120 protein-coding genes and 1 riboswitch (1 of these 121 running past the window's edge) are annotated in these 109,964 nt (G+C 73.0%); of the genes, 95 read left to right on the top strand and 25 right to left on the bottom strand.

All coding sequences use genetic code 11. The features are described 5' to 3' along the window. The 33 genes from tuf to QUV83_RS13055 form a co-directional block, all read left to right on the top strand. A protein-coding gene (gene tuf, locus QUV83_RS13215; RefSeq protein WP_289565129.1) for an elongation factor Tu crosses the window boundary here: on the top strand, nucleotides 1-348 show its 3' portion. 846 nt of this gene lie to the left of the window's left edge; the window shows 348 of its 1,194 coding nt (coding positions 847-1,194); the start codon falls outside the window, past its left edge; it ends in the stop codon at nucleotides 346-348. Between the two features lie 346 nt (nucleotides 349-694). Beyond that, a complete protein-coding gene (rpsJ, locus tag QUV83_RS13210) occupies nucleotides 695-1,003 on the top strand; it encodes a 30S ribosomal protein S10 (RefSeq protein WP_012867945.1) in 309 nt (102 codons plus the stop codon). A 22-nt stretch (nucleotides 1,004-1,025) separates the two neighbouring features. Continuing rightward, on the top strand, nucleotides 1,026-1,685 hold the full coding sequence (rplC, locus tag QUV83_RS13205; protein ID WP_289565117.1) for a 50S ribosomal protein L3: 660 nt from the start codon (nucleotides 1,026-1,028) through the stop codon (nucleotides 1,683-1,685). Between the two features lie 4 nt (nucleotides 1,686-1,689). Next, complete coding sequence (rplD, locus tag QUV83_RS13200; protein ID WP_289565115.1) at nucleotides 1,690-2,388, top strand: 50S ribosomal protein L4; 699 nt, start codon at nucleotides 1,690-1,692, stop codon at nucleotides 2,386-2,388. Next, on the top strand, nucleotides 2,385-2,690 hold the full coding sequence (gene rplW / locus QUV83_RS13195) for a 50S ribosomal protein L23 (protein ID WP_289565114.1): 306 nt from the start codon (nucleotides 2,385-2,387) through the stop codon (nucleotides 2,688-2,690). Before rplD ends, rplW begins: the two co-directional genes overlap by 4 nt. 35 nt (nucleotides 2,691-2,725) lie before the next feature. Beyond that, entirely contained in the window at nucleotides 2,726-3,562 is an 837-nt protein-coding gene (gene rplB, locus QUV83_RS13190) for a 50S ribosomal protein L2 (RefSeq protein ID WP_289565112.1), read from the top strand. A 12-nt stretch (nucleotides 3,563-3,574) separates the two neighbouring features. Then, nucleotides 3,575-3,856, top strand: coding sequence for a 30S ribosomal protein S19 (gene rpsS, locus QUV83_RS13185; protein ID WP_227570309.1), 282 nt, complete (start codon nucleotides 3,575-3,577; stop codon nucleotides 3,854-3,856). Nucleotides 3,857-3,915: 59 nt separating this feature from the next. Further along, nucleotides 3,916-4,287, top strand: coding sequence for a 50S ribosomal protein L22 (rplV, locus tag QUV83_RS13180; RefSeq protein ID WP_066582340.1), 372 nt, complete (start codon nucleotides 3,916-3,918; stop codon nucleotides 4,285-4,287). Next, nucleotides 4,287-5,111: a 30S ribosomal protein S3 gene (gene rpsC / locus QUV83_RS13175; RefSeq protein WP_066582341.1), complete on the top strand. Its 825-nt coding sequence runs from the start codon at nucleotides 4,287-4,289 to the stop codon at nucleotides 5,109-5,111. The genes rplV and rpsC overlap by 1 nt, the downstream gene beginning before the upstream one ends. 3 nt (nucleotides 5,112-5,114) lie before the next feature. Then, complete coding sequence (gene rplP / locus QUV83_RS13170) at nucleotides 5,115-5,531, top strand: 50S ribosomal protein L16 (protein ID WP_066582342.1); 417 nt, start codon at nucleotides 5,115-5,117, stop codon at nucleotides 5,529-5,531. Continuing rightward, a complete protein-coding gene (gene rpmC / locus QUV83_RS13165; RefSeq protein ID WP_034625876.1) occupies nucleotides 5,531-5,770 on the top strand; it encodes a 50S ribosomal protein L29 in 240 nt (79 codons plus the stop codon). The genes rplP and rpmC overlap by 1 nt, the downstream gene beginning before the upstream one ends. 7 nt (nucleotides 5,771-5,777) lie before the next feature. Continuing rightward, nucleotides 5,778-6,095 (top strand): 30S ribosomal protein S17, encoded by a 318-nt coding sequence (gene rpsQ, locus QUV83_RS13160; protein ID WP_289565108.1) that lies wholly within the window; start codon nucleotides 5,778-5,780, stop codon nucleotides 6,093-6,095. 134 nt (nucleotides 6,096-6,229) lie between these two features. Beyond that, on the top strand, nucleotides 6,230-6,598 hold the full coding sequence (gene rplN / locus QUV83_RS13155) for a 50S ribosomal protein L14 (protein WP_066582344.1): 369 nt from the start codon (nucleotides 6,230-6,232) through the stop codon (nucleotides 6,596-6,598). A gap of 2 nt (nucleotides 6,599-6,600) precedes the next feature. Then, a complete protein-coding gene (gene rplX / locus QUV83_RS13150) occupies nucleotides 6,601-6,942 on the top strand; it encodes a 50S ribosomal protein L24 (RefSeq protein ID WP_289565107.1) in 342 nt (113 codons plus the stop codon). Then, the gene (gene rplE / locus QUV83_RS13145; protein ID WP_227570313.1) at nucleotides 6,942-7,517 is read left to right on the top strand and encodes a 50S ribosomal protein L5; all 576 of its coding nucleotides are present in this window, start codon (nucleotides 6,942-6,944) and stop codon (nucleotides 7,515-7,517) included. The genes rplX and rplE overlap by 1 nt, the downstream gene beginning before the upstream one ends. Before the next feature lie 2 nt (nucleotides 7,518-7,519). Further along, nucleotides 7,520-7,705 carry a type Z 30S ribosomal protein S14 gene (locus QUV83_RS13140; RefSeq protein WP_289565105.1) on the top strand — a complete coding sequence of 62 codons (186 nt, stop codon included), beginning with the start codon at nucleotides 7,520-7,522 and terminating at the stop codon, nucleotides 7,703-7,705. A 68-nt stretch (nucleotides 7,706-7,773) separates the two neighbouring features. Beyond that, on the top strand, nucleotides 7,774-8,172 hold the full coding sequence (rpsH, locus tag QUV83_RS13135) for a 30S ribosomal protein S8 (RefSeq protein WP_289565103.1): 399 nt from the start codon (nucleotides 7,774-7,776) through the stop codon (nucleotides 8,170-8,172). Between the two features lie 24 nt (nucleotides 8,173-8,196). Beyond that, nucleotides 8,197-8,736 (top strand): 50S ribosomal protein L6, encoded by a 540-nt coding sequence (gene rplF, locus QUV83_RS13130; protein WP_289565101.1) that lies wholly within the window; start codon nucleotides 8,197-8,199, stop codon nucleotides 8,734-8,736. Between the two features lie 3 nt (nucleotides 8,737-8,739). Next, nucleotides 8,740-9,111 carry a 50S ribosomal protein L18 gene (gene rplR / locus QUV83_RS13125; RefSeq protein ID WP_289565099.1) on the top strand — a complete coding sequence of 124 codons (372 nt, stop codon included), beginning with the start codon at nucleotides 8,740-8,742 and terminating at the stop codon, nucleotides 9,109-9,111. 40 nt (nucleotides 9,112-9,151) lie between these two features. Continuing rightward, nucleotides 9,152-9,790 carry a 30S ribosomal protein S5 gene (gene rpsE, locus QUV83_RS13120; RefSeq protein ID WP_066582351.1) on the top strand — a complete coding sequence of 213 codons (639 nt, stop codon included), beginning with the start codon at nucleotides 9,152-9,154 and terminating at the stop codon, nucleotides 9,788-9,790. After that, nucleotides 9,790-9,972: a 50S ribosomal protein L30 gene (gene rpmD / locus QUV83_RS13115; RefSeq protein WP_066582352.1), complete on the top strand. Its 183-nt coding sequence runs from the start codon at nucleotides 9,790-9,792 to the stop codon at nucleotides 9,970-9,972. The genes rpsE and rpmD overlap by 1 nt, the downstream gene beginning before the upstream one ends. Before the next feature lie 2 nt (nucleotides 9,973-9,974). Then, nucleotides 9,975-10,595, top strand: coding sequence for a 50S ribosomal protein L15 (gene rplO / locus QUV83_RS13110; RefSeq protein WP_289565097.1), 621 nt, complete (start codon nucleotides 9,975-9,977; stop codon nucleotides 10,593-10,595). A 216-nt stretch (nucleotides 10,596-10,811) separates the two neighbouring features. Then, nucleotides 10,812-12,110, top strand: coding sequence for a preprotein translocase subunit SecY (gene secY / locus QUV83_RS13105; protein ID WP_289565096.1), 1,299 nt, complete (start codon nucleotides 10,812-10,814; stop codon nucleotides 12,108-12,110). Beyond that, on the top strand, nucleotides 12,110-12,688 hold the full coding sequence (locus QUV83_RS13100) for an adenylate kinase (RefSeq protein WP_289565095.1): 579 nt from the start codon (nucleotides 12,110-12,112) through the stop codon (nucleotides 12,686-12,688). The genes secY and QUV83_RS13100 overlap by 1 nt, the downstream gene beginning before the upstream one ends. Before the next feature lie 3 nt (nucleotides 12,689-12,691). Continuing rightward, entirely contained in the window at nucleotides 12,692-13,525 is an 834-nt protein-coding gene (gene map / locus QUV83_RS13095; protein WP_289565093.1) for a type I methionyl aminopeptidase, read from the top strand. Between the two features lie 404 nt (nucleotides 13,526-13,929). Then, nucleotides 13,930-15,249, top strand: a complete 1,320-nt coding sequence (locus QUV83_RS13090; RefSeq protein WP_289565091.1) for an LPXTG cell wall anchor domain-containing protein — start codon at nucleotides 13,930-13,932, stop codon at nucleotides 15,247-15,249. A 304-nt stretch (nucleotides 15,250-15,553) separates the two neighbouring features. Next, nucleotides 15,554-15,775, top strand: a complete 222-nt coding sequence (gene infA, locus QUV83_RS13085; RefSeq protein ID WP_024286981.1) for a translation initiation factor IF-1 — start codon at nucleotides 15,554-15,556, stop codon at nucleotides 15,773-15,775. A gap of 59 nt (nucleotides 15,776-15,834) precedes the next feature. Then, nucleotides 15,835-15,948 carry a 50S ribosomal protein L36 gene (gene rpmJ, locus QUV83_RS13080; protein ID WP_013117849.1) on the top strand — a complete coding sequence of 38 codons (114 nt, stop codon included), beginning with the start codon at nucleotides 15,835-15,837 and terminating at the stop codon, nucleotides 15,946-15,948. A gap of 195 nt (nucleotides 15,949-16,143) precedes the next feature. Next, nucleotides 16,144-16,524, top strand: coding sequence for a 30S ribosomal protein S13 (gene rpsM, locus QUV83_RS13075; protein WP_066582356.1), 381 nt, complete (start codon nucleotides 16,144-16,146; stop codon nucleotides 16,522-16,524). Between the two features lie 93 nt (nucleotides 16,525-16,617). After that, the gene (gene rpsK, locus QUV83_RS13070; RefSeq protein WP_066582357.1) at nucleotides 16,618-17,019 is read left to right on the top strand and encodes a 30S ribosomal protein S11; all 402 of its coding nucleotides are present in this window, start codon (nucleotides 16,618-16,620) and stop codon (nucleotides 17,017-17,019) included. 141 nt (nucleotides 17,020-17,160) lie between these two features. Continuing rightward, nucleotides 17,161-18,174 (top strand): DNA-directed RNA polymerase subunit alpha, encoded by a 1,014-nt coding sequence (locus QUV83_RS13065; RefSeq protein WP_289565083.1) that lies wholly within the window; start codon nucleotides 17,161-17,163, stop codon nucleotides 18,172-18,174. A gap of 71 nt (nucleotides 18,175-18,245) precedes the next feature. Beyond that, the gene (gene rplQ, locus QUV83_RS13060; RefSeq protein ID WP_289565081.1) at nucleotides 18,246-18,773 is read left to right on the top strand and encodes a 50S ribosomal protein L17; all 528 of its coding nucleotides are present in this window, start codon (nucleotides 18,246-18,248) and stop codon (nucleotides 18,771-18,773) included. Between the two features lie 96 nt (nucleotides 18,774-18,869). Beyond that, the gene (locus QUV83_RS13055; RefSeq protein ID WP_289565079.1) at nucleotides 18,870-19,577 is read left to right on the top strand and encodes an alpha/beta fold hydrolase; all 708 of its coding nucleotides are present in this window, start codon (nucleotides 18,870-18,872) and stop codon (nucleotides 19,575-19,577) included. A 3-nt stretch (nucleotides 19,578-19,580) separates the two neighbouring features. Here QUV83_RS13055 and QUV83_RS13050 read toward each other — a convergent pair whose 3' ends face one another. Beyond that, complete coding sequence (locus QUV83_RS13050) at nucleotides 19,581-20,366, bottom strand: ROK family protein (RefSeq protein WP_289565077.1); 786 nt, start codon at nucleotides 20,364-20,366, stop codon at nucleotides 19,581-19,583. A gap of 126 nt (nucleotides 20,367-20,492) precedes the next feature. Between QUV83_RS13050 and truA the strand changes: the two genes are divergently transcribed. Then, a complete protein-coding gene (gene truA / locus QUV83_RS13045) occupies nucleotides 20,493-21,365 on the top strand; it encodes a tRNA pseudouridine(38-40) synthase TruA (RefSeq protein ID WP_289565075.1) in 873 nt (290 codons plus the stop codon). A 37-nt stretch (nucleotides 21,366-21,402) separates the two neighbouring features. Here the strand turns inward: truA and QUV83_RS13040 are convergent, their stop codons facing one another. Continuing rightward, nucleotides 21,403-21,879, bottom strand: coding sequence for a DUF5709 domain-containing protein (locus QUV83_RS13040; protein WP_289565073.1), 477 nt, complete (start codon nucleotides 21,877-21,879; stop codon nucleotides 21,403-21,405). A gap of 86 nt (nucleotides 21,880-21,965) precedes the next feature. Between QUV83_RS13040 and QUV83_RS13035 the strand changes: the two genes are divergently transcribed. Continuing rightward, on the top strand, nucleotides 21,966-23,648 hold the full coding sequence (locus QUV83_RS13035; RefSeq protein ID WP_289565071.1) for an ATP-binding cassette domain-containing protein: 1,683 nt from the start codon (nucleotides 21,966-21,968) through the stop codon (nucleotides 23,646-23,648). 12 nt (nucleotides 23,649-23,660) lie between these two features. On the opposite strand, the gene QUV83_RS13030 is transcribed toward QUV83_RS13035, so the two are convergent. Beyond that, the gene (locus QUV83_RS13030; protein WP_289565069.1) at nucleotides 23,661-24,272 is read right to left on the bottom strand and encodes a LysE/ArgO family amino acid transporter; all 612 of its coding nucleotides are present in this window, start codon (nucleotides 24,270-24,272) and stop codon (nucleotides 23,661-23,663) included. A gap of 71 nt (nucleotides 24,273-24,343) precedes the next feature. Between QUV83_RS13030 and QUV83_RS13025 the strand changes: the two genes are divergently transcribed. The 9 genes from QUV83_RS13025 to QUV83_RS12985 all read left to right on the top strand — a co-directional run bounded on the left by QUV83_RS13025 (nucleotide 24,344) and on the right by QUV83_RS12985 (nucleotide 31,745). Continuing rightward, a complete protein-coding gene (locus tag QUV83_RS13025; protein WP_289565067.1) occupies nucleotides 24,344-25,222 on the top strand; it encodes a LysR family transcriptional regulator ArgP in 879 nt (292 codons plus the stop codon). 266 nt (nucleotides 25,223-25,488) lie between these two features. After that, a complete protein-coding gene (gene rplM / locus QUV83_RS13020; RefSeq protein ID WP_289565065.1) occupies nucleotides 25,489-25,932 on the top strand; it encodes a 50S ribosomal protein L13 in 444 nt (147 codons plus the stop codon). Nucleotides 25,933-25,979: 47 nt separating this feature from the next. Continuing rightward, a complete protein-coding gene (gene rpsI, locus QUV83_RS13015; protein WP_289565063.1) occupies nucleotides 25,980-26,468 on the top strand; it encodes a 30S ribosomal protein S9 in 489 nt (162 codons plus the stop codon). A gap of 115 nt (nucleotides 26,469-26,583) precedes the next feature. After that, complete coding sequence (glmM, locus tag QUV83_RS13010) at nucleotides 26,584-27,933, top strand: phosphoglucosamine mutase (RefSeq protein WP_289565061.1); 1,350 nt, start codon at nucleotides 26,584-26,586, stop codon at nucleotides 27,931-27,933. Beyond that, entirely contained in the window at nucleotides 27,930-28,601 is a 672-nt protein-coding gene (locus tag QUV83_RS13005) for a peptide deformylase (protein WP_289565059.1), read from the top strand. The genes glmM and QUV83_RS13005 overlap by 4 nt, the downstream gene beginning before the upstream one ends. An 87-nt stretch (nucleotides 28,602-28,688) precedes the next feature. Then, on the top strand, nucleotides 28,689-29,348 hold the full coding sequence (locus tag QUV83_RS13000) for a DedA family protein (RefSeq protein ID WP_289565057.1): 660 nt from the start codon (nucleotides 28,689-28,691) through the stop codon (nucleotides 29,346-29,348). 330 nt (nucleotides 29,349-29,678) lie between these two features. Beyond that, on the top strand, nucleotides 29,679-30,395 hold the full coding sequence (locus QUV83_RS12995) for a DedA family protein (protein WP_289565055.1): 717 nt from the start codon (nucleotides 29,679-29,681) through the stop codon (nucleotides 30,393-30,395). A 9-nt stretch (nucleotides 30,396-30,404) separates the two neighbouring features. Then, on the top strand, nucleotides 30,405-30,911 hold the full coding sequence (locus QUV83_RS12990; RefSeq protein WP_436231919.1) for a YbaK/EbsC family protein: 507 nt from the start codon (nucleotides 30,405-30,407) through the stop codon (nucleotides 30,909-30,911). A gap of 222 nt (nucleotides 30,912-31,133) precedes the next feature. Next, nucleotides 31,134-31,745 (top strand): hypothetical protein, encoded by a 612-nt coding sequence (locus QUV83_RS12985; RefSeq protein WP_289565053.1) that lies wholly within the window; start codon nucleotides 31,134-31,136, stop codon nucleotides 31,743-31,745. A gap of 54 nt (nucleotides 31,746-31,799) precedes the next feature. Here the strand turns inward: QUV83_RS12985 and coaA are convergent, their stop codons facing one another. Next, entirely contained in the window at nucleotides 31,800-32,756 is a 957-nt protein-coding gene (gene coaA, locus QUV83_RS12980) for a type I pantothenate kinase (protein ID WP_289565052.1), read from the bottom strand. Between the two features lie 55 nt (nucleotides 32,757-32,811). Here coaA and glmS point away from each other — a divergent pair, with 55 nt between their 5' ends. Together glmS and QUV83_RS12970 are read left to right on the top strand one after the other, a co-directional pair. Then, entirely contained in the window at nucleotides 32,812-34,671 is a 1,860-nt protein-coding gene (gene glmS / locus QUV83_RS12975; protein WP_289565051.1) for a glutamine--fructose-6-phosphate transaminase (isomerizing), read from the top strand. A gap of 22 nt (nucleotides 34,672-34,693) precedes the next feature. After that, the gene (locus QUV83_RS12970) at nucleotides 34,694-35,053 is read left to right on the top strand and encodes a holo-ACP synthase (protein ID WP_289565049.1); all 360 of its coding nucleotides are present in this window, start codon (nucleotides 34,694-34,696) and stop codon (nucleotides 35,051-35,053) included. A gap of 12 nt (nucleotides 35,054-35,065) precedes the next feature. Here QUV83_RS12970 and QUV83_RS12965 read toward each other — a convergent pair whose 3' ends face one another. Continuing rightward, entirely contained in the window at nucleotides 35,066-36,052 is a 987-nt protein-coding gene (locus QUV83_RS12965) for an LLM class F420-dependent oxidoreductase (RefSeq protein ID WP_289565047.1), read from the bottom strand. Nucleotides 36,053-36,114: 62 nt separating this feature from the next. Here QUV83_RS12965 and QUV83_RS12960 point away from each other — a divergent pair, with 62 nt between their 5' ends. The 6 genes from QUV83_RS12960 to QUV83_RS12935 are packed head-to-tail and all read left to right on the top strand — an operon-like array spanning nucleotide 36,115 to nucleotide 41,637. Continuing rightward, entirely contained in the window at nucleotides 36,115-37,722 is a 1,608-nt protein-coding gene (locus QUV83_RS12960; RefSeq protein ID WP_289565045.1) for a bifunctional ADP-dependent NAD(P)H-hydrate dehydratase/NAD(P)H-hydrate epimerase, read from the top strand. A gap of 50 nt (nucleotides 37,723-37,772) precedes the next feature. Then, entirely contained in the window at nucleotides 37,773-38,969 is a 1,197-nt protein-coding gene (alr, locus tag QUV83_RS12955; RefSeq protein WP_289565043.1) for an alanine racemase, read from the top strand. Next, on the top strand, nucleotides 38,966-39,484 hold the full coding sequence (gene tsaE, locus QUV83_RS12950) for a tRNA (adenosine(37)-N6)-threonylcarbamoyltransferase complex ATPase subunit type 1 TsaE (protein WP_289565041.1): 519 nt from the start codon (nucleotides 38,966-38,968) through the stop codon (nucleotides 39,482-39,484). Before alr ends, tsaE begins: the two co-directional genes overlap by 4 nt. Before the next feature lie 46 nt (nucleotides 39,485-39,530). Continuing rightward, nucleotides 39,531-40,238: a tRNA (adenosine(37)-N6)-threonylcarbamoyltransferase complex dimerization subunit type 1 TsaB gene (gene tsaB / locus QUV83_RS12945; RefSeq protein ID WP_289565039.1), complete on the top strand. Its 708-nt coding sequence runs from the start codon at nucleotides 39,531-39,533 to the stop codon at nucleotides 40,236-40,238. Then, nucleotides 40,235-40,696 carry a ribosomal protein S18-alanine N-acetyltransferase gene (rimI, locus tag QUV83_RS12940; RefSeq protein WP_289565037.1) on the top strand — a complete coding sequence of 154 codons (462 nt, stop codon included), beginning with the start codon at nucleotides 40,235-40,237 and terminating at the stop codon, nucleotides 40,694-40,696. Before tsaB ends, rimI begins: the two co-directional genes overlap by 4 nt. 29 nt (nucleotides 40,697-40,725) lie before the next feature. Further along, the gene (locus QUV83_RS12935) at nucleotides 40,726-41,637 is read left to right on the top strand and encodes a sulfurtransferase (RefSeq protein ID WP_289565035.1); all 912 of its coding nucleotides are present in this window, start codon (nucleotides 40,726-40,728) and stop codon (nucleotides 41,635-41,637) included. A gap of 83 nt (nucleotides 41,638-41,720) precedes the next feature. Here the strand turns inward: QUV83_RS12935 and QUV83_RS12930 are convergent, their stop codons facing one another. Then, nucleotides 41,721-42,347 (bottom strand): malonic semialdehyde reductase, encoded by a 627-nt coding sequence (locus QUV83_RS12930; RefSeq protein WP_289565034.1) that lies wholly within the window; start codon nucleotides 42,345-42,347, stop codon nucleotides 41,721-41,723. A gap of 153 nt (nucleotides 42,348-42,500) precedes the next feature. Between QUV83_RS12930 and tsaD the strand changes: the two genes are divergently transcribed. Continuing rightward, nucleotides 42,501-43,544 carry a tRNA (adenosine(37)-N6)-threonylcarbamoyltransferase complex transferase subunit TsaD gene (tsaD, locus tag QUV83_RS12925; protein ID WP_289565033.1) on the top strand — a complete coding sequence of 348 codons (1,044 nt, stop codon included), beginning with the start codon at nucleotides 42,501-42,503 and terminating at the stop codon, nucleotides 43,542-43,544. 9 nt (nucleotides 43,545-43,553) lie between these two features. Here the strand turns inward: tsaD and QUV83_RS12920 are convergent, their stop codons facing one another. From QUV83_RS12920 to QUV83_RS12910, 3 genes are all read right to left on the bottom strand, one after another. Then, complete coding sequence (locus tag QUV83_RS12920; protein ID WP_289565032.1) at nucleotides 43,554-43,799, bottom strand: hypothetical protein; 246 nt, start codon at nucleotides 43,797-43,799, stop codon at nucleotides 43,554-43,556. A 158-nt stretch (nucleotides 43,800-43,957) separates the two neighbouring features. Further along, a complete protein-coding gene (locus QUV83_RS12915) occupies nucleotides 43,958-45,106 on the bottom strand; it encodes a glutamate--cysteine ligase (RefSeq protein WP_289565031.1) in 1,149 nt (382 codons plus the stop codon). Next, entirely contained in the window at nucleotides 45,103-46,290 is a 1,188-nt protein-coding gene (locus QUV83_RS12910) for a class I SAM-dependent methyltransferase (RefSeq protein ID WP_289565029.1), read from the bottom strand. The genes QUV83_RS12915 and QUV83_RS12910 overlap by 4 nt, the downstream gene beginning before the upstream one ends. A 243-nt stretch (nucleotides 46,291-46,533) precedes the next feature. Here QUV83_RS12910 and groES point away from each other — a divergent pair, with 243 nt between their 5' ends. Further along, nucleotides 46,534-46,830, top strand: a complete 297-nt coding sequence (gene groES / locus QUV83_RS12905) for a co-chaperone GroES (RefSeq protein WP_227570362.1) — start codon at nucleotides 46,534-46,536, stop codon at nucleotides 46,828-46,830. Between the two features lie 131 nt (nucleotides 46,831-46,961). Here groES and QUV83_RS12900 read toward each other — a convergent pair whose 3' ends face one another. Further along, the gene (locus QUV83_RS12900) at nucleotides 46,962-47,252 is read right to left on the bottom strand and encodes a WhiB family transcriptional regulator (protein WP_289565026.1); all 291 of its coding nucleotides are present in this window, start codon (nucleotides 47,250-47,252) and stop codon (nucleotides 46,962-46,964) included. A gap of 234 nt (nucleotides 47,253-47,486) precedes the next feature. Here QUV83_RS12900 and QUV83_RS12895 point away from each other — a divergent pair, with 234 nt between their 5' ends. The 3 genes from QUV83_RS12895 (at nucleotide 47,487) to guaB (ending at nucleotide 50,875) form a co-directional block, all read left to right on the top strand. Continuing rightward, the gene (locus tag QUV83_RS12895; RefSeq protein ID WP_289565024.1) at nucleotides 47,487-48,470 is read left to right on the top strand and encodes a MerR family transcriptional regulator; all 984 of its coding nucleotides are present in this window, start codon (nucleotides 47,487-47,489) and stop codon (nucleotides 48,468-48,470) included. Between the two features lie 154 nt (nucleotides 48,471-48,624). After that, nucleotides 48,625-49,278: a response regulator transcription factor gene (locus QUV83_RS12890; RefSeq protein WP_289565022.1), complete on the top strand. Its 654-nt coding sequence runs from the start codon at nucleotides 48,625-48,627 to the stop codon at nucleotides 49,276-49,278. A 67-nt stretch (nucleotides 49,279-49,345) separates the two neighbouring features. Then, nucleotides 49,346-50,875, top strand: a complete 1,530-nt coding sequence (gene guaB / locus QUV83_RS12885) for an IMP dehydrogenase (RefSeq protein ID WP_289565020.1) — start codon at nucleotides 49,346-49,348, stop codon at nucleotides 50,873-50,875. Nucleotides 50,876-50,910: 35 nt separating this feature from the next. On the opposite strand, the gene QUV83_RS12880 is transcribed toward guaB, so the two are convergent. Continuing rightward, on the bottom strand, nucleotides 50,911-51,648 hold the full coding sequence (locus QUV83_RS12880; RefSeq protein ID WP_289565018.1) for an exonuclease domain-containing protein: 738 nt from the start codon (nucleotides 51,646-51,648) through the stop codon (nucleotides 50,911-50,913). Between the two features lie 158 nt (nucleotides 51,649-51,806). On the opposite strand from QUV83_RS12880, the gene QUV83_RS12875 reads away from it, so the two are divergent. From QUV83_RS12875 to QUV83_RS12860, 4 genes are all read left to right on the top strand, one after another. After that, nucleotides 51,807-52,373, top strand: coding sequence for a DJ-1/PfpI family protein (locus tag QUV83_RS12875; RefSeq protein ID WP_289565017.1), 567 nt, complete (start codon nucleotides 51,807-51,809; stop codon nucleotides 52,371-52,373). A gap of 30 nt (nucleotides 52,374-52,403) precedes the next feature. Next, the gene (locus QUV83_RS12870) at nucleotides 52,404-53,528 is read left to right on the top strand and encodes a GuaB3 family IMP dehydrogenase-related protein (protein ID WP_289565015.1); all 1,125 of its coding nucleotides are present in this window, start codon (nucleotides 52,404-52,406) and stop codon (nucleotides 53,526-53,528) included. Between the two features lie 63 nt (nucleotides 53,529-53,591). After that, nucleotides 53,592-55,220, top strand: coding sequence for a succinic semialdehyde dehydrogenase (locus QUV83_RS12865; RefSeq protein WP_289565014.1), 1,629 nt, complete (start codon nucleotides 53,592-53,594; stop codon nucleotides 55,218-55,220). Then, on the top strand, nucleotides 55,217-56,200 hold the full coding sequence (locus QUV83_RS12860) for an alpha/beta hydrolase (protein WP_289565013.1): 984 nt from the start codon (nucleotides 55,217-55,219) through the stop codon (nucleotides 56,198-56,200). Before QUV83_RS12865 ends, QUV83_RS12860 begins: the two co-directional genes overlap by 4 nt. Before the next feature lie 82 nt (nucleotides 56,201-56,282). On the opposite strand, the gene QUV83_RS12855 is transcribed toward QUV83_RS12860, so the two are convergent. The 3 genes from QUV83_RS12855 to QUV83_RS12845 all read right to left on the bottom strand — a co-directional run bounded on the left by QUV83_RS12855 (nucleotide 56,283) and on the right by QUV83_RS12845 (nucleotide 62,174). Then, on the bottom strand, nucleotides 56,283-57,542 hold the full coding sequence (locus tag QUV83_RS12855; protein WP_289565011.1) for an acetate kinase: 1,260 nt from the start codon (nucleotides 57,540-57,542) through the stop codon (nucleotides 56,283-56,285). Continuing rightward, nucleotides 57,539-59,620 carry a phosphate acetyltransferase gene (gene pta, locus QUV83_RS12850; RefSeq protein WP_289565009.1) on the bottom strand — a complete coding sequence of 694 codons (2,082 nt, stop codon included), beginning with the start codon at nucleotides 59,618-59,620 and terminating at the stop codon, nucleotides 57,539-57,541. The genes QUV83_RS12855 and pta overlap by 4 nt, the downstream gene beginning before the upstream one ends. Nucleotides 59,621-59,681: 61 nt before the next feature. Continuing rightward, entirely contained in the window at nucleotides 59,682-62,174 is a 2,493-nt protein-coding gene (locus QUV83_RS12845) for a phosphoketolase family protein (RefSeq protein WP_436231918.1), read from the bottom strand. 414 nt (nucleotides 62,175-62,588) lie between these two features. Between QUV83_RS12845 and QUV83_RS12840 the strand changes: the two genes are divergently transcribed. Then, nucleotides 62,589-63,488 (top strand): SURF1 family protein, encoded by a 900-nt coding sequence (locus QUV83_RS12840; RefSeq protein ID WP_289565007.1) that lies wholly within the window; start codon nucleotides 62,589-62,591, stop codon nucleotides 63,486-63,488. On the opposite strand, the gene arfB is transcribed toward QUV83_RS12840, so the two are convergent. Next, complete coding sequence (arfB, locus tag QUV83_RS12835; protein ID WP_289565005.1) at nucleotides 63,454-63,882, bottom strand: alternative ribosome rescue aminoacyl-tRNA hydrolase ArfB; 429 nt, start codon at nucleotides 63,880-63,882, stop codon at nucleotides 63,454-63,456. The two genes, QUV83_RS12840 and arfB, sit on opposite strands and share 35 nt — an antisense overlap. Nucleotides 63,883-63,975: 93 nt before the next feature. Between arfB and QUV83_RS12830 the strand changes: the two genes are divergently transcribed. Next, nucleotides 63,976-64,584 (top strand): GNAT family N-acetyltransferase, encoded by a 609-nt coding sequence (locus QUV83_RS12830; RefSeq protein ID WP_289565004.1) that lies wholly within the window; start codon nucleotides 63,976-63,978, stop codon nucleotides 64,582-64,584. A 71-nt stretch (nucleotides 64,585-64,655) separates the two neighbouring features. On the opposite strand, the gene QUV83_RS12825 is transcribed toward QUV83_RS12830, so the two are convergent. The 3 genes from QUV83_RS12825 to QUV83_RS12815 form a co-directional block, all read right to left on the bottom strand. Continuing rightward, entirely contained in the window at nucleotides 64,656-66,389 is a 1,734-nt protein-coding gene (locus QUV83_RS12825; protein WP_289565002.1) for an ABC transporter ATP-binding protein, read from the bottom strand. Next, nucleotides 66,370-68,202 carry an ABC transporter transmembrane domain-containing protein gene (locus tag QUV83_RS12820; protein ID WP_289565001.1) on the bottom strand — a complete coding sequence of 611 codons (1,833 nt, stop codon included), beginning with the start codon at nucleotides 68,200-68,202 and terminating at the stop codon, nucleotides 66,370-66,372. Before QUV83_RS12820 ends, QUV83_RS12825 begins: the two co-directional genes overlap by 20 nt. A 208-nt stretch (nucleotides 68,203-68,410) precedes the next feature. Then, the gene (locus tag QUV83_RS12815; RefSeq protein WP_289564999.1) at nucleotides 68,411-68,779 is read right to left on the bottom strand and encodes a DUF192 domain-containing protein; all 369 of its coding nucleotides are present in this window, start codon (nucleotides 68,777-68,779) and stop codon (nucleotides 68,411-68,413) included. A 158-nt stretch (nucleotides 68,780-68,937) separates the two neighbouring features. Here QUV83_RS12815 and QUV83_RS12810 point away from each other — a divergent pair, with 158 nt between their 5' ends. From QUV83_RS12810 to guaA, 18 genes are all read left to right on the top strand, one after another. Continuing rightward, the gene (locus QUV83_RS12810; RefSeq protein ID WP_289564997.1) at nucleotides 68,938-69,777 is read left to right on the top strand and encodes a hypothetical protein; all 840 of its coding nucleotides are present in this window, start codon (nucleotides 68,938-68,940) and stop codon (nucleotides 69,775-69,777) included. Next, nucleotides 69,774-70,499 carry a Flp pilus assembly protein CpaB gene (gene cpaB / locus QUV83_RS12805; RefSeq protein ID WP_289564995.1) on the top strand — a complete coding sequence of 242 codons (726 nt, stop codon included), beginning with the start codon at nucleotides 69,774-69,776 and terminating at the stop codon, nucleotides 70,497-70,499. Before QUV83_RS12810 ends, cpaB begins: the two co-directional genes overlap by 4 nt. Continuing rightward, complete coding sequence (locus QUV83_RS12800) at nucleotides 70,499-72,094, top strand: AAA family ATPase (protein WP_289564993.1); 1,596 nt, start codon at nucleotides 70,499-70,501, stop codon at nucleotides 72,092-72,094. Before cpaB ends, QUV83_RS12800 begins: the two co-directional genes overlap by 1 nt. Continuing rightward, nucleotides 72,091-72,456: a TadE/TadG family type IV pilus assembly protein gene (locus QUV83_RS12795; RefSeq protein WP_289564991.1), complete on the top strand. Its 366-nt coding sequence runs from the start codon at nucleotides 72,091-72,093 to the stop codon at nucleotides 72,454-72,456. Before QUV83_RS12800 ends, QUV83_RS12795 begins: the two co-directional genes overlap by 4 nt. Next, nucleotides 72,453-73,826 carry a CpaF family protein gene (locus QUV83_RS12790; protein WP_289564989.1) on the top strand — a complete coding sequence of 458 codons (1,374 nt, stop codon included), beginning with the start codon at nucleotides 72,453-72,455 and terminating at the stop codon, nucleotides 73,824-73,826. Before QUV83_RS12795 ends, QUV83_RS12790 begins: the two co-directional genes overlap by 4 nt. Next, nucleotides 73,823-74,749: a type II secretion system F family protein gene (locus QUV83_RS12785; protein ID WP_289564987.1), complete on the top strand. Its 927-nt coding sequence runs from the start codon at nucleotides 73,823-73,825 to the stop codon at nucleotides 74,747-74,749. Before QUV83_RS12790 ends, QUV83_RS12785 begins: the two co-directional genes overlap by 4 nt. Next, complete coding sequence (locus QUV83_RS12780; protein WP_289564985.1) at nucleotides 74,746-75,654, top strand: type II secretion system F family protein; 909 nt, start codon at nucleotides 74,746-74,748, stop codon at nucleotides 75,652-75,654. Before QUV83_RS12785 ends, QUV83_RS12780 begins: the two co-directional genes overlap by 4 nt. Next, the gene (locus QUV83_RS12775) at nucleotides 75,651-76,847 is read left to right on the top strand and encodes a sensor histidine kinase (protein ID WP_289564984.1); all 1,197 of its coding nucleotides are present in this window, start codon (nucleotides 75,651-75,653) and stop codon (nucleotides 76,845-76,847) included. Before QUV83_RS12780 ends, QUV83_RS12775 begins: the two co-directional genes overlap by 4 nt. Next, nucleotides 76,834-77,622: a response regulator gene (locus QUV83_RS12770; protein WP_289564982.1), complete on the top strand. Its 789-nt coding sequence runs from the start codon at nucleotides 76,834-76,836 to the stop codon at nucleotides 77,620-77,622. Before QUV83_RS12775 ends, QUV83_RS12770 begins: the two co-directional genes overlap by 14 nt. A gap of 92 nt (nucleotides 77,623-77,714) precedes the next feature. Continuing rightward, nucleotides 77,715-77,918 carry a hypothetical protein gene (locus QUV83_RS12765; protein ID WP_289564980.1) on the top strand — a complete coding sequence of 68 codons (204 nt, stop codon included), beginning with the start codon at nucleotides 77,715-77,717 and terminating at the stop codon, nucleotides 77,916-77,918. A gap of 151 nt (nucleotides 77,919-78,069) precedes the next feature. After that, complete coding sequence (locus QUV83_RS12760) at nucleotides 78,070-78,768, top strand: hypothetical protein (RefSeq protein ID WP_289564978.1); 699 nt, start codon at nucleotides 78,070-78,072, stop codon at nucleotides 78,766-78,768. A gap of 75 nt (nucleotides 78,769-78,843) precedes the next feature. Continuing rightward, complete coding sequence (locus QUV83_RS12755; protein WP_289564976.1) at nucleotides 78,844-79,941, top strand: OmpA family protein; 1,098 nt, start codon at nucleotides 78,844-78,846, stop codon at nucleotides 79,939-79,941. Next, a complete protein-coding gene (locus QUV83_RS12750) occupies nucleotides 79,938-80,570 on the top strand; it encodes a hypothetical protein (RefSeq protein ID WP_289564975.1) in 633 nt (210 codons plus the stop codon). The genes QUV83_RS12755 and QUV83_RS12750 overlap by 4 nt, the downstream gene beginning before the upstream one ends. A 113-nt stretch (nucleotides 80,571-80,683) precedes the next feature. Continuing rightward, nucleotides 80,684-82,144 (top strand): hypothetical protein, encoded by a 1,461-nt coding sequence (locus tag QUV83_RS12745; RefSeq protein ID WP_289564974.1) that lies wholly within the window; start codon nucleotides 80,684-80,686, stop codon nucleotides 82,142-82,144. 20 nt (nucleotides 82,145-82,164) lie between these two features. Continuing rightward, nucleotides 82,165-82,599: a hypothetical protein gene (locus QUV83_RS12740; protein ID WP_289564972.1), complete on the top strand. Its 435-nt coding sequence runs from the start codon at nucleotides 82,165-82,167 to the stop codon at nucleotides 82,597-82,599. Beyond that, on the top strand, nucleotides 82,596-83,165 hold the full coding sequence (locus tag QUV83_RS12735; protein WP_289564970.1) for a hypothetical protein: 570 nt from the start codon (nucleotides 82,596-82,598) through the stop codon (nucleotides 83,163-83,165). The genes QUV83_RS12740 and QUV83_RS12735 overlap by 4 nt, the downstream gene beginning before the upstream one ends. Before the next feature lie 104 nt (nucleotides 83,166-83,269). Further along, nucleotides 83,270-83,692, top strand: coding sequence for a DUF3817 domain-containing protein (locus QUV83_RS12730; RefSeq protein WP_289564969.1), 423 nt, complete (start codon nucleotides 83,270-83,272; stop codon nucleotides 83,690-83,692). A 47-nt stretch (nucleotides 83,693-83,739) separates the two neighbouring features. Then, nucleotides 83,740-85,320 (top strand): glutamine-hydrolyzing GMP synthase, encoded by a 1,581-nt coding sequence (guaA, locus tag QUV83_RS12725; RefSeq protein ID WP_289564968.1) that lies wholly within the window; start codon nucleotides 83,740-83,742, stop codon nucleotides 85,318-85,320. A 66-nt stretch (nucleotides 85,321-85,386) separates the two neighbouring features. Here the strand turns inward: guaA and QUV83_RS12720 are convergent, their stop codons facing one another. Both QUV83_RS12720 and QUV83_RS12715 read right to left on the bottom strand, forming a co-directional pair. After that, nucleotides 85,387-86,838: a GGDEF domain-containing protein gene (locus tag QUV83_RS12720; RefSeq protein ID WP_289564966.1), complete on the bottom strand. Its 1,452-nt coding sequence runs from the start codon at nucleotides 86,836-86,838 to the stop codon at nucleotides 85,387-85,389. A gap of 58 nt (nucleotides 86,839-86,896) precedes the next feature. Next, a complete protein-coding gene (locus tag QUV83_RS12715) occupies nucleotides 86,897-88,471 on the bottom strand; it encodes a glycoside hydrolase family 6 protein (protein ID WP_289564964.1) in 1,575 nt (524 codons plus the stop codon). A 235-nt stretch (nucleotides 88,472-88,706) separates the two neighbouring features. On the opposite strand from QUV83_RS12715, the gene QUV83_RS12710 reads away from it, so the two are divergent. Further along, complete coding sequence (locus tag QUV83_RS12710; RefSeq protein ID WP_289564962.1) at nucleotides 88,707-89,894, top strand: glycosyltransferase family 4 protein; 1,188 nt, start codon at nucleotides 88,707-88,709, stop codon at nucleotides 89,892-89,894. Between the two features lie 183 nt (nucleotides 89,895-90,077). Beyond that, a complete protein-coding gene (locus QUV83_RS12705; protein ID WP_289564959.1) occupies nucleotides 90,078-90,551 on the top strand; it encodes an aromatic ring-opening dioxygenase LigA in 474 nt (157 codons plus the stop codon). Nucleotides 90,552-90,662: 111 nt separating this feature from the next. Here QUV83_RS12705 and QUV83_RS12700 read toward each other — a convergent pair whose 3' ends face one another. Both QUV83_RS12700 and QUV83_RS12695 read right to left on the bottom strand, forming a co-directional pair. Next, on the bottom strand, nucleotides 90,663-91,079 hold the full coding sequence (locus QUV83_RS12700) for a hypothetical protein (protein ID WP_289564957.1): 417 nt from the start codon (nucleotides 91,077-91,079) through the stop codon (nucleotides 90,663-90,665). After that, nucleotides 91,076-92,470 carry a PspC domain-containing protein gene (locus QUV83_RS12695; protein ID WP_289564955.1) on the bottom strand — a complete coding sequence of 465 codons (1,395 nt, stop codon included), beginning with the start codon at nucleotides 92,468-92,470 and terminating at the stop codon, nucleotides 91,076-91,078. Before QUV83_RS12695 ends, QUV83_RS12700 begins: the two co-directional genes overlap by 4 nt. 302 nt (nucleotides 92,471-92,772) lie before the next feature. Here QUV83_RS12695 and QUV83_RS12690 point away from each other — a divergent pair, with 302 nt between their 5' ends. From QUV83_RS12690 to pcrA, 6 genes are all read left to right on the top strand, one after another. Continuing rightward, nucleotides 92,773-94,008 (top strand): ATP-binding protein, encoded by a 1,236-nt coding sequence (locus QUV83_RS12690; RefSeq protein WP_289565156.1) that lies wholly within the window; start codon nucleotides 92,773-92,775, stop codon nucleotides 94,006-94,008. 2 nt (nucleotides 94,009-94,010) lie between these two features. Beyond that, a complete protein-coding gene (locus QUV83_RS12685; protein ID WP_289564953.1) occupies nucleotides 94,011-94,667 on the top strand; it encodes a LuxR C-terminal-related transcriptional regulator in 657 nt (218 codons plus the stop codon). Nucleotides 94,668-94,800: 133 nt separating this feature from the next. Beyond that, nucleotides 94,801-95,151, top strand: coding sequence for a hypothetical protein (locus QUV83_RS12680; protein WP_289564951.1), 351 nt, complete (start codon nucleotides 94,801-94,803; stop codon nucleotides 95,149-95,151). Between the two features lie 28 nt (nucleotides 95,152-95,179). Next, nucleotides 95,180-95,659 carry a DUF456 domain-containing protein gene (locus tag QUV83_RS12675; protein WP_289564949.1) on the top strand — a complete coding sequence of 160 codons (480 nt, stop codon included), beginning with the start codon at nucleotides 95,180-95,182 and terminating at the stop codon, nucleotides 95,657-95,659. A 141-nt stretch (nucleotides 95,660-95,800) separates the two neighbouring features. Beyond that, nucleotides 95,801-97,381, top strand: coding sequence for a methyl-accepting chemotaxis protein (locus QUV83_RS12670; RefSeq protein ID WP_289564947.1), 1,581 nt, complete (start codon nucleotides 95,801-95,803; stop codon nucleotides 97,379-97,381). An 86-nt stretch (nucleotides 97,382-97,467) separates the two neighbouring features. Further along, the gene (pcrA, locus tag QUV83_RS12665; protein ID WP_289564945.1) at nucleotides 97,468-100,023 is read left to right on the top strand and encodes a DNA helicase PcrA; all 2,556 of its coding nucleotides are present in this window, start codon (nucleotides 97,468-97,470) and stop codon (nucleotides 100,021-100,023) included. A gap of 9 nt (nucleotides 100,024-100,032) precedes the next feature. Here pcrA and QUV83_RS12660 read toward each other — a convergent pair whose 3' ends face one another. After that, complete coding sequence (locus QUV83_RS12660; protein ID WP_289564943.1) at nucleotides 100,033-100,416, bottom strand: hypothetical protein; 384 nt, start codon at nucleotides 100,414-100,416, stop codon at nucleotides 100,033-100,035. 197 nt (nucleotides 100,417-100,613) lie between these two features. Here QUV83_RS12660 and sucC point away from each other — a divergent pair, with 197 nt between their 5' ends. The 4 genes from sucC (at nucleotide 100,614) to QUV83_RS12640 (ending at nucleotide 105,247) form a co-directional block, all read left to right on the top strand. After that, on the top strand, nucleotides 100,614-101,795 hold the full coding sequence (gene sucC, locus QUV83_RS12655) for an ADP-forming succinate--CoA ligase subunit beta (RefSeq protein ID WP_289565154.1): 1,182 nt from the start codon (nucleotides 100,614-100,616) through the stop codon (nucleotides 101,793-101,795). 33 nt (nucleotides 101,796-101,828) lie between these two features. Continuing rightward, the gene (gene sucD, locus QUV83_RS12650) at nucleotides 101,829-102,716 is read left to right on the top strand and encodes a succinate--CoA ligase subunit alpha (RefSeq protein WP_289564941.1); all 888 of its coding nucleotides are present in this window, start codon (nucleotides 101,829-101,831) and stop codon (nucleotides 102,714-102,716) included. A gap of 169 nt (nucleotides 102,717-102,885) precedes the next feature. Beyond that, entirely contained in the window at nucleotides 102,886-103,902 is a 1,017-nt protein-coding gene (gene hemH / locus QUV83_RS12645) for a ferrochelatase (protein WP_289564939.1), read from the top strand. Nucleotides 103,903-103,966: 64 nt separating this feature from the next. Beyond that, entirely contained in the window at nucleotides 103,967-105,247 is a 1,281-nt protein-coding gene (locus QUV83_RS12640) for a cell division protein PerM (protein WP_289564937.1), read from the top strand. Here QUV83_RS12640 and QUV83_RS12635 read toward each other — a convergent pair. Beyond that, nucleotides 105,222-105,923 carry a hypothetical protein gene (locus QUV83_RS12635; protein ID WP_289564936.1) on the bottom strand — a complete coding sequence of 234 codons (702 nt, stop codon included), beginning with the start codon at nucleotides 105,921-105,923 and terminating at the stop codon, nucleotides 105,222-105,224. The genes QUV83_RS12640 and QUV83_RS12635 overlap by 26 nt on opposite strands. Before the next feature lie 73 nt (nucleotides 105,924-105,996). On the opposite strand from QUV83_RS12635, the gene purN reads away from it, so the two are divergent. Beyond that, entirely contained in the window at nucleotides 105,997-106,686 is a 690-nt protein-coding gene (gene purN, locus QUV83_RS12630) for a phosphoribosylglycinamide formyltransferase (protein ID WP_289564934.1), read from the top strand. A 34-nt stretch (nucleotides 106,687-106,720) separates the two neighbouring features. Then, nucleotides 106,721-106,817, top strand: a riboswitch (ZMP/ZTP riboswitch). 45 nt (nucleotides 106,818-106,862) lie between these two features. Continuing rightward, nucleotides 106,863-108,491 (top strand): bifunctional phosphoribosylaminoimidazolecarboxamide formyltransferase/IMP cyclohydrolase, encoded by a 1,629-nt coding sequence (purH, locus tag QUV83_RS12625; protein WP_289564932.1) that lies wholly within the window; start codon nucleotides 106,863-106,865, stop codon nucleotides 108,489-108,491. 74 nt (nucleotides 108,492-108,565) lie between these two features. On the opposite strand, the gene QUV83_RS12620 is transcribed toward purH, so the two are convergent. Then, nucleotides 108,566-109,825 (bottom strand): NAD(P)/FAD-dependent oxidoreductase, encoded by a 1,260-nt coding sequence (locus QUV83_RS12620; protein ID WP_289564931.1) that lies wholly within the window; start codon nucleotides 109,823-109,825, stop codon nucleotides 108,566-108,568. Nucleotides 109,826-109,964 lie beyond the last annotated feature (139 nt).

The raw sequence follows: 109,964 nt of genomic DNA, 5'->3' as shown, positions 1-109,964 counted from the left end.
CGTGGCACGAAGCGCGAAGAGGTCGAGCGTGGCCAGGTCGTCGTGAAGCCGGGCTCCATCACGCCGCACACCGAGTTCGAGGGCCAGGTCTACATCCTGGCCAAGGACGAGGGCGGCCGTCACAACCCGTTCTACGGCAACTACCGTCCGCAGTTCTACTTCCGCACGACGGACGTCACCGGCGTCATCACGCTGCCTGAGGGCACCGAGATGGTCATGCCCGGCGACAACACTGAGATCACGGTTCAGCTGATCCAGCCGATCGCCATGGAAGAGGGCCTCGGCTTCGCCATCCGCGAGGGTGGCCGGACCGTCGGCTCGGGCAAGGTCACGAAGATCCTCAAGTGATCTTCCGCAGGGCCCGGACGTTCGCGTCCGGGCCCTGCGCATGTCCCCGGTCGGTTTTCCGACCAGGGCGAGTTGGTCATCGGTGCCATGTTCTGGCACACTGTTCAGGTTGCCCGGTGCGGGCGCGCGCACTCGTGCGCTAGCGCTGATTCGCCGGGCAGAGACACGTTGAGAGCTCTGCAGGCCCCGGGGTCACCCGGCGGTGGAGAGAGCTCAGACAGCACACAACGACCTCGTTTCCGCCGTCCTGGCGTGGAATGCAGCGCGAGAGTGTGTCGCGAAAAGCGACACGCCCGAGCGCGGGGGTCGGACAGAAGCGGTTCGAGAGAGAGAAGTAGACGACGCCATGGCGGGACAGAAGATCCGCATCCGGCTCAAGTCCTACGACCACGAGGTCATCGACAGCTCGGCGCGCAAGATCGTCGACACGGTGACACGCGCTGGTGCGACGGTCGTGGGCCCGGTGCCGCTGCCGACGGAGAAGAACGTCTTCTGCGTCATCCGGTCGCCTCACAAGTACAAGGACAGCCGCGAGCACTTTGAGATGCGCACGCACAAGCGGCTCATCGACATCATCGATCCCACGCCGAAGGCGGTCGACTCGCTTATGCGCCTCGACCTGCCGGCTGACGTGAACATCGAGATCAAGCTCTGACGCTGGGAAGGAACTGATCTTTATGACCACCCAGCAGAACGCGCGCCCCGTCACGGCGCTGCTCGGCACCAAGCTCGGCATGACGCAGGTCTGGGACGCCAACGGGCGTCTCGTCCCCGTCACCGTCGTGCAGGTCGGGACGAACGTCGTGACCCAGGTCCGCTCCGCTGACACGGACGGCTACTCCGCGATCCAGCTGGCCTACGGCCAGATCGACCCGCGCAAGGTGAGCCAGCCGCTGAAGGGCCACTTCGAGAAGGCCGGGGTCACCCCCCGCCGGCATGTGGCCGAGATCCGCACCACCGACGCCTCCGAGTACACGCTCGGCCAGGAGCTCACCGCTGCCGCCTTCGAGGCCGGCTCGCTGGTGGACGTCGTCGGCACGACCAAGGGCAAGGGCACCGCCGGTGTGATGAAGCGTCACGGCTTCCACGGCGTCGGCGCCTCCCACGGTGCGCACCGCAACCACCGCAAGGCCGGCTCGATCGGTGGGGCCTCGACCCCGTCGCGAGTCTTCAAGGGCATCAAGATGGCTGGTCGGATGGGTGTCGACCGCCAGACCACACAGAACCTGACCGTGCACGCGGTCGACGCCGAGAAGGGCCTGGTGCTCCTCAAGGGCGCCGTTCCGGGCCCCAAGGGTGGCGTCGTTGTCGTGCGCTCCGCAGTGAAGGGGGCATGACCCCATGTCTGACACGCTGACGGTTGACGTCCTGGACCCGACGGGCAAGAAGGCCGGCACTGCCGACCTGCCCGCCGACGTCTTCGACGTTCAGACCAACGTCCCGCTGATCCACCAGGTCGTCGTCGCGCAGCTCGCGGCGGCACGTCAGGGCACTGCCTCGACGAAGACCCGTGGCGAGGTCCGCGGTGGCGGCAAGAAGCCGTACAAGCAGAAGGGCACCGGCCGCGCCCGTCAGGGCTCGACCCGCGCGCCCCAGTTCGCCGGCGGTGGAGTGGTCCACGGACCGACGCCGCGCGACTACAGCCAGCGGACCCCGAAGAAGATGAAGGCCGCGGCGCTCCGCGGTGCTCTCTCGGACCGCGCCCGCGCCGGTCGCGTGCACGTCGTCTCGGGCTTCGCCCCGGGCGCCGCGCCGTCGACCAAGTCGGCGCTGAACGTTCTGGCGAACCTGTCGGGTCGCAAGAACGTGCTCGTGGTTGTCGAGCGCCAGGACGAGATCACCTGGAAGTCGCTCCGCAACGTCGAGCGGGTGCACCTGCTGGTCGCCGACCAGCTGAACACCTATGACGTGCTCATCTCGGACGATGTCGTGTTCACGCAGGGCGCGCTCGACGCGTTCCTCGCCGGACCGGCGAAGGGGCGCTCGGCCACGGCCGTCGCGACCGCTTCCGAGGCAGCCGCTGAGGAGGAGACGAAGTGAGCGCCACCGTCGGCAAGGACCCGCGGGACATCCTGCTCGCGCCGGTCGTCTCGGAGAAGAGCTACGGGCTGCTCGACGAGGGCAAGTACACCTTCCTCGTGGACCCCCGCTCGAACAAGACCGAGATCAAGATCGCTGTCGAGCAGATCTTCTCGGTCAAGGTCGCTTCGGTGAACACGGTCAACCGCAAGGGCAAGGCGCGGCGGACCAAGTTCGGCCTCGGCCGACGCAAGGACACCAAGCGTGCGATCGTCACCCTCCGCGAGGGCACGATCGACATCTTCGGCGGACCGGTCGGCTGACGCCGGACCTGAGAGCAGATTGAGGACAGATCCCCATGGGAATCCGCAAGTACAAGCCGACGACGCCAGGGCGCCGCGGCGCAAGCGTCGCCGACTTCGTCGAGATCACGCGCTCCACGCCGGAGAAGTCGCTGGTTCGTCCGCTGCACAAGACGGGTGGCCGTAACGCCACCGGTCGAGTGACCATGCGTCACCAGGGCGGCGGCCACAAGCGTGCCTACCGCGTGATCGACTTCCGTCGTCACGACAAGGACGGCGTTCCGGCGAAGGTCGCGCACATCGAGTACGACCCCAACCGCACGGCGCGCATCGCGCTGCTGCACTACGCGGACGGCGAGAAGCGCTACATCATCGCGCCGAACAAGCTCCGCCAGGGCGACATGATCGAGAACGGTCCTGCCGCTGACATCAAGCCCGGCAACAACCTGCCGCTCCGCAACATCCCGACCGGTACGGTCATCCACGCCATCGAGCTCAAGCCCGGTGGCGGCGCGAAGATCGCCCGTTCGGCGGGTGTCTCGGTGCAGCTCGTCGCCAAGGACGGCCCGTACGCGCAGCTGCGCATGCCGTCCGGCGAGATCCGCAACGTCGACCTGCGCTGCCGCGCGACGGTCGGCGAGGTGGGCAACGCCGAGCAGTCGAACATCAACTGGGGCAAGGCCGGCCGCATGCGGTGGAAGGGCAAGCGCCCCTCCGTCCGTGGTGTCGCCATGAACCCGATCGACCACCCGCACGGTGGTGGTGAGGGCAAGACGTCCGGTGGACGTCACCCCGTGAGCCCGTGGGGCCAGCCTGAGGGCAGGACCCGTCGTCCGAACAAGCCGAGCGACAAGCTCATCGTGCGCCGTCGGCGCACCGGCAAGAAGCGCTGATAGGAGCCTGAGATGCCACGCAGCCTGAAGAAGGGCCCGTTCGTCGACGGACACCTGCAGAAGAAGGTCGACGTCCAGAACGAGAAGGGGACCAAGAACGTCATCAAGACGTGGTCCCGCCGGTCGGTCATCACGCCCGACTTCCTCGGTCACACGTTCGCGGTGCACGACGGCCGCAAGCACACGCCGGTCTTCGTCACCGAGGCGATGGTCGGGCACAAGCTGGGCGAGTTCGCTCCGACCCGGACGTTCCGCGGCCACGAGAAGGACGACCGGAAGGGCCGTCGCCGCTGACCCCCGGGTCAGCCAGGCGACGTCCCTTGACGGCGACGAGACAAGAAGGCAGGACAGCAATGGAAGCCAAGGCGAAGGCGCGGTTCGTCCGCGTCACGCCCCAGAAGGCCCGGCGCGTCGTGGACCTCATCCGTGGCAAGCAGGCCGGCGAGGCCGTTGCGGTGCTGAAGTTCGCACCGCAGGCCGCGGGGGAGACCGTCCTCAAGGTGGTCGAGAGCGCGATCGCCAACGCCCGTGAGGCGGCGAAGCGCAACAACGAGCGCCTTGACGAGCAGGACCTCTACATCTCTGAGGTCTTCGTGGACGAGGGTCCGACGCTCAAGCGGTTCCGTCCGCGGGCGCAGGGTCGTGCGAGCCAGATCCTCAAGCGCACCAGCCACATCACCGTGGTTGTTGCCGAGCGTGAGAGCACGAAGGGAAGGGCCCGATAGTGGGACATAAGGTCAGCCCGCTCGGGTACCGCCTGGGCATCACGACAGACCACCGTTCGCGCTGGTTCTCCGACTCCACCAAGCCGGGGCAGCGCTACCGCGACTACGTCCGCGAGGACGTCGAGATCCGCAAGCTCATGGCCACTGGCCTCGAGCGCGCGGGGATCGCCAAGGTCGAGATCGAGCGCACCCGCGACCGGGTCCGCGTCGACATCCACACCGCCCGCCCGGGCATCGTCATCGGGCGTCGTGGCGCGGAGGCCGACCGCATCCGCGGTGAGCTGGAGAAGCTCACCGGCAAGCAGGTGCAGCTCAACATCCTCGAGGTCAAGAACGCCGAGATCGAGGCCCAGCTCGTCGCGCAGGGCATCGCCGAGCAGCTCGCGAGCCGCGTGTCGTTCCGACGCGCGATGCGCAAGGGCATGCAGAGCGCCCAGCGCGCCGGCGCCAAGGGCATCCGGGTGCAGGTCTCCGGCCGCCTCGGCGGCGCGGAGATGAGCCGTACCGAGTTCTACCGCGAGGGACGCGTGCCGCTGCACACCCTCCGGGCGTTCATCGACTACGGCTTCTACGAGGCCCGCACGACCTTCGGCCGCATCGGCGTGAAGGTCTGGATCTACAAGGGCGACATCACGGAGAAGGAGTTCGCCCGCGAGCAGGCGACCCAGGCTCCGCGCCCGGCGCGTGGCCCGCGTGGCGACCGCGCCGAGCGTCCGTCGCGCGGCGGCGCCCGCCGTCCCGAGCGGACCGAAGCGCCGGCCGAGGCAGCCTCCACCGAGGCTCCCGCGGCGGCGTCCGCTCCTGAGTCCGGAACGGAGGCCTGAGCCGTGCTGATCCCGCGCAGGCTGAAGCACCGTAAGCAGCACCACCCGGGGCGCTCCGGCGCCGCGACCGGTGGCACGCAGATCTCGTTTGGTGAGTTCGGCATCCAGGCTCTCGAGCCCGCCTACGTCACCAACCGGCAGATCGAGGCTGCTCGTATCGCCATGACCCGCCACATCAAGCGTGGCGGCAAGGTCTGGATCAACATCTACCCGGACCGGCCGCTCACGAAGAAGCCTGCCGAGACCCGCATGGGTTCCGGTAAGGGTTCGCCCGAGTGGTGGATCGCCAACGTCAAGCCCGGCCGAGTGCTGTTCGAGCTCGGCGGAGTCCCGGAGCCCCTGGCTCGCGAGGCCATGCGCCGCGCGCAGCACAAGCTCCCGATGAAGACCCGTTTTGTGGTTCGCGAGGGTGGTAACTGATGGCAATCGGAACCAAGGACCTGGCTCCCAGCGAGCTGGACGCCTTCGATGACGAGCGCCTTGTCGCCGAGCTGAAGAAGGCCAAGGAGGAGCTGTTCAACCTCCGCTTCCAGTCGGCGACGGGCCAGCTCGAGAGCCACGGGCGGCTCAAGGCCGTGCGTCGTGACATCGCGCGGATCTACACGATCCTGCGTGAGCGCGAGCTCGGCATCCGTACTGCCCCGAGCGCGAGCGAGTGAGGTCACGATGAGCGCGAACACTGAGAAGGTCGAGGCGGCCCCGGCCGCCGAGGAGACCACCGCCGCCGCTGCCCCGCGTAGCCAGCGCAAGACCATGCGCGGGTACGTCGTCAGCGACAAGATGCAGAAGACCGTCGTGGTCGAGGTCGAGGACCGGGTCAAGCACCCGCTCTACGGCAAGGTCATCCGACGGACGAGCAAGGTCAAGGTGCACGACGAGGCCAGCGCTGCTGGCATCGGCGACCTTGTCACCATCATGGAGACGCGTCCGATCTCGGCAACGAAGCGGTTCCGCCTCGTTGAGATCATCGAGAAGGCCAAGTAGTCCAGCAGTACTCAGAAGTTGCCCACGGGCCTCGTGGGGCTGAAAGAGCCCCACGAGGCGACGTGTGCACGACGGCAACTATCCGTTCGGCCAGGCTCGTTCGCGAGAACCGGCAGACGACAGGAGTTCAGTAGATGATTCAGCAGGAGTCGCGACTTCGCGTCGCCGACAACACGGGTGCCAAGGAGATTCTCTGCATCCGTGTTCTCGGTGGCTCCGGTCGCCGCTACGCCGGTATCGGCGACACCATCGTCGCCACCGTCAAGGACGCGATCCCGGGCGGCAACGTCAAGAAGGGCGACGTCGTCAAGGCGGTCATCGTCCGCACCAAGAAGGAGCGTCGGCGTCCCGACGGCTCGTACATCAAGTTCGACGAGAACGCGGCCGTGATCCTCAAGAACGACGGTGAGCCTCGCGGCACGCGCATCTTCGGCCCGGTGGGCCGCGAGCTGCGTGACAAGAAGTTCATGAAGATCATCTCGCTGGCTCCGGAGGTGCTCTGACCATGGCGAAGATCAAGAAGGGCGACCTCGTGGTCGTCATCTCCGGCCGCGACAAGGGCCAGCAGGGTCGCGTCCTCGAGGTCCTCACGGAGACGCAGCGCGTCGTCGTCGAGGGCGTCCAGCGTGTCACCAAGCACGTCAAGGTCGGCCAGTCGCAGCGCGGCACCCGCACCGGTGGCATCGAGACCGTCGAGGCCCCCATCCACATCAGCAACGTGATGCTCGTGGACCCGGAGACCAAGAAGGGCACCCGGGTCGGCTACCGCACCGAGCAGGTCGAGCGCGATGGACGCACCCGCACGGTCCGGGTCCGCGTCGCCAAGCGCTCCGGTAAGGACATCTGATGACCGCCATCGACGAGACCACGCAGGGCATCAAGCCCCGCCTCAAGACGCGTTACGCCGAGGAGATCGTCCCCGCGCTGCGCGAGGAGTTCCAGCACGAGAACGTCAACCAGGTCGCGCGCCTCACCAAGGTCGTCGTGAACATGGGTGTCGGCGACGCTGCGAAGGACTCCAAGCTCATCGACGGCGCGATCCGCGACCTGACCCTCATCACGGGCCAGAAGCCGCAGGTCACCAAGGCCCGCAAGTCCATCGCGCAGTTCAAGCTGCGTGAGGGCATGCCGATCGGCGCGCACGTCACGCTGCGCGGCGACCGGGCCTGGGAGTTCCTGGACCGGCTGCTCTCGACGGCGCTGCCGCGTATCCGCGACTTCCGTGGGCTCTCGCCCAAGCAGTTCGACGGGCACGGCAACTACACGTTCGGCCTCACGGAGCAGTCCATGTTCCACGAGATCGACCAGGACAAGATCGATCGCGTCCGCGGCATGGACATCACCATCGTGACGACCGCGACGACCGACGACGAGGGCCGCTCGCTGCTCAAGCGTCTCGGCTTCCCCTTCAAGGAGGACTGAACATGGCGAAGACCGCCCTGATCAACAAGGCCGCCGGGACTCAGAAGTTCAAGGTGCGCGCTTACACCCGGTGCCAGAAGTGCGGACGTCCGCACTCCGTGTACCGCAAGTTCGGGCTGTGCCGTATCTGCGTGCGCCAGATGGCTCACGCGGGCGAGCTGCCCGGCGTCACCAAGAGCAGCTGGTAATCAACTACGTCGTCGGTCCGGGGCCACTGGCCCCGGATACCACGGCGAGGAAGGGCTAAAGCCCCAACATGACGATGACCGACCCGATCGCAGACTTCCTGACGCGTCTGCGTAACGCCAACTCGGCGCACCACGACTCCGTGACGATGCCGTACTCCAAGCTCAAGTCGAGCATTGCGGAGATCCTCCAGGCTGAGGGCTACATCGCGAGCTGGAAGGTCGAGGACGCCCGCGTGGGCAAGAGCCTCACCATCGAGCTCAAGTACGGCCCGAACCGTGAGCGCTCGCTCGCCGGCATCAAGCGCGTGTCCAAGCCGGGCCTGCGCGTGTATGCCAAGTCCACCAACCTGCCCAGGGTGCTCGGCGGCCTCGGCGTGGCGATTCTGTCCACGTCCTCAGGCCTCCTCACCGACAAGCAGGCCGCCAAGAAGGGCGTGGGTGGGGAAGTCCTCGCCTACGTCTGGTAAGTCCGAGACGGAAAGGAGCTAGCCATGTCTCGTATCGGCAGAATCCCCGTCCCGGTCCCGGCCGGCGTGGAAGTCAACATCGACGGAGGCGTCGTGACGTTCAAGGGCCCCAAGGGCACCCTGACGCACGCCATCCCCGCCCCTATCGAGGTCTCGCGTGACGACAGCGGCTCGCTGGTGGTCACGCGCCCCAACGACGAGCGCGAATCGCGTTCGCTGCACGGTCTCACCCGCACGCTGCTCGCCAACCAGGTCACCGGTGTGACCGAGGGTTACGAGAAGAAGCTCGAGATCGTCGGCACCGGCTACCGCGTCACGGCCAAGGGCTCTGACCTCGAGTTCGCGCTCGGGTTCTCCCACCCTGTCGTCGTCACGCCCCCTGCTGGCATCACGTTCACCGTCGAGGGCCCGAACAAGTTCTCGGTCTCCGGCATCGACAAGCAGCAGGTCGGCGAGGTCGCCGCCAACATCCGCAAGATCCGCAAGCCTGAGCCCTACAAGGGCAAGGGCGTGCGATACGCGGGCGAGCTGGTCCGCCGCAAGGTCGGAAAGGCTGGTAAGTAAGCGATGGCTCTCAAGATCCTTGGCAAGGGCAAGTCGGTTTCCCGTGCCCGCCGCCACCTGCGTCTGCGCAAGAAGGTCAGTGGCACCACCGAGCGTCCGCGCCTGGTCGTGTCCCGCTCGAGCCGTCACATGACCGCACAGGTCGTGGACGACTCGGTCGGCCGCACCCTCGCGTCGGCGTCCACCCTCGAGGTCGACCTGCGCGCCCTCGAGGGCGACAAGACGGCTAAGGCCCGCAAGGTCGGCGAGCTCGTCGCCGAGCGCGCCAAGGCCGCCGGCATCGACGCGGTCGTCTTCGACCGCGGCGGCAACAAGTACCACGGCCGGGTGGCAGCTGTCGCCGACGGGGCCCGCGAAGGCGGTCTGGCCCTGTGACGACGCTGCTCATCTCCGCATCGAAGAAGAGGACTCACTGATGGCTGCTCCTCAGCGCAGCAACACTGGCGCCCCCCAGGGGGGCTCCGGCGGTGACCGTCGCGACGGTGGCCGTCGGGACGGCGGCCGTCGGGGTGACGCCGTCGAGAAGAGCGCGTTCCTCGAGCGCGTCGTGACCATCAACCGCGTGGCCAAGGTCGTCAAGGGTGGCCGCCGGTTCAGCTTCACCGCGCTTGTCGTGGTGGGGGACGGCGACGGGACTGTCGGCGTCGGCTACGGGAAGGCCAAGGAGGTGCCCGCGGCGATCGCCAAGGGCGTCGAGGAGGCCAAGAAGAACTTCTTCAAGGTTCCCCGCATCCAGGGCACCATCCCGCACCCCATCCAGGGTGAGGCCTCGGCCGGAGTCGTGTTCCTGCGCCCCGCGTCGCCTGGTACCGGTGTGATCGCCGGTGGCCCGGTGCGTGCGGTGCTCGAGTGCGCCGGCATTCACGACGTCCTGAGCAAGTCGCTCGGTTCGACGAACGCGATCAACATCGTGCACGCGACGGTTGCGGCGCTGCGCGGGCTCGAGAAGCCGGAGGCCGTGGCTGCTCGCCGTGGCCTGCCGCTCGAGCACGTCGCGCCGGCTCCGATGCTGCGCGCGCAGGCCGCGGGCATCGCATCGAAGGCAGGTGCATGATGGCGCGCCTCAAGGTCACGCAGACGAAGTCCGCCATCGGCGGCAAGCAGAACCAGCGCGACACGCTGCGCACCCTGGGCCTCAAGCGGATCGGCGACGTCGTCGTCAAGGAGGACCGCCCTGAGATCCGCGGCATGGTCACCACGGTGACGCACCTCGTCGCGGTCGAGGAGGTCGAGTGACGATGGCTGATGACAAGAAGGCCACCGACGAGACGGCCGAGGTGAAGACCCCGGCCAAGAAGGCTCCGGCCAAGAAGACGACGGAGGCTGCCCCCAAGGCGGCCAAGGCCAAGGCTGAGAAGCCCGCCGCGTCGTCGGCCAAGGCGAAGGCCGAGGCCGCTGCGGCCGAGGTCGGCAACGGTGGCACCCTCAAGGTGCACCACCTGCGCCCCGCCCCCGGCGCCAAGACCGCCAAGACCCGTGTGGGTCGTGGTGAGGCGTCGAAGGGTAAGACCGCCGGGCGTGGGACCAAGGGCACCAAGGCCCGCTACCAGGTCCCGGAGCGCTTCGAGGGTGGGCAGATGCCGATGCACATGCGGCTGCCCAAGCTTCGCGGCTTCAAGAACCCGTTCCGTGTCGAGTACCAGGTCGTGAACCTGGACAAGCTGTCGGCGCTCTACCCGAGCGGCGGCGACGTCACGGTCGAGGACCTGGTCGCGAAGGGCGCCGTCCGCAAGGGCGCGCCGGTCAAGGTGCTGGGCACGGGTGAGCTGACGGTCAAGCTCTCCGTCTCGGTGGACGCGTACTCCTCGTCGGCGAAGGACAAGATCCTTGCCGCCGGTGGGAGCGTCGAGCAGGACTGATCGCCGGACGGGGTCGGCGGCCCACAGGTCGCCGACCCCGTTCTGCATCCCCGCAGAATCGCCCGCCGGTTCTCAGAGGATGCCCCGTTTCCCGCAACGTGGCCGATCTCCGTTAAGGTGCCCAGTGGCCTCGAGTCGATCGCAGGTCCTCGACGCTCATTGACGGCTGCATCGCCCGGCTGTACGACACACCGCCTCGGCGGACCAGGAGGACAGGTGCTCAGCGCATTCGCACGGGCTTTCAGGACGCCCGACCTGCGGCGCAAGCTGCTCTTCACGATCGGCGTGATCGTCATCTATCGCGTCGGCTCGTTCCTGCCGACGCCGGGGGTGTCGTCCAAGAACGTTCAGCTCTGCATCGCGGAGACGTCAGAGGGCAACACGCTGCTCGGCCTGATCAACCTGTTCAGCGGCGGGGCGCTGCTCCAGCTGTCCGTGTTCGCGCTGGGGATCATGCCGTACATCACGGCGAGCATCATCGTCCAGCTGCTGCGCGTGGTGATCCCGCGCTTCGAGGCCCTCCACAAGGAGGGGCAGCAGGGCACCGCGAAGCTCACGCAGTACACCCGCTACCTCACCATCGCCCTGGCGGTGCTGCAGTCGACGACCATCGTCACCGTGGCCCGCAGCGGCCAGCTGTTCACCGGGTGCTCCGTCCCCGTGATCCCGGACAGCGGCTGGGTCACCGTGGTGCTCATGGTCATCACCATGACCGCCGGCACCGGGCTGATCATGTGGTTCGGCGAGCTCATCACCGAGCGCGGCGTCGGCAACGGCATGTCGCTCCTGATCTTCATCTCGATCGCCGCGTCGTTCCCCGGCGCCATGTGGTCGATCGCTGGCGGCTCCGGCGGCATCACCAAGTTCATCATCGTGCTCGCCGTGATCGTCCTGGTCGTCGCGCTGGTGGTGTTCGTCGAGCAGTCGCAGCGACGGATCCCGGTGCAGTACGCCAAGCGGATGGTCGGCCGGCGCATGTACGGCGGCTCGAGCACCTACATCCCGATCAAGATCAACATGGCCGGCATCATCCCGGTGATCTTCGCGTCGTCGCTGCTCGCCGTCCCGGCGCTCATCGCGCAGTTCGCGGACACGACCCAGGGCTGGGTCATCTGGATCACGAACAACCTGGCCACGCCGAGCGCGCCGCTCTACAACGCGATCTTCGTCGTCCTGATCATCTTCTTCTGCTACTTCTACACGGCTATCACGTTCAACCCGGACGAGGTCGCCGACAACATGAAGAAGTACGGAGGCTTCATCCCCGGCATCCGGGCCGGCCGTCCCACGGCCGAGTACCTCGACTTCGTCATCACGCGCATCACCGCGCCCGGGTCGGTGTACCTGGCGATGGTCGCGCTGATCCCCACGATCACGTTCATCGTGCTCGGCGTCGGCACCAACGTGCCGTTCGGCGGGGCGTCGATCCTCATCGTGGTGGGCGTCGGCCTGGAAACCGTCAAGCAGATCGAGTCGCAGCTTCAGCAGCGGCACTATGAAGGGTTCCTCAAATAATGAGTGCGCGTCTGGTCCTGCTCGGCCCTCCCGGGGCGGGCAAGGGCACGCAGGCATCCCGGCTGGCCGAGCGGCTCGCCATCCCGGCGATCTCCACCGGCGACATCTTCCGGGCCAACATCACCGGCGGCACGGAGCTGGGCCGCAAGGTCCAGGAGTACACCGCAGTGGGCGCGCTGGTGCCTGACGAGCTCACGAACGCGATGGTGCGCGACCGTCTGGCCCAGGCCGACGCCCGCGACGGCTTCCTGCTCGACGGCTATCCGCGCAACGTCGCCCAGGTCGGCGAGCTGGACGACATCCTCGCTGCCGCGGGCCGTCCGTTGGACGTGGCCGTGGAGCTCACCGCCGACCCCGAGGTCGTGGTGGAGCGACTGCTCAGCCGCGCCCAGATCGAGGGCCGCGCCGACGACACCGAGCCCGTCATCCGCCACCGGCTCGAGGTGTACGCGCTGCAGACCGCGCCGATCTCGCAGGTCTACGAGGACCGCGGGCTGCTGGTCCGCGTCGACGGGCTCGGATCGGTCGACGACGTCACCGAGCGCCTGATGCTGGCGCTCGCCGCACACCTCGCCTGAGTGATGTTCGGACGCGAACGGATCGAGCTCAAGACCCCGGACCAGGTCCGCACGATGCGTCGCGCGGGCCTGGTGGTCGCTGACGCGCTCGCCGCGGTGCGCGGCGCCGTGCGGCCCGGGCTCACCACGCGGGACCTCGACGTGATCGCCGCCGAGGCCATCAGGTCGGCGGGGGCCACGCCCTCGTTCCTCGGCTACATGGACTACCCGGCCACGATCTGCGTCTCAGTCAACGACGAGGTGGTCCACGGCATCCCGGGGGACCGGGTGCTGCAGGCCGGGGACATCGTCTCCATCGACTGCGGGGCGATCGTCGACGGCTGGCACGGAGACTCGGCGATCACCGTGGTGCTGCCCGAGGCCGACCCCGCTGACGTCGCGCTGAGCGACATCACCGAGCGCGCCATGTGGGCTGGCATCGCGGCGCTCGCCACGGCCGACCGCCTCGGCGCCGTCGGCGACGCGGTGGAGGACGTGGTCGAGGCCGCGCACGCCGCTGGCGGCCCTGGGCTCGGCATCGTGCAGGACTATGTGGGCCATGGGATCGGCTCGGCGATGCACCTGCCGCCCGACGTGCCGAACTACCGCACCCGTGAGCGTGGCCCCAAGGTGCGCCCCGGCATGTGCGTGGCGATCGAGCCCATGCTGGTCCGCGGCGACCAGCGCACCCGCGTGCTGGCCGACGACTGGACCGTGGTCACGGAGGACGGGTCGCGCGCGTCCCATTGGGAGCACACCGTCGCCATCCTCGAGGACGGCATCTGGGTGCTGACGGCCCCCGACGGCGGCGCCGCGCGCCTCGCCGAGCTCGGGGTGACGGTCTCGCCGCTCGACTGAGGCCTCTGCTTCGACGCCCGCTGTGCCTTGACGCCCGCTGCGCCTTCCCGGCGCGGCGGGCGTTGTCGTCTGCGCGGGCGCCCTGCCTGCCAGCGCTCCCAGCCTGCCATCAACGCCCGCATCACCCGATTGGTGGGGCGAGGCGAGGGGGATTCGCCCCGCCGTGGGTGAAAAGCGGCGGAGATACGCCCGATCGGCGGGGATATCCGGCGTTTGTTGGATCGCTGTCCAGTTTGTCGGATAGTCTCGCGATCGCGCAGGTCGGGGATCTGCGCGAGGGAATCCGACACCGTGGTGGGGCCAGCGTCCGCATGGGCGCGTGGTGCGCGCTGGATCGGGTCCCGTGTCCAGTCGGCGGGGTCTGCCAGCCCTCGCCAGCACGTCGCCGAAGCAGTGGATGGAGCATGATGCGCAGGAGCATGACGCCGGCCGGGACCGGTCACGATCGGAAGGCCGTCGGCCTGCGTGCGGTCCGCACGGTGGCCGCGTGGGGCCTCGTCGGGATCCTCGCGGTGGCGGCGAGCGCTTCCGCGTCGGCCACCGGGGGATCGGGCGACAAGGGCGGCAATGGCCACGGCGGTGGCGGATCGGGCGACAAGGTCACCATCTGCCGCTCGGCCAAGGCGCCCAAGGACCAGACCCCGCCCTCCGGCAAGGACGGCGCGGTCGTGGGCGACTTCACCTGGAAGGTGGACAAGGTCAAGGCCTCGAAGGTCAACGCCGGCGCGTGGGACATCGTCCCCGCGGTGGGCAAGTCGTCCGGGAAGAACCTCACCACGACGTTCAACGGCGTGTCCGGCGCCGACATCCTGGGTGACGACTGCAAGATCAAGGTCCGCTCGACGGGGCTGTACGTGTACCCGAAGGACAACCCCAACGAGCCTGCCGGCTGGTACAACAGCGGCCGCCAGGTCCTGGTGGCCTCGTGGAACGGCTGGTCCTGGAAGACCGAGCTCGACGCGAGCCTGCTGCCCGAGGGTGTCTGCGGCGCCGGCTGGGGCGTCCAGCAGGACAAGGTCTGGGGCCCGCAGTCGGTGCTGCCCCCCGTCGTCGACCGCAAGGCGGACATCGGCGTGCTGGGCTGGCCGCCGGTCACCGGGGACCTGCACTCCGAGCTGGGCGGGTTCCTGACGGTGCCCGACTGCGAGACCTCCACGCCGACCCCGACGCCGACCGTGACGCCGAGCCCCGAGCCGACCACTCCCGCGCCGACGCCCACGACCCCGGCGCCGACGCCGACGACGCCCGCGCAGCCTGAGGACCTCGTCGAGACGGGCGAGTGGGTGGACGGCACGTGGGCCTGCGACGCGACCACCGTCGAGCGCACACGGACCTTGACCACGACGAAGTTCGAGCTCGTGGACGGCGTGTGGGTCAAGGGTGAGCCCACGTCCTCGACCGAGCGTGGCCTGCGCGATCTGACTGCCGACGAGCGCACCGTGTGCCCGACCCCGACGCCCACCCCGTCGGCGTCAGTCGAGCCCACGACCGAGCCGACGCCGACCCCGTCGGTCTCGCCGTCCTCCGAGGTGCTCGCGGCCACGCCGTCGCCGTCCCCGACGTACACGTCTGAGGTGCTGGCGGCTCCGTCCGGCGGCTCCGGCGGCGTGCTCGCCGCGACCGGCTCGACCGTCGGACCGGTCCTCGGCGGCGCGGCAGTGCTGTTGCTGGCCGGCGCCGGCCTGGTGTTCTACCGCCGTCGGGCCGCCCGCGAGGACGCCTGACGACAAGCGGCCCCGCCCGCCGAGGGGCCGCGCGCATGACGGCGACGCCGCACAGGACACGTGCCTGTGCGGCGTCGCCGTGTGCGGGGGACACTGGGGGGAGGGCGCCCGACGTGGGTCGCCTGTCTAGGCGCGGTTTCTTCCGCGTCGTGCATGCCGTAGGATGGTCCGTCGGGTGTGTGCGCCCTCTTGCGGGCTGCCGGCACCAATCCACGAACACGCGGATCTGATCGCGCGCGAGAGCGTTCGGCCAGGGCGGGTGTGAGTGGGCGGCTCGTCACCATTCAGAGAGATAGCGGAGGATATGGCAAAGAAGGACGGTGTCATCGAGATCGAAGGCAGCGTTGTCGAGGCCTTGCCGAACGCGATGTTCCGCGTGGAGCTGGCCAACGGCCACCGGGTTCTCGCCCACATCTCGGGCAAGATGCGACAGCACTACATCCGGATCCTCCCCGAGGACCGGGTCGTCGTCGAGCTGAGCCCGTACGACCTGTCCCGCGGCCGGATCGTCTACCGCTACAAGTAACCGCCACTCGAACACGCCGCCGGCCCGCAAGGGTGCAGCGGCGGCGGAGGAAGCACGCCATGAAGGTCAAGCCCAGCGTCAAGAAGATCTGCGACAAGTGCAAGGTGATTCGCCGGCACGGTCGCGTTCAGGTGATCTGCGAGAACCTGCGCCACAAGCAGCGCCAGGGCTGATGCCCTGACGCTCGGGGCGCACCCGAGCAGCACCACCCGGTCCACCGCCTCCGGTGGGGACCAGTAAGCGCACCGCCACTCCGGCGCCGCCCGACAGGGACGGCCCGGCGAACCCTCGGCTCGGAGGCCGGGGCCCGCAGAATGCGGGAGGGCAGTGCGGCAGACCTCCGAGGCACCACAGGAGCCACCAGGCACATGGCACGTCTTGTCGGCGTCGACCTCCCCCGCGAGAAGCGGCTCGAGATCGCGCTCACCTACATCTACGGCGTCGGCCGTACCCGCGCCCAGCAGACGCTCGCCGCGACGGGCATCAGCCCCGACGTCCGCGTGAAGGACCTCGGCGACGCCGAGCTCGTCGCGCTGCGCGACTACCTCGAGGGCAACTACAAGCTTGAGGGCGACCTCCGGCGTGAGGTTGCCGCGGACATCCGCCGCAAGGTCGAGATCGGTTGCTACGAGGGCCTGCGGCACCGCCGCGGCCTCCCGGTGCGCGGTCAGCGCACCAAGACCAACGCCCGTACCCGCAAGGGCCCGAAGCGCACCGTCGCCGGCAAGAAGAAGGCCGGCCGGAAGTAGCACTGACGCCGGGCCGAGCAGGCGCGACTTGCGCCGCGGCCCACGCGTCGGTCACACCGACCTCACACCTGGAAACTCGGAGAGAACAAGCACATGCCTCCCAAGACTCGTACCGCCGTGCGCAAGCCGCGCCGCAAGGAGAAGAAGAACGTCTCCCACGGCCAGGCGCACATCAAGAGCACGTTCAACAACACCATCGTGTCCATCACGGACCCGACCGGCGCTGTCATCGCCTGGGCCTCGTCCGGCCAGGTCGGCTTCAAGGGCTCGCGCAAGTCGACCCCGTTCGCCGCGCAGCTCGCCGCTGAGGCTGCCGCGCGTCGTGCGCAGGAGCACGGCATGAAGAAGGTCGACGTCTTCGTCAAGGGCCCCGGCTCGGGCCGTGAGACCGCGATCCGCTCGCTGCAGGCGACCGGCCTCGAGGTCGGCTCGATCCAGGACGTGACGCCCCAGGCGCACAACGGCTGCCGCCCGCCGAAGCGTCGCCGCGTCTGATCGTCAGGTGATCCGGACCCGGACGCGGGGCTTCCCGCGTCCGGGTCCGGCCCGCCTCGCCTGACCGGGTGGACCGAGACCCGGCAGGCATGCAGTACTGCGGAGCGTCATATGGCGGACGCTCGCTGAGAGGAACTGACCGTGCTCATCGCACAGCGCCCCACCCTGACCGAAGAGGTCATCTCGGAGAACCGCTCGCGGTTCTCGATCGAGCCGCTCGAGCCTGGCTTCGGCTACACGCTCGGCAACTCGCTGCGTCGGACCCTGCTCTCCTCCATCCCCGGCGCTGCGGTCACGTCCATCCGCATCGACGGCGTGCTGCACGAGTTCACCACCGTGCCGGGCGTCAAGGAGGACGTCACCGAGATCATCCTCAACATCAAGAACCTCGTCGTCTCCTCGGAGAACGACGAGCCCGTCGTGATGTACCTGCGCAAGCAGGGTTCGGGTGTCGTGACGGCCGCGGACATCGTCCCGCCGGCCGGCGTCGAGGTGCACAACCCCGACCTGCACATCGCGACGCTGAACGACAAGGGCAAGCTCGAGATCGAGCTCACGGTCGAGCGTGGCCGCGGGTACGTCTCCGCGAACCAGAACAAGTCGTTCGACGCCGAGATCGGCCGCGTGCCGGTCGACTCGATCTACTCGCCGGTCCTCAAGGTGACCTACAAGGTCGAGGCGACGCGTGTCGAGCAGCGCACGGACTTCGACAAGCTCATCGTCGACGTCGAGACGAAGCAGGCGATCAGCCCGCGCGACGCGCTGGCCTCGGCCGGCAAGACGCTCGTCGAGCTGTTCGGCCTGGCCCGTGAGCTCAACGTCGAGGCTGAGGGCATCGAGATCGGCCCGTCGCCGACGGACGCCGCCCTCGCGGCCGACCTGGCGCTGCCGATCGAGGACCTCCAGCTGACGATCCGCTCGTACAACTGCCTCAAGCGTGAGGGCATCCACTCGGTGGGCGAGCTCGTCGGGCGCAGCGAGGCGGACCTCCTCGACATCCGGAACTTTGGCGCGAAGTCGATCACGGAGGTCAAGGAGAAGCTGGCCGAGCTGGGCCTGTCGCTCAAGGACAGCCCGCTGGACTTCGACCCCACCGCCGCCACGTACTACGAGGGCGACGAGGGCGAGTTCGTCGAGGACGACCAGTTCAACTGAAGCCGGGGAACGCGCAGACGGCCCTTGGCCCCTGCGCGTAGCCCATCACTGGAACTCAAGGAGTAACAACCATGCCTACGCCCCCCAAGGGTCCCCGGCTCGGTGGCGGACCGGCGCACGAGCGGCTGATCCTGGCCAACCTGGCCACGGCGCTGTTCGAGCACAAGCGGATCACGACGACGGAGACCAAGGCCAAGCGCCTGCGCCCCGTCGCCGAGCGCCTCATCACGATCGCGAAGCGCGGTGACCTCGCGTCCCGCCGCCGCGTCCTGACGACGGTCCGCGACAAGTCCGTCGTGCACGCCCTCTTCACGGAGATCGCCCCGGCCATGGCCGAGCGCGACGGTGGCTACACGCGCATCACGAAGATCGGCAACCGCAAGGGCGACAACGCGCCCATGGCCGTGATCGAGCTCGTCCTCGAGCCCGTCTCGCCGAAGCAGGCTGTCGTGCGCGAGGCCGAGAAGGCCGCGAAGAAGTCGGCCCCCGCGGCCGAGGCGCCCGTCGCCGAGGAGAGCGTCGAGGAGGTCGTCGAGGAGACGCCCGCCGCCGAGGCTCCCGCCGAGGAGACCACTGAGGACAGCGCCGACAAGGCCTGATCTCACCGCGTCGCAAGGCCCGGCCCCGATCACTCGGGGCCGGGCCTTCGTCGTGCCAGGGCGACGTCTACTCCGGCGCTTGGGTAACGTCGACGGATGGGGTTGTCCGTCGTCCTGGTGCACGGTGTGCGGACCTCGCGCACGATGTGGCGCGCCCAGGTGGAGGTGCTGGAGCGCGCTGGGCGCACCGCGTTGGCTGTGGACCTGCCGGGGCATGGGCGGCGCCGCGGCGAGGCGTTCACTGTGGACACCGCCGTGCAGGCGATCGCCGACGGTGTCGACGCGGTGGGCGGGCGCGCGCTCGTCGTGGGGCTGTCGCTCGGCGGGTACCTGGGCATCGCGCACGCCGCCCGGCGCCCCGAGCAGGTGGCGGGACTGGTGGCAGCGGCCTGCTGCACCCGTCCGGCGCGGATCCTCGTCGAGCCGTGGCGGTGGACGGCGCGCGGGATCGGGCGGTTGCCCGACGGTGGCGCGCGACTGAACCAGCGGATGGTGGACCTGTGGCTGGCGGGCGCGGCGGCGGTGGACGTGGGCGCCGGGGGCTTCTCGTTGGACGTCATGGACGACGTGCTGCGGGAGGTCGCGACGCTGCGGCCGACTGCTGACCTGCGGGCCGTGCGGTGCCCGGTGTGGTTGGTGAACGGGCGCTACGACCATTTCCGGGGCGAGGAGCGCCGGTTCGTGGCAGCGGCCCGCGACGGCAGGCTGGTGGTGGTCCGCGGCGCCACGCACCTGGTGAGCCTGACGCAGCCGGAACGGTTCAACCGGGTGGTCCTGGAGGCGCTCGACGAGCTCGACGGCTGAGCGTCAGCCGGCGCGCAGCGACCAGGCGCGCACACCCCCGACGATCCCGGCCTGGTTCGGGGCCACGACCACGTCGTCGCCCAGCCTGGCCAGCGTCTGCGGGCTGATCCGCCGGGAGTTGCCGCCGCCGAGGTAGAGCCGGTCCCACCAGAACACCGGGCGCAGGCCGTCGACCACTCGGCGCACGCGGCGCGACCACAACGCGTCGCCGAGCCGGGACCGCTCCACCTCGCCGATGTACTGGTCGTACGTGGCGCCGCGACGCACCGGGGCGTGGGAGAGCTCGAGATGCGGGGCGAGCAGCCCACCGTCGAACAGGGCGGAGCCGAGGCCGGTGCCGAGGGTGAGGACGAGCTCGACGCCCGTCCCGGAGACGACCCCGGCGCCGTGCACCTCGGCGTCGTTGAGCACGAGGGTGGGCATCCCGAGTCGGGCCTCCACGTCGGCCCGGATGTCACGTCCGGACCACAGGGCGACCAGGTGCGGCTCGACGCGGGTGTGGGGGCCGGATCGGGTGACGTAGTGCGGCGTCGAGACGATGACCCCGTGCCGGACCATGCCCGGCATGCCGACGGTCGCGCGCCCGGCGGGCGGCAGGGCGGCGGCGATCTCGGCGATGGTCTCGACGAGGCGCTCCGGCGGGAGCGGGTAAGGCGTCGGGACCCGGATGGCGGGGGCGTGCATCGTGCCCGCCGCGTCGAGCACCGACGCTTTGATGCCGCCGCCACCGCAGTCCACGGCGAGGGTCCAGTCGGCGCGCCCGGCATCGGGGGACTGCGTGTCAGGCATCCGTCCACGCTAGCGGGAGGTGCGGGCCGCCCGCGTCGCGGGTCCGGCGCCCGCGCCCGCGTCCGCCCATGTCCGGCCTCGGCCCGCCCAGCGCCGGCGCCTCACGGGACGCGTTAGCGTTTCCCCGTGAGCCTCGTACGCCTCCGTCTCGACCTTGCCTATGACGGCGCCGACTTCGCGGGCTGGGCCCGGCAGCCCGGCCTGCGCACCGTGGAGGCGGCCCTCCTCGAGGCACTGGCGCGCGTGCTCCGGCAACCCGCGGTGCAGGTCACCGTGGCCGGGCGCACGGACGCGGGGGTGCACGCGCGGGGGCAGGTCGCGCATGTGGACGTGGACGCGCAGGCCTGGGCCTCGATTCCGGGACGCTCGTCCCGCACGCCGGAGGAGTCCCTGGTGATCCGGCTCACCGGGGTGCTGCCGCCCGATGTGGTGGTGCATCGGGTGTCGGTGGCGCCGCCGGGCTTCGACGCCCGGTTCTCGGCGCTGCGCCGGCTATACGCGTACCGCGTCTGCGACGAGGCGACACTGCGCGATCCGCTGCGCCGGGCCTCGGTGCTGTGGCACCGACGGCCCCTCGACGTCGACGCGATGGACGCAGCGTGCCGGATGCTGCTGGGACGGCACGATTTCGCGGCCTTCTGCAAGCCGCGTGAGGGCGCCACGACCATCCGCACGCTCGAGGCGCTGTCGTGGACGCGCCCGGCGCAGGGCGCCGACGAGGGGCTGGTCGTCGCGCGGGTGCAGGCCGATGCCTTCTGCCATTCGATGGTGCGCGCGCTCGTGGGCGCGTCCCTCGCCGTCGGGGAGGGCCGCCGCCCCGTGACGTGGCCCGCGGCGCTGCTCGCCGGCCGCAAGCGCGACCCCGGCAGCGCGGTGGCCCCGGCGCACGGTCTGACCCTCGAGGAGGTCACCTACCCGCCGGACGACGAGGTCGGCCTGCGGGCCGAGCAGACCCGGGCGATCCGCAGCGCGGAGGACCTCGACCGGCCCTGCGGCTGACGGCGCGGCGCGGGGCCGGGGCGCACCAGGCGCGACGTCAGGGCGCGTTGCCCGTCTGGGACTCGTCGTGGCTGGTCGGCGCGGGCCCCGGCGGCGCCTCCTCGACGTCCTCGATGACGTGCACGGCGGCCTCCTCGGCGCTCGCGGCGCCACCGGCGACTCCCTCGTCGATGGCGAACTGGTCGTTCACGCCCGCCTCGACGGCCTGGTCGTCCTCCACCAGCCGACCGGCGCGGCCGGGCTCGCGGGCCGGGTCGACGCGCGGGCCGGGGGTGTCCCACACCTCGGGCTCCTCCTCGGCGAGCCGCTCGTCCAGCGTCTCCCCGTGCGCCTCCTCCCAGGGCGTCTCGCCGAACCGGTTGTGCGGGGGGCGCTCGGGCGCGGTGTACCAGGCCTCGTCGAGGAGGTCGTCGACGCCGCGCTCCTCGAGCATGTCCTCCTTGGGGAGCTGGTCGCTGTCGCCCTCGGTGAAGGTCTCGGGGTCGGGGCGGGTGCCGGGGGTCTCATCGCTCATACCTCCACACTCGCACCGGGCCCGGGCTCCCGCTAGGGGACGGAAAATGGTCGTGGGCACTGCCGCCGCCCGGGGACACTGGTGGGGTGGGACACCTCGACATCAGCGCCGTGAGCTACTTCCTGCCCGATGGGCGGCCTCTCCTCGACGAGGTGGACCTGCGGGTCGCCGACGGCGCGAAGGTGGCGCTGGTGGGCCCGAACGGCGCGGGCAAGACGACGTTGCTGCGGATCGTCGCGGGGGACGAGGCCCCGCATGGCGGCTCGGTGGCGCGCAGCGGCGGCCTGGGGGTCATGCGGCAGATGGTGGGGCGGATCGACGACGAGCGCTCGATCCGCGACCTGCTGGCCTCGCTGGCGCCGGCGGCGATCCGGGACGCCGCCGCGGAGTTGGCGGCGGCGGAGCTCGGGATCATGGAGGTCGACGACGAGCCCGCCCAGATGCGGTACGCATCGGCGCTGGTCGACTGGGCGGACGTCGGCGGCTACGAGGCCGAGGCCGGATGGGACCAGGTCACCGACGCGGTGCTGTCGATCCCGTTCGACCGCGCGCAGGACCGCGAGGTGCGGACACTGTCCGGCGGGGAGCAGAAGCGGTTGGTGCTGGAGGCACTGCTGCGCGGCCCGGAGGAGGTGCTGCTGCTCGACGAGCCGGACAACTACCTCGACGTGCCGACCAAGCGCTGGCTCGAGGCCCAGCTCGCCGCGTCGCCGAAGTCCGTGCTGTTCGTCAGCCACGACCGCGAGCTGCTGTCCCGCGCGGCGACGCAGGTGGCGACGTTGGAGCCGACGGCGACCGGATCGGGCATCTGGGTGCACGGCGGCTCGTTCACCACCTACCCGCAGGCCCGCGACGACCGGCGCAGCCGGCTCGAGGAGCTCATGCGGCGGTGGGAGGAGGAGCACGCGAAGCTCAAGACGCTGGTGTTCACGCTCAAGAACAAGGCGGCGTTCAACGACGGGCTGGCCTCGCGCTACTCGGCGGCTCAGACCCGGCTGCGCAAGTTCGAGGAGGCCGGGCCGCCGCAGGTGGTGGCCCGGGACCAGAACGTGCGGGTGCGGCTGACCGGCGGGCGCACCGCGAAGCGCGCGGTCGTCGCGGAGCGGCTCGAGCTGACGGGTTTGATGAAGCCGTTCGACCTCGAGGTGTGGTTCGGGGAGCGGGTCGCGGTGCTCGGCTCGAACGGGTCGGGCAAGTCGCACTTCCTGCGCCTGCTCGCCGCTGGCGGCTCCGACCCGGGGCCCGAGCACGAGCCGGCGGGGGACACCGCGGTGGCCGCTGTGGCGCACACCGGGAGCGCGGTGCTGGGCTCCCGGGTGCGCCCGGGCTGGTTCGCGCAGAATCACACCCACCCCGAGCTGGCGGGCCGCACGCTGCTGGAGATCCTGCACCGCGGGGACGGGCACCGCTCCGGCCTGGGACGTGAGGCGGCGAGCAAGGCGTTGGACCGTTACGAGCTGGTGGCGGCCGCCGAGCAGGCCTACGACACGCTGTCCGGCGGCCAGCAGGCGCGCTTCCAGATCCTGCTGCTGGAGCTGGGCGGCGCGACGCTGCTGTTGCTCGACGAGCCGACGGACAACCTCGACCTGCACTCGGCGGAGGCGTTGGAGGCTGGGCTCGCGGCGTTCGAGGGGACGGTCATGGCCGTCACCCACGACCGCTGGTTCACCCGGACCTTCGACAGGTTCCTGGTCTTCGGCGCCGACGGCCGCGTGGTCGAGACGCCGGAGCCGGTGTGGGACGCCGGGCGGGTCGAGCGGGTGCGCTGAGGCTCCGGCGCGTCACGTCGCCGGCGTCCCGACGACGAGCAGGACGGCCATCGCGGCCATCACGACGGCGACGCCGGCGTCGAGGAACTGCCAGGCCCGGGGCCGGGCGAACACGGGCCGCAGCCGGGTCGCGGCGCCGCCGAGCGCCGTGAACCACGCGATGCTGGCGAGCCCGGCGCCGGCGCCGAACACCCAGCTGCCCGTCGGCCCGTGCTGCTGCGCGAGGGCGCCGAGCAGCACCACCGTGTCGAGGTAGACGTGGGGGTTGAGGAACGTCAGGGCCAGGCAGGTGGCGAGCACGGCGCCGAGCGTGGCGGGGCCTTGTGTCGCGGGGTCCAGGGCCGAGGGGCGACGGGCGCGTCGGGCCGCGCCGACCGCGAGGGCGAGCAGGAACGCGGCGCCGCCGTACCGGCTGGCGGTCAGGACGCCCGGGTGCGCGACGACGAGGGCCCCGAGCCCAGCGACGCCGGCGGTGATGAGCAGCAGGTCGGCGCCCGCGCACACGGCGATCACGGGCACGACGTGCTCGCGGCGGATGCCCTGGCGCAGCACGAAGGCGTTCTGGGCGCCGATCGCCGCGATGAGGGTCAGCGCGGTCACGAAGCCGGTGAGGAGGGTGGGCACGCCTCCGACGCTAGGAGCGGCCGCTTCCGAAATCCAGCGAATGTTTCTGAAGAACCATTAGCCTGACTGATGTGTACTCGCCCGAGCAGCTCGCCGCCCTCGCGGCCGTCGTCTCCGAGGGGTCCTTCGACGCCGCCGCGGGGTCACTGCATGTCACGCCGTCCGCCGTGAGCCAACGTGTCAAGGCCCTCGAGGAGCAGGTCGGACGGGTCCTGGTGCTGCGCACGCGGCCCTGCCGCGCGACCCCGGAGGGGGAGGTGCTCATCCGGCTCGCCGGCCAGATCGGGCTCCTCGCCGCGGACGCGCGCGCCGAGCTCGGCGCCGAGGGCGCCGGCCCAGTCCGGATCGCCATTGCGGTCAACGCCGACTCGCTGTCCACCTGGTTCCCCGCGTCACTCGTCGACCTGCCGCCGGGGGTGCTGATCGACCTGCGCCGCCAGGACCAGGACCGCTCCGCCCAGTTGCTGCGCGACGGCGCAGTGATGGCGGCGGTGACCGCCGACGCGCGCGCCGTGCAGGGCTGCAGGGTCCGGCCTCTCGGGGCGATGCGCTACCTCGCCGTCGCGTCCCCGGCGGTGCGCGCGGACCGCTTCGCCGACGGGCCGACCCGCGAGGCGCTCGCGGCCGCGCCGCAGCTCGCCTTCGACCGCGTGGACGCGCTCCAGCGGCGTTTCGTGGCGGACGTCGTGGGGGAGGCGCTCGAGCCGCCCGTGCACCACGTCCCGTCGTCGGCGGCCTTCGTGGAGGTGCTCCGCTCCGGCCTCGGCTGGGGGATGGCGCCCGAGCAGGCCGTCGCGCGGGACCTGGCGGACGGCGCGCTGGTGGAGCTGGCCCCGGGGCGGTTCCTCGACGTGCCGCTGTTCTGGCAGAGCTGGGCGCTGCGGACGCCGACCCTCGACGACCTGACCGCCCGAGTGGCAGCGGCCGCGGCGCGCGCCCTGCGCTCGTGACGCCCCCGCTCGTGACGCCTCCAGGCCCCGTGCCACGGCGGCATGGGAACGGCCCATGACCAGTGGATCCTGCCGCGTTTTGACCCTTCGACCGCCGTCCGGCTACTCTTGTGTGTCGTTGTGCGTCCCCCGTTCCCAGACGGCGGTTCCGGTGCGTTCCCACTCGCCGGTCCCCAGGGACGCCACCGACAGCACTCACGGCGGGCCCGCCACCTGCGGGCCTTCGCTCTGACACATTCAGCTACACGAAACGAAGGCCTACGACCGTGCGCACGTACACCCCGAAGCCCGGCGACGTCGAGCGGAACTGGTACGTCATCGACGCGAGCGATGTCGTCCTGGGCCGCCTTGCCACTCACGTGGCCACGCTGCTGCGCGGCAAGCACAAGGCGACCTTTGCCCCTCACGTCGACGGCGGAGACTTCGTCATCGTCATCAACGCCGACAAGGTTGCCCTCACGGGCAACAAGCGCGAGGCCAAGCTCGCCTACCGTCACTCGGGTTACCCGGGCGGTCTGCGCGCGACCACGTACACCGAGCTGCTCGAGAAGCACCCCGAGCGGGCGATCGAGAAGGCAGTTCGCGGGATGCTCCCGAAGAACTCGCTCTCTCGCGCGCAGCTGAGCAAGCTCAAGGTCTACGTCGGGGCGGAGCACCCGCACGCGGCACAGCAGCCGAAGCCCTTCGAGATCAGCCAGGTTTCTCAGTAGGCCCCCGGCCTGCTGCGAGCACGACACAGGACGCGAGGACACCACTAGTGGCCGAGACCACGGTCGACATCGACCTTGAGGGCGACGACACGCCCACCAGCTACACCTCTGAGACGTCGGCCCCCGTGGGCCGTGGCCAGAGCATCACGGCCCCGGGGCACGCCCTGGGCCGCCGCAAGGAGGCGATCGCCCGCGTTCGCCTGGTGCCCGGCACCGGCACGTGGAAGATCAACGGCCGCACCCTCGAGGACTACTTCCCGAACAAGGTGCACCAGCAGCTCGTCAACTCCCCGCTGAAGCTGGTGGACGTCGAGGGTCGCTTCGACGTCATCGCCCGCATCACCGGTGGCGGCGTGAGCGGCCAGGCCGGCGCGCTGCGCCTGGGCATCGCCCGTGCGCTGAACGTCATCGACGAGGACGCCAACCGCGCGCCGCTCAAGAAGGCTGGCTTCCTGACTCGCGACGCCCGCGTCGTCGAGCGCAAGAAGGCCGGTCTCAAGAAGGCCCGTAAGGCTCCGCAGTACTCCAAGCGCTGATCACTCAGCCGTGGCCCGATGGCCCCGACGGTCTTCTTCAGGACCTTCGGGGCCATCGGCGTCTGCCCAGCGGGACGGTCGCCGTCCCGCCCGTGAACGATGAAGGGGTCTGCTGATGGGCCGACTGTTCGGCACCGACGGAGTCCGCGGGCTCGCCAACCGCGAAGTGACGGCTGAGGTCGCGCTCGACCTCGCAGTCGCCGCCGCCCATGTGCTCGGCGCCCAGGGCGCCTTCGCCGGGCATCGCGCCCGTGCCGTGGTCGGCCGCGACCCCCGGGCCTCGGGCGAGTTCCTCAGCGCGGCTGTCGCCGCCGGGCTCGCGAGCGCGGGCGTCGACGTGATCGACGTCGGCGTGCTGCCCACCCCGGCCGTCGCCCACCTGACGGCGACGCTCGACGTCGACCTGGGCGTGGTGCTGTCGGCCTCGCACAACCCCATGCCGGACAACGGCATCAAGTTCCTGGCGCGCGGCGGCCTCAAGCTCGACGACGAGCTCGAGCTCGCCATCGAGCAGCGCCTGCGCGAGCCCTGGGACCGGCCCGTGGGCGCCGACGTCGGACGTATCCGCACCGACACCGGCGCCGCTGGCGACACGTATGTGGAGCACCTGGTCAGCACCCTCGACGTCAGCCTCGCCGGGCTGCGGATCGCTGTGGACTGCGCCAACGGCGCGGCGAGCGAGGTCGGCCCGGCCGCCCTGCGCGCCGCCGGCGCCGACGTCGTGGTGATCAACGCCTCGCCCGACGGCCGCAACATCAACGAGCAGTGCGGGTCCACGCACCCCGAGCAGCTGCAGGCCGCGGTGATCGCCGCCGGCGCCGACCTCGGTGTGGCCTTCGACGGGGACGCCGACCGCTGCCTCGCGGTGGACCACTCCGGCGTGCTGGTCGACGGCGACCAGATCATGGGCGTGCTCGCGCTGGCGATGCGCGACCGCGGCGTGCTGGCCCACGACACGCTCGTGGCCACCGTGATGAGCAACCTCGGCCTCAAGCTGGCGATGACCGCGCAGGGCATCAACCTGCTCGAGACGTCGGTGGGCGACCGGTACGTGCTCGAGGCCATGCGCGCAGGCGGCTACTCGCTGGGCGGCGAGCAGTCCGGCCATGTGATCCTCTCCGCGCACGCCACGACGGGCGACGGCGTGCTCACCGCGCTGCAGCTCGCCGGGCGCGTGGCGAGCACCGGGCAGAAGCTCGAGCAGCTCGCCGGAGTCGTCCAGCGACTGCCGCAGACCCTGGTGAACGTGCCTGGGGTCGACCGCGCACGCGCCGACAGCGACGAGGCGCTCGCCGCCGCCGTGCTCTCCGCACAGGAGGAGCTGGGCGAGACGGGCCGCGTGCTGCTGCGCCCCTCGGGCACCGAGCCGCTGGTGCGGGTCATGGTCGAGGCCGCGAGCCAGGCCGACGCCGAGCGCATCGCCGGACGGCTCGCCGACGTGGTCCGGGAACGGCTCGCGCTGTGACCATCCCGGGCGAGGTGCTCCGCGCGCACACGCAGCGGCTGCTCGCGGCCGCCCAGGAGCACCCGTCCGGCATCGTCCCCATCGTGCAGGCCGGGCACCCGGTGCTGCGCATGGTCGCGGAGCCCTACGACGGGCAGTTCGACTCCGCGGAGCTGGAGGCGCTGATCGCGCTGATGCACCGGACCATGCGGGCTGCGCCCGGGGTCGGGCTCGCGGCGCCGCAGATCGGGCTGCCGCTCGCGCTGGCCGTCGTGGAGGACCCGGGCGCCATCGACGACGAGATGCGGATCGCGCGAGAGCGCCCCGCTGTGGAGTTCCGGGTGCTGGTCAACCCCCGGTACACGCCCGTCGGGGAGCAGCGCGTCGCGTTCTACGAGGGCTGCCTCAGCGTCGAGGGCTACCAGGCGGTCGTCGCGCGGCCCCGGCAGATCCACCTGACCGGCGCCGACGAGACGGGCCGGACGCTCGACGAGGTCGTCTCGGGGTGGCCGGCGCGCATCGTGCAGCATGAGACGGACCACCTGGGCGGCACGCTGTACCTGGACCGCGCAGAACTGCGCTCACTCGCCGCGACGGACGAGTTGGGCGGGAGCTGGGCTGCCGAGCCGCACCCCGTGGCCGCGTCCCGAGCCCTCCGGTTCGACCTCGAGGCGCCCCCGACGGCCTGACAGCCTGCGCTCGGCCAGCGCGTCCACCTACTGTGGGACCAGGGTCCGGGTCGCCGCTCCGGGCACGACAGCGGGGGCTGATGGGGCGTGGAGGACTGGCTCGTCCACTTGGTGGGGTCTGCCTGGGTGTACGTCGCGCTGTACGCCTTCGTGACCATCGACGGGTTCTTCCCGCCGATCCCCAGCGAGTCCGCCGTGATCGCCCTGGCGGCGTTGTGGGCCTCGGGCGGGGAGCCCAACGTCTACCTGATGGCGACGGTCGCCGCCGTGGGCGCGTTCACCGGCGACCAGATCGCCTACGCGCTCGGCTCGAAGCTCGACGTGCACCGGGTGCGGCTGTTCCGGACCGGGCGGGGCAAGCGCTCGCTGGACTGGGCTGAGCAGGCGCTGTCGCGGCGCGGCGCCGCGTTCATCCTGGCGGCTCGCTACATCCCCGTCGGCCGGGTGGCCGTGAACATGACCGCGGGCGCGCTGGGCTACCCGCGACGGCGGTTCGTGGGGCTCACGGCGCTGGCCGGGGTCGCCTGGGCGGTGTACGCCACGCTGATCGGCATCGGGGCCGGGCGGTGGCTGGGCGACCATCCCGTGGTGGCGGTGGTGGTGGGGGTCGTCATCGGCCTGCTCCTGGGCCTGTTCCTCGACTGGCTGCTGCGCCGCCTCATGCCCGCGTCCATGGAGGCCGTGCAGCTCGACCCGCCGGGGGAGGGCGAGGACCCCGCCGCGGGCGAGGGCCGCTCTGGGCCCTGAGCCGGGGGCGCCCACGGCCAGGGTCGCCCGCCGGGAGGACCAGGGGGCGGATGCCGTTGTCCGCCCAGCGGGGGGTGTCTCTCACCGGTATCTCATCCGCACGACGGACGACTGCGCCCACCGCCGCGCGACATCATCGTCAGGGGGCAGCGCGCGGGGATCAGGGGTCACTCGGGGGGATAACCGATGTCGCTCCGCACGGTCCGCTTCGTAGTGTCGTCAGCGGGGCCCTCGCGGGCGCACGCCTGCTGGCCCGGCCCCATGTGCGTCGTCGAGCTCGACCGCGCACCTCATGCTGCCTGGCAGCCGACCGTCTGGAGCTGATGACACGTGCTGGAGGAGTGGATCCTCGCACTCGCAGGCTCGGGATGGGTCTACCCGGGGGTGCTCGCCTTCGCCGCGATCGACGGGTTCTTCCCGCCGGTGCCGAGCGAGTCCGTCGTGATCGGCCTCGCGGCGATCTCCATGCACGAGGGCGCGCCGAACCTCTGGCTCCTGGCACTCGTGGCGGCGACTGGCGCCTTCAGCGGCGACCAGATCGCGTATCTCATCGGCAGCCGGGTGGACGTCCACCGGCTCCGGCTGTTCCGCGGCGCGCAGGGGGCCAAGGCCCTGGCGTGGGCCGAGCACGCGCTCGCGCACCGCGGGTCCTCGTTCATCCTCGCCGCGCGGTACATCCCGATCGGGCGGGTGGCCGTCAACATGAGCGCTGGGGCGCTGGGCTACCCGCATCGGCGGTTCATGGCGCTGTCCGCCCTGGCCTGCGTCACCTGGGCCGTGTACGGCGTGGCGATCGGCGTGGGCGCCGGGGCGTGGCTGCATCACCACCCGGTGGTGGCGGTCGTGGTGGGGGTGGGGGTCGGCGCCGTCGTGGGCCTGCTCATCGACCGCATGCTCCGGCGCTGGCTGCGGCCCTCGGCCCAGCCCATGGTGCTGGCCCGGACCGGACAGGCGCAGCCTGACGCCGGCAGTGGAGCCAGCACTGACACCGACACCGTTGCCGATACCGACGTCGTGCCGGCCGTGGTGCGGCGACCGCATCCGTAAGGTGGGGGCATGCCCGACATGTCACGTGCCGTCCCATCCTCGCCCGAGCGCCTGCACCGCAACGCGGAGCACATGCGCCGCACCCTGACGGCCCTCGGGGCGCATGGGCAGGTGCGGCAGCTCGCGGACTCGGCGCGCACGGCGGTCGACGCCGCCCAGGCGCTCGGCGTCGAGGTCGGCGCCATCGCCAGCTCGCTGGTCTTCGTGCATGACGGGGCGCCGCTGCTGGTGGTGACGTCGGGCGCCCACCGCGTCGAGCCCGCGCTCGTGGAGGAGCTGCTGGGCGGCCGGCTCGAGCGCGCCGACGCGGACGCGGTCCGGGCCGCCACCGGGCAGCCCATCGGCGGGGTCGGCCCGGTGGGGCATCCCGCGCCGTTGCGCACCCTCGTCGATGTCGCGCTGGGCGCCTTCGAGGTGGTGTGGGCGGCGGCGGGCACACCGCACGCGGTCTTCCCGACGAGTTACGCGGAGCTGCTGCGGATCACCGGCGGGACTCCCGCCGTCGTCGGGCGCTGACCCGCGACTTTCCGGACGCCCCGTCCCGCTGCGCGGCGACTGCGGGTCACGCCCTGGCAACAATCGACGGCCGAGGCTAACGATCTGGTCTCGACCGGCGCCCAGGGCGTGCGGGCTGCCTAACCTCGGAACTGGGACCACACCGTCGTCGTCCCCTGCGGCCGTCCCCGCTCGTCATGAGCGGGGCGGTTCTGCAGTCAGGGCGGACGACGGGGGCGGGACATGCGAGCGGGCAAGATCGTGGCGGCAGCCATGGCGTCGGCGCTGGTGCTGGGCGCCTGCGGCTCGTCGTCGGGAGCCCTGCCCGAGCCCGCCGAGGCCGCAGTGGGCGCCGACTGCCTCGCGCCCCAGATCGTGCAGAGCCTCGGGCTGTCCCTCGACTCGACGGCGACGGCGATGTCCCACCCGGACGTGCCCGACGCGGGCTCCGTGCCCGAGGGCTTCACCCCGTCAGCGGTGCTGCAGTGCCTCGCGGGCGAGACGCTCACCGATGTCGCCGGGGTGTGGGACGCCGTGACCGTCAGACGCCTCGAAGGAGACCTCAACCGGCTGGTGGCTGCGCTCACGCGGCCGTCCGCCCGGGTCGACGAGCGGGGAGCCTGCCCGTCGGACGCCGGGCCGGCGTGGGAGTTGTGGCTGATGGACGCGATGGGCAAGGCCATCCGGGTGGCCCTGCCGGTGGACGTGTGCGGCGCGGTCCAGGGCGATGTCGCGGAGGCGATCGGCACGCTGGCCGAGGTGGAGGTCACGCACTACCCGGTCCGGCTGGCGCATGCGCGGCCGGTGGCGGGCCAGCCCGACGGTGTGGACCCGGCGCTGCTGATCGGGCCCTGAGCGCCCTCCCTGAGCCTCGAGGCGCCCCGGAGGGCGCCGCGGAGCCTCGCCGGATCAGAGCTTGCGCAGCCGGACGCGCTCGACGGCGTGGTCTTTGCCCTTGCGCAGCACCAGGGTCGCCCGGCTGCGGGTCGGCAGGATGTTCTGCACCAGGTTCGGGGCGTTGATCGTGTCCCACAGCCGCTCGGCGGTGGCCACCGCCTCGGCGTCGCTGAGCGAGGCGTAGCGGTGGAAGTAGGACTCGGGACGCGAGAACGCGGTGGCCCGCAGCGACAGGAAGCGGTCGACGTACCACTGCCGCACATCGGCGGTGCGGGCGTCGACGTAGATCGAGAAGTCGAAGAAGTCGCTCACCGCCAGGTTCGAGGTGCCCTCGGACGTCGGGCGGGCGGGCTGCAGCACGTTCAAGCCCTCGACGATCAGCACATCGGGGCGGCGGACCACGACCTCGGCGCCCGGCACGATGTCGTACGTGAGGTGGTCGTACACGGGCGCCCGGACCTCGGGGCGTCCCGCCTTGACCTTGGACACGAAGCGGACCAGCGCACGACGGTCGTACGACTCGGGGAAGCCTTTGCGGTCCATCAGCCCGCGACGCTCGAGCTCCGCGTTCGGGTAGAGGAAGCCGTCGGTGGTGAGGAGCTCGACGCGCGGGGTCGCAGGCCATCGCGCCATGAGCTCGCGCAGCAGGCGCGCGGTGGTGGACTTGCCGACCGCCACCGACCCCGCGACGCCGATGACGAACGGGGTGCTGCCGGTGTCCTCGCGCAGGAAGGTGCTCGACGCCTCGTGCAGGCCGCGCGTGGCGCCCACGTACAGGTCGAGCAGCCGCGACACCGGGCGGTAGACGGCGTCGACCTCGGCGAGGTCGATCGGGTCGCCCAGGCCGGCGAGGCGCTCGACGTCGGCATCGGTGAGCGGTAGTGGGGTCGACTCGGACAGCTTCGCCCACGCGTCGCGGTCGAGATCGACGTAGGGCGTCGACGGCACAGGCTCGTGGCTCAATGGCACGCACCGATTCTGCACGATCACCGGGCACGGCTGGCGCCACCGTAGACTTGCGCGCATGTGCGGAATCGTCGGATACGTCGGCAGCCAGAATCCCAATGGGCGCCCCCTCGAGGTGGTCCTCGAAGGTCTGCGGCGACTGGAGTACCGCGGTTATGACTCGGCGGGCATCGCGATCACCGGCACCGAGGACGCCTTGACGTCGGTGGCGAAGAAGTCGGGCAAGCTCGCGAACCTCGTCGAGGCCCTCGACGCGTCGCCGCTCCCCGCCGGCACCGCCGCGATCGGCCACACGCGCTGGGCCACGCACGGCGGCCCCACCGACGGCAACGCGCACCCGCACGTGGTGGGCGAGCTCGCGGTCATCCACAACGGCATCATCGAGAACTTCGTGCAGCTCAAGGCCGCGCTCCTCGCCGACGGCGCCGAGTTCCAGTCGGAGACGGACACCGAGGTCGTGGCGCACCTGCTGCACGACGCGCACAAGGAGCTCGGCGACCTGACGGCGGCGATGCTGTCGGTGGTCCGCCGCCTGCACGGCACCTTCACGCTGCTCGCGGTGCACTCGGGCGAGCCCGACACCGTCGTCGGCGCGCGCCACGACTCGCCGTTGGTCGTGGGCCTCGGCGAGGGGGAGAACTTCCTGGGCTCCGACGTGGCCGCGTTCATCGCGCACACCAAGGAGGCCCTCGAGCTCGGCCAGGACCAGGTCGTGACGATCACGCCCACCACTGTCGAGGTCGTCGACTTCGACGGGAACCCCGTCGAGCCGCGCCGCTTCACCGTCGACTGGGACGCGGCCGCCGCGGAGAAGAACGGGTTCCGCTCGTTCATGGACAAGGAGATCCACGACCAGCCGCACGCGGTCGCGGACACGCTGCTGGGCCGCACGGACATCAACGGGCGCCTGGTGCTGGACGACCTGCGGATCGACGAGTCGGTGCTGCGCTCAGTCGACAAGATCGTCGTGATCGCCTGCGGGACGGCCGCCTACGCGGGCCACGTCGCCAAGTACGCCATCGAGCACTGGTGCCGCATACCGGTGGAGGTGGAGCTCGCGCACGAGTTCCGCTACCGCGACCCCGTCGTGAACTCCAAGACGCTGGTCGTCGCGGTCTCGCAGTCCGGCGAGACGATGGACACCCTGATGGCGGTGCGGCACGCGCGCGAGCAGGGGGCGAAGGTGCTCGCCATCGTCAACACGCACGGGTCGACGATCCCGCGCGAGTCCGATGCCGTGCTCTACACCCACGCCGGCCCGGAGATCGCCGTCGCGTCGACCAAGGCGTTCCTGTCGCAGATCACCGCGGCCTACCTGCTGGGCCTGTACCTGGCCCAGTTGCGCGGCAACAAGTTCGCCGACGAGATCGCGGAGATCCTCGACGACCTGCGCGAGATGCCCGACAAGATCCAGCAGGTGCTGGACCGCGCGGACCACGTGCGCGAGACCGCGCGCTCGATGGCCGACGCGTCCTCGGTGCTGTTCCTGGGCCGGCACGTCGGGTTCCCGGTGGCGCTGGAGGGCGCCCTCAAGCTCAAGGAGCTCGCCTACATCCACGCCGAGGGCTTCGCCGCCGGCGAGTTGAAGCATGGCCCGATCGCCCTTGTCGAGGAGGGGCAGCCGGTGTTCGTGGTGGTGCCCTCGCCGCGTGGCCGGGACTCGCTGCACTCGAAGGTCGTCTCGAACATCCAGGAGATCCGGGCCCGTGGCGCGCGCACCCTGGTGATCGCGGAGGACGGCGACGACGCGGTGCTGCCGTTCGCCGACGAGGTGTTCTTCGTGCCGCAGTCGCCGACGCTGCTCGCGCCGCTGCTGACGGTCGTGCCGCTGCAGATCTTCGCCTGTGAGCTGGCCACGGCCCGCGGGCTGGACGTGGACCAGCCGCGCAACCTCGCGAAGTCCGTCACCGTCGAGTGATCGCCGGCGTGAGGGTCGCGGCATGATCGTCGGCGTCGGCATCGACGTCGTCGACGTGGCCCGGTTCATGGCGACGCTGGAGCGCGCCCCCGGGCTGCGCGCGCGGCTGTTCACCGACGAGGAGCGGGACCTGCCGGCGAGCTCCCTTGCCGCGCGGTTCGCCGCCAAGGAGGCCATCGCCAAGGCGCTCGGGGCGCCCGGGGGGATGCGCTGGCATGACGCGACAGTGCGCCGGATCGTCGGCGGGCCGCCGGAGGTGGAGGTGCGGGGCACCGTCGCGGCGCGCGCCCAGGAGCTCGGGGTGTCCCGGTTCCACCTGTCGATCTCGCACGACGCCGGGATCGCCTCCGCGATGGTGGTCGCGGAGGGCGACCTCGGCTGAGCGGTCGACCGGTCAGCGCAGGGCCGGCACGACCTCGCGCTCGAACAGCTCGATGCCGGAGCGGTCGTAGGCCGCCTCGGCGAAGTACGTGATCGCGTAGGCCATCCCGAGCGCCTCGAGCTCTCGGAGCTTGTCGACGATCTGCTCCGGGGTGCCGACCAGCGGCCCGGTGCGGAACTGCTCCAGGACCTCGTCGGCCTTGGCGGGGACGGTGCGCGCGTAGTGGTCGTGGATCCAGGCGAGCCGGTCGTCCACGTCCGCCTGCGTCGCGCCGATGACCACGTTGTAGTTGGCGGAGCGGGTGATCGCGGAGAAGTCGCGGCCCAGCGCCGCGCAGTGCTCGGCGAGCACCGCGGACTTGTGCGCGAAGCCCTCGGGGGTCCCGTCGAAGTTCGTGTAGGCGGCGTGCTGCGCGGCGATCCGCAGGGTCTTCTTCTCCCCGCCGCCCGCGATCCACAGCGGCGGGCCGCCGGCCTGCAGCGGGAGCGGCGAGAGCTGCGCGCCGTCCACCTGGTAGTGCGCGCCGTCCAGCGTCGCGACGCCCTTCGACCAGAGCTGCTGGAAGATCTCCACGCCCTCCTCCAGGGCGGCGATCCGCTCCCCGGCGCGCGGGAACCCGTAGCCGTAGGCGCGCCACTCGTGCTCGTACCAGCCGGCGCCGATGCCCATCTCGACGCGGCCGCCGGAGATGATGTCGGCCGTCGCGGCGACCTTCGCCAGGTAGGCGGGGTTCCGGTACGACATGCACGTGCACATCTGGCCGAGCCGGACCCGCTGGGTGCTCGCGGCGAACGCGGAGATGAGGCTCCACGCCTCGTGGGTCGCCTCGCCGTTGGGCTCCGGCACCGCGTGGAAGTGGTCGTAGACCCAGACGGACTCCCAGGCGTCGCCGTCGTCGGCGTGCTGCGCCAATCCGTGCATCACGGCCCAGTGCTCCCGGGAGTCGATGGCTGTCAGGTCCTGGCGCCAGCCCTGGGGGATGAAGAGTCCGAATCGCATGGAGTGAACCTAACGGGTGAACCTGGCGCGACCGGCACGCGCCAGGCCGACATGATGGTCGGGTGATCCTCGCTTACACCTCCGCTGACATCCGCGCCGCCGAGGAGCCGCTGTTGGCCGCCGGGCTCCCGCTCATGGACCGCGCGGCGTATGCGCTCGCCACCCGCGTCCTGGGGCTGCTGCGCGAGCAGCGCGGCCAAGTCCGGGGCGCGGCGGTGGTGGTGATCGCGGGCGCCGGCTCGAACGGGGGCGACGCGCTGCACGCCGGAGCCCTGCTGGCCCGGCGGGGGGTGGCGGTCACGGCGCTGCTGACCTCCGAGCGCGCGCACGAGGGCGGCCTGGCGGCGTTCCGGGCGGCCCGCGGCCGCGTGCTGCGGGTGGCGGGCGGCGACCAGGCGACGGGTGAGCCGGTGTGGGCGGGGGAGGCCGTCGCGACGGCGTGCGCCGCGGACGTCATCCTCGACGGGGTGCTCGGCATCGGCGCGTCCGGGGCGGTGCGCGGTCCGGCCGCCGACGTGCTCACGCTGCTGCGCGAGTTGCTGGCGGACGAGCGGGCGGGCGGGCAGGTCGTCGCGCCGCTGGTCGTCGCGGTGGACACCCCGAGCGGCATCGACGTGGACAGCGGCGTGATCCCCCGCGTGGAGCCCGCGGACCGGGCCGAACGGGCCGAGCGGGCCGAGCGCGGCGACCTCCGGGGGCCGGTGCTCCCCGCCGACCTCACGGTGACCTTCGGGGCGGCGAAGGCCGGCCTGCTGCTGCCGCCGAGCAGCCTGCACGCGGGCCAGGTCGACGTGGTGGACATCGGGCTGGACCTGTCCGGGGTGCGCCCGGCTGTCGCGCGCCTGGAGCCCGCCGACATCGCGACGTTGTGGCCGACGCCCGCGCCGGACGCGCACAAGTACTCCCGGGGCGTGCTCGGCGTCGTCGCCGGGACCCCGGCCTACCCGGGCGCCGCGGTGCTGACGGTCTGCGCCGCGATCCGCGCCGGAGTGGGCATGGTGCGCTACCAGGGCTCGCCGGGGGTCAGCGCCACAGTGCTGTCCACGTGCCCCGAGGTGGTCGCGGGCGACGGGCGGGTGCAGGCGTGGACTCTGGGGCCGGGCATCGACCCCGGCGACAGCGCCCAGGCGGAGCGGGTGCACGCCGCGCTCGCCGCGGTGCTCGCCCAGGAGCAGCCGGCGGTGGTCGACGCGGGCGCGCTGAGCCTCGTGCCGGACCGGCTGGCGCCGTGGGTGGTGCTGACCCCGCATGCGGGCGAGCTGGCCGCGCTGCTGAGCGCGCAGGGCGAGGATGTGGACCGCGCGCAGGTGGAGGCCGAGCCGCTGCGCTGGGCCCGCCGCGCGCATGAGCTCACGGCGGCGACGGTGCTGCTCAAGGGCCCGACGACGCTGGTGGTGGGTGCGGGCGGCGCCGTGTACTCGCAGGCGGATGCCCCCGCGTGGCTCGCGACGGCGGGCGCCGGGGATGTGCTCGCCGGGCTGTTGGGCGCGATGCTGGCCGGCCGGTCCGCGGACGTGCTGGCCGACCCGTCGCTGGTGGCGGCGCTGGGCGCCGCGGCCGCCCTGGTGCATGGGCTCGCGGCGCACCGGGCCAACCCGGGCGGGCCGGTGTCGGCGACGGCGGTGGCCGAGGCGATCCCCGGGACGGTCGCGGAGCTGCTGCGCGCCTGAGGAGCCGGCGCGCGTGCCGCGCATAGAGGCCGCGGTGGGAGACTGGGCCGGTGAGCTCCTTCCCCGCTCGTGCCGTCATCGACCTCGCCGCCATCCGCGCCAATGTGCGGTCGCTGGCCTCGCACGCCCCGACGGCGCAGGTGCTGGCCGTGGTGAAGGCCGACGCCTATGGCCATGGCCTGCTGCCCGTCGCCCAAGCCGCCGTCGACGCGGGCGCGACCTGGCTGGGGGTGGCCCAACTCGGCGAGGCGCTGGAGCTGCGCGCCCACGGGGTCACGACGCGCCTGCTGACCTGGCTGTACGCGCCGGGGGCCCCGCTGGGCCAGGCGGTGGCGGCGGATGTGGACCTCTCGGTCGCCGCGCCCTGGGCCCTGGACGAGGTCGTCGCCGCGGCGCGCGCCGTGGGCCGGCCCGCGCGCGTGCACCTCAAGGTCGACACGGGGCTGGGCCGCAACGGGCTCACCCCCGCCCAGCTCCCCGACGTGCTCGACGCCGCGCTGCGCGCAGAGGCCGAGGGCGCCGTGCAGGTGGTGGGCCTGTGGTCGCACCTGGCCTTCGCCGACGAGCCCGACCACCCGGCGGTGCGCGCCCAGGCTGTCGTCTTCGCCGAGGCGCTCGCGCTGGTCGAGGGCCGCGGCGCCCGGCTGGAGGTGCGCCACCTGGCCAACTCGGCGGCCACGCTGACCTCCCCTGAACTGCATTACGACCTGGTGCGCCCCGGCATCGCCGTCTACGGGCTGTCGCCGGTCCCGCAGCTCGGCGGCCCGGCCGACTTCGGGCTGACCCCGGCGATGACGCTGGAGGCCGAGCTTGTGACAGTCAAGGAGGTGCCCGCCGGGCAGGGCGTCTCCTACGCGCACGCGTACGTGACGCCGGGGACGACGACGCTGGGCGTGGTGCCGCTCGGGTACGCGGACGGGGTGCCCCGGCATGCCTCCGGCGCGGCGGACCGGCCGGGCGGGCCGTTGCTGGTGGGCGGCCGCCGGCTGTCCGTGGCCGGGCGGGTGTGCATGGACCAGGTCGTCGTCGACCTCGGCCCGGGCGCCCCGGACCGGGCGGGGGACAGGGTCGAGTTGTTCGGCACGGGGGCCGCGGGCGGTCCCACGGCCCAGGATTGGGCTGACGTCGCGGAGACGATCAGCTACGAGATCGTGACCCGGGTGGGTGGGCGCGTGCCCCGCGTCCACGTCGACTCGGAGCGTGACGAGGCTGTGGCGGAGCCACAGGCGGAAGGAGCCGCACGATGACGGTGGTGCAGCAGGTCCAGCTCGAGCTGCCCGACGCCGAGGCGACGCGCGCCTTCGGCCATGCCCTGGCGCGGCTGCTGCGCGCGGGCGACTTGGTGGTCCTCACCGGGGACTTGGGCGCGGGCAAGACGACGCTGACGCAGGGCATCGGGGCCGGGCTGGGGGTGCGGGGCCAGGTGGCGTCGCCCACCTTCGTCATCGCCCGGGTGCACCCGCCGCTGCCCGATGCGGAGGCGCCCGGGCCGGCGCTGGTGCACGTCGACGCCTACCGGCTCGGGTCTCTCGAGGAGGTCGACGCGCTGGACCTCGACGCGAGCCTCGACGAGTCCGTCACGGTGGTCGAGTGGGGCGAGGGCCTGGTCGAGGGCCTCGCCGCCGACCGCCTGGAGGTGGCGCTGCGCCGTCCGCGTGGCGGGGAGCTCCCGCTGGACCTGGACGACGCCGCCACAGGGGTCCGCGTGGCCACCGTCACGGCCGTGGGGGAGCGCTGGGCGGGCGTCGAGCTGCCCTCCTGACCTCGGCGGTTCCCGTCCTGGCGGGCAGAGGTGGCACGCTGGTCCCGTGCCTGTCATCGCCCTCGACACCTCTGCCGCAGTAGCCGTCTCCGTGACCGACGACGTGGGCCGCACGCTCGCGGCCCGTGCCACGCCCGAGCAGCGGCGCCACGCCGAGCTCCTGGCCCCGATGATCGTCGACGTGCTGGCCGACGCGGGCCTCGACCGCCGCGATCTGACGGCCGTCGTGGTCGGCACCGGGCCGGCGCCGTTCACCGGCCTGCGCGTCGGGCTGGTCACCGCGCGGACCCTCGCGCTCGCGCTCGGCATCCCCGTGCACGGGGTGAGCAGCCTGGACGCGCTCGCGGTCGGCGCCGCCCGCGAGCTGGGCCTCGCGCCCGGCGTCGAGCTGCTGGCGGCCGCGGACGCGCGGCGCCGCGAGGTCTACGCCGCCCGGTACCGCGTGCTCGAGCCCGTGCCCGGCGCCGAGGGCGGCCCGCTCGTCGAGTTGGTCGCCGGTCCCGTGGTCGACAGCGCGCAGGCCGTGGCGGCGTCGATCGGCCAGGGCGTGATCGCCGTCGGCGCCGGGGCCGCGCTCTACCCCGAGCACCTCGCCGCGACGCCCGGCGCCCCCGCCCACCCCGACCCCGCGGACCTGGCACGGCTCGCCCTGGCCCGGCTGGCGGCGGGCGCGCAGAGCCTCCCCACCGAGCCGCTGTACCTGCGCCGGCCCGACGTGGTCCCGCCCGCCGAGCGGAAGCGCGCCTCGGCGTGACGACGGCGTCCGTGCGCATCCGGCTCCTGGGCGGCGACGACCTGCCCGAGCTGGGGCGGATGGAGCAGGAGCTGTTCGGGCCGGGCGCCTGGTCCAGCGCGTCCCTCGCCGAGGAGCTGCAGGGGCCGGGCCGGTGGTACATCGGCGCCGAGGACGTGGCCACCGGCGAGTTGGTCGGCTACGCGGGGCTGTGGTTCGACGGCTTCGACGCCCAGGTCATGACCATCGGCACCGACGTCGCCCACCAGGGGGCTGGCGTGGGTACGGTGATGCTGGACGCGCTGGTGGCGCACGCCCGAGAACTGGGCGCCGGGAACGTCCTGCTCGAGGTGCGGGTCGACAACGACCCCGCGCTGCGGTTGTACGAGCGGGCCGGCTTCCGTCGCATGGGCCACCGCCGCGGGTACTACCAGCCAGAGAACGTGGACGCGTGGACGATGAGCCTGCCGCTGCGATGACGCCGCTGGCGCGAGCTGAGGGAGTGACGATGGGTTCCGAGACGATCGATCGCCGGGCGGCGGAGCCGGACCGGGCCGACGTGCTGGTCGACGCCCAGGAGCTGCTCGACGTGCTGGGCCAGCCCGCGGGAACGGGCCCGATCACCCCCGTGGTGCTCGACGTGCGCTGGCAGATGGGCCGCGCGGACGGCCATGAGCAGTACCTGGCCGGGCACCTGCCCGGCGCCGTCTACGTCGACCTGGACGGCGAGCTGTCCTCCGTCGCGAGCCCGCAGGAGGGCCGCCACCCGCTGCCCGACGTGGCCGCGCTGCAGGCCGCCGCCCGCCGGTGGGGGGTCCGCAGCGGGGTGCCCGTGGTGGTCTACGACGCGGTGGGCGGCATGTCGGCGGCCCGGGCGTGGTGGCTGCTGCGCTGGGCGGGGGTGGCCGACGTGCGGTTGCTGGACGGTGGGCTGGACGCGTGGCGGGCCGCTGGCGGGCGCCTGGACGTCGGCGAGGTGGTCGCGCGGCCCGGTGACGTGGTGCTCGAGACCGGGGCCCTGGCGACGATCGGGCCGGATGAGGCCGCGCGGCTCGCACGGGACGGCCTGCTGCTCGACGCGCGGGCTGCCGAGCGGTTCCGGGGCGAGGTGGAGCCGGTGGACCCGCGCGCCGGGCATATCCCGGGCGCGGTCTCCGCGCCGACCTCGCAGAACCTCGACGCGGCGGGCCGGTTCCTGCCCACGGGCGTGCTGGCCGAGCGCTTCGCGGGGCTCGGGGCCCTCGCGGGGGCTCCTGTGGGGGTGTACTGCGGCTCGGGGGTGACGGCGGCGCACCAGGTGGCGGCGTTGGCCGCCGTCGGCGTCGACGCGGCGCTGTACCCCGGGTCCTGGTCGCAGTGGTCGTCCGACCCCGATCGGCCGGTCGCGACGGGTGACGGCGACGTGGTCGCGGGCGGCTGAGCCCGCGACCGGATGAGACGGGCGAGGCGGTGGGCCGTCCGGGTGCGCGACCCGGACTGCCCACCGCCTCGGCGCTCATGCCGTCAGAGCGTCTGGCACGCCTGCTCGTAGGTCAGGCGCGCGGCGCGGGGGTGCGGCGTCCCGGCGCCGTCGGCGTGGCCGACGTTGACGACGAGCAGCGACTGCCAGCCGTTGTCGGCGAAGAACTCGGCGTCGATCCCGGCGGCGTCCATGCCGCCCATCGGGCCGGCGTCGAGGCCGGCGGCGCGCAGGCCGACGATGAGGTATCCGACCTGCAGGAGGGCGTTGGTGCGGGCCATCTGGGCACGCTGCTCGGCGGCGGGCTCGAGGGTCTCGGCCATGCCGGGCAGGTGCGGGGCGAGCACCGGCAGGTGCTGGTGGAACGCGGGGTCGGCGGCGAGCACGAGCGTGACGGGGGCGTCGAGGACGCGCTGGCGGTTCCCCTCGGCCATGTGCGCGGCCAGGCGCTCGCGGGCGGCGCGCCCGCGGACCACGAGCATGCGCAGCGGCACGGTGTTCATGGCGGTGGGGCCCCACTTGACCAGGTCGTAGACCGCGGCGAGCTGCTCGTCGGTGACCTCCTCGTCGGTGAACTGCCCGACGGAGCGCGCGGTGCGGAACAGCAGGTCGGCGATGTCGCCGGGCACGGCGAGGTGGTCGGTGGGGTGCGTCAGGGTCTCAAGAGTCACGTCTCGTGAACCTGGCGCGCTGTCAATACCTTCCAGTTGGAAGGTATGACGCGTGCCACATCCGAGCCGCCGGGGCGGCGTCGCCGCAGGCCGCTGGGCCCCTCGCCGGGCGGGTGCGCGAGCGGCCCGGCTGGCGCGCCTATCCTGATCCCCATGAGTGAGCCCCTCGTCCTCGGGATCGAGACCTCCTGCGACGAGACCGGTGTGGCACTCGTCCGCGGGCATGAGCTGCTGATCGACTCGGTGGCGAGCTCGATGGACGAGCACGCCCGGTTCGGCGGCATCATCCCCGAGATCGCCTCACGCGCCCACCTCGAGGCCATGGCGCCCACGCTGCGCCGGGCCCTCGACGGCGCCGGCGTGGAGCTCGGCGACATCGACGCGATCGCCGTGACCGCCGGCCCCGGGCTCGTCGGCCCGCTCACCGTCGGAGCCTCAGCCGCCAAGGCCCTCGCCGTGGGCCTCGGCAAGCCGCTCTACGGCGTCAACCACGTCATCGGGCACGCCGCCGTCGACGAGCTCGTCGACGGCCCGTTCCCGGACCGGGTCATGGCGCTGGTCGTCTCGGGCGGCCACTCGAGCCTGCTGCTGGTGGACGACATCGTCACCGGCATCACCGAGTTGGGCTCGACGCTCGACGACGCCGCGGGGGAGGCCTTCGACAAGGTCGGGCGGCTGCTCGGCCTGCCCTACCCCGGCGGCCCGCACATCGACCGCCTGGCACGGGAGGGCGACCCCGAGGCGATCCGCTTCCCGCGCGGGCTCACGGCCCCCAAGGACCAGGCCGCGCACGCCTACGACTTCTCCTTCTCAGGCCTGAAGACGGCCGTCGCGCGCTGGGTCGAGGCCCGCCAGGACGCCGGCCAGGAGATCCCGCTGGCGGATGTCGCGGCGTCGTTCGCCGCCGCCGTCGCTGATGTGCTCACCGCCAAGACCATCGCCGCATGCCAGCGGCACGACGTGTCGACGCTGGTCATCGGGGGCGGGTTCTCCGCGAACTCGCAGCTCCGGGAGATGGCGGCCGCCCGCTGCGCCGCCGCGGGGATCGACCTGCGGATCCCGCCGATCCGCTACTGCACCGACAACGGCGCGATGATCGCCGCGCTGGGGGCCGCCGTGGTCCGCCGCGGGCTCCCGCCGTCGCCGCTGGACCTGCCGGTCGACTCGTCGATGCCCCTCACGCAGGTGCTGCTCTAGACGCTCGCCTCAGGCGAGCATGCGCACCGTGAACCGCATGACCGCGAGGGCCGCTCCGAGGATCTGACCGGTCAGGGACTCGGGGAGCGAGTCGCCGACCCACTCGGGGAGGGCGAAGTCCTCGCCGCCGCTGAGGCGGCCGGCCGCGGCGCCGGCCACGGCGAGCCAGCCGAATCCGACGAGCGCCCACGTGCCCACGAGCGCCGCGCGGCCACGACGGGCAGTGCGGTCGGTGCGGTCGGTCGGACGGCTCATGCGGGGCTCCAGCGCTCAGGTCGCTCGGCGCGGTGCGAGAACACTGCCTGAGCGGGTGTCGGCATCGACGGGTGTGGCTGCGGCGAGCCTAGCGTCCGGCCGCCCGCGCTGGCAGTGCGTTTCGCATCTTGTGGTCGCCCGATCGGCGGAGGGCTACGTCACAGGGGGCGGCCGGCGCGCATCTCCGCGATCAGGCTCGTGACCACGGCGTCGAGCTCGCCGCCATGCCGCCGGGCTGCTGCGCGTTGCCGCTGGTAGGAGGCCCCGCGGCGCAGGATCACGTGCACGGCGTCGAGCTCGGCGGAGCACCCGAGACGTTCCGCGACCGGCGCGAGCTCGACCAGCAGGCCGCGCACCGCGTCGGTGACGAGCTCCTCGTCGCCCGCGGCGTTCACGATGATGATCGCGTCCATGCCGTACCGGGCCGAGCGCCACTTGTTCTCCTGCGCGAACCACGCGGGGATGGCGGGCAGCTCCTCGCCGCGGTCGAGCATCGTCGAGAAGTGCTCAACCAGGCAGTGCGTCAGGGCGGTGAGCGCGGCGACCTCGAGGGGGTTGGACGGGCTGTCGCAGATGCGCGTCTCGAGCGTGCCGAACCGCGGCGAGGGGCGCACATCCCAGCGGACCTCGTCGAACTGGTCGATGACCCCGGTGTGCAGCATGTCGCCGACGTACCCCTCGAGCTCCTCCCAGTGCTCGAACGGGAACGGCAGCCCGGCGGTGGGGAGCTGCTGGAACATCAGCGCCCGGTTCGAGGCGTAGCCGGTGTCGCGCCCGCCCCAGAACGGCGACGCGGCCGACAACGACTGCAGGTGCGCGAAGTAGGTGAGCATGGCCCGCGCGATGGGCAGCACCTTGGCGCGGTCCTCGATGCCGACGTGCACGTGCAGCCCGTAGATGACCATCTGCCGGCCCCACCACTGGGTGCGGTCGATGAGCGTCGCGTAGCGCTGCTTGTCGGTGACCTTCTGCTGGGCCCAGCGCGCGAAGGGGTGGGCCCCGCCGCCCATCAGCTCGACCCGCAGCGGGTCGGTGACGCCGCGCACCTCCGTGATGGCGTTCGCGAGGTCGGCGGTGGCCTGCCCGACGGACCCGCACACCCCCGAGACCACCTCGACGGTGTTGAGCAGCAGCTCTTGGCGGATCGCCGGGTGGTCGCCGCCGTGGTCGGGGCGCACCGCGTCGAGCACCGTCTGGGCGACCTGCCGCAGGTCCCCGGAGTCCTGGTCGACGAGCGCGAGCTCCCACTCGACGCCGAGGCTGGACCGTGCCGAGCGCGCGAACGGCAGCTCGACGCGCGCCCTCACACCGGCTCCACGACGAGCACCTGCTGACGTCCGTCCACCCGTGTCAGGACGATCGTGGACTCCGCGGAGCCGCGCAGCGAGAGCTGGGCGCGGAGCTGCTCGGGGACCACGGCGGTGCCGCGCTTCTTGATGGTCAGGCGGCCGACGTCGCGCTCGCGCAGGTAGGTGCGCAGCCGCTTGAGGCCGAACGGCAGGGTGTCGAGCACGCGGTAGGCCGTCGCCGTCGGGGTCGGGCGCAGCACGTCGGAGGTGACGTAGGCGATGGTGCGGTCCACCAGCCGGCCCTGCACCGCTGTGGCGACCTCGGCGACGAGCCCGGCCCGGATCACGGCGCCGTCGGGCTCGTAGAGGTACCCGCCCACGGGCCCGACGGGCGGGGCGGCAGGGCCGTCGACGCCGCTGCGCAGCACGTGGGCGCCGTCGGGCCGCAGCACGAGCGCGCTGCGGCCGGGGCCGTCGGGGGCGAGTGGCCCGAACCACAACCCGAGCTCGACGACGTCGCCGTCGACGGAGACCCACTGCGCCTCGGCGTCGTTCGGCAAGGCGGAGTGCGGCACCCCCGGGCCGAGTTTGAGGCCGAGGGCGGGGATCCGGGCGCGCAGCCCGAGCACGGCGTCGAGCGGGGGCTCGTAGGCCGCGGGGTCGAACACCCGGCTGCCGGAGGACGTGCGCCGGGCCGGGTCGGCGTAGACCCCGTCGACCCCCTCGGCCTCGAGGTCCACGGCCAGCCCGTCGCCGTGCCGCACCTCCGCCTCGGGGAAGTGGCGCAGGTTCACTGTGGCCACGGACGCGCTGACCTCGTCCAGGTCGACGGCCAGGACGTTGAGGCCGACTCCGGCGAAGGCCATCGAGTCCGCGCCGATGCCGCAGGTCAGGTCGGCCACTGTGGACACCCCGGCCGCGGTGTAGCGGCGCGCGTGGTGGGCGGCGACGGTGAGCCGGGTGGCCTGCTCCAGGCCGGCGGGGGTGAAGAGCATGCCCTCGGCGAAGTCGCCGAACTTGGCGTGGGCCTTGGCGCGGAGCCGGGACTGGGTCAGCGCCGCGGCGATGAGCTCGGGGTCGAGCCCCTCGCGGCGCAGCCGCTCTGACAGCGCCATCGTGCGCCGCTCGTCGTACGGTGGGAGTGCGCTGAGCAACGCCCAGCCGGTCGGGCTGAGGAGCTTGGTGAGACCGGCGGCATCCATGTCGTCGATCCTTTCACGGTGCGCCGTGGGCGTCGGGCGCATGTCGCGACCCTGGTTGCTCGGGGAGGCAAGATTGGCACTCGCCTTGACCGAGTGCTAACCGGTTCCTAGAGTGAACCGTGGCGACGCCCCCTGGGCGGCGTCTACCGCAGAGGCTGACTCTCCGACACCCGCGACGGCGGTGGGTCTGCGCAGCGGCGTCCGACATCACTGAAGAACTCACAAGTGAAGGGGAGGTCCGCAGTGTCGGTCTCCATCAAGCCTCTCGAGGACCGGATCGTCGTCAAGACGCTCGAGGCAGAGCAGACGACCGCCTCGGGTCTGGTCATTCCGGACAGCGCCAAGGAAAAGCCGCAGGAGGGCGAGGTCCTCGCTGTCGGCCCCGGCCGCATCGACGACAACGGCAACCGTGTGCCGCTCGATGTCGCAGTCGGCGACAAGGTCATCTACAGCAAGTACGGCGGCACCGAGGTCAAGTACGCGGGCGAGGAGTACCTCATCCTCTCCGCGCGCGACATCCTCGCGATCGTCGAGAAGTGAGCCCCGGGTCGGCTGAGCTGACCTGAGACACGACGAAGCCCCTCCCGGCCTGGCCGGGAGGGGCTTCGTCGTGTCTGAGGGAGACGGCCGTGCGGTCGGCCTCGCGGCCGGGTGGCGATCGGGTGGCGCGGTCAGATGGCCTTGCGCGAGGGGCGGGCCAGGATCGCGGCGCGCTCGTCCTCGGACAGGCCGCCCCAGACGCCGTACGGCTCGCGCACGGCGAGGGACTGCTCGCGGCACTCCTGGAGCACCGGGCAGGTCGCGCAGATCGCCTTGGCGGCCTCGGCGCGGCGGCGTCGCGCAGATCCGCGCTCGCCCTCCGGATGGAAGAACAGGTTCTCGTCCGCGTCGCGGCAGGAGCCTTCGAACTGCCACTCCCACAGGTCCATCACGGGTCCGGGCAAACGCGAGATCTCGGCCATTGGTCCTCCTCGACGGGTTGCCGGGCCAGTGGCGGCGATGCGCCTGACCCGACCGCATGTGACGTTCGGTCAGCAAGTTGGTCACTTCGTACGGATCGAGACGTTACAACCGCGCCAGAAGTTGTTCAAGTCCCTGTTCGCAACCGCTTCATCCAGGAGCCGTCGTTCAGTCGTTCGGCCGAACGATCTGGACACGCGTTGGCAACCGCGCCACGCCCTGTGCACAATCGGGGCATGGCGACCGACGGACCCCCCTCGGCGCCCACGCCGATCGCGGCGTCCGCCGGAGATGGCCCCGCCCTCACCGTCGCGGCCGTGGCGCGTCGACTGGGCGTGGCGCCCGCGACGTTGCGCACCTGGGACCGCAGGTATGGGCTCGGCCCGTCCGAGCACTCCGCGGGCTCGCACCGCCGGTACACCGCCGACGACGTGGCGCGCTTGCTCGTGATGCGCGGCCTCACGCTCGACGGCGTGGCGCCCTCCGAGGCGGCGCGGGTGGCCCTCGAGTCCGACATCCGCGCCGACGAGGCCGAGCCGTCCCGTCCGCGGCTCGTCTCCGTGGGCGGTGCCGCGGGCGGCGAGGCCCGGGCCCTCGACGGCTCGCGCGCGACTCCGACCCTGGTCATCGACGCCGCACTGCGCGGTGACGAGGCCGCCTGCCGACGGCTCCTCGCGCCGCCCGAGAAGGACGGCTACGAACGCTGGTGGACCGGGCTCGTCGAGCCGGCCCGCGCCGGGCTGGTGGCGCGCACGGTGCTGGCCCGCCCGGGGGAGGACGCCGACGCGCTGGTCGTCGGGGCCGTGCTCGCGGGCCTGCGCGACCGCACGGCGCCCCTCGCGCGGGCCCACGTCGCCGGCCGGCGCGTCGTGCTGCTCATGGCGGCCCCGGACGAGCCGCGCCCGCTGGTGCTGCACGTGCTGGGCGCCGCCCTCGCCGCGCACGGCGTGGACGCCCGGATCGTGGCGGGCCCGGTCGAGCAGCATCGGCTCATCGAGATCGCCGCCATGACCCGCCCGGCCGCGGTGGTGATGGTCAGCGAGCTCGCCAAGCCCGAGCTCGCCGTGGTCGCCGCGCTCGCCGACGCGCAGCCCGACATGCCCCAGTTCGTCGTCCTCGCCGACGACGCCGCAGCCCGCGCGCTCCCGCTCGGGCGATCCGTGCACCGGGCCCGCACCTTCGCCGGAGTGCTGGCCGAGGTGCTCGCCGTGAGCTCCTGAGTCGCAAGCCTGGCTCAACGCCCAAGCCGGGCGGAGGGAACGCATGTAGACGTCTGGGGCCTTTCACCCGCACGGTGGTCTAACGTTGCGCCACGCCGCGTCGATAAAGACTGGTGACAGCGCGCGAGACTCGCGGGCGGCAAGGGAGGGTCCGATGGCTGGAGTCGTGGTCTGTCACGGCTCGACCGTGGTGCGTGAGCGCCTGGTGCTGACTGCCCTCGGAGTCCCGTCACTCGCCCCGGTGCGGTCCGCGGAGACGGCCGAGGAGCTCACCGCCCTCGCACGGCGCATCCCGCCCACAGTGGTGCTGCTCGACGCCCACCTGCCCGGGCCTGGCCCGGTCGAGGCGATCCGCCGGCTGCGGAGCATCGCCCCGGCCGCCACCATCGTGATGCTCGCCGTGCCCGGGGACGAGGTCGCGCTCGATCGGGCGATCTCGTTGGGCGCCCGCGGCTTCCTCGCTCCCGACGTGGGCCGCGCGGAGCTGTCGGCCGTCGCCGCCCATGTGCTGGCCAGCCCGTCCGTCGCCGCCGCCGGCGCCCCGACCGCGATGCGCGCCGAGGCCACCGTCGACCACGTGGACGCGCCCACGCAGCGTGGCGGCCTCGAGGAGGTCGCGCTGACCAAGCGCGAGGTCGAGGTGCTCATCGGCATGAGCAACGGCCGCTCGAACGCCCAGATCGGCGCCGAGCTGTTCCTCTCCGAGGACACCGTCAAGACGCACGCCCGCCGGCTGTTCCGCAAGCTCGGCGCCGCCGACCGCGCGCAGGCCGTCGCGATCGGGCTGCGCCGGGGCCTCATCCGCTGATCTGACGCGCCCGGGGCTCTGTCCAGGGGGTCTTCGTCGCCCCATCGCGGCGACGTATCATCGACGGATGACCGACCTCGGAACCCCTGGATCCCCTGTCCCATCCGACCCGTTCGGGCGGATCGGTCTGACGTATGACGACGTCCTCCTGCTGCCCGGCGAGACCGATGTCATCCCCAGCGAGGTCGACACGACGACCCGGTTGACGCGCGAGATCTCCATCGCGCTCCCGCTCGTCTCGGCCGCGATGGACACCGTCACCGAGGCGCGCATGGCGATCGCGATGGCCCGCCAGGGCGGCATCGGCGTGCTGCACCGCAACCTGTCGATCGAGGCACAGGCGCACCAGGTGGACCTGGTCAAGCGCTCCGAGTCGGGGATGATCACCGACCCCGTCACCATCGGCCCCGACGCGACGCTGGCGCAGCTCGACGAGCTGTGCGGCAAGTACCGAGTCTCCGGGCTGCCGGTCGTCGACCACCAGCAGCGGCTGCTCGGCATCATCACGAACCGCGACCTGCGCTTCGTGCCGCCGGAGGAGTTCGGCACCCGCCTGGTGCGCGACACGATGACGTCGATGCCGCTGGTCACCGCGCCGGTGGGCATCACGCGCGACGACGCCGCCGGGCTGCTGGCCAAGCACAAGGTGGAGAAGCTCCCGCTGGTGGACGCCGCCGGCGTGCTGCAGGGCCTCATCACCGTCAAGGACTTCGTGAAGTCGGAGAAGTACCCGTCGGCGACCAAGGACGGCGAGGGCCGCCTGGTGGTCGGCGCGGCCGTCGGGTTCTTCGGCGACGCGTGGGAGCGGGTCATCGCGCTGGTCGAGGCGGGCGTCGACGTGCTCGTGGTCGACACGGCGAACGGCCACGCGCGACTCATGCTCGACATGGTGCGCCGGCTCAAGAAGGACCCCGCGACGCGCGACGTGCAGATCATCGGCGGCAACATCGCCACCCGCGAGGGCGCGCAGGCGCTCGTCGACGCGGGCGTCGACGCGATCAAGGTGGGTGTGGGCCCGGGCTCGATCTGCACCACGCGCGTGGTGGCGGGCGTCGGCGTGCCGCAGGTGACCGCGATCTACGAGGCGTCGCTGGCGGCCAAGCCCGCGGGCGTCCCGGTGATCGGGGACGGCGGCCTGCAGTACTCGGGCGACATCGCCAAGGCGCTCGTCGCGGGCGCGGACAGCGTCATGCTCGGCGGGCTGCTCGCGGGCTGCGACGAGTCGCCCGGCGACCTCGTCTTCGTCAACGGCAAGCAGTTCAAGCGCTACCGCGGGATGGCCTCGCTCGGCGCCATGCAGTCTCGTGGCGACCGCCGCTCGTACTCCAAGGACCGCTACTTCCAGGGCGACCTGTCGGACGACGAGATCATCACCGAGGGCATCGAGGGCCAGGTGCCCTACCGCGGCCCGCTCGCGGCCGTCGCGCACCAGCTCGTGGGCGGCCTGCACCAGTCGATGTTCTACGTCGGCGCGCGGACGATCCCGCAGTTGCAGGAGCGTGGCAAGTTCGTGCGGATCACCCCGGCCGGGCTCAAGGAGTCGCACCCGCACGACGTGCAGATGGTCTCCGAGGCCCCGAACTACTCGAGCCGCTGACCGCTTGACCGATCGGCTGACCGGCCCGCTGCCGGTCAGCCGACGGGCAGCGGGACCGTCGAGGCGTCCTCACGGCGGCGCGCGAGCCACTGCGGCTCCGGGCCGGGGCCCGTCAGCCCGCGGCCCTGCCGCCACGCGGTGAGGTGCTCGGCCCAGACCCGGTGGGCCTCGGCCTGGTAGTCGTGCAGCGCGGCCAGGTCCAGCGCCGCGAGGTGCGGGAACCGGGTCACGATCTTGTCGAGCACGTCGAGCGTGGCCAGCACGTCGACGTCGGCGGTGTGCAGGCTTCCGGGGTCCACCACCTCGTAGTGCCCGCACAGGTCCACGAGCTTGCGCTTGCCCTTGCGGTAGCGGTCCTCGTGGCGGTCCAGCACGAGCGGGTCGATCACCGGCATCGTGTCGCGCCCCGTGCGCTGGGGCAGGGTGGGCAGCCCGTGGCGCTCGAGCTCCGCGTCGAGCAGGCACAGGTCGAAGCTGGCGTTGTAGGCCACGATCGGGATGTCGCTGAGCAGCGCCTCGGCGATGGCGTCCGCGATCTCCTCGAGGGCGACGACCGGGTCCGCGCCGTGGGCGCGCGCCTGCTCCGTGGTGATGCCGTGGATCGCGCTGGCCCCGGCGGGTATCTCCACACCGGGGTCGATCAGCCACGTCTGGACGTGGACGCCCGAGGCGTCACGGCGCACCAGCGCCGCGGTGACGATGCGGTCGGCGTCGACGTCGACGCCGGTGGTCTCGGTGTCGAAGCCGAGCAGCGGTCCCTGGGTCCAGCTCATGTGCGTCCTCCTCGTGTGGCGCGGCCAGCATGCCATCGGCCGCCCACACGCTCGTCCGCCCGGCCCAGGACGGCGTGTCCGCGGAGCGCGCGCAGCCGGGATGCGGGGCCGTCCGCGCGGTGTGAGGGTGGGAGCCTCCCCACGCCCAGGAGGTCCCGATGCCATCTCTGACCGGAGCCAAGGTCGCGTTCCTCACGAGCATGGCCGGGGTCGAGGACCCCGAGCTCACCGTGCCGTGGACCGCAGTGCTCGACGCGGGCGGCGCCGCGGAGCTCGTGGCGCCCGAGGACGGCGACGTGGCCACCGTCGCGAACGACCTCGACCCGGTCGCGTCGTATCCGGTGAGCCGGCTGCTCGGCGCGGTCGTGGCGGCGGAGTTCGACGCGCTCGTCATCCCCGGCGGCACGGTCAACGCCGACCGGCTGCGGATGCTCCCGGCCGCGCGGGAGCTCGTGCGGGGGTTCGTCGAGGCGGGGAAGCCGGTCGCGGCCATCTGCCACGCCCCGTGGCTGCTCATCGACTCCGGCGTCGTGGACGGCGCCACGCTCACGTCCTACCCGAGCCTGGCCACCGACCTGCGCAATGCGGGCGCCACGTGGGTCGACGCGGAGGTGTCCGTGTGGCAGGAGCGCGGCTGGCCGCTGGTCACCTCGCGCCGGCCGGACGACCTGCCCGCCTTCTGCGCGATGCTGCTCGAGGTCGTGGCGGGGGCTGTGCGCACCTGACCGCGTGGGCACGCCGGTAACCTGGTCACCGTGAGCAACGAGATCGAGATCGGACGCGGCAAGCGCGGTCGGCGCGCATACTCCTTCGACGACGTGGCGGTGGTGCCCTCGCGGCGCACGCGCGACCCCGAGGAGGTCTCCGTCGGCTGGCAGATCGACGCGTATCACTTCGACATCCCGGTGGTGGCCGCGCCGATGGACTCGGTGATGAGCCCCGCGACGGCCGTCGCCCTGGGCCGGGCGGGCGGGCTGGGGGTGCTCGACCTCGAGGGCCTGTGGACGCGGTATGAGAACCCCGAGCCGCTGCTCGCCGAGATCGCGCGGCTCGAGCCGGCGGAGTCGACGGCGCGCATGCAGGAGATGTACGCGGCGCCCATCCAGCCCGAGCTGATCGCGCAGCGGCTCAAGGAGGTCCGGGACGCGGGCGTGACGGTGGCGGGCGCCCTGTCGCCGCAGCGCACGCAGGAGTTCTCCAAGGTCGTCGTGGACGCGGGCGTGGACCTGTTCGTCATCCGCGGCACCACGGTCTCCGCCGAGCACGTCTCCGGCCGGGCCGAGCCGCTCAACCTCAAGCGCTTCATCTACGAGCTGGACGTGCCCGTCATCGTCGGCGGGGCCTCCACCTACACCGCGGCCCTGCACCTGATGCGCACTGGCGCCGCTGGCGTGCTGGTCGGCTTCGGCGGCGGCGCGGCGCACACCACGCGCGTCTCGCTGGGCATCCACGCGCCGATGGCCACCGCCATGGCGGACGTCGCGGCGGCGCGGCGCGACTACCTCGACGAGTCGGGCGGCCGGTACGTGCACGTCATCGCCGACGGCGGCGTCGGGCGCTCGGGCGACCTGGTCAAGGCCATCGCCTGCGGCGCGGACGCGGTCATGCTCGGCGCGGCCCTCGCCCGGGCCACCGAGGCCCCCGGCCAGGGCTGGCACTGGGGCCCCGAGGCGCACCACCCGAAGCTGCCGCGCGGCGAGCGGGTGCGCGTCGGCCAGGCCGGCACGTTCGAGCAGATCCTCTTCGGCCCCGGCCACACGGCCGACGGCACGCTGAACCTCGTGGGCGCGCTGCGCCGTGCGATGGCGATGACGGGCTACTCGGACCTCAAGGAGTTCCAGCGCGTCGAGGTCGTCGTCTCGCCGTACCAGCCGCACTGATCGCGGCGGCGTCGGGGGCGCGGTTCGTCCGCATGGGCCGCGCTCCCGACGTAGCCTCGGTGCATGGCGCACGATCCTGACCCCACCCGGCTGATCGACCCCGAGACCGACCCGCTGGCGACGTACGTGCTCGAGCCCGACGACGTGCGGACGCTGCTCGACCGCGTGGTGACGTCGCCCGGCGCGCAGAGCCGCACCACGCACGCCCCGTACACGGGCGCGCCCATCGCGGCCATCCCGCTGTCGACGCCCGACGACGTGGCGCGCGCGGTCGCCGACGCCCGCCGCGCCCAGCGCACCTGGGAGCGCACCCCGCTGCGCGAGCGCACAGCCGTGCTGCTGCGCCTGCACGACCTGGTCCTCGCGCGGCAGAGCGACGTGCTAGACCTCATCCAGGTGGAGAACGGCAAGTCCCGGCAGAGCGCGTACGAAGAGGTCGCCGACATCGCGATCATCGCCCGGCACTACGCCCACCGCGCCGGCGCCTACCTGGCGCCGCGGCGCGTGCGCGGGCTGCTCCCGGTGTTGACCCGGGTGGACGTGCGGCGCCGCCCGCTCGGCGTGGTCGGCATCGTCGCGCCGTGGAACTACCCGCTGACGCTCACCCTGGGCGACGCGCTCCCCGCCCTGGCCGCCGGGAACGCGGTGGTGGTGCGACCCGACCCCCAGACGTCCCTGACGGCCCTGTGGGCGGCTGAGCAGCTCGAGGAGGCCGGACTGCCGCCGGGTGTGCTGCAGGTCGTCGTGGGGGACGGCGACATCGGCTCCGCGGTGGTCGACCACGTCGACCAGGTGACCTTCACCGGCTCCACGGCCACCGGGCGGCTGGTCGCGGCGCGCGCGGGGGAGCGGCTCATCCCCGCGACCCTCGAGCTGGGCGGCAAGAACCCCCTGTACGTCGCCGAGGACGTCGATGTGGAGGTCGCCGCCGAGGGCGCGGTGCGCGCGTGCTTCTCCAACACCGGCCAGCTCTGCATGTCGATCGAGCGGCTGTACGTGCACGAGGAGGTCGCCGACGCGTTCACCGAGGCGTTCGTGCGGCGCGCCCGCGCGCTGCGGCTCGGCGCGGGCCTCGACTACGCCTCGGACATGGGCTCCCTGACCTCCGCCGCGCAGTTGGCGCGGGTGATCGAGCACGTCGAGGACGCCCTCACCCACGGCGCCCGGGTGCTCGCCGGCGGGGTGCACCGCACTGACCTCGGGCCGCTGTTCTACGAGCCGACGATCCTCGCCGACGTGGCGCCCCAGGCCCGCGTGTTCCGGGACGAGACGTTCGGCCCGGTGGTGTCCCTGTACCGGGTGGCCTCCGACGACGAGGCCGTCGCCGCGATGAACGACAGCGAGTTCGGGCTCAACGCCAGCGTGTGGACCCGCAGCACGCGCCGCGGGGCCGAGATCGCCCGCCGCGTCCGCTCCGGCACCGTGAATGTCAACGAGGCGTACGTCGCCGGCTGGGGCTCCACGGGCGCCCCGCAGGGCGGCCAAGGGCAGTCCGGGCTCGGCCACCGGCACGGCCCCGAGGGCATCTGGCAGACGACGGCGCAGCAGACCGTCGCCGTGCAGCGTGGTGTGCACGGGGTGCTGGGCGGCCCCGGCATCGGGCTGCACCGGCTGTTCGACCTCGGCGCCGAGCAGTGGACGGAGGTCTACACCGACCTGCTGCGCGCGATGAAGGCGCTGAGGCAGCCGTGAGCGACGCGCTGGCTCCGGGCGCTGTGAGCGGGCTGCTGGCCGACGCCGGGCTGCCGCCGCTGCCGCCCGCCGTCCGGGGCGCCGTGGCAGGCGCTGTGAGCCGCTGTGAGGCCGTCTACCGGGTCACGCCGGGGTTCCGGCCGGTGGCCCTGGACGTGCACGTTCCCGAGGCCGCCAGCGCGCCCGGCGACATGGGCGGTGGCGTCCCGCTCGTGGTCTGGGCGCACGGCGGGGGCTGGGAGCAGGGCGACCGCCGCGACACCCCCGGCAACTGGCCCCAGGGGTGGCTCTTCGAGGCGTGCGTCGCGGCCGGGCTGGCTGTCGCGACCCTCGACTACCGGTTCTCGGGGGAGGCCGCCTTCCCCGCCGCGTTCGACGACGTGCGGGCCGGTGTGCGCTACCTGCGCGCCGTGGCGCCCGCCCTCGGCGTCGACGGCAGCCGGATCGCCGTCATGGGGGAGAGCGCCGGCGGCCAGCTGGCCGCGCTCCTGGCGCTGGCCGGCACGGGGGTCGACGTGGACGGGCTGGACGTGGGCGCGACCGACCCCGCCAGCGGGCCCGTCAGCGAGGTGGGCGACGCGTTCGCCGGGCCCGTGCAGGCCGCGGCGCTGCTCTACCCGCCCACCGACTTCACGCCCGCCGCCGCCCCCATCTCGAGCGCCTTCCCGGAAGCGGAGGGCGGAGCCGACGACCGGATGCTCGGCGGCCCTGCCACCGAGCGGCCCGCCGTGGCCATCGCGGCCTCGCCCGTGACGTATGCGCGGCCCGACGCCCCGCCCGTGCTGCTACTGCATGGCGACGCGGACTCGATCGTGCGGCTCGACCAGAGCGTGCGGCTGCGCGACGCGCTGGTCGCCGCGGGGGCGCCCGAGGCGGCCCTGGACGTGGTGGCCGGCGCCGAGCACTGCTTCGAGGGCGTCGACCCCGTGCCGCCGCTCGAGCGCGCGGTGGCCTTCCTCGCGGCCCGCATCGGGGTCTAGGCCGGGACGCACACGACGCCGTGGCCCGGGCGGGCCACGGCGTCGTGTGGTGCGGCGCTGGAGCGCGCCATGACGTGCGAGGTCAGCCCTGGGCTGCCTCGGCGATCGTCGACACCGTGAGCCGGGCGATCGCCAGCTCCTCGGCGGTCGGCACCACGAGCACGAGCGTCTCGGCGCCATCGGGGGAGATGACCGTCACGTCGGACTTGCGGCCCTCGTTGCGCTCCAAGTCGATCGTGTAGCCCAGGCCCTCGAGCCCGGCCAGCGCGTGCGCGCGCACGATGTCGTCGTTCTCGCCGATGCCGGCCGTGAACGACAGGACGTCCACGCGGCCGAGCACGGCGGTGTACGCGCCGATGTACTTGCGCAGGCGGTGGATGTAGACGTCCAGCGCCAGCTTCGCGTCCTCGTCGCCCGCGGCGATCAGCTCGTGCAGGGTGCGGAAGTCGCTCTCGCCGGACAGGCCCTTGACGCCCGAGCGCCGGTTCAGCAGGTCGTCGATGTCGTCAATCGACATGCCCGCGTTCCGGTAGAGGTGGAACACGACGCCCGGGTCGATGTCGCCCGAGCGGGTGCCCATGACCAGGCCCTCGAGGGGCGTCAGGCCCATCGAGGTCTCCACCGCGACGCCACCCTTGACCGCGGACACGGACGCGCCGTTGCCCAGGTGCAGGACGATCTGGTTGAGGTCCTCGAGCGGGCGGCCGACGATGTTCGCGACCTCGGCCGAGACGTACTGGTGCGACGTGCCGTGGGCGCCGTAGCGGCGGATCGAGTACGTGGCGGCCACATCGCGGGGGATCGCGTACGTCGCCGCCGCGTCCGGGAGGGTGCGGAAGAACGACGAGTCGAACACCGCGACCTGCGGCACGTCCGGGAGCAGCTCGCGGGCGACCTCGATGCCGCGGGCGTTCGCCGGGTTGTGCAGCGGCGCCAGCGGCGACAGCGCCTCGATGCCCGCCACCACGGCGTCGTCGATCAGCGCGGGGCCGGCGAACACGTCGCCGCCCTGCACCACGCGGTGGCCCACCGCGACGACGTCCGCCTCGGCCAGGTCCGGGCCGTGCTCGGCGAACAGCTCCAGCACCCGGCGCAGCGCCTGGCCGTGGTCCGCGATCGGCTCGGTGAGCTTCGTGGAGACGCCCGCGTGCTTGTGGGTGAGCAGCGCGTCGTCCGCGCCGATCCGCTCGACGATGCCCGAGGCGATCGCGTCGCCGCCGATCGGGTCGACGAGCTGGTACTTCACCGACGACGAGCCCGAGTTGATGACGAGCACGGTGCCGTGCTCGGTGACGTCGGTCTGCTGGCCCGGCTGGTCGCCGGATCCGTGGAGCGGGTTCACGCGTTGTCCTCCGAGGTGGTGTCCAGGGCCTGCGCCTGGATGGCTGTGATCGCGACGGTGTTGACGATGTCCTGCACCAGTGCGCCGCGCGACAGGTCGTTGACCGGCTTGCGCAGGCCCTGGAGCACGGGGCCGATGGCCACGGCGCCAGCGGATCGCTGCACGGCCTTGTAGGTGTTGTTGCCCGTGTTCAGGTCGGGGAACACGAAGACGGTGGCGCGGCCGGCGACGGCCGAGTCGGGCATCTTCGTGTTGGCCACCGACGCGTCCACCGCGGCGTCGTACTGGATCGGGCCCTCGACCGACAGGTCGGGACGACGCTCGCGGACCAGCGCGGTCGCCTCGCGGACCTTGTCGACGTCGGCGCCCGAGCCGGACTCGCCGGTCGAGTACGACAGCATCGCGATGCGCGGCTCGATGCCGAACTGCGCGGCGGTCGCCGCCGAGGAGATCGCGATGTCCGCGAGCTGCTCGGCCGTCGGGTCCGGGTTCACGGCGCAGTCGCCGTAGACCAGCACGCGGTCCTCCAGGCACATCAGGAACACGCTCGAGACGATCGAGACGCCCGGGGCCGTCTTGATGATCTCGAACGACGGCCGGATGGTGTGCGCGGTGGTGTGCAGCGCGCCCGAGACCATGCCGTCGGCCAGCCCGAGCTCGACCATCATCGTGCCGAAGTACGACACGGACGAGACGATCTCGCGGGCCCGCTCCACGGTCATGCCCTTGTGGGCGCGCAGCTTCGTGTACTCCTCGGCGAAGCGCTCGAACATCTCGCCCGAGCGCGGGTCGATGATCTTCGCGTCGGCGATCTGCAGCCCGAGCTCGGTGGCCCGCGCGCGGATCGACGTCTCGTCGCCCAGCAGCGTCAGCTCCGCGACCCCGCGCTGCAGCAGCGTCGAGGCGGCCCGCAGGATGCGGTCGTCGTTGCCCTCGGGCAGCACGATGTGCTTGCGGTTCGCGCGGGCCCGGTCGAGCAGCTCGTACTCGAACATCAGCGGCGTGACGACCTCGCGGCGCGGCACGTCCAGCGCCGCGACGATCGCGGCGCCGTCCACGTGGCTCTCGAACAGCGACAGCGCGCTGTCCACCTTGCGCTGCGAGTCCGCCGACACCCGGCCGCGGGTCTGCCCGGCGGCGCTGGCACTGCGGAACGTGCCCGCGTCCGTGCGGATGATCGGCAGCCGCGAGCCCAGGCCCTCGACGAGCTTCGCGACCGTCGGCGGCGGGAAGAACCCGCCGTTGAGGATGATGCCGGCCAGCGAGGGGAAGCCCTCGGCGGCGTGGGCCAGCAGCAGGCCCAGCAGGATGTCGGAGCGGTCGCCGGGGGTGATGACCAGCACGCCGTCGTGCAGCCGGTCGAGCAGGTGCTCGATCGACATGGCGCCCACCAGCACGTCCACGACCTCGCGGGAGAGCAGCTCCTCGTCGCCGACGGCCAGCGTGCCGCCCACGGCGTCCATGAGCTGGCGCACCGTGGGCGCGGTGAGGAACGGGTCCTCCGGCAGGGCCCACGCGGGCGCCACGGTGCTGACGGCCTCGCGGACCTGGTCCAGCTCAGCCGGGACGCAACGGTTCGCGACGACGGCCATCACGTTCGCATGGTTGGCCTCGAGCTCGCTGACCGCGACCTCCGTGATCTGCCGCACCTCGTCGGGCGTGCGGCCATTGCCGCTGACCACCAGCAGCACCGGGGCGCCGAGGTTCGCGGCGATGCGCGCGTTGTACGACAGCTCGGTGGGACCGGCGACATCGGTGTAGTCGGTGCCGACGATGATCACCACGTCGCACTGCCGCTCGACCGCGTGGTACCGCTGGAGGATCTCGCCGAGCGAGCCCTCCGGGTCGGCGTGCACCTGGTCGTACGTGACGCCGATGCAGTCCTCGTAGGCCAGGTCGACGCCGTCGTGCGCGAGCAGGAGCTCGAGCACGTAGTCGGGGGTGTCGGTGGAGCGGGCGATCGGCCGGAAGACGCCGACTCGCTCGACCGATCGGGTCAGGAGGTCGACGAGGCCCAGGGCGACGGTGGACTTGCCGGTGTCGCCCTCGGCCGAGGTGACGTAGATGCTGCGAGACACGGGTGTTGCTTCTTCCTCTGAAGAGATCTGCGGGGTGGTGCGGAGGGAACGGCGGGTACGGCTACTCGTTGTCACCGCCCGTCGCCGCTGTGGCGTCGTACATCGGGCCGGCGCCCTCGGTGGCGGTCTCGCCGGCGTCCGGCCACACCCAGTCCCGCACGGACGGCAGGTCCTCGCCGTGCTCCCGGGTGTGCTCGCGGGCCTCGATCCGGGCGTCCGCCATCCGCTGGCGCAGGCCCGCGGCCTTCGAGCGCAGGCTCGGCACCTGGTCGATGACGTCGATCACCAGGTGGAAGCGGTCCAGGTCGTTGAGCATGACCATGTCGAAGGGCGTGGTGGTGGTGCCCTCTTCCTTGTAGCCGCGGACGTGGATGTTCGGGTGGCCGGTGCGGCGGTAGGTGAGCCGGTGGATCAGCCACGGATAGCCGTGGTACGCGAACACGACGGGCTTGTCCGTGGTGAACAGCGTGTCGAAGTCCCGGTCGGACAGGCCGTGCGGGTGCTCCTTCGAGTCCTGCAGCCGCATCAGGTCCACCACGTTGATGACACGCACGCGCAGGTCGGGCAGCTCGCGGCGCAGGATGTCCGCCGCGGCCAGCACCTCGAGGGTCGGCACGTCGCCCGCGCAGCCCAGCACCACGTCCGGGTCCTCGCCGGGGACCTCGTTGCCCGCCCACTCCCAGATGCCCAGGCCGCGCGTGCAGTGCGCGATGGCCTGGTCCATCGTGAGGAAGTTCGGCGCGGGCTGCTTGCCGGACACCACCACGTTCACGTAGTCGCGGCTGCGCAGGCAGTGGTCGTACGTGCTGAGCAGGGTGTTCGCGTCCGGCGGCAGGTACACCCGGACGATCTCCGCCTTCTTGTTGATGACGTGGTCGATGAACCCCGGGTCCTGGTGGCTGAAGCCGTTGTGGTCCTGGCGCCACACGTGGCTGGACAGCAGGTAGTTCAGCGACGCGATGGGACGGCGCCACGGGATCTCCCGCGTCACCTTCAACCACTTGGCGTGCTGGTTGAACATCGAGTCGACGATGTGGATGAAAGCCTCGTAGCAGTTGAACAGCCCGTGGCGCCCGGTCAGCAGGTACCCCTCGAGCCAGCCCTGGCACTGGTGCTCCGAGAGCATCTCCATCACGCGGCCCGCCCGGGCCAGGTGCTCGTCCACCGCCGGGTCCAGGAACTCCGCGTCCCACTGCTTGTCGGTGACCTCGAAGACCGCCTGCAGCCGGTTGGAGGCCGTCTCGTCAGGGCCGAAGATGCGGAAGTTGTGCGGGTTGCGGCGGATGACCTCGGTGAGCCACTCGCCCAGCACGCGCGGCGCCTCCGAGATGGAGCCGCCGGGGGTCGGCACGTCCACCGCGTAGTCCCGGAAGTCCGGCAACCGCAGGTCGCGCAGCAGCAGGCCGCCGTTGGCATGCGGGTTGTCGCTGATCCGCAGCGGGCCGTCCGGGGCCAGCCCCCGGATGTCCGGCTGCACCCTGCCGTCGGCGTCGAACAGCTCCTCGGGCCCATACGAGCGCATCCACTGCTCGAGGGTGGCCAGGTGCTCCTTGGTGTCGCGCGCGCTGGCCAGCGGCACCTGGTGCGCCCGCCACGAGCCCTCGACCTGCTTGCCGTCGATGACCTTCGGGCAGGTCCAGCCCTTGGGGGTGCGGAAGATGATCATCGGCCACGTGGGGCGCGACTCGTCGCCGGCGGCGGCCCGCGCCTTGATGTCGGCGATCTCGTTCATCACCGTGTCGAGCAGCTCGGCGAACCGCGCGTGATACGACAGCGGCGACTCGTCGTCGAAGCCCGCGACGAACATGTGCGGCTTGTGGCCGTAGCCCCGCATCAGGTCCAGCAGCTCCGAGTCCGGGATCCGCGCCAGCACCGTCGGGTTCGCGATCTTGTACCCGTTCAGGTGCAGGATCGGCAGCACCACCCCGTCGTTCACCGGGTGCACGAACTTGTTGGAGTGCCAGCTCGTGGCCAGTGGGCCCGTCTCCGCCTCGCCGTCGCCGATGACGGCCGCGACCAGCAGGTCCGGGTTGTCGAACGCGGCGCCGTACGCGTGGGACAGCGAGTAGCCGAGCTCGCCGCCCTCATGGATGGACCCCGGCGTCTCCGGCGCGACGTGGCTGGGGATGCCGCCCGGGAACGAGAACTGCCGGAACAGCCGCCGCAGGCCCTCGGCGTCCTCGGTGATGTCCGAGTAGACCTCGGAGTACGTGCCGTCCAGGTACGCGTTCGCGACGAGCCCCGGGCCGCCGTGGCCCGGCCCCGTCACATACAGGGTGGACTGGTGGCGCTCGCGGATCATCCGGTTGAGGTGCGCGTACAGGAAGTTCAGGCCGGGGGTGGTGCCCCAGTGGCCCAGCAGGCGCGGCTTGACGTCGTCGACGGTGAGCGGCGTGCGCAGCAGCGGGTCGTCGAGCAGGTAGATCTGCCCGACGGACAGGTAGTTGGCGGCGCGCCACCACCTGTGGACGACCTCCAGCGTCTCGGGCCCGACGACCGGGCCCCCCATCGGCCAGCTCTGGTGCGACGTGGTCGGTGGCGCCGTGGTGCTCATGCAGTCCCGCCTTTCGTCCTGCCCCGTGGCCGCGGCGTCGGAGGCATGCCAAGCCTTGCGTCTATCACGACGGTCGACTGGGACGTCTGACCCAGGACCGCGCTCCGAGTCCTTCTGTCATACAACCCCATGCGGCGACTCCGCGCACAGCCCGGTGCTGGGGCCCCGCGGGCTGCGGCCCAGGTCGGGCCGTGTTCCCGCGCCCACCAGCACGATCGCGTGTGGTCGAACTCACCGTCTGCGCGCGGGCCGTCGCCCGCGTTCGGGCCGTCGCGCGCGGCCACGGGTGTCGCGGCCGTCACACTGGCCGATACCCGGCCGAGCCCGGCCACCTGCGGGCACGGCCCCGGGTTACCGTGAGCCGTGCCCGCGACCCAGCCCCCCGCGACACCCCCGACAGGTGCGCCGCAGCCCGTGTCCGCGACGACGCGACACGCGGAGCCCACCACGTTCCTGCGCGCCGCGACACGGCCCCGGATGCTCGCGCTGCTGGCAGTGCTCCTGCTGGCAGCCGTGGTGTGCGCGCGCCTGGGGATGTGGCAGCTCGACCGGGCCGAGATCCGGGGCGGCGCCGACGAGGCCCAGGCGCAGGCCGAGCGCGAGGCGCGGGCCCCGCAGGACATCGGGGACGTGTTCGCCCCCCAGACGAGCTTCACCGGCGAGCTCGTCGGCCAGCAGGTGGTGGCGCGCGGCTCCTACGAGCCCGACGGCCAGCTCCTCGTGGTGGAGCGGGCGATCGGCGAGGAGGTGGGCTACCTGGTGCTCACACCGCTGCGGGTCACCGACACCCTGCCGTCCACCCCCGGCGACGACGCGGGGGAGGCGGCGCCCGTGCTGCCCGTGGTGCGCGGCTGGGTGGCCGACCCCGACGACGCCGCGGCGCTCGCGGTCCCCACCGGAGAGGTCACAGTCACCGGCTACTTGCAGGCCTCAGAGGGCCCAGGGCTCGGCGGGCAGCCCGCGGGCCGGGTCGACGCGATCAGCTCCGCCGAGCTGCTCGGCTCCTGGGCCGGGCCCATCTGGACGGGTTACGTCGTCCTCGCCGACGCCGAGCCCGCGGACGCCGCGCACAGCGCCGGGCTGGAGCTCGTGCCGACGCCCACCCGATCAGGCTCGGGGATGAACATCCAGAACCTCGCGTACGCCGCCCAGTGGTGGATCTTCGGCGGGTTCGCGCTCTTCGTGTGGATCCGCCTGGTCCGCGACGAGGCCGCGGGCGACGGGCCGGCGCCGGTGGAGCCCGTGGACCCGGCCGAGCCGGTGGGCGAGCCCGGTGCGGTCACCCAGCAGACGGGCGCCTCCGCAGCTCCTTGACCGCGCGCCGGCGCTGCTCGCCCTGGGCGCGGCGCTGCCGCGAGGCGCGGCTGGCCCGCGTCGGGCGGCGCGGTGGCGGAGGTGGCGCGAGCGCGTCGTCCAGCAGGGCCTGCGCCCGGGCCAGCGCGGCCTCGCGGTTGCGCAGCTGGGAGCGGTGCTCCGACGCGGCGACGGTGAGCACGTCGTCGTCCAACCGGGTGGCCAGCCGCTCGCGCACCCGCTCGAGCTGGGCGGGGCTCGTCCAGGCGATCGCTGTGAGGTCCACCGACAGCTCGACCCGCGAGTCGGCGGTGTTCACCGACTGGCCGCCGGGCCCGCTGGAGCGCGAGAAACGCCACGCGAGCGCCTCGGGCATGAGCGTGGCGCCACCGCGCAGCCGACGTGATCCGAACATGCGTCCAGGATTCGCTACCGCAGGGGGGTCTGTCACGGGCATACTCGCAGCGCTGGGTCCAGGTCCCGGCGTCGCACCGTCGAAGGAGACCGCGTGTTCGTCAGGTCGTATGAGCCTTTCGACCGGCAGGACGTGTACGACGTGTGTGTGCGCACGGGCGCCGCGGGGTCGGATGCTCGCGGGTGGTACAGCGACGACGACCTGCTGCCGGACGTCTACGCCGGGCCCTACCTGCACCTGGAGCCCGAGCTCGCGTTCGTGCTCGACGACGGCGACCGCGCCGTGGGCTACGTGCTCGGCACCGCCGACACGCAGGGGTGGGCGGCCGCGTACCGCCGGCACTGGCTTCCGCTCGTCGCCGCGCGCCACCCCCGGGTGGACGAGCCGGCCACGGCCGAGGACAGGCTGGTCGACCAGCTCCACCACCCCGAGCAGAACGTGCGCGAGGCGCTCGCCGACTACCCGGCGCACCTGCACATCGACCTGCTGCCGGAGCACCAGGGCGCGGGCCACGGGCGTGAGCTGATGCGGGCCTTCCTCGGCGCGCTCGCCGAGCGGGGCGTCGCCGCCGTGCACCTGGGCGTCGCGGCGGAGAACCTCGGCGCGCAGCGGTTCTACGCCCGGCTCGGCTTCCACCGGATCGAGGCGGCGAGCGATGCCGACGTGACGTACCTGGGGCGCCTCACCGACGTGCCCGTCTGAGCGAGGCCCCGCGCCACACGCACGGGGACCCGCTCAGTCGCTCTGCCAAGAGTCAGTCGCTCCGCCAGGAGTCAGTCGCTCTGCCAGGAGCGCCACAACGCCGCGTACTCGCCGCCCGCCGCGACCAGCTCGTCATGTGAGCCGATCTCGGTGATGCGGCCGCTGTCGACCACCGCCACCCGGTCCGCGTCGTGCGCGGTGTGCAGGCGGTGCGCGATGGCCACGACGGTGCGCCCCTCGAGCACCGCGGACAGCGACCGCTCCAGGTGGCGGGCCGCGCGCGGGTCCAGCAGTGACGTCGCCTCGTCGAGCACCAGGGTGTGGGGGTCGAGCAGCACCAGCCGCGCGAGGGCCATCTGCTGGGCCTGCGCGGGTGTCAGGGACGTCCCGCCCGAGCCGACCACCGTGCCGAGCCCGTCGGGCAGGGCCTCGACCCAGTCCCAGGCGTCCACGGCCCGCAGCGCCCGCTCGAGGGCGTCGTCGTCGGCGTCGTCCGCCGCGAGGCGCAGGTTCTCGGCGATGGTGCCGACGAAGACGTGGTGCTCCTGGGTGACGAGCGCGACGTGGCCGCGCAACGCGTCGAGCGGCAGTTCCACGAGCGGCACCCCGCCGACGCTCACGGAGCCGCCGGTGGGCGGGTGCACCCCCGCGAGCATGCGGCCGAGCGTCGACTTGCCGGCGCCCGACGGGCCGACGACGGCGAGCCGCTCGCCGACCCGCAGGTCGAGGTCGACGCCGTGCAGCACGTCATGGCCCTCGCGGTAGGCGTAGCGCACCCCTCGGCCGACCAGGTGCTCGTCGACCGGCTGGTCCTCGCCGCGCTGGCGGTCCGGGGGGACGTCCGCGACGCCCACGATGCGCGCGAGCGACGTGGCGCCCACCTGGATCTCGTCGAGCCAGAAGATCAGCTCGCCGATGGGCCGGATGACCTGCACCGCGTACAGCGCGATCGTGGTGACCGCGCCGACGGTCGCCTGGCCCGTCGAGATCAGGTGGGCGCCCCAGGCGAGCACCCCCACCACGGGCAGCAGGAACGCGAGGTCGATGCCGGGGAACAGGATGGTGCGCAGCCACAGCGTGCGCTTCTCCGCCTCGAAGGCCGTGCCGATGTCCCGGTTGAGCCGGGCCCGTCGGCGCGCCCCGAGCCCGAGCGCGTCGATGGTGCGCGCCCCCTCCACCGACTCGGTGATGGAGCCGCTGATCGTGGCGTAGGACGCGCCCTCGGCCAGATAGGCCGGGGTGGCCCGGCGCAGGTACCAGCGGCACACCGCGAGGAGCACCGGGGCGCCGGCGAACAGCGCGACGGCGACCAGCAGGTTGGTGGCCAGCGCCGCGACGACCGTCAGCACGATCGTCACGACCGTCACCAGCACCCGGGGGACGCCGAACCGGACGGTGTGCTGCACCCGGTCGATGTCGGTGGTGGTGCGCGAGACCAGGTCGCCCGTCCCGGCCCGCTCCACCGTGGACAGCGGCAGCCGCGTGACGGTGGTGAGGAACTCCTCGCGGAGCTCCGCGAAGACCGTCTCGCCGAGCACCATCGCGGAGCGCTGCGCGTACCGGACGAGCCCGGTCTGCGCGAGCACGGCGATCGCCAGCACGGCGACGGTGCGGTTGACGTAGGCGCCGTCGGCGCCCTCGGACACGGCGTCGACCAGCCGGCCGAGCAGCCACGGGCCGGCCAGCCCGGCGCTCGCGGCCAGGGCGTTGAGCAGCACCACCCAGAGCAGCGCGCGGCGGTGCTGGCCGAGCAGCCGGCCGGTGTGGCGGCGCAGCGTGGGTCCGTCAGCGACGGGCAGCTTCACGGCTGTCCTCCTTGGTCGGCGCGACGCCGGTCGTGGTGGGGTGGGCGGCGTCCTCGCCCGAGGTGCGGGAGACGACGGCGCGGTAGGCCTGCGCGGCGGAGTCGTGGCCGTCCATCAGCTCGCGGTGGCGGCCCCGGGCGACGAGGCGCCCGTCGACGAGCAGAGCGACCTCGTCGGCCACGTCGAGCACCAGGGGGCTCGCGGTGACCAGCACTGTGGTGCGGCCGGCGCGGGCGCGCGCGAGGCGTTGCGCGATCCGGGACTCGGTGTGCGCGTCGACGGCGCTGGTGGGCTCGACGAGCACGAGCACCTCCGCCTCGGTGAGCAGCGCCCTCGCGAGGGCGACCCGCTGCCGTTGGCCGCCTGACAGGGAGCGGCCCTTCTCCTCGACCTCGCCGGCGAGGCCGCCGGGCACGGAGTCGAGAACGTCCGCGGCGTCGGCCACGTGCAGCGCGGCGAGCATGTCGGCCTCGGTGGCGCGGCCGCGCACGTCGAGCTCCTCGGCGAGGGGGCCGGTGAACAGGGTGGGGGTGGACTCCGCGACGACGATGCGCTCGCGGACCTCGGCCAGGGGCAGGTCGTCGAGCGCGGCTCCGCCCCAGCGCACGGCCGGCCGCGTCCCGGACTCGGCGGCGTCGGGGGCGCCGAACCGGCCGATCCGCAGCGCGAGCGCCGCCGACTCGTCAGGGTCGGCGCTCACCAGCGCCAGCAGCAGGCCGGGCCGCACGGTGAGCCCACTGGCCTCGTCGACGATCTCGTCGCCGGGCCCCGGGCTCGCCGCGCCGTGGCCCGCGTCGTCGCCCGTGCCCACGCTGTCGGCGACGGCGGGAACGCGGAGCACCGCGAGCATCTTGCGGGTGCCGACCACCACGCGCGTGACGATCCGCATCATCTCGACGGCGGTCCACAGCGGCTGGGTGAGGTACGCGGCGAAGCCGTAGCACGCCACGAGCTGCCCGGTGGTGATCTCGCCGGCGATGGCCAGGTGGGAGCCCATCCACACGACGATCGCGAGGAAGGCTCCGGGCAGCAGCGTCTGCAGCGCGTCGAGCAGCGACTGCGTCTGCGCGACGTGCACGCCGGCTATGCGGACCCGCTGGGACTGCGCGCGGTAACGCCCGGCGAAGACCTCCTCGCCGCCGATGCCGCGCAGGATGCGCAGCCCGGAGACGGTGTCGGCCCCCAGGGTCGTGAGCCGCCCCTGGGCCTCGCGCTGGGCGAGCTGGCGTCGTTGCAGCGGCTTGACCAGGAATGCCAGGGAGACGACGACGACGGGCAGTCCGAGCAGCACGAGCAGCCCCAGCGGGGTGGACGTGCGCATCAGCACCACGGCGATCACCGCGTAGGCGGCCACCGAGCCGATGGCCCGTGCCGTGTTGGCGTACAGCTCGCCGAGCCAGTGGCTGTCGGTGGCGACGGTGGCCACGACCTCGCCGGTGGGCAGCTCGGCGGTGACCCGGTCGCCGGTGCGGGTCACGTGGTGCCCCACGAGCTGGGAGGTGCGGTAGGCCGAGCGCAGCCAGTTCTCGACGTCCAGGCGGTGCCCCCACACGTTCGCGACGAGTTGGACCAGGCCGACGGCGGCGAGCACCGCGCAGCCCTTCCACAGCTCCGCGCCCAGGCCGTCCTCGAGCCCTCCGTCGACGATCTGGCCCACCAGGTACGGCATGACAGCTGCCGCGACCGCCCCGACGATCCCGACGGCGACGCCAGCCGTCAGCAGGCCCGCCTGCCGCCGTGCGACCCACCAGAGGAAGGCCGCAGGGGAGGAGAGCGGAGGGGTGCCGGGATCGGGCACGGGCAGTTGACGCACGTCGGCCACCGTACGGGCAGGCGCCCACACGCCCGAAGCCTTTTCCGGCGGGGCGGGCGAGCCGCCCGCGTCGACCCCAGAGCCTCCGGCCGGCGCGCCCCGCACTAGGCCCCGTGCCTCAAATCCAGGCGCCCTGCTGGGCCTCGGGCTGGGCCCGGGGGCCTACGGCGATGCGCCCCGTGGTCCACCAGGCTGGAACCGTGATGGGTCACTCTTGGGGTGCGGCACGCTCGGCAGGGACGCCGAGCGTGACGACGCTCCCCGCGCGCAGCCCCCAGCGGGCGAAGCTGCCCACCGGCGCCTCGAGCACCGCGTGCCCACCGCGCACCGGGGCCGTCGCGCGCCATGGGCGCAGCACGGTGGTCGCGAGCACGGCGCCGTCCGCCGCGAGCACCGCCACGTCGAGCGGCTCCCGCATGCCGATGCCGTGCACCGAGTTCTCCGGCCTCAGCACCAGGGCCTCGGGCAACGGGCGACGGCCGAGCAGGCCTCTCAGGCGCCGCGCCCAGGTGTCGGCGACCTCGCCCTGGGCGACGACCCGCCCGTCGATCGACAGCGGGACGACGGGGTTGGTCACGGTTCCTCCGAGGTGTGGCGCGATGTGGGCATTCGTGTCAGATGTCCACTCCCGCGGCTGACGGGGGTGCGGCCATACGGGGGATTCCTCCGTCTCGCCGTGCATCCACGCCCCCGGCATCGAATCATGACCGAGGTCCACAAGTCAGGAGCGGTCGCTTGTCTCAGCAGGTCACGGTGGGTGTTCTCGTCGAGCCCACCGACGGAGTCCGCGCCCTCGTCGGCGACGCGCAGGTGGTGCTCGCCGCCCCCGCAGACATCACAGCACTCCCTCAGGCGCTGCCGCGTGGGACCACCCATGTGTTGCTGCTCGGCGAGGCCCGCCACGACGCGGTGCTGCGCCGGCACGCCGCGCTGCTCGCCGACACCGGCCCCTCCGTGGCGTGGCTCGCGCTGCCCCACGGCCCCGCGACGCTGGTGGTGCTGGCGTTGCACGCCGCCGCGGCGCGCCTCGACGCCGGGCTGCTGCCCGACGCCGTCGAGGACCTCGCCCGGCGCACGTGGAGCGGGGCGTGGACGCCCAGTGTCGCCCGCCTGGAGAACCCGTCGCCGAGCCTCGGGCAGCACGCGCGCAGCATGCTGCCCGGCGGCCCCGGCTTCGTCGTGTCCGTCGCCCCGACGCCGGGGGTGCTGACCGCCGGTGAGACGCCGCCCGCCGAGCCTGAGGCCCCGGCCCGCGAGGCGCTCTACAGCGCGGCCCCCGGCCTGCCCGACGTGGTGCTCCGCACCGCGCTGGGCGTCTCCGGCGCGGCGGAGTGCGTGGAGCTGCACGGCCTGGTGCTGGACGCCATCGGGCGGTTCGGCCACGCGCGCGCCGTCGAGCTGTTCGCGCTCCCCGCCGATCAGCGCCTCGCCGCGCCCGATGGCGCACGGCTCACCCGGTGCGCCGTGTGCCAGGCCGTCATCGCACGCCGCCACTGCCCCTACTGCCGCGTGCGTCCCGTCGACGTCGAGGCCGCCCCCGTCGTCGTCCCCGAGCCGCTAGGAGCACCGCTGTGAACCCCCGTCAGCGCCGAGGAGTGCTGTTCGTCCTGTTGTCCGCCCTGCTGGCGGTCGTCGTGTTCGTGGTCATCGCGGGCTACGTCGGCTCGGTGTCCAGCCAGGTCGGGTCGATGGCCACCGTGTACCGCACGTCCGGGGCCGTGCCCGCCTACGCCGCGCTCACCGAGGAGGACCTCGTGGCCGACGAGGTGCCGGCGCGCTGGCTGTCGTCGTCGGCCCAGGTCACCGCGGAGGAGCTGGTGGGCCGCCGAGTGGGGACCAACCTCGTGGAGGGCACGATGCTCACGAGCGACATGCTCGTGCCGAAGTCCGACCTGAGCCCCACTGAGCGCGAGATCGCGATCAAGGTGGACGAGGTCACAGGCATCGCCGACCGGGTCAAGCCCGGCGACTTCGTCGACATCTACGCGGTGTTCTCCGACGTGCCGGGCCTGCCCAAGCAGGTGCGCGTGCTCGTGCAGAACGTGCGCGTCGTCTCGGTGCGCGGCAGCCAGGTCCAGGTCGACGAGCTGAGCTCCACGGGCCAGCAGCGCGTGGTCCCCGTGACCCTCGCGCTGGAGCCGAATGACGCGCTCGCGGTCACGTACGCGTCCGCGTTCGCCGAGGAGGTGCGCCTCGTGGGGCTGCCCACCGGGACGGGCGAGGACCGCACGGGCGAGCTGGGCGATTTCGACGCGAGCAGGCTCGGCGGCCAGGCCGTGCCCGAGGGGACGAAGTGATGGCCGGGATCGTCGTCATCGGCTGTGCCGACCAGTCGCTCGCCTACGAGCTGCGCGCGCAGCTCGCGGAGGCCGCCGACGTCGAGATCGTGGCGGTCGCGGAGACGACCACCGAGCTGACGGCCCTCGTGCTCGCGCATGAGCCGCAGGTGGTGCTCGTCCACGACCAGCTCGGCCCCGAGCCCGTGCACCAGGTCATCCGCGACCTGGGCCTGCGCCGTCCGGCGTCGGTGGCGCTCGTGGTCTCGAGCGACAACGACCCCGAGTCGTTGTCCGCGGCGATGGACGCGGGGGCGCGCGGCGTCGTGGCGTACCCGCTGTCCTACGCCGAGGTACAGCAGCGCGTGGTCAACGCGCTGGAGTGGTCGCGGCATATGAGCTCGCTGCTGGCCAGCACCGGATCGGGCGACGGCAGTGTGCGCGGCCGGGCCACTGTGGTGGCGGTCGCGGGCTCGAAGGGCGGTGTGGGGACCACGACGATCGCGACCCACCTGTGCTGGGACATCCGCCGCGAGGTGCCCGCGCACAAGGTGCTCGTGGTGGACCTGGACCTGGAGAAGGGCGACGTGTCGAGCCTCATCGCCGCCCGGTACCGCTCGTCGGTGGCGGACCTGGCGAAGGTCTCCCAGGACTTGTCGGTGCGCACCGTCCAGGACGCCGTCTTCGAGCACGAGTCGGGGCTGCACCTGCTGCTGCCGCCCGAGGACGTGCGCGAGGTCGAGTACGTGACCCCCGCCGCCGTGCGGCAGATCATCGCGCTGCTGCGCCAGCAGTACGACCTGGTGGTGATCGACGTGGGGGCCCATGTGACGCCCGTGCAGGCCGCCGTGGTGGAGATCGCCGACGAGGTCGTCGCCGTGGCCACCCCCGACCTGGTGAGCCTGCGCGCGCTGCGCCGCAACCTCGGGTGGTGGGAGTCGCTGGCGGTGCGCAAGCCCGAGAACGTGCACGTGCTGCTCAACCGGCACAACCGCTCGGACGAGGTGCAGCCCGACACGGCCCGGCGCATCTCGCCCGCGCCACTGCTCCAGACCGTCCTGCCGGATCTGGGCCGCCGGCTCGAGCGGGCCACGAACTCGCGCTCGCCCGAGCTGGTCGACGACGCGGCGTGGTGGAAGGCGCTGCGGGCGTTCGGCCGGGAGATCGGCGCTGTGCGCCGCGACCCCCAGCCCGCCGGGCCCGACGAGGTCGCCGGGCTGGTGGAGGCCGAGTCGCGCCGCCGCCCGCGCCGGGCTCCCCGACGCGGCGACGACACCGGCTCCGCGTCCGTGGACCTGCTCGGCGTCCTGCCGTGGCTCGCGCTGGTCTGCGCGCTGCTGTGGCAGCTCGGCGTGACGGGCATGACGTACGTGTGGACGGGCCACGCCGCCTCGGCCGCGGCCCGGTCCGTGGCGCTGCACGCCGACGACGCGACGGTGCGCCAGGCCGCGGAGGACGCCTTCCCATCGGGGATGCGCGCGCGGCTCGACGTGGGCGTCGGCGGGCCGGACCGGTCGCAGGTGAGCGTCGCGGCCGAGGTGCCGCTGATGATGCCCGGCGTGTTCAGCACCCCGTGGGACGTGCGGGTCGACCGGCAGGTGGTGAGCGAGCCGTGACGTTCCGCCGGAGTGGTCGGCGCGGCGCGCCGGACCGCCACGTCGTGGGCCGTGAGCGCGGCAGCGCGAGCATCGAGATGGTCGGCGCGCTGCCGATCATCGTGGTCGTCGTGCTCGTGCTGTTCCAGGTGTGCGCCGTGGTCTTCGCGACGCAGGCCGCCAACCAGGCGGTGCGGGACGGCGCCCGGGCCATGAGCCTGGGACGGTCCGTGGAGGCCGCCGTCGACGCGTCGCTGCCGGGCGGCCTGACCGCGCAGCGGATCACATACCCGGGCGACGGCGCCGTGCGCCTCGAGCTGCGGGCGCCGGGCCTGGCGTTCCTGCCCGAGGTCGTCATCGAGCGCACGGCGGTCATGCCATGAGGACGGGATTCAGCGAGTGGACCGGCGACGCGCGCCGTGACGCCGCCGAGGCCGCCGACGCGCTCGCCTCCGCCACGGCCTCGCGTGCCGACCTCGACGAGGGGCTCGTCGCGTCGTTCAAGCGCAAGCTGCTCGACGAGGTCGACCTGCACGAGCTGAGCCGGCTCGACACCGGCCAGCGGCGCATCCGCCTCGAGCGGGTCGTGGCGCACCTGGTGTCCACCGAGGGCGTCATCCTCACCACCCGCGAGCGCAATGCGCTGATCCGCCGGGTGGTCGACGAGTCCATCGGGCTCGGGGTGCTCGAGCCGCTGCTCGCCGACGACACGGTCTCCGAGATCATGATCAACGGGCACGACACGATCTACGTCGAGCGCTTCGGCCAGGTCGAGCGCGTGGCCCAGGTGTTCGCCTCCGACGACCAGCTCCGGCAGACCATCGACCGCATCGTCTCGACGGTGAACCGGCGCGTGGACGAGTCGAGCCCGATGGTCGACGCGCGCCTTCCCCCCGACGAGCGGATGCCGCGCGGCGCGCGTGTGCACGTGGTGCTGCCGCCATTGGCCCTCGACGGCCCCACGGTCACGATCCGGCTGTTCCCCAAGGCGTACGGCCTCGACGAGCTGCTCAACCGGGGCAGCCTCGACGCGGCGACGGCGGGGCTGCTCGCGGCGTGTGTGCGGGCCCGGATGAACATCATCGTCTCGGGGGGCACGTCGTCCGGGAAGACGACCATGCTCAACGCCCTGTCGGCCTTCATCCAGGGCAAGCAGCGCATCATCACCATCGAGGACGCCGCCGAGCTGTCCCTGCCCCAGGAGCATGTGGTGCGCCTGGAGACCCGCCCCGCGAACGTCGAGGGCCACGGCCAGGTGACGATCCGCGACCTGGTGCGCAACGCGCTGCGCATGCGCCCCGACCGGATCATCGTCGGCGAGGTCCGTGGCGGCGAGGCGCTCGACATGCTCCAGGCGATGAACACGGGCCACGAGGGCTCGCTCGCGACGGTGCACGCCAACACCACAGGCGACGCGTTGGTGCGGCTCGAGACCCTGGCGTCGATGAGCGACGTCGAGGTCCCGTTCCATGCGCTGCGCGACCAGGTGAACAACGCCATCGACCTCGTGGTGCAACTGCTGCGCGGCTCCGACGGCACGCGGCGCGTCGTCGAGGTCGGGTACGTGGCCTCGCGGCACCGCGACGACTTCGACGTGCGCCCGCTGATGCGCTGGGACCCCGAGGCCTCGAACGGGGCCGGGCCGCCCGGGCGCTTCGTGCAGCACCCGCTGCCGCAGGCGTTGGCCGATCGGCTGCGGATCGCCGGCGAGCTGCCGGCCGGGCATGCGGGCCGGCAGGGGGGCGCCACGTGATCGTCCTGGTGATCCTGGTGGGCGTCGTGGCCGCGAGCGCGCTGCTCGTCGCGGGGATCCGCGACCTGGCCGTGGTGTCCGCGCGCCGGCGCGCGCTGGTCACCGGCGCCACGGCGGACGTCGTGCTCGGCGACGGCCGCGCGCTCGAGCGGTGGGACCGCGTGTTCCGCCGCACGGCGCCGGGCCGCTGGGTGGAGCGCCAGCTCCTGCTGGCCGGCGTCGACGACAAGCCCGCGGTGCTGGTGGCGGGCGTGGCCGTGGGCGGCGGCGTCGTGGTGGCGTGGGTGCTCGCGGTGGGGCTCGCCCCGGTGCTCGGGCTGCTGGGCGTGGTCGCCGTGGTCGTCGGCATCCGCGCGTACCTCAGCCGTGCCAAGGAGCGGCGCAACGAGCAGTTCGTGGCGCAGATGCCCGAGCTCGCCCGGGTGCTGTCCAACGCGACGGGGGCGGGCCTGTCGATCGCCGCGGCGATCCTGGTGGCCTCTGACGAGCTCGCCGCGCCCGCGGGCCCCGAGCTGCGCCGCGTCGCGTCGCGCATGCGTTTCGGCGACAGCCTCGACGAGGCGCTGTCCGGGCTGGAGGACCGCCTGCCCTCGCGTGAGGTGTCGGTGCTGGTCTCGACGCTGCTGGTCAGCGCCCGATCGGGCGGCTCGCTCGTGTCGGCGCTGCGGGACATCGCCGACACGCTCGACGAGCGCAAGGAGATCCGCCGCGAGGTGCGCACCACGCTCGCGCAGTCCACGTCGACGGGGTACCTGGTCATCGGCATGGGCTTCGGCCTGCTGTTCCTGCTCAACGCGATCCAGCCCGGCACCGTCGAGGCCATGACCGGGTCGTGGCTCGGCCGGGCGGGGCTCGTGGTGGGCGGGTCGCTGTTCGCCGGCGGCTTCGTGTTGATCCGCCGGATGACGAGGTTCCAGGGATGAGCCCGCTGCTCGTGCTGGGGATCGCGTTGCTCGGGGCGCTGAGCGTGGTGCTGCTGCTGGTCGGGTACCGGCAGATGCGCAGCGACGCGCTCGAGAGCCTGGCCGTCGAGGACCTGTCCCTGCTGCGGGGCCAGCAGCGCCGCCGCGCCGAGGGCGAGTCGCCCTTGCAGCGGATGGCCCGGCGCCGGGTGCCCGGGCTGCGCCGGCTGCTGGGCCCGCGCCTGCTGGCCGCGTTGCAGCGGCGCATCGACGAGGCGGGCCGGCCCGACGGGCTGACCGTCGACGGCTACCTGGAGCGCAGCGCCTGGTGGGCGTTGCTCATCGCCCCGGTGCTGGTGGTGCTGCTGCTGCAGGGCAACGTGGCCATGGCGCTGCTGGGCCTGACGGTTCCGGTGGTGCTCCCGCTGAGCCGCGTCGCCGCGGCGCAGCGCCGCCGCAGGGAGCGCATCGACCGCGACCTGCCCGACTTCCTCGACGTCCTGGCGGTCACCGTCATGGCGGGGGTCAACTTCCGGGCCGCCCTCGCGCGCGTCGCGGAGCGGTTCCACGGCCCGCTCGCCGACGAGGTCGCCCTGACCCTCCAGCAGATCGCGAACGGGGCGTCGGTGCGCCAGGCGTTCACCGACCTGCGCCGTCGCTCGTCGTCGGAGCCCGTGGGCCAGTTCGTCTCGGCGCTGCTGCAGTCCCAGGAGCTCGGCGCGCCCCTGGCGGAGTCGCTGCGGCAGATCGCGGCGGACATGCGCCGCGACAGCGGGCAGCGGCAGCGCCAGGCGGCGGCCCGGACATCGCCGCGGGTCACCCTCGTGACGTCGCTGGTGCTGGTGCCCGGGGCCCTCGTGTTCGTGGTGATCGGGCTGTACGTCGGCTCCGAGGTCGACCTCGGCTCGCTGTTCGGCGGGCTGTGAGCGCCGTCCAGGGCGCGCTCCGCCCCGGGTCCGGCGTCGCGCCCGACTTCACCCGCCAGATCGTCTCGGTCGCGCTGCTGGTGCGGCTCGGGGCGATCATGGTCGCGCTGCTCGGCATGGTGGGGGAGACGATGACGGCCCCGGTGCTGGCCTGCGTCCTGGCGATGTCCACGTCGAGCCTCGCGTGCCTGCTCAGCGCCGGGACGATGGACTTCGTGGTGCGGCACCCGCTGGCCGTGGTGGGCGACGTGCTGGTCAACCTGGCAGTGGTCGCGGTGCTGGGGGTGGAGAGCCCGATGGTGCTCTCCACGTTCCCCACCGCGCTGGTGCTGGGCGTGCTGTTCCCGCGCCGGACGTCCGTGACCACAGTGGTGGTGCTCGTCGCGGGGTACCTGCTCGTGGCCCGTGAGGACCCGGACGCCGAGCGCAGCTTCATGGTGGGCCTCGGGGTGCCGGCGCTGTACCTGTGCCTCACCGCCGTGGGATCGGCCATCCGCAGGGCGCATGAGCTGCAGATGGAGGCGGGGCGCGAGCTGGCGTTGATCCGCGAGGTGGCGGTCGCCGCCGACGAGCGGGCCCGGCTGGCACGCGAGATGCACGACTCGCTGGGCAAGACGCTGCACGGCATCGCCCTCGGCGCGCAGGCGCTGCCGCTGTGGGTGGAGCGCGACCCGGCGGCCGCGGTGCAGCACGCCCACGGGCTCGCGGCCGGCGCCCAGCAGGCGTCGGACGAGGCGCGCGCGCTGCTGGTGCGCATGCGCGCCGACCAGCCGGACCGGCCGTTCGCCGAGGTGCTGCACGACGAGTGCGCGCGCTGGCAGGAGTCGACGGGCGTGGCCTGCCGCGTCGAGTGCGCCGCCGTGGTGGACCTGCCCACGAGCATCCGCTACGAGCTGCTCGCGATCCTCGGCGAGGCGTTGGAGAACGTCCGGCGCCACGCCGGGGCGAGCCAGGTGCGCGTCACGTTCAGCGGGGCCCCCGGCGGGGTGGTGCTGCTGTCCGTGCAGGACGACGGGCGCGGTTTCGCCCCCCGCGCCGACGGCTCCAGCCCGCGCGGGCACTTCGGGCTGACGGGCATGCATGAGCGCGCGCGGGAGATCGGCGCGGGCGTGCGGGTCGAGTCGGCCCCGGGACGGGGCACGCGCGTGCTCGTCCGCCACCCCATCGAGGAGGACGACCATGATCCAGCCTGAGATCCCCGACGTGACGCGGCGCGCGGCGGTGCTGGCCGGGGTCCCGGCCGACCATGCGGCGCTGCGGCAGGTCACAGTGGTCGTCGTCGACGACAACTCGGTGATCCGCATGGGCCTGTGCTCCCTGATCGGCGCCTCCGACCACCTGCGGGTCGTGGGGGAGGCGGCGGACGGCGAGGAGGCCGTGCGGGTGGTCCGCGCGACACAGCCCGACGTGGTGCTGCTCGACGTGCGCATGCCCCGCCGTGACGGCGTGCAGGTGGCCGCCGAGGTGCGCCAGTGGTCCAAGGTGCTCATGCTCACCTACTCCGACGCGCCCGAGGTGGTGCGGGCCGCCATCGAGGCCGGGGCCAACGGCTACCTGGTGCACGGCCAGTTCCAGCCCCATGAGCTCGAGCGCGCGGTGCTGGCCGTGGCCGACGGGGCGTTCCTGCTCTCGGGGTCCGCCGCTGGCGCCGTCCGCGACATGTTCGCCGTCCCGGTCGCGCCCGTCGCGCCCACCCGGCCGGACGTGGGCCTGTCGGCGCGCCAGCAGGAGGTCATGGAGCTGGTGGCCGCCGGGCGCACCAACCCCGAGATCGCCGCCGAGTGCTTCCTGTCGGAGAAGACCGTCAAGAACCACATCAACCACATCTTCGCGAAGCTGGGCGTGCGGACCCGGGCCGAGGCCGTCTCCGTGTGGCTCGGTGGGACGCCGGACCCGGGGTCGGGACCTGCGGGAATGGGCCCGGAGTTGGGCCCGTGGACCCGGCGCTCGCCAGCGGGTCGCGCCTAGCGTGAGAAGCGTCAACGAGGGGCCGGTGTGGCTCCGGGCAGCAGACTCAGCCGACCGGCCGACGGTCGGCACTCAGGACGGGGAGCACCACCATGACTCGCATGTTCGTCGCCACGAAGATCCGCCTGCAGAAGGCGCTGGAGCAGCGCGAGCTCGGCCAGGGAACGCTGGAGTACCTGGGCATCGTGATCGTCGCCGCGATCCTGGTGGTCGCGCTCGTCGGCGCGTTCAACACCTTCGACCTCGGCACCAAGATCAGCACGAAGCTCGACGAGATCGGCAACGCGGGCGGCTGACCGGCGCCCAGGTGACGGGCGGCGCGGCGGTGCGGTGGCGGAGGGGCCACCGCGCCGCCGTCGCGGCATGTCCGGCCCAGCGGGCACACGACAGGCAGGGGAGACGATGACGCGGCGCCTGGCCCGCAGAGCGCGGTCCGCGATGTCTGCGGTGTCCGCAGCGTCCGCGCGGGGTCGAGGCGAGGACGGGCTCGCGACGAGCGCCGTGCTCGTGGTGGTCGCCGTGGGCGTCGTCGCGCTGCTGTTCGTGGCGGTGCTCCCGCTGCTGCAGGGCACCGAGCAAGCCGGTAGGACGCAGACCTCGGCCGACGCCGCGGCGCTGGCCGGCGCGCAGGAGGTGCGCCGGGTCGCGCTCGACCACGTCGGCGACGTGGTGCTCGGGACCACGACGTACGGGGCGCTGCTCGGCCCCGCGCGCGGGCACACCCAGGCCAGCGACTACGCCACCCGCAACGGCGCGGAGCTCATGGGGTACGCGCAGGACCCGTGGAGCGACGAGGTCCAGGTCCGCACCTGGCTGCGCGAGCAGATGCCCGACGGCCAACGCGCCGAGCGGGACGCCGTGGCGGCGCTGGGGGTCGCGCTGGCCCGCTGCGCCGGGGACCAGCGGGACGTGATCGTGGGCTACGAGCCCGTCCCCACGCCCGAGCCGGCCGACCCCGACGCCACCCCCGATCCGGACGACCCGGACGAGCCCGAGGAGGAGCCGGAGCCCGTGCCGATCATCGAGACCGAGCACCGCTTCACCTGCCCCGGCTACGACAGCGGCTGGACGCGGCCGCGCGCCGCGCTCGAAGGTCCCGTACGGTCCTGGCTGACGAGCGCACTCGAACCGCGCCTGGTCCGTTGACGCAGGTCAGCGCCAGCGCGACGTCCACGCGTCACCGCACGCCCCGACGAAAGGCCGCACGATGAGGTCCGCCGCATGAGCCCCCGACGAGGAGCGCGCGCCACCCGTGCGCTCGCGACCCTGGCCGCTGCCGCCGTGCTGCTCGGCGGCGCGACGGCCACCGCCGCGCCTGGCGACGACCGGGCGCTGCCACCCGGCGGGGTGAGCGTCGACGGGGAGCAGATCCCGGTGCACGGCACGTTCGCCTACCGCGGCTTCCAGCTGGACACCAACCCCGAGATCCGGGGCGCGGTGCACGGTGTGCGCCGGATCGACGGCGGCACGGTCCTGTACTACTCGCTGGGCATGGCCCGCGGGCAGGGCGCGGAGAAGATCAGCCCGACGTGGGCGTTCCCGAACTCCTCGTACCCGTATGAGATGAGCCGCGCAGTCGACGTGGCGCTGATCGACCCCGTCGGGCTCATCGCCTACCGGCCCGTCGCGGACCCGACGACCACCTTCGCCTCCGACGTCACGAAGCTCGTCGGCCCAGCCGGCGAGCTGCGCGTCGGCTGGGCGGTGTTCCCCGAGCTGCCGCCGGGTGTCGAGACCGTGCAGGTGGTCATGCCGTGGGGGACCGCGGTGGGCGACGTGCCCGTCGAGGACGGCGCCCTGACCCCCGTGAGCAGCGAGCCGGCGCCCCGGCTGGGCGACGGCTGGCCCCAGGCGCCCAGCGGCGCGGAGCTGGCCGGCGCGGACCCCTCGAGCCGGCTCTACACCCTGACCCGCCGCACCAGCGACATCGCCGGGACGGCAGCGGTGGAGGAGACCACCGAGCAGGTCGCGGTGACCCTGGACGCGAACGTCCTGTTCGCCAGCGGCTCGGCCGACCTGTCCGCCGAGGCCCAGCAGGTCCTCGCCACCGTCGCCGCCGACATCCAGGCGCGCGGCGCCGGCGAGGTGGTCGTGGCCGGCCACACCGACTCGGACGGCTCCGACTCGTTCAACCAGACCCTCTCGGAGCAGCGTGCGGCCGCTGTGCTGGGCGTGCTGCAGCCCGCGAGCGGCGCCGCCGTGACGTTCACGTCCGTGGGCCGGGGCGAGTCCGAGCCGGTGGCGTCCAACGGGACCGACGAGGGCAAGCAGGCCAACCGCCGCGTCACAGTCGTCTACTCCGTGCAGGGGGCCTCATGACCAGCCACCGCCTGACCAGCCACCGCCGCGCCCGGGCGGTCGCGGCCGCCCTGGCGCTGTCCGCGATGCTCGCCGCGTGCTCGTCCGACGACCCGGCGCCGGAGCCCGCGCCCACCGAGGTCGCCGAGACGCAGGCCAGCGACGATTGGACCGTCGCGGAACTCGAGCAGGCCGTGCTGGAGGGGGACATCGGCACGTCCACGGTGCTGGCGACGGTCACCGGCGCCCTCCTCGACGGCCCTCGCAGCATCCCCGCCGAAGTCGAGGTCACGGAGGTCGCCGCCGACGAGGTGAGCACGCTCGTGCGGTTCACGCTGCGCGCCGTCGACGACTCGAACCCCATGCTGCCGCTCACGTTCTTCAACCAGTTGCGGCCGCTGACCGCCGACATCCGCGACGTGGCGATCGTCGACGCCGGAGCGGGGCTGCGGCTGCTGCCGTTCGTGGGCGTGTCACAGGCCGACGCGGACAAGACGCTGTGCTCGTGCGCGGGGTCTCCGCCGCGGATGTCCCAGGTGGGGCAGCCGCTCTCGGCGACGTTCCCCGCGCTCGACACCGCGACGACGACCATCTCGCTCGAGTTGCCTGGCTTCCCGGCCATCGAGGGCCTGCCGGTGGCGCGCCGCTGACCCGTGGGCCTCACGGGCCCAAGAACGTGAGTCCGCGACGGGCCCACGGGCCCACGACCTGCGCATCTGCCCGCGGATAGCGTCCCAGTAGGACGAGACCCGAGGGGCGTGACGTGGGACTGACGGGCGAGGACGCGCAAGCGCGCGAGCGCAGAGCGCAGCGTGAGGCGGGCATCGGCTCGCTCGAGGCGATGGGCATGGTGAGCGTCGCGGTGCTGCTCGTCGCGGGCATCGTCGCGGGCATCGCGGCGTACCCCGGGCAGATCACCGGCGCGCTGTGCCGCTTCGCCTCGGCGGCGGGGTTCGGCGCGGGTGGCTGCGAGGAAGGCCCCGCGCCCGTCGTCGCCGACGGGCCCACGGACGCGGACTTCCACCCCGGGGTGTGCATGCTCAGCTCGACGAGCGAGACGTACAACGCCCAGGTGAAGATCTGGTTCGTCACCCTCGGGGACAGCTCGGGCTTCGTCGTGCAGGAGTTCTCGGACGGCACGGTGCGGGCCACGCTGACCGACGGCGCGTCGGTCGGGGCGAACGGCGCGGTCACGAGCAAGACCTTCGACGCGGGCAAGCTCGGCGACGGCAAGAACGCCGGCGTGAGCGTGAGCCTCGGCGCCGACTTGAAGTTCGAGTACGGCTCGACGTGGGAGTTCAAGGACTCCGACCAGTGGGACGCGATGAAGAAGGACCTCGACGCCTACCTCATCCAGCAGATGCAGCTCCAGAGCGAGGGCGCGGCGGGCGTCGCGTTGTGGCTGTGGATCAGCGACGGCTACCTCGAGTCGCCCAAGGACCCGAAGATCACCTACTCGAAGATCGGCCTCGAGGCGGCCCTCAAGGCGAGCGCCGGCACACGGCTGGGCACCGGGACCAAGGGGGCTGACGGCGAGGAGAAGCTCCTCGACCCCAAGCTGGGGTTCAACCTCTCGGCGAAGGCGTCGGGCAGCGTCATCGTGATGAACAACCAGGACACGGGCGAGCGCAGCTACACGTACGAGGTCTCGGGCTCCGGCTCCGCGGGCGCCGACGTGATCCTGGGGCACCTCACGGGCGAGGGGAAGGTCGACGGCGCCTTCACCACGACGTATGACGCGGACGGCAAGCTCGCGAAGCTGACGTTCAAGAGCGCGTACGAGTACGGGGCCGGCGGGTCGATCGGCAACAACACGTTCAAGAGCGTGAGCGGCGGCGTCGGGGAGAAGGAGACCAACTCCGTGGTCACCACGACGTCGCTGACGGTGGACGACACCAACCGCGAGCTCGTGTCGCAGTGGATGTCCGAGCGCACCGGAGCGGGCACGGCGTTGACGCTGCCGTTCGGCGCGATGATCCCGGACCAGCCCTCGAGCGACCCGTTCCTGCAGCTCATGTACGAGCAGGCCAAGACCAGCGAGGTGACGTACCACAACGTCAAGGACTCCTGGGAGTTCGGCATGGCAGTCAAGAAGGGCTGGGAGTTCGGGTTCAACCTGAGCGCCGAGGAGGCCACCGCGACGAGCACCGGCGCGAGGTTCCTGGGCGCGCCGGGCACCGACGGGTCCCGCGGGATGATCGACGACGCGAAGTGCAAGAAGTGAGGGGCGCAGTGGGACGATCGATGAGGACGTGGCTGCGACCGTGGGTGCTCAGCCTGGCCGGCTACGGCGGGGCGCTGCTGCTGGTGGGCGTGCTCCTCGCGGGGCAGATGGGTGTGGGCGGCGCCGGCGCGTCGTGGGCCTTCTTGACCATCCCGCCGCTGCTGGGCGTCGTCGCCGGCACCGTCACGCTGCGTCCGCGCACCCGCCCGACCTGGCACGCCGGGGTGGTCGTCGCGGCGCCCGTCGCGCTGCTGTCCCTCGCCCTCGGGCTGGCCGCGGCCGCCCGCGCGGGGGACGCGCTCGCCCCGGGCGTCGGCGCCACGATGGCGGCCGTCCCCCTGACTGTCGCGCTCATCGCGGGCGCCGGCACTGGCATGCTCGTGGCGCGCGCCTGGACGCCGCCCGCGTCTCCGCCCCCACCCACCGCGTCCTACCTCGGAGGTCCCCCCGCATGATCACCGCCGCCCGCCGCCGCATCCGGCTGCTCGCCACCGGGGCCGTCGTGGCCACGGCCCTCACCGCGTGCACGCAGGGCTCCGCGCCCAGCACGCCGGACGGCTGGACCCGGCATGAGGTCGGCCACCTGTCAGTCGCTGTCCCCGAGGAGTGGGTCGCCACGGCGGAGGGCGACGACCTGTGGACCGTCGGCTGGGCCGACGCCGAGGACCTGGCCGACGCGTCCGCGCTGCTCATCGGCAGCCCCGACTTCGGCGACAACGGCGCCGACGAGGGCCTGTCGACGTTCGTCTCGGGCGCCCAGATCGGCGGCGTGCCCGGCTACATGTCGACGTCGACCTCGACGCCCGTCACGACGGACTCACTCGAGGTCGTGCGCAACGACTACACGTACGTCGACGGGGCGGGGACCACGTTCCAGGGGGTGTTCTGGGCCGCTGCCGCGCCGGGCTCCGGGACGACCGTGGCGCTGCAGCTCAGCGGCCTGGAACTGCCCGAGGACCTGGTCGAGGGCATCCAGGACAGCATCCGCGTGCTCGACGGGGGCGCCGCCGCCGCGAGCTGACGGCGCCGCCGCACTGGTGGGGGAGGCGCCGCCGCGCCCGTGGGGGAGAATCAGGGCGGCCACGACGCGACAGGCGCTGACGGCGCCGCACGAGAGGACCCGAGATGACCCACGGCGAGACCACCCCGACGACCGAGGCCGGACCCGCCGCGGCCGATCCTCGAGCCGCCAAGCAGCGCGGCGCGCTGGGCAGGTACCGGGCGATGGCGTGGGTCACCGGCGTGATGCTGCTCGTGCTGACGCTGGAGATCGTGCTCAAGTACGTGTTCCAGGCGAACGGGGTGGACGCCCAGGGCCACGCCCGGCCGGTGATCGGCGTGTGGGTCGCGATGGTGCACGGCTGGATCTACGTGGTCTACCTGGCCGCTGTCGTCGACCTGTGGTCCAAGATGCGCTGGCAGCTCAGCCGCCTGGTCACGCTCGCGCTCGCGGGCGTCGTGCCGGTGATGTCGTTCGTGTTGGAGCGCCGGGTGCACGCCGACGCGGTCGCCCGCATCGAGGCGGGCGCCGCCTCGCCCGCTCGCTGAGCGATCCTGGGGACCGGCCTCCCGGCTGGGGCGACTATCCTGCCGGGGTGACACAGTCCTCCCCGCAGACCCCCCGGCCTGTCCTCGTCGTCGACTTCGGCGCGCAGTACGCCCAACTCATCGCGCGCCGCGTGCGCGAGGCGAACGTGTACTCCGAGATCGTGCCGCACACCGCGAGCGTCGAGCAGATCCTCGCGAAGGACCCGGCAGCGATCATCCTGTCCGGCGGCCCCGCCTCGGTGTACGCCGACGGCGCCCCGTCGGTCGACTCGGCGCTCTTCGAGACCGGCGTGCCGGTCATGGGCATCTGCTACGGCTTCCAGGCCATGGCGAACGCCCTCGGCGGCGTCGTCGCGCAGACCGGGACCCGCGAGTACGGCGGCACGGCCGTCGAGGTGTCCGAGGAGGGCACGCTGCTCGCGGGCTCGCCCGACGAGCAGTCGGTGTGGATGAGCCACGGCGACGCGGTGCACGCCGCGCCCGAGGGCTTCGAGGTGCTCGCGACGTCCGCCGGCTCGCCCGTCGCCGCGTTCGAGAACCGCGACAAGCGCCTGTACGGCATGCAGTGGCACCCCGAGGTCAAGCACTCCCCGCTCGGCCAGAAGGCCCTGGAGAACTTCCTCTACGAGGGCGCCGGGCTCAAGCCCGACTGGAACCCCGGCAACGTCATCGCCGACCAGGTCGCCGCGATCCGCGCGCAGGTCGGCGACGCCCGCGTGATCTGCGCCCTGTCCGGCGGCGTCGACTCCTCGGTGGCCGCCGCGCTGGTGCAGAAGGCCGTCGGGGACCAGCTCACCTGCGTGTTCGTGGACCACGGGCTGCTGCGCACCGGCGAGGCCGAGCAGGTCGAGCAGGACTTCGTGGCCGCCACCGGCGTCAAGCTCATGGTCGTGGACGCGCGTGAGCGCTTCCTGTCCGCTCTCGCGGGCGTGAGCGACCCGGAGACCAAGCGCAAGATCATCGGCCGCGAGTTCATCCGCGTGTTCGAGGACGCCGCACGCGAGGTCGTCGCGGACGCCGGCGCCCACGGCGAGGACGTGAAGTTCCTGGTCCAGGGCACCCTGTACCCCGACGTCGTCGAGTCGGGCGGCGGCGAGGGCGCGGCCAACATCAAGAGCCACCACAACGTGGGCGGCCTGCCGGACGACCTGCAGTTCGAGCTCGTCGAGCCGCTGCGCACGCTGTTCAAGGACGAGGTCCGCGCGGTGGGCCTCGAGCTCGGCGTGCCGGAGGCCATCGTCTGGCGCCAGCCGTTCCCCGGCCCGGGCCTGGGCATCCGCATCGTCGGCGACGTCACCGCCGAGCGCCTCGACACGCTGCGCGCGGCCGACGCGATCGCCCGCGAGGAGCTCACCAAGGCCGGCCTGGACCGCGAGATCTGGCAGTGCCCCGTGGTGCTGCTCGCCGACGTCCGCTCGGTGGGCGTGCAGGGCGACGGCCGCACCTACGGCCACCCGATCGTGCTGCGCCCCGTGTCCTCCGAGGACGCGATGACGGCCGACTGGACGCGCCTGCCCTACGACGTGCTCGCGACGATCTCCACCCGCATCACCAACGAGGTGCCGGAGGTCAACCGGGTGGTCCTCGACGTGACGAGCAAGCCGCCGGGCACCATCGAGTGGGAGTGAGCGACGCACGGGCGTGAGCAGCAGCTCACGCCCGTGTCGCGTCTCCGGGCCCGGCTCCCGCCCCGCTCACCGTCGGCTGCGCTCGGCCTGCCGGTGCTTGTCCTGGTACATGGCCCGGTCGGCCTCCGCGATCACCCGGGCCGCGTCGGCGTGCTCGCCGCCGCCCACCCAGGAGTCGCCCAGCGCCGCGGTCGCCGAGACGCGCACCCCGTCGCCGATCTCGACGCTGCCGTCCAGCACGCCGCGCACATCCCCGACCAGCGCGTCCCGTCGCTCGGCGCCGCCCACGGCCACCACCAGGATCTCGTCGCCGCCGATCCGGGCCGTGAGCGCGTCAGGCCCCGAGGCGCGGTCGACTCGCCGGGCGACGGCGCAGATCACCGCGTCCCCCGCGCCATGGCCGTGCTGGTCGTTGACGGTCTTGAGCCCGTCCACGTCGAGGAACAGCACCGTGACGCCCGGCACGGCGCCCGCCTCGACCCGCGCGAGGACGTCGGTCAGATGCGCGATCGCGATGCGGCGGTTCAGAAGGCCGGTGAGCTCGTCACGCGATGCGAGGTGGGCGAGCGCCGCCTCGGCCTCCTCCTGGCGGCGGGCGAGCCGTCCGATGCGGATCACGACGAGCGGCACGATCGCCAGTGTGGAGACGGTGAGCAGCATCCAGTCCACGTCCCCGCGGAGCGCCTGCTGGATGCCGGCGAGCACCGGGTTGAGGCCGAGGGCGAGGCCGAAGAGGGCAAGCCGCGTGATGCTCAGCCGGTCGGCGGGCGCCTCGGCCGGCGCCGTCAGGGCGGAGGAGGACGGGTGCACTGACGCGGCGCCGACCGCGGCGTAGGCGACGATCCACACGAGGCCGATCCAGTGCGCGGAGCTCCCGTCGGCGGCGGAGTACGTCTGGGTCCGGGCGACCGTCCCGAGGAGCGTGAGCGTCACCGCCAGCAGCAGGTACAGCAGGGCGGGCCGGGCGGCTCGGTTCACCACAGCGATGCACAGCAGCATCCCGGCGATCCCGCTGACCAGCAGCACCATGAGGAGGGTGTTGAGGCGTTCGGGCCCGGGGGCTGCCTGGCGTACCAGGGCCGGGTGCAGGAGCACGACCCACAGCACGCTCGCCAACGCGAGCCACCCCACTCCGGCCTCGACGAGGGTCCCGCCGTCGTGGCGCGCGAACGGGGTGAGCATGAGGACGGCGCCGACGAGCAGGAGCAGGTACCCCGCGATGAGCGACCCGGCGGCGATCGGCCCCTCGGCGACCGTGTGGTCGCCGAGGCCGACCTGCGCGAGCCACACGAGGCCGTTCACCGTCAGCGACGTGAGCCCGAGCGCGAGGAACCGCCACGGGATCGATCGGGCGAATCGACGGCGGGCCAGATGCGTGAGCACCACCGCGGCGGGCGCCGCGCTCGCCAGCACGAGCACGACGCTGCGCGCCGACCCGCTGCTGATCACGTAGAGCGCGCACAGCAGGGCGCCCCCCAGCGCCACGGCCAGGTGTGCAGGAAGGCGTCGTCGCTCCACACCTAGACCATCGGCCGACTGGGGGGCGCCGTGAGTGACTCCCCGGGTGATCGCAGCCTCACCCCACGGTGCAGGCCTTCCCGTCGAGGAGCCGCAGCAGCGAGGTGTCGCCCGAGGCGCCGGATCCGACGTACCCGAAGGTCACGGTGCTGCCCGGGTTGAGTCGCGCGTTCCACCTCAGGTTGCCGGCGTCCACGACCTGGCCGGACTGGCTGAGGTCCACGTTCCAGGAGTCCACGACCTTCCCGCCGCCGGTCAGGGCGAAGCGCAGGTCCCAGCCCGCGAGCGGGGCCGTCCCGGTGTTAGTCACCCAGACCTGGGCGATGAACCCGCCGGGCCAGGAGCCGTGCACCACGGACTTCACCCGGCAGTTCGGCGCCTCGACGGGCGGCACGGCGAGCGCGATGAGCTCGGCGGCCTGCTCGGGGAACCAGCCGCCGGCGGCCGGGTCCTCGATGCCGCGCTCGGGGTCGAGCGGCCCGCCGGTGCCGCGGTAGCACTTGCCGTCAGACTCTCCCGGCACCTTGATCCACACGTAGCCGTCGATCACCGGGTCGCCGGTCTGCAGCGTCGGCCGCAAGCCCAGGCCACGGCCGGGCGGGTTGCACCAGACCTCGGCGTCGGTGTACTTCCCGGCCGGTGCGGTCCAGGGGCCCTGGCCGTTGCGGCTGGTGTCGATGAGGGCGTGCTTCTGCGCGGCCCGGTCGCGGGCCAGGCCGGTGTCGGCGAAGGCCGCGTCGTAGGCGGCGTCCGTGAGGTGCCAGGTGCTGAGGTCGTCGGGGTTGGCCGGGTAGTACTGGCTCGCGCACCAGGCGGGCTCGTACCAGGTCTGGGTGGACAGCGCGATGCAGTCGGAGATCCAGCCGGCGTACCGGGAGACCTTCTCGGTGGCCTGATAGTTCGACGCGTTGAGGAAGAACCCGTCGGCGCGCTCGACGCCCGCCTTGATCAGGCGGTCGGTGGCGTCGCCCACCCCGAGCCAGCCGTTGTGGGTGCCGTCGAGGTAGACCTTCGTCGCCGGGAGCGCGACGAGGGCGTCCACGGCGTGGTTGAGCTGCACGAAGCGCTCCGAGGCGGCGGTGGCCGGGTCGACCTCGGCCGGCTGGCACCACTCGGTGTCGCCGTTGACTGTGGTGTACCAGGGGATGATGCCCAGCCCGTCGGGCTCGAGCACCACGTACGCCTCGCGGTCGCCGATGCCCGCCGCGAACGCGTCGATCCAGGCGGTGTACTCCGCGGTGTTGGCGGCGCCGCCCGCCGAGTACTGCGCGCAGTCGCGGAACGGGACGTTGTACGCCACGAGCATCGGGACGGCGCCCTCCGCTGCTGCGGCGGTGACGTGCTTGTCGACGGCGGCCTGCACCTGCGCCGGGGTCCCGGAGGTGAACCAAGCGCCCGACGGGAAGCTGCCCAGCAGCACGGCGTCGTCACGCGCCTGGCCGGTGAGCTGCTCGGCGGCTTGCAGCGTGGAGCTCTCCCAGTCGACGTACAGCGACGGGGCCGCGGGCTGCGGGGCGGGGGAGGCGCCTCCGGCGATGGCGGCAGTGGCGCCCGACATCGCGAAGGTCATGGCCAGGGCGGCGGCGGCCGCGGCCGGGCCGATCAAGCGGCGGGGTGGAGGTGCGACGGGCATGCGGGTCCCCTCACGTCGGGCCGCCGGGCTGGCCTCGTTGCCTCTGCGGACCGGGCCCGCGAGGCAGCGCGGGGCCAGGCGCAGATGACCGGCGGTGGCGTCACGATCACCCGGCTGGCAGAAGGTGTCAAGAGGGGCGAACCGGACATAAACGTTTCACATGATCGCGGTCACCCGCCCGGCGCATCGCCCGGCCCGAGTGGCCGCCGCCGCGCGGTTGGCTACGCTCGGCAATGTGCGCATAGCTCACATCTCGGACTGCTACCCGCCGCGCACCGGCGGGATCGAGTCGCAGGTCGGAGACCTGGCGGCCCGCCAAGCCGCTGCCGGCCACGACGTGCACGTCCTCACCGCGACGCCCGACTCCGACCCGGCCGGCGGCGCGGGATCGGCGCCCGGCGTCACCGTGCACCGGATCGGCATGGCGCTGCCGTTCGAGCTGCCCGTCAATCCCCGAGCCCCCGCTGTGCTGCGCTCACTCCTGCGGGACATGCGCCCCGACGTGGTGCACGTGCACGCCGGGGTCGTCTCGCCCTTCGCCTTCGACGGCGCGCGGGCAGCCGTGGGGCAGGGGCTGCCGACCGCGATCACCTGGCACTGCATGCTCGACGGCGCCGTGCTCGCCCTGCGCGCCGCGGTCCGGGTGTCCCGCTGGCGCCAGGCGCCCGTCGCGCTCAGCGCCGTCAGCCACGTCGCCGCGCGTCGCGTCGCGCAGGTCTTCGGGGCGCCGGTGCGGATGATGCCCAACGGCGTGGACCTCGACGCCTGGCGGCCCGATCCCGCCGCCGTCGCCGCCCAGCCGGCTGGTGAGCATCCGGCTGGCGAGCATCCGGCTGGCGAGCCCAGGGGAGGCACGCCGCTCCGGCTCGTGGCCGCCACCCGGCTGGCGCCGCGCAAACGCGCGTCGGCGCTGGTGGACGTCGTCGCCGCGGCCGCTGACGAGCTCCCCGCGGGGAGTGTGCGGCTGACCATCTTCGGCGATGGCCCGGCCCGGCGCCGGATCGCCGCGAGGGCTGCGCGGCGCGCGCCGCACCTCGTCGAGCTGCGCGGACGCGTCTCCCGGGCCGAGTTGCGCGCCGCCTACGACGAGGCCGACGTCTTCCTGGCGCCAGCGGCCCTCGAGTCGTTCGGGCTGGCCGCCCTCGAGGCGCGCGCGGCCGGGCTCGCCGTCGTCGCCCGGCGCGGGACGGGCATCGAGGAATTCGTCGCCGACGGCTCCGAAGGGCTCATCGCCGGGAGCGACGCCGCGATGGCCCGCGCCGTCGTGCGCCTGGCCGAAGAACCTCGCCTGCTCGCCGAGATTCGAGCCCACAATCGCGCGCTGCCGCCCACCTTCGGGTGGCCGCACGTCCTCGAGGTCGCGGCCGCCGAATACCGCCGGGCGGTGGGGTTGGCTACGGTTGACCACCGGGTAAGGCTTTGACCTGCGTGAATGTCCTCGATGTCGAGCAATGAGGGCCGATGTATTGGCCCGGGGACATCCGTGACTAACGTCCCAATGCGGGGTCGTCGCGGTGCAGCAGAGTTCTTCCTGTGAGATCCACCGGATCTCACCGGGTCGACACCGTCGGTCCCGGGCGTGGGGTATCTGAAAGGGATCAGCAACATGTCGAGCGTTGTCGCAGTCACCGATCGTTCCAAGGGCATCCGCATCGTCGGAGTCCTCTCCATCATCGCGGGGATCCTCCTGATCGTCGCTGGCGGCGTCACCTGGGGCGCCGTCTCCGCCAAGCTCGCCGACGAGCGCATCACCGTCTCCGAGGACGCCGCATTCGGTGGCCAGACGGTCAACTCCCCGTGGACGGCCTTCTCGCAGGCCGACATCATCAACGAGCACGCGCTGTCGGCCACCGAGGGCAAGACCTACGCCGAGCTCGACAAGGAGGACCCGCTGCGCGCCACCGCGATGAACGGCTCCTTCCTCCGGGCCTCGCTGTTCACCTCGGTTGTCGCCTTCGGCGTCGCCGCCCTGGTCATGGGCCTCGGCGTCCTGTTCGTCCTCACCGGCTGGGCGTTCCGCGCCATCGGCTCGCGCCCCGCAGTCGCGGCGGACGACGCCTCGCCCGTGCTGACGGTCTGAGCACCCAGCACCCAGCACCACCCACTCGGGCCCGGTCCCGCAGCATCCGCTGCGGAACCGGGCCCGAGTGCTTTGCCACGGGCGGCGAGCCCTCCCTCGCCGCCCGCGAGTTCAGTCGCGGCGGCGCCGCGCGGTGACGACCGAGCCGACGAGCAACGCCAGGCCGCCGATCCCCATCAGGGAGATCAGCGCGAGCTGCATGTCGATCTCGGCGCCGGACGCGGTGGCCACCACCCCGAAGCCGACAGCCGCGAGGATCAGGCCCCACACGACCGTCCCGACCCGCATCGGCGCGAACTCACGCTCGGGTCGGGGCGCGGGAGCCGCCGCGGGCGCTGTCGAGGAGTACGGGCCAGCGGGGCCGGGCGGGGTCGGTGGAAGGGGCGTCGTCGACGAGGCGGGCTCCGACGTGGGCTCCGACGTGGGGGCAGACGTGGCCGCTGCGGGCGGGTCGAACAGCCCCAGCACGTCGGTGTCCTCCGCGCGAGTCTTGTCGTCGCCCTCGTGGTCGTGGCCTTGCGTGCTCACTTGTCCTCCTCGATGACGATGTCGCCGGCGCCGATGTCGACGCTGAGCGAGAGCTGGGCTGCGGCGCCCTTCGCGACGTCCTCGGTGGAGAAGCGCTGGGTGCCGATGCCCACGCCGCTCGACCGCCGGGTCTCGCCGTCGACGCGCCACGTGACGTCACCGACCCCGGCGCGGACCTCGGCGCTCACCGAGGCGCCCTCCGGGACGAGGATCCGCAGCTCGCCGACGCCGACCGACACCGGGACCAGCAGAGTCTCGTCGGTCAACGGCACCCCGGTGAGGTCCACGGTGCTGTCGCCGATCCCGAGGTTGTAGCCCGACGCCGCAGCATCCCGGGTGCCGACCACGAACGTCTCATCGCCGATCGCCCGCCAGGCGCCGTCCACGTTCCAGACGGGCTTGTTGAACACGGCGACCGGCGCCGCGACGACGATCGCGATGACGGCGAGCGTGCCGAGCACGCCGCTGGAGCGGCCGCGCAGCCCGGAGTACACGACGCCGAGCCCGAGCAGGATGACGGCCACGCCCGCCGCCGTGAGCAGCACGGGCCCGTGGAAGGCGCCGAAGCGGTCGGCCACCATGAGGCCGGCGAACGTGAACAGGATCAGCGCGGTGATCACGCCGAGCGTGGCGGCGCTGGCCCCGCGGACGCGCGGCTTGCGCGGCGGCGCCGGGGGGCCGTCGATGAGCTGGGCCACCTGCTCGAGGGGAGGGGCGCCGGGTGCGGGCGCGCTTGCCGCGTGCGGCGCATACGGCGGCGACGGCGCATAGGGCGTCGACTGCGCATACGGCGCCGACGGCGCGGGGGGCGCCGGGTAGGGCGTCGCGGGGTGCGGCGGGTAGGGGGAGGCCTGGGTGGCCGCATATGGCGTCGACGGGGTGGACGGGCTGGCGGGCGCGCCTTGCCCCTCGTTCGCCGCCGGCCCGGACGATGGCCACAGCCAGACGCCAGACGACTTCGCGTTGCGGGACTGGCTGATGCCCACCACCACGAGGATGGCGACCACCGCCAGCGAGACCGCCCACAGCAGGCCGGTCAGCCAGCCGAGGCCACGGTCGCCCCACCAGCCGAACCAGCCGTCGCCCCGGTTGAGCCCGACGACCACCATGCCCAGCACGCCCAGGAGGGCGACGTCGAACTCGCCGCGCACGAGCTCCTCGGCGTGGATGCGCCCGTCGGCCTGCTCGGGCAGCAGCAGCCACCCGATGCCGTACACGACCAGGCCCAGGCCGCCGAGCAGGAAGCTCACGCCGAACAGGCCGCGGACCAGCAGCGGGTCGATGCCGAAGCGCGCGGCTATCCCGCCGGCGACGCCTCCGATCCAACGGTCGTCCGAGCGGTACAGGCCGGTGCGGCGGATCGCCGCGAAGAACCCTTCGGCGCCTGTCACTTTGGGGGATGCGGGGGGAGGGGGTGCGGTCGGGCCGTCCGTCGGGCCCGGGCCCGGCTGACCCGGGAGGTGCGTGTCCATGTGTAGATCCTGTCGTCTCCGCAGCCCGCAGCCCATCGGGCTCTGCCCTGAGCCGACCCTGAATCACGTCGCCGCGACCCTGAAACGGCGTGCTGCTGGGCTCGGGGCGTCCACGGAGGTGTGATCATCGGGGTGTGCCTTCCCCCGATCCCGCACCCGCCTGGGTCCCGCCCGTCCCGGCGGCGACCCGGTTGCCGCTGCGCAGACCGCTCGGCGGCCGCATGGGCGGAGGGGTCGCGCTGGGGCTCGCGGCGCACCTCCACCTGCCGCTGGCGCTGGTGCGCTGGGCGTTCGTGGGGTTGACGCTGGCGGGCGGCATGGGCGCCGCGCTGTACGTCTTCCTGTGGGTGGCGGTCCCCTCGGGCGACCCGGCCGCCGCGGGCGCCGAGGCGCGCCCTCCGGCGCTGACCCGCATCGCGCGCGTGCAGGGCGTGGGCGCCGAGCGGCTGCGCCGGCTCCCGGTGACCGACATCGCCACGGCGGCGGTGCTGCTCGCCGGCGCCGTGGTGCTGGTGGCGGTGCGCACCGGCGCCACGATCGACACGTCCTGGGTGCTGCCGCTCGTCTTGCTCCTGGCGGGGATCACGCTGGGCTGGAGCCAGCTCGACGCGGTGCAGCGCGGACGGGTGCGCTCGCGGACGGGCGGCCGCACGCCGGTGAGCGTGTTGCGGTTGGTCGGCGGGCTGGTGCTGGCCGGCGTGGGCGTGCTGCTGCTGGTCGCGCAGGACACCGAGCCGGCGGCGCTGCTGCAGGTGACCATCGCCGCGGTGGCGGTGCTCGCGGGCGTGGCGCTGGTGCTTGCGCCGTGGTGGCTGCGGCTGGTGCGCGAGCTCGGCGACGAGCGCGCGGCGCGGGCCCGGGAGTCCGAGCGGGCCGACATCGCCGCCCACCTGCACGACTCGGTGCTGCAGACGCTCGCGCTGATCCGCGCGCGGGCCGCCGACGACCCGGCCGAGGTGGCGCGGATGGCGCGCGCGCAGGAGCGCGAGCTGCGCGAGTGGCTGTACGACGACCGGCCGGCGCCGGGCACGTCGGTGGCCGCGGCGCTGCGGGCGATCGTCGCCGAGGTGGAGGACTCCCGTTCGGGGCCCGGCGGCGAGGCGGTCGCGGTGGACACGGTGGTGGTGGGGGACCGGGTCCCCGACGCGCAGACCGAGGCGTTGCTGCAGGCCACCCGCGAGGCGCTGGTCAACGCCGTGGTGCACGGCCGCCCACCGGTCTCGCTCTACCTGGAGGTGGGCGAGGAGGCGGTGGAGGTGTTCGTCCGCGATCGCGGCGAGGGTTTCGACGTCGACGCGATCCCGTCTGACAGGTTTGGCGTCCGGGAGTCGATCATGGGCCGCGTGCGGCGCAGGGGCGGCTCCGCGACGGTGCAGTCCAAGGAGGGCCGTGGCACGGAGGTGCACCTGTGCGTGCCCGTGCTCGGCGACGCGGCCAGGCCGCAGAGAGAGGCGTGACGATGAGCGGACCTGTCGACGTGGTGCTGGTCGACGACCATTTGATGTTCCGCACGGGGGTGCGGGCGTCGCTGGACGGCAGCGTGAACGTGGTCGGCGAGGCCGCCTCGGTGGACGAGGCGGTGCGGGTGGTGCGCGAGCTGCGGCCGCCGGTGGTGCTGCTCGACGTGCACCTGCCCGGCGGCGACGGCGGGGGCGGCGCGGAGGTGATCCGCACGTGCATGGACCTGCTGGGCGGCACGCGGTTCCTGGCGTTGTCGGTGTCCGACGCGGCGGAGGACGTGGTGGCGGTGATCCGGGCGGGCGCCCGTGGGTACGTCACCAAGGCGATATCCGGGCCCGACCTGTCCGACGCGGTGCGGCGCGTGGCGGGCGGCGACGCGGTGTTCTCCCCGCGCCTGGCGGGCTTCGTGCTCGACTCGTTCGGCACCGCGGCAGGCGATGTCGCGATCGCGGATGACGAGATGGACCGCCTCTCGGCCCGGGAGCGCGAGGTGATGCGGTTGATCGCGCGCGGGTACTCGTACCGCGAGGTGGCCGGCGAGTTGTTCATCTCCATCAAGACGGTGGAGACGCACGTCTCCGCGGTGCTCCGCAAGCTGCAGCTCTCGAGCCGTCACGAGCTCACCCGGTGGGCGGCTGCGCGCCGGCTGCTGTGATGCCCGGGGGCGGCGGCGCGCGGGCCAACGCGCGGCGGTGCCGAGCGGTTCCCGACACTAGTGTTGGGAAGATCACCTCATTGGCGGCTCAGACAGGCTCTGCCGTGGGCGACGAATCCTTAGGCTGACGTCCATGACCATCCTCTACAACGTCCTCCTCGTCCTGCACCTGCTCGGTTGGGCCATCGTCTTCGGGGGCGCGCTCGCCGGGATGAAGAAGCCCGCCCTCCCCGCGGGCGCCCTGCACGGCATCCTCACGGCGCTCGTGACAGGGATCCTCATGGTCGGCCTGGCCGAGTCCGGCGTCGCGGGCCCCGAGCACATCAACAACATGAAGGTCGGCATCAAGCTGCTCATCGCCGCCGTCGCCACCGGCGTCGTCGTCTACGGCGTGAAGAAGCCCGCCAAGGTCACGCGCGGGTTCCTCGGCGGGGTCGCCGGCCTCGTGGTGCTCAACGTCGCCATCGCGGTGCTCTGGCGGTGACCTCCACCACCGGGCCGAGGGCGATGCGATGAGCCCCGGCGAGCTCCTCGCCGCGCTCGTCATCGCCGTCGGCCTGGTGGGCGTCGTCGTCCAGGTGCTCCCGGGCAGCGTGCTCGTGCTCGCCGCGATCGGGGTCTGGGCGGCGTTCACCGGCGGCGCCGTGGCCTGGGCGGCCTTCGGCGTCGGCGTGCTCGCCATCGCGGTGGCCGCCGTCGGGAAGTACGTGCTCGCGGGCCGCGGGCTGACGCGGGCCGGCGTGCCCGGCTCCACGCTGGTGTGGGGCGGCGTCGCCGGGGTGGTCGGGTTCTTCGTGGTGCCCGTCGTGGGCCTGCCGCTCGGCTTCGTGGGCGGGGTCTACGCGACCCAGCGGGTGCGGGACCGCGACCACGCCGCCGCCTGGGCGGCCACCCTGGCGGCGGTGCGCGCGACGGGGATCACGATCGTCGTGGAGCTGGCCGGCGCCCTGCTGGCCACCGCCGCCTGGGTCGTCGCCGTCGTCCTGACCTGAGCCGGCGTTGCTCCTCGCGCGGCGTGAGAGCCGTGTGACCTGCCACGATGGAGTGAACAGAGCGGGCTGACACCTCATCGCGAGGCGGTGGGCGTCGATGGGCTGGCAGAGCACTGCCGCCCCCATCGACCGGAGCCCTCCATGCGTCGTCTCGTCACCCTGGCCATCCGCACACGCCTGTTCGCACTGGTCGCCGTCGCCACGCTCGGGCTCGTGTCCGTGGCGGTCATCTCGGGCGTCCAGCTCGAGGGCGACCTGCTCGCCGAGCGCAAGGTCACCACGCGCGCCGTGGTGCAGACCGCCGTGGGCGTCGTCGAGAGCTATGGCGAGCGGGCCGCCAGCGGCGAGCTGACTCGGGCCGAGGCGCAGGAGGCCGCCATCGCGGCGGTGAAGGGCCTGCGGTACTCCGGCGAGGAGTACTTCTGGATCAACGACATGCAGCCGGCGATGATCATGCACCCCACGAAGCCCGAGCTCGACGGCACGGACCTCAGCGACTACGCCGACCCCGACGGGACGCTGCTGTTCGTGGAGTTCGTCAAGGTCGTGGAGGCCGACGGCGCGGGCTTCGTCGCCTACCAGTGGCCCAAGCCCGGCGAGGACGCCCCGCAGCCCAAGATCTCCTACGTCACGGGCTATGAGCCGTGGGGCTGGGTGATCGGCTCGGGCATCTACGTCGACGACGTCCGCACCGCCGCCATCTCCAGCGCCCGCGACCTGCTGCTGGGCAGCGCCGTCGTCATCGCGCTCGTGGTGGGCCTGAGCCTGGCCGTCTCCCGCAGCATCGTGCGGCCCATCGAGCAGGCGGGCGCCGCGCTGGCCAGCGGCGACCTGTCCACCCGCCTCGACACGGGCCGCGGCTCCACCGAGCTCGACCGGCTCGCCCTCGCGCTGAACGCCACCCTCGACCGCACCGCCGCGGTGTCCGAGCAGGTCGGCGCGGCGGCGCAGGAGGTCGACACGGCGGCTCGCAGGCTCGTCGACGCCAGCGACGACATCGGGCGCGTGGCCGATGACTCCGCGCGGCTGACCGTCGAGGTCGCGTCCGCGGCCCACGAGGTCAGCGAGGGCATCGACACCGTCGCCTCCGGCACCCATGAGATGGGGGCGTCCATCGGCGAGATCGCCCGCACCACCCACTCCGTCGCGCAGATCGCCGCCGAGGCCGTGGACCTGGCCCAGCGCACCGACCGCACCGTCGCCGAGCTGGGCGACTCGTCCGCGCAGATCGGCAGCGTCGTGAAGCTCATCTCCGCGATCGCCGAGCAGACGAACCTGCTGGCGCTCAACGCGACCATCGAGGCCGCGCGCGCGGGGGAGGCGGGCAAGGGCTTCGCCGTCGTCGCCGGGGAGGTCAAGGAGCTCGCCCAGGAGACGGCCCGCGCCACCGGGGACATCTCCAGCCGGGTCGAGGCGATCCAGGCCGCCGTGACGCGCGCCGCCGGGGAGATCGGGCAGATCTCCACGATCATCGGCAGGATCGACGACTACCAGGGCAGCCTGGCCGGCGCCGTCGAGGAGCAGACGGCCACCACCGCGGAGATGGCCAAGGCCGTCGCCGAGGTCGCCGACGGCGGGCGCGGCATCGCCACCACCCTGGTCGAGGTGGAGCGCGCCACACAGCGCACCACGCAGGAGCTCGACGGCATCCGCGCCGCCGCGCATGACCTGGTGTCCACGTCGCAGCGGCTGCAGCAGTCGGTGCTCGACCTGCGCGGCTGACCGCGTGGGGTGAACGGGGTGGGCGGCCCATCGGGCAGGCGGGTCGTGCCCCGGGTGTCAGCGGGCGCGCCTACGCTGTGGGGGACATGACCTCGCTCTTCGACAACCTCCCGCTGCCCGGGTTCGGCCCCGCCAACCTCGCGCGCCTCCCGTCCGCCGTCCCCCCGCGCGACGGCGACCTGCCCGACGACGCCGGCCAGCCCTCCGGGCGTCGGCCCGGCGGTCACGGACCCGCCGGCCATGAGGGCGACCAGCACCGCACGGCGGACGCCGACGCGCTGCTCGTCGGCCTCAACCCGCAGCAGCGCGAGGCGGTGCTGCACCACGGCGGGCCGCTGCTGATCGTGGCGGGCGCCGGATCGGGCAAGACGCGCGTGCTGACGCACCGCATCGCGCACCTGCTCGCCACCGGCCGCGCGCGGCCCGGCGAGGTGCTGGCGATCACCTTCACCAACAAGGCCGCCGCCGAGATGCGCGAGCGCGTCGCGGCGATCGTCGGGCCGTCCGCGCAGCGCATGTGGGTGTCCACGTTCCACTCGGCGTGCGTGCGCATCTTGCGCCGCGAGGCCGCGACCCTGGGCCTGCGCTCCAGCTTCTCGATCTACGACTCCGCGGACTCGCAGCGGCTGCTGACGATGGTGGCGCGCGAGCTCGACCTGGACGTGAAGAAGTTCCCGCCGAAGGCCCTCGCGCACAAGATCTCGGCGCTCAAGGACGAGTTGGTCGACCCCGACGAGTACGCCGCGTCGGTGAGCACCGCGAACGACTTCGACTCGACCCTCGCGCAGGTCTACACGCGCTACCAGGCGCGCCTGCGGCAGGCCCACGCGCTCGACTTCGACGACCTGATCATGCAGACCGTGCACATGCTGCAGGCGTTCCCGCAGGTCGCCGAGCACTACCGGCGGCGCTTCCGTCACGTGCTAGTCGACGAGTACCAGGACACCAACCACGCGCAGTACACGCTGGTGCGGGAGCTGGCCGGCGTCGGCGCCCGCCAGTCCGCCGAGGGCGGGCCGGACCTGCGCGGCGAGCTCACAGTGGTCGGCGACGCGGACCAGTCGATCTACGCGTTCCGCGGCGCCACGATCCGCAACATCCTCGAGTTCGAGGCCGACTACCCGGACGCCCGCACCATCCTGCTCGAGCAGAACTACCGCTCCACGCAGAACATCCTCTCGGCGGCGAACGCCGTCATCTCGCGCAACCCCGGCCGCAAGCCCAAGCGGCTGTGGACCGACTCGGGCGCCGGCGCGCAGATCGTCGCCTACGTCGCGGACAACGAGCATGAGGAGGCGCGGTTCGTCGCGGAGGAGATCGACCGCCTCGGCGACTCCGACGGCGTGCGCCCCGGCGACGTCGCCATCTTCTACCGCGCGAACGCGCAGTCCCGCGCGCTCGAAGAGGTGCTGATCCGCGTCGGCCTGCCCTACAAGGTGGTCGGCGGCACGCGCTTCTACGAGCGCAAGGAGGTCAAGGACGCAGTCGCCTACCTGCGCGCGCTGGCCAACCCCGACGACGACGTGAACGTCCGCCGCATCCTCAACGTCCCCAAGCGGGGGCTCGGCGACAGGTCGGAGGCGATGGTCGCCGCCTTCGCCGAGCGCGAGCGGATCTCCTTCGGGGCCGCGCTCGAGCGTCTCGACGACGTGCCCGGGCTGGGCACGCGCGCGATCACCGGCATGCGCGCCTTCGCCTCGATGATGTCCGACCTGCGGCGCCTCGCCGAGTCCGCCGGGCCCGCCGAGGTGCTGGGCGCGGTGCTGGACCGCACCGGGTACCTGGCCGAGCTGCGCGCCTCGGAGGACCCGCAGGACGCCTCCCGTGTGGAGAACCTCGCCGAGCTGCACGCCGTGGCCGCCGAGTTCGAGCAGGCCGAGCCCGAGGGCAACCTCGCGGACTTCCTGGAGCGGGTCTCGCTCGTCGCGGACTCCGACCAGATCCCCGCCCAGGACGGCGACGACGCGGACGAGCACCAGCGCGCCGCCGACCAGGGCGTGGTCACGCTCATGACGCTGCACACCGCGAAGGGCCTGGAGTTCCCCGTCGTCTTCCTCACCGGCATGGAGGACGGCACGTTCCCGCACATGCGCTCGCTGGCCGACTCCGACCAGCTCGCCGAGGAGCGCCGGCTCGCCTACGTGGGGCTCACCCGCGCGCGCGAGCGGCTGTACGTCTCGCGCGCCGCAGTCCGCACCGCGTGGGGCGTGCCGAACGAGTTCCCCGCGTCGCGGTTCCTCGACGAGCTGCCGGAGGAGCTCGTCGACTGGCGCCGGCGCGAGTCCAGCATGGACCGGCTGCGCACCCCCGGCGGGTACTCCACCGGATCGGGCGGCTTCGGCTCCGGCGGCTTCGGCTCACGGGGCCAGTCGGGCGGCTTCCGGTCGGGCGGCGAGGTCAAGCGGCGCACCACGGCGCCCGCGTCGGGGGGCTCGGGCGCGAGTTTCGGCTCCGCGACCCCGCGCCCCGACTCGGCTATCCCCGACCTGGCAGTGGGGGACAAGGTCACCCACGACGCCTACGGCCTGGGGACCGTCATCGGGCTGGAGGGCGCCGGGCCGAACGCCGTCGCCAAGGTCGACTTCGGCTCTGAGGGCGCCAAGCGGCTGCTGCTGCGGTTCTCGCCCGTCACGAAGCTCTGACGCGCGCTGTCAGAGCGAGCGGATGAGCTCCACCGCCTGGAGGAGCGACACCTGTGGCGTCTCACGGCGCAGCTCGCGGACGGCCTCCACCTCGCCCTCGGTGTCGCGCAGCGTGCGCAGCCGCGGCTGGTCGAGGCTCGCCCGCACGGCGTCGAGCGAGCCGCCGAAGTCGGCCTCGAACTGCCGCTCACGCCGCTTGTCGGCCGCGTAGCCCACCGACCACATCGCCAGGGCGATGAGGCACACGGCAGTCCCGACGATCACGAACGGCCACATGCCGCGGATGGCCTGGGTGACGAGGGTGGAGGCGATGACCAGCAGGGCGAGCCATCGCAGCGTCGTGTAGACCGGGCTGCGCGGCGGTCGCGGATCGGCATCGGTCCTGGTGGTCATACGCGTGTCTCCTCGGTGGGCGTCCTCGCGGGCCGGAATCATCGCATACGGGGCGAAGCGCGCGGAGTGGGGCGTTGTCCCTGTGTCCGAGGCGACATCTCTCGATGTGAAGATAAAGTCGTCGCGCGGCTAGCATCAGGCAGGGCGCCGTGGCCAGCCAGGCCGCGCATGCGGGTCGACGGAAGGACCAGAGCCAGGTGGACCTGTTCGAGTACCAGGCACGTGACATCTTCGAGAAGCACGGCGTTCCCGTGCTGGGCGGCATCGTCGCCACCACACCGGATGAGGCCCGCGCGGCGGCGGAGCAGCTGCTCGGCGGCAAGCCCGGCGTCGTCGTGGTCAAGGCCCAGGTCAAGACGGGCGGGCGCGGCAAGGCGGGCGGCGTGAAGATCGCCCGCTCCGCCGACGAGGCGGCCGAGAAGGCCGGCGAGATCCTCGGCATGGACATCAAGGGCCACACCGTCCACCGCGTGATGATCGCCGCGGGCGCCGACATCGCGGAGGAGTACTACTTCTCGCTGCTGCTCGACCGGTCCGAGCGCCGCTACCTGGCCATGGCCAGCGTCGAGGGCGGCATGGAGATCGAGCAGCTCGCCGTGGAGCGCCCCGAGGCCCTCGCCAAGGTGGCCGTGGACCCGCGCGTCGGGATCGACGCGGAGAAGGCCGCCGAGATCGTGGCCGCCGCGGGCTTCGCCGCCGACGTCGCGCCCCAGGTGGCTGAGGTCCTGGAGCGGCTCTGGGACGTCTACCAGGGCGAGGACGCCACGCTGGTCGAGGTCAACCCGCTGGTCAAGACCTCCGACGGCAAGATCGTCGCCCTCGACGGCAAGGTCACGCTCGACGAGAACGCCGGGTTCCGGCACCCCGACCACGCCGGGCTCGAGGACGCCGCCGCAGCCGACCCGCTCGAGGCGCGCGCCAAGGAGAAGGACCTCAACTACGTCAAGCTCGACGGCGAGGTCGGGATCATCGGCAACGGCGCCGGGCTGGTCATGAGCACGCTCGACGTGGTCGCGTACGCAGGCGAGGGGCACGGCGGGGTCAAGCCCGCGAACTTCCTCGACATCGGCGGCGGCGCCTCGGCCGAGGTCATGGCCGCGGGGCTCGACATCATCCTGTCCGACCCGCAGGTCAAGTCGGTCTTCGTCAACGTCTTCGGCGGCATCACGGCCTGCGACGCGGTGGCCAACGGCATCGTCGCCGCGCTCGAGATGCTCGGCGACGCGGCCACCAAGCCGCTCGTGGTGCGCCTCGACGGCAACAACGTCCTGGAGGGGCGCCGCATCCTCGCCGAGGCCGCGCACCCGCTCGTCACGCTCGCCGACACGATGGACGGCGGAGCGGACAAGGCCGCCGAGCTCGCCCACACCGCCGCCTGAGCCCGATCACGCAGAGACGAGAGAACAACTGACATGGCGATCTTCCTGACCGAGTCATCCAAGGTCATCGTCCAGGGCATGACGGGCTCTGAGGGCACCAAGCACACGACCCGCATGCTGGCCAGCGGCACGAACGTGGTCGGCGGCGTGAACCCGCGCAAGGCCGGCACGTCCGTGACGTTCCCGCAGGGCGACGGCACTGTCGACGTGCCCGTCTTCGGCTCCGTCGAGGAGGCGATGAAGGAGACCGGCGCCGACGTGTCGGTCATCTTCGTGCCGCCGGCGCACACCAAGGGCGCCGTCCTCGAGGCCGTCGACGCGGGCATCCCGCTGGCGGTCATCATCACCGAGGGCGTGCCGGTGGCCGACACCGCCGAGTTCTTCGCGTACGCGCAGGACAAGGGCGTGCGGCTCATCGGCCCCAACTGCCCCGGCCTGATCAGCCCCGGGAAGTCGAACGTCGGCATCATCCCGGCCGACATCACGGGCCCCGGCAAGATCGGCCTCGTGTCGAAGTCGGGCACGCTGACCTACCAGATGATGTACGAGCTGCGGGACCTCGGGTTCTCCACGGCCATCGGCATCGGCGGCGACCCGATCATCGGCACCACGCACATCGACGCGCTCGCCGCGTTCGAGGCCGACCCCGACACCGAGGTCATCGTGCTCATCGGCGAGATCGGCGGCGACGCCGAGGAGCGCGCCGCGGCGTACATCGCCGAGCACGTGACCAAGCCGGTCGTCGGCTACGTCGCCGGGTTCACCGCCCCCGAGGGCAAGACCATGGGCCACGCCGGGGCGATCGTGTCCGGCTCGGCCGGCACCGCGCAGGCGAAGAAGGAGGCCCTCGAGGCCGCCGGGGTCAAGGTCGGCAAGACGCCGAGCGAGACGGCGGCACTCGCCCGGGAGCTGCTCTCCTGACCTGCTGACCGGTGCGCCTCCCGCACCTGAGCGCCGACGGCGCCGCACCCCCGGGGTGCGGAGCCGTCGGCGTTCTGGGCATCGCGGTTCTGACGATTCGTCGTTAAATGCGCAGGTCAGAGGCCTATACGCTGGATGGGCACCCCATCTGCGAGGAGGCAGCGCCTGTATGTCCGAGCCGCGCCCGACCACCGCCGTCGTCCTGGTCAACCTGGGCACCCCGGCCGCTCCGACGGCGCGCGCCGTGCGGCCCTACCTGCGGGAGTTCCTCACCGACCGTCGCGTCGTGACGATGCACCCCGCGCTGTGGCGCCCGATCCTCGAGCTCGGCGTGCTCAGCTCCCGGCCGCGCGCCTCGGCGGCGAAGTACCGGACGGTGTGGACGCCGGACGGCTCGCCGCTGCTGGTGCACACGCAGGCCCAGGTCGCCGCCCTCCAGGCCGCCCTCGGGCCCGACGTCACGGTGGCGGGCGCCATGCGCTACGGCGACCCGGCGATCGGCGACGTGCTCGCGCGGCTGGTGGACGACGGCCATGAGCGGGTGCTCGTCGTGCCGCTGTACCCGCAGTACGCCGGCTCCGCGACGGGAACCGTGCTGGAGCGCGCGCACCAGGCCGTCGCCGCACTGCCGCGCCATCCCGAGGTGCGCACCGTGCGCGCGTTCGGCGACCACCCCGCGTACGTCGCGGCGGTGTGCTCGGCCCTCGAGGAGCGGTGGGCCGAGGCCGGGCGCCCCGACCCCGCCGCGGGGGACCGGGTGGTGCTGAGCTTCCACAGCATCCCCGCCGCGATGTCCGACGCGGGCGACCCGTACCTCGCCGAGTGCGAGCAGACAGCGTCCGCAGTGCGCGCGCGGCTGGGCCTGGACGCGGACGCGTGCGTGCTCACCTTCCAGTCGCGCTTCGGGCCCGCCCAGTGGCTGGGGCCCGCGACGATCGACACCGTGCAGGAGCTCGGCGCCGCCGGGTCGCGGCGCACCGAGGTGGTGTGCCCCGGCTTCGTGTCCGACTGCCTGGAGACCCTCGAGGAGATCGAGCAGCTCAACCGCGAGGCCTACGAGCACGCCGGGGGCTCCGGCTTCGCGTACGTGCCGTGGGGCAACGCGCGCACCCCCTGGACTGACGCCCTCGCCGAGATCGTGCGCCCGCACCTGTCCGGCTGGCTGCCCGCGGACGCCACCCGATGACGACCTGCCCGGCGCGCCGCGCCGCCTAGGCGGCGCACCCGGTCCGGGCAGGGACGATGTGCTGGTGACCGATCCGTCTGGAACCGACCGCCTCGACCGGGCGCGCCCGCCGCGCGTGCTGACCGAGGACCACCGGGCCGGACCCCGCAAGCCCGACGGCAAGCCCGCGCTCGCCTGGCTGCCCGGGCTGCTCGCCGGCCTGCAGGGCGCGCTGCTGTCCCTGCTCGTGGTGGTGCTCCCGGCGGTCACCGCCTACGTCGTCACCTCCGCCGACCCGGCGAACGCCTCGGTGGCGTGGACCCGCTCCACGGAGGTGGGCGCCGGGCTGTGGCTGATCGGCCACGGCGTGCCCCTCGGGCTCGGCGGCAACGTCCTGACGCTCATGCCGCTCGGCATCACCTGCCTCGCGCTGTTCACCTGCTACGCCTCGGCCCGCCGGTCCGGTGAGGCGACCACCACCTCGCTCGTCGCGGGCATCGGCGGCTACACCGCCGTCACCGTCGTCATCACGCTGCTCATGCGCGCCACCATCGCCGACGTCGCGCTCGCCGTCATCGGGGGCGCCGCGGTCTCCGCCACCGGCCTGGCCACCGGGCTCGCCCGTCGGCCCGAGGCCCCCCGCGTGCGCGACCTCACCCGCCCCTTGTGGTCGCGGGTCATCCCGCCGATCCGCACGGGAGCCAGCGCGGGCGTCCTCGCGCTGTCCTACCTGGTGGCGGCGGCCGCGGCAGTGAGCGCCGTGTGGGTGCTGGCCGGGCGGGCCACCATCAACGACATCATCCGGGCCCTCGACCTGGACGTCGTCGGGGGCTCCGTGCTCGCCGTCGCCGAGCTCGCCTATGTGCCCAACGTGGTGGTGTGGGCGCTCGCCTGGCTGGTCGGGCCCGGGTTCCGGGTGGGCGCGGGCACGTCCTTCACGACAACCGAGGTCGTCTCCGGCCCGATGCCGGTGGTGCCGCTGCTGGGCGCGCTGCCGCAACCGGGCAGCGGCGGCGGCGTGCTCGTCGCGGCGCCCATGCTGTTGGTGCTCGTCGGGGCGCTCGCGGGCTGGTGGCTGCACCGGCGGCTGCCGTCCGTCCGGGCCGTCGACCCGCTCGTCGCCGGCGCCGCGGCCGCCCTCACCGCCGGGCTCTGCGCCGCGGCGCTGGTGGTGCTCGCCAGCGGCGGGATCGGCCCGGGGCGGATGGGGGACATCGGCGCGTCACCGCTCGCGGTCGGGTCGCAGGTGGGCGCCGGGGTGCTGCTCGGGGTCCTGCTGGTCGCGCTGCCCACTGACGCCGAGTTCCGCGCGGCGTGCCGCCGGGGCCTGTCCCGTCTGGTCAGCCGCGGGTCGAGCGCTCCATGAGGTCCTGCTGGAAGTTGGCCACGTCCTCCTGGAAGGCCTGCTCGCAGCGGGACTTCGCCGAGACGGTCAGCGCGCCGTTCAGGCACTCCTGACGCGCGGTCTGCGCCGGCCACGTCATGACGGCGCTCGCCGACGTCAGGCCCAGCAACGCGGTGAACGCCAACCCGACGGACAACATCGGCGTCAGGACGCCGCGCACGCGGGCACGGCGCAACGAGATCAGCGCGCGGATCCCCGCCGCGAGGGAGAGCGCGACGAAGACCAGGCTGGACACGGCCCACGGCCACGGCAGCGACGCCGTGAGGACTGCCGCCAGCATGAGCAGGCCGAAGTGCAGCACATGCGAGCTCGCGAGGCGGGCGGCCTCGGGGTCGGGCGGGGGCAACGGCGCGGGTGGCTGGCCGGGGCCGGAGCTGTGGCCGCCGCCGTGATGGCGCCCGGGCTGTGTGGGGTGCTGCGGGTGCTTCGGGTGCTTCGGGTGCTTCGGGTGCTTCGGATGCTGCGGGTGGGGGCGGTGCGCGGGCGGGCGCTGCGCCGCATCGGGCCCCGGCGCAGGGGACCCGCCAGCAGGGGACCCGCCAGTGGCGTGCGGGGGCACAGGGCCTGTGGCCTGCGGGGGCACGGCGCCCGTGGGAGGCACGGCGCCCTCGGGCGGCGGGGCATACGGGTTGGACACCTGAGCATTGTCCCGCATCAGCGGGCTCGGACGCCTCGCGGGCCCTGCCCCGCCCGGAGGTTAGGGTCGCCCCATGAGCGCGCCCGAACCCCCCCGCTCCGCTCCACGTGACCCGGCCACGGGCGACGGGCCGCGGCCCCCTGTGCCGCACACCCGCTCCGGCGGGCGCGTCGTCGTGCTCGTCTCGGGCGCCGGGTCCAACCTGGCCGCGCTCCTCGCCGCGCATGACGATCCGGCCTACGGCGCCCGTGTCGTCGGCGTGGTCAGCGACAAGCCGGGCGCCGGCGGCCTGGAGATCGCCCGCGCGCATGGCGTGCCGACGGCGGTGGTGGCCCCGGCGGACTTCCCGGACCGCGCGGCGTGGGACCGGGCCGTCGCGGAGTCCATCGCGGTGTTCCGCCCCGACCTCGTGGTCAGCGCCGGGTTCATGCGCATCCTCGGGGCCGCCACGCTCGGGCGTTTCCCGGACCGGGTGGTCAACACCCATCCCGCGCTGCTGCCGGCGTTCCCGGGGGCGCATGGCGTCCGCGACGCCCTCGCGTACGGGGCGCGGGTCACGGGCTGCACGGTGCATGTGGTCGACGCGGGCGTGGACAGCGGGCCGATCATCGCGCAGGCGGCCGTCGAGGTGCAGCCGGGCGACGACGAGGCGTCCCTGCATGAGCGCATCAAGGTGGTCGAGCGGGCGCTGCTGGTCGAGTGGGTCGGGCGGATCGCCCGCGAGGGGATGCGGGTCGAGGGACGGCAGGTCAGCGTCGGCTGAGCCGCCCCGGGAGCGCCCCAGTCGCCGGTAGACTGCCCGTGGCCGTGACTGGCGCGCCTGAGGTGGGCTCAACCACCGGGGAGCGGCCGGATGTACCCCTAGCCGTCGCACCGTTCGCCTGGGTGCTCGGGTCCTGACCGTCTCACGAGACCGCACCGACCCGGGAGGTCATCCCCATGTCCGGCTTCGCCACCCCCTTCGCGCCTGTCGCCGACCCCGACGCCCCTGACACGCGGCGCCCCCTCCGCCGGGCCCTGCTCAGCGTCTTCGACAAGACAGGCCTGACCGAGCTCGCCACGGCCCTGCACGCGGCCGGCGTGGAGCTCGTCTCCACCGGCTCCACCGCCTCGACCATCGCCGCCGCGGGCGTGCCCGTGACCCGCGTCGAGGACCTCACCGGGTTCCCCGAGTGCCTCGACGGGCGGGTCAAGACGCTGCACCCGCGCGTGCACGCCGGGATCCTCGCGGACACCCGCCGCCCCGAGCACCTGGCCCAGCTCGCCGAGCTCGAGGTCGCGCCGTTCGACCTGGTGGTGGTGAACCTGTACCCGTTCTCCGCGACGGTCGCCTCGGGCGCCACCGCCGACGAGTGCGTCGAGCTGATCGACATCGGCGGCCCGTCGATGGTGCGCGCCGCCGCGAAGAACCACCCGAGCGTCGCAGTGGTCATCGACCCCGCCCGCTACCCGGAGGTCGCGGACAACGCCGCCGAGGGCTTCACGCTGGCCGAGCGCCGGCGCCTCGCGGCTGACGCGTTCGCGCACACCGCCGCGTACGACGTCGCCGTGGCGCAGTGGTTCGCGCAGCAGTACGCGCCGGACGCGCAGGCGCAGGAGTCCGGCTTCCCGGCCTTCGCCGGCTCGGCCTTCGACCGTGGCCGGGTGCTGCGCTACGGGGAGAACCCGCACCAGGGCGCCGCGCTGTACCTGGACGCGCAGGGCGCCGCGGGGCGCGGCCTCGCGGGCGCGGTGCAGCTCCACGGCAAGGAGATGAGCTACAACAACTACGTCGACGCCGACGCCGCCTGGCGCGCCGCGCACGACCAGGACGCGCCGGCCGTCGCGATCATCAAGCACGCCAACCCGTGCGGCATCGCCACCGGCGAGGACATCGCCCAGGCGCACGCCCGCGCGCACGCCTGCGACCCGGTGTCGGCCTTCGGCGGGGTCATCGCCGCGAACCGTCCGATCACGGCCGCCGCGGCCGAGCAGATCGCGCCGGTGTTCACCGAGGTCGTCGTCGCTCCGGACTTCGAGCCCGAGGCCGTCGAGATCCTCACGCGCAAGAAGAACATCCGCCTGCTCAAGGTCGTGCCCGCCGACGGCGGCCAGTTCGAGCTGCGGCACATCAGCGGCGGCGCGCTGGCCCAGCAGACCGACGTCATCGACGCGCCCGGCGACGACGCGGCCGCCTGGACGCTCGCCGCGGGGGAGCCCGCCGACCAGGCCACCCTGGACGACCTGGCCTTCGCCTGGCGGGCCGTGCGCGCCGTGAAGTCCAACGCGATCCTGCTCGCCTCCGACGGCGCCTCCGTGGGCATCGGGATGGGGCAGGTCAACCGGGTCGACTCCTGCCGCCTGGCGGTGGAGCGGGCGAACACCGGCGACGTGGACCGGGCGCGGGGCTCCGTGGCCGCGTCGGACGCGTTCTTCCCGTTCGCCGACGGCCTGCAGGTGCTGCTCGACGCCGGGGTGCGCGCCGTGGTGCAGCCCGGCGGCTCGGTGCGGGACGACGAGGTGATCGCGGCCGCGCAGGCCGCCGGGGTCACGCTCTACCTCACGGGCACCCGGCACTTCGCGCACTGACGAGCCCGCTGCGGGGCGCCCGTTCCGACGCAGGTCGAGTAGGGCGTCCCGCAGCCGAGGCCGGGACGGCGCGCTCAGCCGAGGACGGCGCTCCGCAGCGGCGTCGCGGGGTCGGCCGCCAGCGCGCGGTCGACGCGCGGCAGCCCTGTGCCGGTGAACAGCCGGCGCGCGGCGCCCACGTCGCGGGGCCGGTCGACGCTCAGCACGGCCGTCAGCTCGGCGGTGCCGCGCCGGAACCACAGCACCGTCCACCCGGCGGCGCCGTCTTGGGCGGCGGGGTCGCCACGCAGCACCAGATCGTCGTCATGGCCGCGCTGCCCGTACATCGCCAGCTCGTGGCCGAACTGGGTCGAGAAGACGTAGGGCGCGTGGTCCTCGGGCGTCGCGCCAGGGTTGAGCAGCCCGCGCACAGCGGCCTCGGGCCCGCGCAGGGCGCCGTCCCAGTGGCCGCCTGGCACCAGCCCGTGCCGCGGCGACCGCCTCCGGGCCACATCGCCCACAGCCCGCACGTGCCGGGGCCCGCCCTCCGGGGCGAATGCCGCGTCGACCCGCAGCGCGCCGTCCGGATCGAGCGGCAGGGCGTCGGCGAGCCAGCCCGTGGCGGGTCGCGCGCCCACCGCGGCGAGCACCACGTCTGCGGGGAGGTCCCTCCCATCGGCCAGGTCCACCCCGTCCGGGCGCACTCGGGCCACCTGCACCCCGGTGTGCAGTTCCACCCCGTGCTCGGCGTACCAAGGGGCCGTCGCCGCGCCCACCGCGGCGCCGAGCGGTCCGGCGAGCGGCGCGGGCAGCGCCTCCACCACCTGCACGTGGACACCGGCGGCGGCCGCCACCCCGGCGACCTCGGCGCCGATCCACCCCGCCCCGACCACCACGAGCCGGGCGCCGGGGCGCAGCAGCGCCCGCAGCCGATCGGCGTCGGGCGCCGCGTGCAGTGTCACGGCGGCCTCCCAGCCGCGCGGCCGCACCGGGTGCGAGCCCGTCGCGGCGACGAGCGCGTCAGCGGTGACCGAGCCGGCGTCGGTGAGCACCTCGACGTCCTGCGCGCCCACCCGCAGGCCGGTGGCGCTCACGCCGAGTCGCACGTCGTCGGCGAGCCCCAGGGCGTCGACGCCCAGCTCGTCGGCCAGCCAGGTGGGGGTCGGGCGGTCGAGCAGGTGCTTGGACAGCGGCGGGCGGTCATAGGGGGCGATCTGCTCCGCGCCGATCAGCGTCACGTGGCCGTCGAATCCCTGCGCCCGCAGCGCCGTGAGGGTCTGCGCCCCGGCCAGCCCGCCGCCGACGACGACGACGGATCGGAGCTGTGAGGCCGAGTCGGGCGGTGAGGGCAGCACGCTCGCAACGGTAGTCTCCCCGGAGGGAGGCAGAGACGAGTGAACGGTCGAGAGAACGCCCCAGCCCCAGTGCCCGAGTCGGGGCGCCAGGGCGGGACGCCCCATGTGCGGGGCACGTCGCAGTGGCCCCCGCTGCGCC

This window comes from Cellulomonas cellasea (assembly GCF_030372105.1).
Classification (GTDB): Bacteria; Actinomycetota; Actinomycetes; order Actinomycetales; family Cellulomonadaceae; genus Cellulomonas_A; species Cellulomonas_A cellasea_A.
The sequence above is the reverse complement of the archived record's forward strand: the minus strand, read 5'-3'. Positions and strand labels throughout refer to the sequence as shown.

Excerpts from the sequence above, each read along its gene's own strand:
- rpsJ (WP_012867945.1), top strand. The coding sequence starts at position 695 with ATGGCGGGACAGAAGATCCGCATCCGGCTCAAGTCCTACGACCACGAG.
- rplC (WP_289565117.1), top strand. The coding sequence starts at position 1,026 with ATGACCACCCAGCAGAACGCGCGCCCCGTCACGGCGCTGCTCGGCACC.
- rplD (WP_289565115.1), top strand. The coding sequence starts at position 1,690 with ATGTCTGACACGCTGACGGTTGACGTCCTGGACCCGACGGGCAAGAAG.
- rplB (WP_289565112.1), top strand. The coding sequence starts at position 2,726 with ATGGGAATCCGCAAGTACAAGCCGACGACGCCAGGGCGCCGCGGCGCA.
- rpsS (WP_227570309.1), top strand. The coding sequence starts at position 3,575 with ATGCCACGCAGCCTGAAGAAGGGCCCGTTCGTCGACGGACACCTGCAG.
- rplV (WP_066582340.1), top strand. The coding sequence starts at position 3,916 with ATGGAAGCCAAGGCGAAGGCGCGGTTCGTCCGCGTCACGCCCCAGAAG.
- rpmC (WP_034625876.1), top strand. The coding sequence starts at position 5,531 with ATGGCAATCGGAACCAAGGACCTGGCTCCCAGCGAGCTGGACGCCTTC.
- rpsQ (WP_289565108.1), top strand. The coding sequence starts at position 5,778 with ATGAGCGCGAACACTGAGAAGGTCGAGGCGGCCCCGGCCGCCGAGGAG.
- rplN (WP_066582344.1), top strand. The coding sequence starts at position 6,230 with ATGATTCAGCAGGAGTCGCGACTTCGCGTCGCCGACAACACGGGTGCC.
- rplX (WP_289565107.1), top strand. The coding sequence starts at position 6,601 with ATGGCGAAGATCAAGAAGGGCGACCTCGTGGTCGTCATCTCCGGCCGC.
- rplE (WP_227570313.1), top strand. The coding sequence starts at position 6,942 with ATGACCGCCATCGACGAGACCACGCAGGGCATCAAGCCCCGCCTCAAG.
- QUV83_RS13140 (WP_289565105.1), top strand. The coding sequence starts at position 7,520 with ATGGCGAAGACCGCCCTGATCAACAAGGCCGCCGGGACTCAGAAGTTC.
- rpsH (WP_289565103.1), top strand. The coding sequence starts at position 7,774 with ATGACGATGACCGACCCGATCGCAGACTTCCTGACGCGTCTGCGTAAC.
- rplF (WP_289565101.1), top strand. The coding sequence starts at position 8,197 with ATGTCTCGTATCGGCAGAATCCCCGTCCCGGTCCCGGCCGGCGTGGAA.
- rplR (WP_289565099.1), top strand. The coding sequence starts at position 8,740 with ATGGCTCTCAAGATCCTTGGCAAGGGCAAGTCGGTTTCCCGTGCCCGC.
- rpsE (WP_066582351.1), top strand. The coding sequence starts at position 9,152 with ATGGCTGCTCCTCAGCGCAGCAACACTGGCGCCCCCCAGGGGGGCTCC.
- rpmD (WP_066582352.1), top strand. The coding sequence starts at position 9,790 with ATGGCGCGCCTCAAGGTCACGCAGACGAAGTCCGCCATCGGCGGCAAG.
- rplO (WP_289565097.1), top strand. The coding sequence starts at position 9,975 with ATGGCTGATGACAAGAAGGCCACCGACGAGACGGCCGAGGTGAAGACC.
- QUV83_RS13100 (WP_289565095.1), top strand. The coding sequence starts at position 12,110 with ATGAGTGCGCGTCTGGTCCTGCTCGGCCCTCCCGGGGCGGGCAAGGGC.
- map (WP_289565093.1), top strand. The coding sequence starts at position 12,692 with ATGTTCGGACGCGAACGGATCGAGCTCAAGACCCCGGACCAGGTCCGC.
- QUV83_RS13090 (WP_289565091.1), top strand. The coding sequence starts at position 13,930 with ATGATGCGCAGGAGCATGACGCCGGCCGGGACCGGTCACGATCGGAAG.
- infA (WP_024286981.1), top strand. The coding sequence starts at position 15,554 with ATGGCAAAGAAGGACGGTGTCATCGAGATCGAAGGCAGCGTTGTCGAG.
- rpmJ (WP_013117849.1), top strand. The coding sequence starts at position 15,835 with ATGAAGGTCAAGCCCAGCGTCAAGAAGATCTGCGACAAGTGCAAGGTG.
- rpsM (WP_066582356.1), top strand. The coding sequence starts at position 16,144 with ATGGCACGTCTTGTCGGCGTCGACCTCCCCCGCGAGAAGCGGCTCGAG.
- rpsK (WP_066582357.1), top strand. The coding sequence starts at position 16,618 with ATGCCTCCCAAGACTCGTACCGCCGTGCGCAAGCCGCGCCGCAAGGAG.
- rplQ (WP_289565081.1), top strand. The coding sequence starts at position 18,246 with ATGCCTACGCCCCCCAAGGGTCCCCGGCTCGGTGGCGGACCGGCGCAC.
- QUV83_RS13055 (WP_289565079.1), top strand. The coding sequence starts at position 18,870 with ATGGGGTTGTCCGTCGTCCTGGTGCACGGTGTGCGGACCTCGCGCACG.
- QUV83_RS13050 (WP_289565077.1), bottom strand. The coding sequence starts at position 20,366 with ATGCCTGACACGCAGTCCCCCGATGCCGGGCGCGCCGACTGGACCCTC.
- QUV83_RS13040 (WP_289565073.1), bottom strand. The coding sequence starts at position 21,879 with ATGAGCGATGAGACCCCCGGCACCCGCCCCGACCCCGAGACCTTCACC.
- glmM (WP_289565061.1), top strand. The coding sequence starts at position 26,584 with ATGGGCCGACTGTTCGGCACCGACGGAGTCCGCGGGCTCGCCAACCGC.
- QUV83_RS12990 (WP_436231919.1), top strand. The coding sequence starts at position 30,405 with ATGCCCGACATGTCACGTGCCGTCCCATCCTCGCCCGAGCGCCTGCAC.
- QUV83_RS12985 (WP_289565053.1), top strand. The coding sequence starts at position 31,134 with ATGCGAGCGGGCAAGATCGTGGCGGCAGCCATGGCGTCGGCGCTGGTG.
- glmS (WP_289565051.1), top strand. The coding sequence starts at position 32,812 with ATGTGCGGAATCGTCGGATACGTCGGCAGCCAGAATCCCAATGGGCGC.
- QUV83_RS12970 (WP_289565049.1), top strand. The coding sequence starts at position 34,694 with ATGATCGTCGGCGTCGGCATCGACGTCGTCGACGTGGCCCGGTTCATG.
- QUV83_RS12965 (WP_289565047.1), bottom strand. The coding sequence starts at position 36,052 with ATGCGATTCGGACTCTTCATCCCCCAGGGCTGGCGCCAGGACCTGACA.
- tsaE (WP_289565041.1), top strand. The coding sequence starts at position 38,966 with ATGACGGTGGTGCAGCAGGTCCAGCTCGAGCTGCCCGACGCCGAGGCG.
- QUV83_RS12935 (WP_289565035.1), top strand. The coding sequence starts at position 40,726 with ATGGGTTCCGAGACGATCGATCGCCGGGCGGCGGAGCCGGACCGGGCC.
- tsaD (WP_289565033.1), top strand. The coding sequence starts at position 42,501 with ATGAGTGAGCCCCTCGTCCTCGGGATCGAGACCTCCTGCGACGAGACC.
- QUV83_RS12920 (WP_289565032.1), bottom strand. The coding sequence starts at position 43,799 with ATGAGCCGTCCGACCGACCGCACCGACCGCACTGCCCGTCGTGGCCGC.
- QUV83_RS12910 (WP_289565029.1), bottom strand. The coding sequence starts at position 46,290 with ATGGATGCCGCCGGTCTCACCAAGCTCCTCAGCCCGACCGGCTGGGCG.
- QUV83_RS12900 (WP_289565026.1), bottom strand. The coding sequence starts at position 47,252 with ATGGCCGAGATCTCGCGTTTGCCCGGACCCGTGATGGACCTGTGGGAG.
- QUV83_RS12895 (WP_289565024.1), top strand. The coding sequence starts at position 47,487 with ATGGCGACCGACGGACCCCCCTCGGCGCCCACGCCGATCGCGGCGTCC.
- QUV83_RS12890 (WP_289565022.1), top strand. The coding sequence starts at position 48,625 with ATGGCTGGAGTCGTGGTCTGTCACGGCTCGACCGTGGTGCGTGAGCGC.
- guaB (WP_289565020.1), top strand. The coding sequence starts at position 49,346 with ATGACCGACCTCGGAACCCCTGGATCCCCTGTCCCATCCGACCCGTTC.
- QUV83_RS12880 (WP_289565018.1), bottom strand. The coding sequence starts at position 51,648 with ATGAGCTGGACCCAGGGACCGCTGCTCGGCTTCGACACCGAGACCACC.
- QUV83_RS12875 (WP_289565017.1), top strand. The coding sequence starts at position 51,807 with ATGCCATCTCTGACCGGAGCCAAGGTCGCGTTCCTCACGAGCATGGCC.
- QUV83_RS12865 (WP_289565014.1), top strand. The coding sequence starts at position 53,592 with ATGGCGCACGATCCTGACCCCACCCGGCTGATCGACCCCGAGACCGAC.
- QUV83_RS12845 (WP_436231918.1), bottom strand. The coding sequence starts at position 62,174 with ATGAGCACCACGGCGCCACCGACCACGTCGCACCAGAGCTGGCCGATG.
- arfB (WP_289565005.1), bottom strand. The coding sequence starts at position 63,882 with ATGTTCGGATCACGTCGGCTGCGCGGTGGCGCCACGCTCATGCCCGAG.
- QUV83_RS12800 (WP_289564993.1), top strand. The coding sequence starts at position 70,499 with ATGGCCGGGATCGTCGTCATCGGCTGTGCCGACCAGTCGCTCGCCTAC.
- QUV83_RS12790 (WP_289564989.1), top strand. The coding sequence starts at position 72,453 with ATGAGGACGGGATTCAGCGAGTGGACCGGCGACGCGCGCCGTGACGCC.
- QUV83_RS12780 (WP_289564985.1), top strand. The coding sequence starts at position 74,746 with ATGAGCCCGCTGCTCGTGCTGGGGATCGCGTTGCTCGGGGCGCTGAGC.
- QUV83_RS12770 (WP_289564982.1), top strand. The coding sequence starts at position 76,834 with ATGATCCAGCCTGAGATCCCCGACGTGACGCGGCGCGCGGCGGTGCTG.
- QUV83_RS12765 (WP_289564980.1), top strand. The coding sequence starts at position 77,715 with ATGACTCGCATGTTCGTCGCCACGAAGATCCGCCTGCAGAAGGCGCTG.
- QUV83_RS12755 (WP_289564976.1), top strand. The coding sequence starts at position 78,844 with ATGAGCCCCCGACGAGGAGCGCGCGCCACCCGTGCGCTCGCGACCCTG.
- QUV83_RS12750 (WP_289564975.1), top strand. The coding sequence starts at position 79,938 with ATGACCAGCCACCGCCTGACCAGCCACCGCCGCGCCCGGGCGGTCGCG.
- QUV83_RS12740 (WP_289564972.1), top strand. The coding sequence starts at position 82,165 with ATGAGGACGTGGCTGCGACCGTGGGTGCTCAGCCTGGCCGGCTACGGC.
- QUV83_RS12735 (WP_289564970.1), top strand. The coding sequence starts at position 82,596 with ATGATCACCGCCGCCCGCCGCCGCATCCGGCTGCTCGCCACCGGGGCC.
- QUV83_RS12730 (WP_289564969.1), top strand. The coding sequence starts at position 83,270 with ATGACCCACGGCGAGACCACCCCGACGACCGAGGCCGGACCCGCCGCG.
- QUV83_RS12715 (WP_289564964.1), bottom strand. The coding sequence starts at position 88,471 with ATGCCCGTCGCACCTCCACCCCGCCGCTTGATCGGCCCGGCCGCGGCC.
- QUV83_RS12705 (WP_289564959.1), top strand. The coding sequence starts at position 90,078 with ATGTCGAGCGTTGTCGCAGTCACCGATCGTTCCAAGGGCATCCGCATC.
- QUV83_RS12690 (WP_289565156.1), top strand. The coding sequence starts at position 92,773 with ATGGGCGGAGGGGTCGCGCTGGGGCTCGCGGCGCACCTCCACCTGCCG.
- QUV83_RS12685 (WP_289564953.1), top strand. The coding sequence starts at position 94,011 with ATGAGCGGACCTGTCGACGTGGTGCTGGTCGACGACCATTTGATGTTC.
- QUV83_RS12680 (WP_289564951.1), top strand. The coding sequence starts at position 94,801 with ATGACCATCCTCTACAACGTCCTCCTCGTCCTGCACCTGCTCGGTTGG.
- QUV83_RS12675 (WP_289564949.1), top strand. The coding sequence starts at position 95,180 with ATGAGCCCCGGCGAGCTCCTCGCCGCGCTCGTCATCGCCGTCGGCCTG.
- QUV83_RS12670 (WP_289564947.1), top strand. The coding sequence starts at position 95,801 with ATGCGTCGTCTCGTCACCCTGGCCATCCGCACACGCCTGTTCGCACTG.
- pcrA (WP_289564945.1), top strand. The coding sequence starts at position 97,468 with ATGACCTCGCTCTTCGACAACCTCCCGCTGCCCGGGTTCGGCCCCGCC.
- QUV83_RS12660 (WP_289564943.1), bottom strand. The coding sequence starts at position 100,416 with ATGACCACCAGGACCGATGCCGATCCGCGACCGCCGCGCAGCCCGGTC.
- sucD (WP_289564941.1), top strand. The coding sequence starts at position 101,829 with ATGGCGATCTTCCTGACCGAGTCATCCAAGGTCATCGTCCAGGGCATG.
- hemH (WP_289564939.1), top strand. The coding sequence starts at position 102,886 with ATGTCCGAGCCGCGCCCGACCACCGCCGTCGTCCTGGTCAACCTGGGC.
- purN (WP_289564934.1), top strand. The coding sequence starts at position 105,997 with ATGAGCGCGCCCGAACCCCCCCGCTCCGCTCCACGTGACCCGGCCACG.
- purH (WP_289564932.1), top strand. The coding sequence starts at position 106,863 with ATGTCCGGCTTCGCCACCCCCTTCGCGCCTGTCGCCGACCCCGACGCC.